The sequence below is a fragment of the Undibacterium sp. Di26W genome (genome assembly GCF_049340265.1).
In the GTDB taxonomy this organism is placed as follows: Bacteria; Pseudomonadota; Gammaproteobacteria; order Burkholderiales; family Burkholderiaceae_D; genus Undibacterium.
The window spans coordinates 365,868-481,210 of sequence record NZ_JBMPOR010000001.1 but is presented as its reverse complement, the minus strand read 5'-3'; the positions used below and the strand labels follow the sequence as shown (position 1 = coordinate 481,210).

Below are 115,343 nucleotides of genomic sequence, written 5' to 3'. Positions count from 1 at the left end.
GAAATTTGAAAAAATGTAACCAATGGGGTTATTGATTTCATGCGCGACACCAGCCGCAAGCTGACCTATGGAAGCCAATTTTTCAGCTTGCAACAGTTGTTCCTGCGCCATGGATAGCCTGGCATTAAGTTCGGTCAATTCTGTATTGCGGCGTACCAGTTCATTTTCTACGGCTTCTCTTTGCTTGATATCTGCTTCCAGTTTGTTATTGATATCCGCAAGTTGCAAGGTGCGTTTTTTCACCAGGTTCTCCAGATTGCTATGGGCCTGACGCAAAGCGTTTTCGGCGTCGCAACGTTCAGTGATGTCTTCCAGGGTTTCTATGGCACCTACAATTTTTCCTTCCTGATTGTAGAGTGGCGCAGCTGTAAAATGCAGCCACAGACCGTGTTCATGCAAGTCGGGGAAAAAGTCAATGGCTTCGTAGGCACCGGGTATAAGCTGTGAAGAAGAAAATTTATTCTTGTAAAATTTTTGTATGTAAATATCATCACCAGATAAAACCAGATCCGCCAGGACAGGCCGGTTGTCGCGGTAAAAAGCTTTCCATTGATTGCGCGTAGATATCATACTGGCGGCAGAGTAGCCAAGGACATATTCACAGGCTTTGTTCCAGTGGGTAATGACATGATGCGAATCAATCACAAAAGTCGGGACCGGGCTGCTGTCAAGGAATTGCGCCAATTCTATGCCCATGGTGTTCAGGGCAAATGTATCTATCTTTTGCTTCTCCGCCAAAACATTGGCTAACTGTCCAAGGCCAGTTTTTTCTTGTGTTGACACAGAAGGGGGACTGATTTTTTCTGACACGGGAGATTCTTTGCTCATTCTTTTTCACCTGGTCTTTGTTTCGTCCGGCAAGATACGTTTTGATGGTGGGATACCTGATGTCCTTTCCTTGCCCCGATCAATGGTGCATCCTGTCGTCTATCAGCATGACAATTTTTCCGCTAGGCTTATTCGGTTCACCCATATTCTTCCACTGCGCGTTAAATGGCTTTTGGTAGACATGTACTGGGAACCACATACCTTCAGAATGTTCTTTAATCCCAGTACCTACATCTGGAATCAGGTGTTCAATCTGGCATCCCAATTCGATCCTGGATTGTGGAATGACCTGTTCTGCGGAGCTATTGATGAACACCACCATGTCTTCGTCATCGACAGCGATAATGGGTAACGGAACATATTGCAGCACTTCGCGCACTATGCTTAAACTCAACTGTCCCAGGGTGATTTGTTTTTGTTTTTGTTTGACTAATTCTGCCAGTTGACGGTTTGCAGTGACCAGTTCCTGATTTTTTGTTTGTATTTGCAGGTTCAGGCTACGGTTTTCATCTTCCATTTCTTTGTAATGAAAGGCTTCACGGATATTGGCGCGTATTTGTTCATCGTCCCAGGGCTTGGTCAGAAACTTGTAGATTGCGCCTTCATTAATGGCATCGGTGATGTATTGCAGTTCGGTGTAGCCGGACAAAACAATACGTATGGTATCCGGGTACAGTTTTTTTGCATTCCGCAAAAATTCCACGCCAGTCATGGATGGCATGCGTTGATCAGAAATGATGACATCAACGCTATTTTTTTCAAGAATACTCAAACCCTCATGCCCGCCACCAGCGGTAAGTATTTGGTATCCGTCACGACGTAACAGGCGTTTCAGTGCATTTAATATATTGGGCTCGTCGTCGACCAGCAGCAAGGTACGGTCCGGTTTCCCCATGCGTAATAAATGTTTGTCCAGTACCAGGCTCTCTTGTAAAAATTCCGTCATCTGTTTGATCGACAGAGGAACGGAAAAGAAATAACCTTGTATTTCATCACACATATTGTCGCTCAGGAATTTGCATTGCGCTTCTGTTTCCACACCTTCAGCGATGACTTTCATTCCCATGCTATGGGCCATGGAAATGATGGCTTTGGAAATCGAGACATCGTCTGAGTTGTGTGGCAGTTCATGGACAAAAGATTGATCGATTTTGACATAATCGAATGGAAAATGTTTCAGATAACTGAGCGCAGAATAGCCTGTACCAAAGTCGTCAAGAGACAGCTTGTAGCCTTGTTCCTTGAAATCCTTGAAGAGCTGATCTATGTCAGTATTGCGATGCATGAGTATATTTTCAGTAATTTCCAAAGATATCTGATCTGCCGTCACCTGCATACTTTTCAGGATTTCGGACAGGCGCATACTGAACCCAGCATCCTGCAACTGTTTCGGGGATACATTGATTGCCACACACGGTGCATCAAGTTTCGCATTTACCCAGCTTCTGATATCCGTGCAAGCCTGTCTGATCACCCACTCACCCAATTGGATAATAAGATCAGATTGTTCAGCTACTCGTATGAACGCTGAAGGAGGGATGGCACCGCAAGTGGCATGATTCCAGCGCAATAAGGCTTCCACCCCGACTAGTAAGCCGGTTTGTAAATCTGCCTTGGGCTGGTAATGCAACTCCAATTCATTGGCACTGATTGCCAGTTGAAGTTCTTTCGCCATATCAATTTGCTTGTGCGTTACCATATCCATTTGATTTGATCTCACATTATGCTGACCATGCAAAGTACTGTTACGACAGACATGGACGCTGATTACTGTGTCGTTGTATCTTCCTGACGCAAGGGGAGCCAGACAGTGAAGCAAGTACCTTTTCCGAGCACGCTGCTGACATCAATCCTGCCACCGTGCTTTTTGATGATGCCGTAAGAAAGGGAAAGACCGAGGCCGGTTCCACTGCCTACGGGTTTGGTGGTGAAAAAAGGTTCAAAGATGCGATTCAGGTTTTCAGGGGGAATGCCGCCACCGGTATCCAGCACTTTTATCCAGACCATATCCTTGTCACAGCCCGTGCTGACTTTGATGACGCCGTTTTCCTTGATCGCATGGGACGCATTCACCAGCAAATTCATGATGACTTGGTTGACCTGCGAAATGATGCATTTCACCAGTGGCAACTGACCATATTCCTTGACTACATTGGCCTTGTACTTGATTTCGTTTTTGACGATATTCAAAGTACTGTCTATGCCGTGATGAATGTCTGCTTCTTGCCAGTCCGTTTCACCCACATGCGAAAAATCTTTAAGTGATTGAACGATGTCCTTGACGCGCTTGAGCCCATCCATGGATTCCCGCACGAGGTCTTGTATATCCTCCTTTAAAAATTGGAGATCAGCTTTTTCCCTGATCTCATTCATTTTGCCGCTCGCCTGGCTTGCAGCCAGCGCTTGCGGGATCAGGCCTTCATAATCATTGATGACTTCAAACAACTTGTCTACGTAATTTTGCAGGCTGCCAATATTGGAATTGATAAAGCCTATGGGGTTATTGATTTCATGCGCAATGCCGGCGGCCAATTGACCAACCGAAGCCATTTTTTCGGATTGCAGTAACTGTTCATGGGCTTCTTGCAATTTCTTGATCAAAAGCTGTTGCTCTTCCCCCTTTTTGGACAGGGTTTCTTCCATTTCCTTGCGTTTGGTAATGTCCGTCAACGAGCCGATCACTTCTACAGGATTGCCGTCCTGGTCGCGAATCAGCCTCAGCATGTCGTGCATCCACACATAGTGACCGGCACGGCTCATGAAGCGGTATTCGTAAGTACGCTCTCCTTCAGTGAATAATTTGGCGATACTGGAGAAAATCTGGGGCACATCGTCAGGATGAATATGGTCGAACCAGAAATTCGGGTCGGCGACCATTTCTTCTGGCTGATAGCCCAGCACGTGGAGCGCGTTATTACTGACGAAAGTCATTTTGAAGTCGCCAGTGGGTACGCTGCTATAAATAATGGCAGGAGTATTGTCTATCAGGTATTGCAGCCTGGTCTCAGTGGACAGGCTTTTGCTTGTGTCAGCTACGGCGGCAGTCGCAGCGGCCGGCGGGAGTATGCTGAACTCATCAAATTGATTCATGATCACCGGGACAGGAAAATTGACAACAAGATTGTTTTTTTTTAAATTCCCTTACGTGTACATATTAGAACAATAAATAGGCAAATGGCTATATATTTGTTTCCTTTATGATATTTATTCCACATCAAGGCCATGCCAGATTTTTAGCCAGATTCCCTTGACCCCGGCATTCAAACGGATGATTGATACCTTATGAGTTTGAATTAAGCCAATAAAATCAAATATCTGGCGAAAAACTGGCGACTTTTATTGAAAAGCTTTCAACCAGCACGAAGACTTTCGTCTTATTTCGAGTGGAAATAAATTTGATAACAATGATTAAAAATGGAGCAATTTCATATGGTCGTTGTTTTCCGCACAATTTGAGAGCATGAATGCACTAAAAAGTGGAGCTTGTGGCCAAAAAAATTGCAGGGAAACAATTCTCACCAATTTGGTTAGTTTTTGTATGCCGCCAACATAGGTTATATCGGTGTGCGGCGCTCAATCGCGGTGGTGCAGTGCGTCATTACCCAACTTGCCCAACTTGTCCATACACCAGGCTTGCTTGTGTGATGACTTCGCCATGACCTTGCAGTGACTCCTTGCATTGCATCTCAACATGGCATCTCAAATCACCTTGTTCGCGTCAGGTAAACGTCAGCCGTTTGAGCGTTTGCATCTGACTTAAATCATGTTACTGAGTGGTCTGGTTCCAGCCAGCAGTTGGCACGTTATCTGCTATCTGTAGTGGGAAGCTTGCAGTTTTTTGTTCCATGACCTCACCACTACCAGGAGAAAACATGTCACGTCGTACTGTTTTGAAAGCAACTGCACTTGCCGCAATGACTTTGGCCGCTTCCGGCTGGATCTCGCAGGCACAGGCCGCCGATACCATCAAGGTCGGCATTCTGCATTCCCTGTCTGGCACTATGGCAATCTCGGAGACATCGCTGAAAGATGTGGCCCTGATGACGATCGATGAAATCAATGCCAAGGGTGGTGTCATGGGCAAAAAGCTGGAAGCGGTGATCGTTGATCCGGCATCCAACTGGCCACTGTTTGCCGAAAAAGCCCGTCAACTGGTATCGCAAGACAAAGTATCTGTCGTGTTTGGTTGCTGGACATCGGTATCGCGTAAATCGGTACTGCCAGTCTTCAAGGAACTCAATAGCCTGTTGTTTTACCCGGTTCAGTACGAAGGTGAAGAACTGGAGAAAAACGTTTTCTACACAGGTGCAGCACCGAATCAGCAAGCCATTCCTGCGACTGAATACCTGATGTCGAAAGAGGGTGGTGGTGCCAAGCGTTTTGTTTTGCTGGGTACTGATTATGTGTATCCACGTACGACCAACAAAATCCTGCGCGCCTTCTTGCATAGCAAGGGCGTCAAGGATACTGATATCGATGAAGTCTATACGCCATTCGGTCATTCTGATTATCAGACCATCGTTGCGAATATCAAGAAATTTGCTGCAGGCGGTAAAACTGCGGTCATTTCCACCATTAATGGTGATTCCAACGTACCGTTCTATAAAGAACTCGGCAATGCCGGTCTGAAGGCAACCGACGTGCCGGTTGTTGCATTCTCAGTCGGTGAAGAAGAATTGCGCGGTGTGGATGCCAAACCACTGGTCGGCCATCTGGCAGCCTGGAATTACTTCCAGTCCGTGAAGAACCCGGTAAACACCGAATTCATCAAGAAATGGAAAGACTATGCTGCCGCCAAAAAACTGCCGAATGCAGCCACCGTCGTCACCAACGATCCTATGGAAGCGACTTATGTTGGTATCTATATGTGGAAACAGGCAGTTGAAAAAGCCAAGTCCACCGACACCGACAAGGTCATCGCCGCCATGGGCGGACAAACTTTCAAGGCGCCATCCGGTTTTGAATTGACGATGGACAAAACCAATCACCACTTGCACAAGCCAGTCATGATAGGCGAGATCAAGGCTGATGGTCAGTTCAGCGTGGTCTACAAAACCAAGGCACCGATTCGTGCCCAACCATGGAGCCCGTATATTCCAGGCAATGAAGGCAAGCAAAAACTGTAATTGAAGGAATGACGCAGGCACTCGGGGTTGTCATGTGGCCAGCTTAATAGCTGGCTTGCATGGCTGTTGCCTTGAGTGCCGTTCCTGAATTTTTCCATCCTTGACCTGGTTGCCTATGACATTTCGTAAAATCTGCGCGAGCATCGTCCTGCTCGTGTTCAGCCTGAGTGCGCACGCAGCTATCGATGGCAAGCTCTTGTTGGCACTGTCTGGTGATGATCCCGATGCCCGCATTGCTGCCGTCAATACCGTCGCAGCCATGGGCAATGAAGAAGCAGCAGCAGTATTGACCGCTCTCAAAAATGAACAATTATTCGTCAAGGATGTTGCTGTCTACCTGGTCGACGGTGAACAGGCCAAAGACCTTGCCAGTGGAAAAATGCAGAAATTGCCGGACGATGCCGAGGCAATCACCATCAACAACCGCTTGCGTGCCGCACTTGACAGTGCACTGTCAGGCTTGAAGCTGTTTTCACCTGATAAAAATACCCGTCTGATTGCCGCTACCGCACTGGAGAAAGAAGCAACGCCAGAACAGTTGCCCTTGCTGAACAAAGCCTATCTGAAAGAAAACGATAGCGAAATCAAATCCCGCCTGCAAATGTTGATTGCAACTGCCAATTTGCAGGCCAGTGACCCGGTAGTGCGCAAGGCTGCAGTCAAGGCCTTGCTGGATAGCCCGAACCCGAATTTAAAGCCTGTGCTGCAAAAAATGCTGGCACAAAATCCCGATGGCACTTACAACGAAGCCGATGCCAGCATACGACTAGAGGCGGCCAATACCTTGAATGCCATCGATGGTCGTCTGGCACGCATGGAATTTATCGGTAACCTGTTTTACGGCGTTTCGCTGGGCAGTGTGCTACTGCTGGCGGCATTGGGCCTGGCGATCACCTTTGGATTGATGGGCATCATCAACATGGCGCATGGCGAACTGCTGATGATAGGTGCGTACACCACCTATGCCTGCCAGATGTTGTTCCGCAAATTCATGCCCGGTGCACTGGATGCCTATTTATTGCTGGCCTTGCCAGCGGCTTTCCTGGTGTCTGCCGCAGTCGGTATTTTGCTGGAGAGAACCGTCATACGCTGGTTGTACGGTCGTCCATTGGAAACCTTATTATGCACCTGGGGCATTAGCCTGATATTGATGCAAGCTGTGCGTTCCATATTTGGTGCGCAAAATGTCGAGGTCGCCAATCCAACCTGGATGTCGGGCGGTATCACCGTATTGGGTTCGCTGGTGCTGTCGTATAACCGCATCATCATTATTTTCTTTGCCCTGTTGGTGGTATTTGCAGTCTGGTTATTGTTGAATAAAACCCGGCTCGGCCTGTTCGTGCGTGCCGTCACGCAAAACCGCCGCATGGCAGATTGCGTCGGCGTGGCAACTGGCAAGATAGACATGCTGACTTTTGGCCTGGGATCAGGTATTGCAGGCCTGGGTGGCGTAGCCCTGTCGCAATTAGGCAATGTCGGCCCAGACCTGGGGCAAAACTATATTGTTGATTCTTTCATGGTAGTCGTGCTGGGCGGGGTAGGGCAGTTGGCGGGTACCGTGATTGCCGCCTTTGGCCTGGGTGAAGTAAATAAATTCCTGGAACCAGTGGCCGGTGCTGTCATGGCCAAGATCGTCATTCTGGTGTTCATCATCATTTTCATACAACGCAGACCGCAAGGCTTGTTTGCGCTCAAAGGCAGGAGTGTGGAATGATCTCAACTATGACTACAATCAAGGGTCTGTTTTCCAAACCTGCCTGGACTGGCATCCTTATTTGCGCAGTGATTGCGGTGTTGCTACCGATCTGTAACCTGAGTTTTCCTGCGGGCCATGCCTTGCATATTTCCAGCTATACCATTGCCCTGGTCGGCAAGTTCATGTGTTATGCCCTGGCAGCACTGGCGCTGGACCTGGTATGGGGGTATACCGGCATCCTGTCGTTGGGGCATGGCGTATTTTTTGCGCTGGGTGCGTATGCCCATGGCATGTACCTGATGCGGGCGATTGGTCGTGAAGGTGTCTACCAAAGCAATCTGCCTGACTTCATGGTCTTCCTGGACTGGAAAACCTACCCCTGGTATTGGTCCATGACCGACAATTTCTGGTATTGCATGGCGCTGGTGGTACTGGTGCCTGGCGTGCTGGCTTTTATCTTTGGTTTTTTTGCTTTCCGCTCCCGCATCAAGGGTGTGTATTTCTCCATCATCACTCAGGCGATGACGTTTGCTTTCATGCTGCTGTTCTTCCGTAATAACACCGGCTTTGGCGGGAATAACGGTTTCACTGACTTCAAACGTATTCTGGGTTTTACCATCACTGCACCTGGCACCAAGGCAGCCTTGTACCTGATCACCTTGCTGATTTTGCTGTCAGCGTTGCTCCTGTGCCGCTGGATAGTGACTTCCAAACTCGGGCGCGTGTTGCAGGCGGTGCGTGATTCAGAATCACGTCTGATGTTCATCGGTTACAACCCCTTGTGGTTCAAGCTGTTTGTGTGGACGCTGTCCGCCATACTTTGCGGTATTGCCGGTGCCTTGTATGTGCCGCAGGTGGGCATCATCAACCCATCTGAAATGTCGCCAGCCAATTCCATAGAAATGGTGATCTGGGCGGCAGTGGGTGGGCGTGGCACCTTGTTAGGCCCCATCATCGGTGCATTTACTGTCAATGGTTTGAAGAGCTGGTTTACTGCTGCTTTCCCTGATTTGTGGTTGTATGCCTTAGGTCTGTTGTTCATCCTGGTGACCTTGTTCATGCAACAAGGCGTCCTGGGATTGGCAGGTAAATTTAAAAAACTGCGGGAGCCTGCATGACTTATATGGCGAACGGCATGATGAGTGGCGTCTTGCGACCAGGGCAGCAATACGATAGTGCAACCGGCGATCAGGGCGTGTCCTATGGTCGCATCAAGCCAGAAGGGGTGGATACCACCCATGGCGCTATCCTGTACCTGGAGGATATCGTGGTTTCATTTGATGGTTTTAAGGCCATCAATAACCTGACCCTGGATATTTCAGTCGGTGAACTGCGTTGCATAATCGGCCCCAATGGTGCCGGTAAGACCACGATGATGGATGTCATTACCGGTAAAACCCGGCCCACATCCGGTACCGCATTCTTTGGCCAGACCATGGACCTGACACGCATGAGCGAGGTGGATATCGCTCATGCCGGCATAGGCCGCAAGTTCCAGCGCCCGACCGTGTTTGAGCAACACAGCGTGTTCGAAAATCTTGAGCTGGCCATGAAAATGGACAAACGCGTCAAGACTACCCTGTTTGCCCGCTTGAACAGCGAACAGAAAGACAAGATAGCGAGCATCCTGCAATTGATACGTCTTGATGGACAAGAGAAAAGACCGGCTGGCCTGCTGTCGCATGGCCAAAAGCAGTGGCTGGAAATCGGTATGCTATTGATACAGGAACCACAACTGATCTTGCTGGATGAGCCGGTGGCCGGCATGTCGGATGCAGAAACGGCTCGCACCGCCGAATTGCTGAATGAACTGCGCGGCAAGCATTCCATCATGGTAGTCGAACATGATATGGGCTTTGTCACCGAAATCGCCCAGCAGGGCAAGGTAACGGTATTACATGAAGGGGCTGTACTTGCAGAGGGCACCATGTCGCAGGTACAGGCAGATGAACGCGTCATTGAAGTCTATTTGGGACGCTAAGGAACATTGAACATGCTTGAAGTTAAACAATTGCATCAGCATTACGGTTCCAGCCACACCTTGCGCGGTATTTCATTATCTCTGAAAAAAGGAGAATGCATGGCTTTGCTGGGGCGTAATGGCGTCGGTAAAACCAGTTTGCTGAAATGCCTGATGGGGGTATTGCCTGTCACTGCAGGTAGCGTCACGTTTGAAGGCCGTGATATCAATAAACTGTCACCGCATGATAGAGCCAGGGCAGGGATTGCCTATGTGCCGCAAGGCCGTGAGATTTTTGCACGTCTGACCGTAGAAGAAAACCTGCTCATGGGCATGGCTAATCTGCCTGCACGCAAGGCAGGCAAAATCAAGGATGAGGTATATCAGCTTTTTCCCGTATTGAAAGAAATGCTGCACAGGCGCGGTGGCGATTTATCGGGTGGTCAACAACAACAACTTGCCATTGCCCGTGCCTTGCTGGCCGAACCCAAGTTGATTATCCTTGATGAACCTACCGAAGGTATACAGCCTTCCATCATCAAGGATATCGGTCGCGTGATCCGCCTGCTGCGCGAGCGCGGCGATATCGGTATCTTGTTGTGCGAGCAGTATTTTGATTTTGCCCGTGAACTGGCCGATCATTTTGTCGTGCTGTCGCGCGGTGAAGTGGTAGCCAGTGGTGGTCAGGAATTGATGGATAGTGATGACGTCAAACGGCATCTGGCGGTATAGTGCTGTCTTTACTTATTGCTAGCTAAACATGGATGTCTGTAGTCCGGCACTACCTTCAAGCACCACCAAATCACACTGGCAAGCCAGCCTGCAACTCGGCTTTAGCAGGGATGCGGACGTTACCCGCCTGACAGAGCGCAAACACAGCGGCCCCTTGCGCGTGCAAAAGCCACTGTATCCCGAAGGGGATGCAGTGTGTCATGCCATCATCATCCACCCGCCCGGCGGTGTAGTCGGCGGCGATCAGTTAACAATAGATGTCAAGCTGGCTGCTGATACCCATGCGCTGGTGACGACTCCGGGTGCGGCAAAATGGTATCGCAGCAACGGACACATATCAGCGCAGCATATCAAGCTAAAACTTGATGCCGGTGCACGGCTGGAATGGTTGCCACAAGAAACCATCTTTTTTGACGATGCCTGCGTCGATTTGCATCAGACCATCCACCTGGCCGCAGATGCCAGGCTGATGACGGCAGATATTTTCTGTTTTGGCCGTACGGCATCTGGTGAAACCTATAACAGCGGCAAGATCAGGCAGCATTGCAGCATTTACCGTGAAGATAAAATGATCTGGCATGAACAGGGCAGCCTGCAGGGTGGCAGTGCTGCCATGCAGAGCCCTTTGGGCTTGAACGGCAAATCGGTATCGGCGATGGTGCTGGCTTCCGGTGCCATGCTGTCTGGCGAACAATTGCAGGCTTTGCGTGAGCAAACAGCAGCCTTGTTGTCTGCACGTGAAGCGGACGCCCTGTGTGGCGTCACGCAAATGAAATCTGTCATTGTTGCCCGTTACCTGGGCAACTCCAGCGAAGTTGCCCGGCACTGGTTGCAACTGGTGTGGCGGCATTTACGCCCTGTTGTGATTGGGCGTGATGCTGTAATTCCGCGTATCTGGAATACCTGATTCGTAGAATTCATCCCGCTTCATGCAAGCCAGACCCACCAGGCTGGAACGAACTGCAATATCCAGTGGTGTGTGCGGTTCTTCCCCCAGGAAATCCAGCAATGCCTGGTTCGACAACTTGACAGGTGTACGCCACAAATAACGCATCTCCAGCATTTCTTTAAAAGTTTGCTGGAATGGCGCCAGCAGGTAAAACAAGGGCCATGGGAACCAGCTTGCCTTTAATGCCGGCTGGCCAGTGACACGACCTATGGCAGCGACCATCTGTTGGCCGTCATGGTCCCAATGGCCTTCCATGTGGAAGCGGGCAAAATTATCCAGTTCGTTTTCGCGGTCCAGCAGGCGCACCATGGTTTCTGCCACGTCCGGCAAGTAAGCCCATTGATGGCCGATACCAGCGCTGCCAGGGTAAGGGACTGCACTTACCGCTTTACCCGGCGTTACCAGTCCTTGTGAAAACCAGTTGTTGGCTGCCTTGGGACCAAAAAAATCACCGGATCTGACGATGAGGGATTTGACACCTTTGCTGGCGGCAAGGCGCAGACGGTGTTCCAGCTCTACCCGGATTTTTCCTTTTTTGCTAATCGGGAACTGTGAGGCGTTTTCTGCGATCAGCGGGAAGGCATCCGGGCCAAAGTTATACACGGTGCCTGGCAGCAGGATGCGTGCACCACTGGCTTTGGCAGCGGCGATGGTATTGTCCATCATCGGCAACACCAGTTTTTCCCAATCACGATATCCGGGTGGGTTGACTGCATGGACGATGATAGATTTCCCTGCTGCTGCACGCATGACATCTTCTTTCACCATGACGTCGCCAGTCAGCCAGATATGTGCTGCAGTTTTATCTTTCACTTGCCCGGGATGGCGATGCAGGGTCGTCACTTGCCAGCCGCGCTTCATCAACAGACGTGCCACTTCGCTGCCTATGCCGCCGGTTGCGCCCAGCACCAGGGCTTGTTTGTTGTTTTCGATCGTGTTTGATATTTGCAGATTCATTTTGATACTCCTTGTCGGTAAGTTGATGTAGTCATTGTGTATCTTTGTTTGGTTATATACAATTGCTTAAAATTGCATAGGTGATATACATTTTTGTATGGATGAGAAACATATCCACTGGGACTATTACCGTACTGCCCTGGCGGTACTGGAAGAAGGTTCATTGTCAGGCGCTGCCCGTGCCCTGGGTTTGACCCAGCCAACGGTAGGGCGGCATATCGAGGCGCTGGAACAGGCCTTGGGTACCAGCCTGTTCGTGCGTAACCAGTCCGGCCTGTCACCCACCATTGCCGCGCTGGCACTCAAGCCTTATGCAGAAAGCTTGCGGGCGATTGAAAGTGCCTTGCTGCGCAGCGTGTCGGCAGAGGCGAACGAGGTGCGTGGCACGGTGCGCATCACCGCATCAGAAGTCATGGGGGTGGAAATATTGCCTGCCATCCTGGCGGACTTGCGGCAAACTTGCCCAGAACTGAGCATGGAGTTACAAACATCCAACCTGACCCAGGATTTGCTCAAGCGTGATGCCGATATCGCCGTGCGTATGACCGAACCCTTGCAAGATGCATTGATCGCCCGCCGCGCGGGTACCATCAGTCTGGGTTTTTTTGCGCATGCCGGTTACCTCGTGCGTCATGGTGTGCCGGCTGACATGCAGGCGCTGAAAGGGCATAGTGTGATTGGCTTTGACCGCGAATTGCCGTATATAAGGGCCTTGCAAAAACGCTTCCCATTTATACGGCGCTCTGATTTTTCACTGAGGGCAGACAGCGATCTGGTGCAATTTGCAGCGATACGCAATGGCTATGGCATTGGTGTTTGCCAGCTTGGGCTGGCAAGTCGGGATCCACAGCTACAGCGGGTATTGGCAAAAGAATTTCAGATTGATATGCCGGTTTGGGTCGTCATGCATGAAGACCTGCGCTCAAGCCAGCGTTACAAGACCACGTTTGATCATCTGGTCATTGCCCTGCAAGCCTTGTTGGGCAACGCTTAGTTGCATATTTATTGCTTATCCATTGCTTCATTGGTCATGCCGTGATCAGGCTTTGATTAGCAGATCTGGATGTTGAATCGCCAATTCGCGCCAGGCATCAAAACCACCGGCAAATGGCCTGACATCCTGGAAACCCAGTTGCCTCAAGGTGTGTGCGGCATGTACTGCGGCGGCGTCCCCAGGGCAAGCGCAAATGGTGACGACCATTTCATGTTGTGGCCAGCCATTGGCCGCCAGGCCGACCTGTTTCATTTCGCTGACAGTGGCATGCGGGATGACGCCGGTTTCAGCAATCAGGGCAGGGCTGCGCAAGTCAATAATGCGTGGCATGCTGTTTCTTTTGATGGTGTCAGCCAACTCTGCCGGACTGAAATGCGGAATCGATGCCAGTTTTTCAAAGCGTTTTTTCTGCCAGAATTTCCAGGCCAGCCAGCACAGCAGCAAGCCCACAAAGACAGCGATAATGCGTATGCCATGCATGGACAAAAATGCCAGAGCGATACCGATTTGCGCTTGCAAGGCAAAGCCCGCCAGCAAAGCCACGCCGGCCCATAGAGCCGCACCAATGGCAGATGCCAGCATGAACGACGCGCGTGGCATGCCCAACGCCCCGGCTACCGGCGGTGCCACAGTAGAGAAACCAGGAATAAACTTGCCAACCACCAGCGACCATACACCCCAGCGCATAAAACGGGCTTCTGTCTGGTTCACGCATGAACCAGGATTAATCGACATCTTGCACAAGAATTTCAAGACTTTGTAACCAAAGCTTTTACCGGCCTGATACCAAACCAGATCTGCAATCAGTGACGCGGCGACGGCAGCCAGCAGCAACACGGCCAGTTGTCCCATTCCTGTTGCCTGACTGGCATTCAGCATCATGGTTGGTACAGCCGGCACGGGCAGGCCCAACTGTTGCAGCAAGACGTTAACAAACACCATCAAATTGCTGTGTTGATGAAAAAATTCTACCAGCCAGCCTTGGTCCATACCGATTCCGTTATTGATGATGCAGTGAGCAGGTGTCTGGGAACAAGCTGAATATCGCCCGGATATCCCTCTACCTGAAAGAAACTCTATTGTAGGGCATTGTGAGGTTTCGCATGTAAGATCGTAAATAGGTTCTAAGGCCTGTTGTAAAGTGTTGTCGCCACGCTTATGCAGCCAGTACCTGCGCTGATGATCCTGCCCTGGCAAGCAATTCTGCATACCTTGCTGGGTCTACGTTAGAGCCACAGACGATGACCGCTACCCGCTTACCAGCCAGTCTTTGTCGCAGGGGACCAAACAACCCGGCCGTAGCGACCGCGGCAGCCGGTTCAGCGACCAGTTTCACATCGTGATACAAGTCCGACATGGCAGCGCAGATTTCGTCATCACTGACCCTGACAATCTCATCCACGAAGCGTCGGCATACCCTGAAACTGTAGTCCATGGCATACGGTGCGCACAGGCTGTCGGCGATGCTGTCGACCAATTGCAGTTGTTCAGCCTGACCTGACTGAAAGCTGCGATACATGGCATCCGCCCCGTAAGGTTCAACCCCATACACGGCGCAATGCGGTGCCAGTTGTTTGACCGCAGCAGCAATGCCCGCACATAAACCGCCACCACCAATAGGGACGACGACCGCATCCAATTGCACCACCTGCTGCATCAATTCCAGCCCTACCGTTGCCGTGCCCAGGGCGGTCAGTGGTCCGTCATAGGGGTGGATCATGGTGCGCTGTTCTTCTTCGACGATGCTTTGTCCCGACGCAAATGCCTGGTGCATATCTGCTTCCAGTATCACTTCCGCGCCGTCGTGGCGACAGGCATTGATACGCGTAAGGCTGGCATGTCGTGGCAAGACGACTTTGCAAGACACGCCCGCAAGCCTGGCCGCATAAGCAACCGCCATCGCATGATTGCCGGCACTGACAGCTACCACGCCACGCTGACGTGCGGCAGCATCCAGTGCAGAGATGCAATTCAGAGCACCGCGCAGTTTGAAGGTACCGGTTTTTTGAAGCAATTCCAGCTTGAGCCAGACTTCGGTGTCGGGTTCCAGTTTGTTGAGGGCCGTGCCGGTCTGCCATTTCCAGACTGGCGTATGCAAAACCTGTTGCGATAATTTGGCGGCCGTCTGGCGTATATCTGCCAGGGAAGGGTAGGGGTAGTCATTTCTTTGGGTATTTAAAACGGTGGATGACAAGGATGCAGGGGCGTGCAAAGGCCTGTCTGTAGCGACATGAGACATAAAAACTCCAGTATGGAAATCAGCAAAAAAACCGCGAACAAATCATGAGCAAATTGTGAATGCTCGCGAGTTCACGACATCAGAACAATGATGTGCGGAAGGGCCGCCAGGCATCGGCATACGCCGTAGCTTAACGACCCGGAATAATTCGAATAATGGAAATGTCGCAGATGGAAACAACCGGCAGCGCAACTGCAAGCACAGCAGCACATGCGGCATCAATAGCGCATGAGTTTGTGTTCAGCAGGGGATGAGGAGTTGCGTGCATGGGAAAACTTTAACTGATCTTGGCTGGGATGGCAAGGGTGATTAGTCAAGCAGATTGGTTTTTTGCTGCCAATGGCACTTGACTCATGAAATGAGCTAATATTTGAAGGAGCAAAAAATTATCGTATTCGTATTTCTGTGGTGTGACAGAACTCGTGGAAGGTGAGTGCAAGTGCAAAAAATAAAAATTTCAAATGAAATTAAGCTGATCATTGTCTTAGTTGTTGCTGTAGGAGCGTCAATCCCCCTTTTGGTTAATTTCTTATTGGTTCAAAGCGACGCATTTCAGACGGCTAAAACCTTTTTACTGGCCTCGCAAGAATTGTCGGGGTTGATTGGTGAACCTGTTGAATCAGTTCGTTTGTCTTGGTGGGACGGCGTCTCTCTGGAAATGAACAATGACAATGGCAATAAAAGTGGATCGGCTTTCTTTGCCATTGCGTCAAAAGGGCATTCGCGAGAATTAATTGTACACACTACACTTAAAGTCGAATCCGGTTACTGGGTAGTGAAATCTGCGACAACAAAAGTGAATGATGCTTCTGAAATTGAATTGATGAAATAGGAAGACGATCCGTAATCAAAATCTTTCAAGCCGTGGTTGTCCGGGTGCAGACATGAAATGTGGGAGCCGCTGATTCCATGTACATGGAAAGCATATATCTTGCTGCCTGCACTGGACGCATTGGTTAGTATCCAAGGCGGTACAATCACCGTATTGCAAACGCGCCCAGAGACTGTCATGAGTGAATTCTAATTATTCTCGCTGACGCTCAAAATCCATAACCCAGTTGGTTTCCCAGGTGTCGCCACCATCAATTGAAAATGCCTGTTCCCAGCGTGGCATGTCGGGTGCGGGCACAGTCCATAAGAAGCGTACGCGTATGGGCTGGCCAGCAAATGTATCGTCGGCATAGAATTCACCGATTCCATTTTGAAACCGGCCGCGCATCGGTGTGTCGAGGTGGCTGGGGTAGCGGGCATCCAGCCACCAGATAGACCAGGTGCCACTGCCAGCATCAAAACTGCGCAGGGTAGCGGCGCGGTAGGGGGTGTCGGGCATGTCTAGCTGGTTGTCATCAAAATTACCTGCGCCACCCATAATCTTGATAGTGGATGTGGTGCCAGTAAATTCCTGCCAATCCTGGCAATGGGCCAGTCTTTCTTTCAGGCGGCGATGCTTTGCATTCCAGTTGCCTATGAAAAAATCGAAATCGGCTGCGCCTGTCGTGTTGGTCGATGTAGACATGGTCTTCCTTTAATGGTGTGGTATTGCTGTGCCGGATTGGCACTGTGAACATCTTATTGTTAATATAGGACGAAATTGATCCTAATTAATGTCTATACTTACGACATGTCTTCCATTTATCATCCGACCACGCGTGTTCTGGCAGTGCTTGAGCTGTTGCAGGCACATGGCCGCCTTGGTGGGGCCGAATTGGCAGCCATGCTGAATATTGACAGACGCAGCCTGCGACGTTATATCGTCACGCTGGAAGAAATGGGCATACCCGTGATGACGGAACGTGGTCGTTACGGTGGTTATGCCTTGATGCCCGGTTTTAAATTGCCACCTATGATGTTCAGTGATGAAGAGGCATTGGCGCTGACCACAGGTTTGATAGCGGTACGCAGATTGAACCTGGTGGATGCGGCACCGGCAATTGCCAGCAGCCTGGCCAAGTTGCAGCGGCTGTTGCCTGATAAGTTGAAACGAAAATTGCAGGCAATGGAAGAGGTGGTGCAACTGGATCTGGCACCGTCTGCCACACCGGCAGACAAGCAGGTGCTTGGCAGTTTGAGTGAAGCTGTCATGCAACAGTCAAGGGTACATCTGGAATATCGTGCAGCCGACGGCAATGTCAGTAACAGGGATTTTGATGCGTATGGTGTGGCCTTTCATGCCGCTTATTGGTATGCAGTCGGGTTTTGTCATCTGCGCAAAGATACACGCAGCTTCCGGCTGGATCGTGTGCTGAGGGTGCATGCTCTGGACGCAGGTTTTGAACGCCCCGCACGGTTCAACGTGGTGCTGCATTTACGCAAGGCCGTGGCGACGATACCGCGTGCATTCAGTGCCGAGGTATTGCTGAAAACAGATATGCACACAGCCAGCGCTCATTTATCTGATGCGATAGGTGTATTGGAACAATGCAGTGAAGGCGTATTGCTGCATAACCAGTCGGATGACCTGGACTGGTTGGCGCGACAATTGGCGGCCCTGCCATTTGAATTTGTGATTCATAAACCACAACAGTTGCGCGTGGAGATGAAGGCCTTGGTCAAACGACTGGCAAATCAATTGGCAAAACAATTGGTAAAAATCTAGGGGCAAAGCCATGAGGCGTACGTAGGTGCAAATGCAAGCTTAAGGCAATAAATTCGCCTCCATGAAATATAAATCGTCATATAAAGAGGAAAATATTCATTAAAAGGCTTGCTTGCTGAAAAGACTTGTGGCAAGATTTAATTACTGAAACAAAAAGCCCTTTTTAAACTGAACGGAAATGATCGTGAAAACCACTTCTCAACCAGCACCTTTAGCAAACTTGCGCCTGACAGCGCGGGCCGGGTTGTTGCTGAATTGGCTGGCCGGCTTGATTTCTGTGAATGCGGTGAATGTAGTAAAAACGGCGTCGCTGATTCCTGCGGTATCTGAGGCATTTACTGTGCCAGCCACGCAAGGTGCCGGCCGCGCACTCACATGTTGTGCTGATACTTGCGAGCCTGGCTATCAAGACTTTAGCTATTACTGGACACGCATGATTGACATCCGGGGGAGTAACCCCTGACATTATGGAAGCGAGCGAAAGCCTGCTTCATGATACGAAAGCTGAAAAGCCCGGATGCCTGAAAAGCACCGGGCTTTTTTGTTTTTTGTTTTAACGGTCTGCAGATCAGCTTGCGCTATCGCAGACCCAGCAGTAGAACCCGCCGTAAGGCGGTCGTGCCGGAAAACACCGGATAACACGGGATTCTTTAACAATTCGGGAAGATGTAATGATGAGCTCTGTTCATGATCCATACAACTGGATCGTGAACAGAGATGACATCTCAACGTGCATGACATCTCGCCATGCCGCGTAATGCAGGAATGACGCTATGTCATCCAGCAAGAATGGATTGATATTCCGCTATGGACGCGGGACTGTCTGTAAAACAGTTGCTTCGGCTGGCCAGGTTCGATTCCTGGGCGATCCACCATCAGTATTTCTTGTGCTGGCTCTAAAAGAGCCGGAAGAATTACTAAATTTAAAAAATAGAATAAAAATAAAAGAAGAAAAATTATGTTTACGATTTATTGGACCATCGTTTTTGATGGACAACGCATGGCCTGCAGCAAGGAATTTGGCCATGATGAAATGACCAAGGCACTGCATTTTGCAGAAGCCTTGCGCGCAAAGCAGCGCAATGGCCTGGCGATATGCCATATCACCATGTCATCTGAAAACCCGGATTCTGTCGGCCTTGCCGGCGTGGCCGAAACAGATTCCAGCTATGCGTGGAAAAAACGCAGGCAGTGATGCTGTCTATCCCGGATACCGTGTTATCAAACGCATTGCATGCGTATAGGTGTTTGCCTGGTTGCCTGAGTGGTCAAAAGGCGCAGTCTGCAAAACTGTTGTTCGCCGGTTCGAATCCGGCACCAGGCTCTTTCTCAACACGTGTTCCTGTGATGGAAGCGATTTAAAACAAGCTCGACACCTTCGTCGACAAACATTTATGCAGCGTAAGGCAAATGAAAATACCTCACGATTTTTGTTTGCTGTCACCTTGGCTGATGAGCGCTGCGCCATTTTGTAGCCCACTAACTCGCTGATGAGGCGGTGGAGTGAGATCTTTTGCAAGACTTGACCTTGCGCTCAGTTGTCACGGATAGATAGCGAGGGCAGGGCATTGGCTGCAAGCAGTCATGGGACGCGAAGTTGATTCTGCATGACCCCAGATGCAGCCCGGATTTATCCTTTGGCCGATGAGGTTCGTGTCGGCCTGAAAAGCTTTATACGGCGATGGCAATTAGTCGCTACAATGTAATAGCCAACCCTCGTCTTCCCGAATTGAAAACATCCCAAAGAAACAGGTGATGTATGCAACAAATACTGGTTTTAGACATAGCAGGAATACCATACGACTGGATTAGTCAGAATGACGCTGCGACCCATTATGCTGCCCAAAAGGTGGCGTGGGACATCGGCGATCAGGTCTTGATGCTGCGTGGGGGTTATAACAAGAATGGCGAACAGTCAAAAATCGTCGTTCGTCCCATCATTTCCATACGCAATAGTGAACGCATGTCGAAGAATAACCGACATCAAATTCCTCTTGGCGATGGTAATCGTCTGCTCTACGCGCGTGACAAGTATATCTGCGCCTATTGCGGTGAAAAATTTGCTTACCACGAACTGTCTCGTGATCACGTGCTGGCGCGCTCACGTGGTGGTAAGGACGTGTGGGAAAACTGTGTCACCGCCTGCCGTATCTGCAATCAAAACAAGGGCAGTAAACTGGTACATGACTTCAAGCCATTGATTTATGTACCGTACGCACCCTGTCGTTTTGAGCACTTCATTTTGAGTGGACGAAACGTGATTGCTGATCAGCTGGATTATCTGACCGCCAAATTGCCGCGCCATAGCCGTCTGCTGTAATGCGGGCGGCATGTCCCTGATAAGTAGAAAGAAATCCATGTAACATGTATTGTAAATATATGTTACATGGATTATGATGCCGCCAAGGAATTTAAAAAGAGGATTCCTTTCCTGTTTCATCCCATTCGTTTAATTTAAAACATGTATAATAAATACATCATATGAGGCATTATGTTAGATATTTCTACTCGTGAGTTGGTTAAGGCCACGGTCCCGGTTTTGAAAGAGCATGGCGTTACCCTGACACGTCACTTTTACACACGCCTGTTTGAACACAATCCTGAGCTAAAGCCGGTATTTAACCAGGGTAACCAGCAATCTGGCAGCCAGCAGCAGGCCCTGGCAATGGCCGTGCTGGCCTATGCTGAACACATCGATAACCCCATGGTTTTGATGCCGGTACTGACGCTGGTGGCGAACAAGCATGTCAGCGTTGGTATCCGGGCAGAGCACTATCCTATCGTCGGCATGCATTTGCTGGCATCAATCAAGGAAGTGCTGGGAGATGCCGCCTCGGATGAATTGATCGCTGCCTGGGCCGCCGCCTATGGGCAACTGGCCGACGTACTGATCGCCCAGGAAACCACCATTTATGCGCAAGCCGCAACTATCCCAGGTGGCTGGACAGGCTGGCGCAGCTTCGTCATCAGCCAGAAAACTCCAGAAAGCGAAGAGATCACTTCGTTCTACCTGCGTCCGGCAGATGGTGGCAAGGTACCTGCATACCGTCCGGGGCAATATGTGTCGGTCAAGGTGTTTGTGCCGGAACTGGGCATCATGCAGCCGCGCCAGTACAGTCTGTCAGCAGCACCTGGCGGTGAATCCCTGCGCATCTCAGTGAAACGTGAAGCCGAAATGGCGGACAAGCCTGCCGGATTGGTCTCGAACGTATTGCATCGTGATTTGCATGAAGGGGCCATACTGGATCTGGCACCTCCCATGGGCGATTACGTCTTGCATGAAGACCGCGAGACCCCGGTTGTGCTGATCAGTGCCGGCGTGGGCGTAACACCCAAGATGGCGATGCTGGAACATTTGCTACAAAACAAGACATCACGACAAGTCCGCTTTTTGCATGCTTGCAGACACGGCGGCGTACATGCATTCAAACACCATGTACGCAAGCTGACCGGGTCGCATGCCCACGTCAAATCCCTGATTTACTATGAAACGCCAAGGGCAAAGGATCAGCCATCGGTGGACTTTGATTACAGCGGTCGCCTGAATCTGCAAGCTGTCGCAGCCGATGTCATTTTGCCTGAGGCCGATTATTATGTTTGTGGACCACGTCCTTTCATGCAGGCACAAATTGCCAGCCTGCGCGCACTGGGCGTGGCAGCCGATCGTATTCACAAGGAAGCTTTTGGCAGCGGTGGATTTGCGCAATAAACCAAAGAAATGTGATGAAATAAATTGACGTTATATCGGCATGCTGCTAAAGCGTCAATTTTTATGGCGACAATGCATGAAGCTTATCTTTCAAGGACTTTGGCAACTGTATTATCATGCGACCTACCTCCTGATTCGAGAATTTTTATGCAACTAACCCACTTTACCGATCTTGGCTTGCGCGTGTTGATGTACTTGAGCCATAAGGAAAGAGTAGAACCTGTGACGATTACCGAAATTGCGACGAAATTTGCGATTTCGCGTAATCATCTGGTCAAGGTAGTGCATTTCATGGCGCAAAAAAGCTGGATCATTACCACCAGGGGTAAAGGTGGCGGCATGGCGCTGGCACAGCCTGCAAAAAATTATCGGCTTGGTACAACGATACGGGAACTGGAAGGAGAGAGTGCCTTGATTGATTGCGCCAGTCCGCCATGCGAGTTACGCGGCAATTGTCAGTTAAAGGGCATACTGGATCAGGCTTTATCAGTCTTTTATGCTCATCTTGATACCCATACGCTGGCAGATGCAGTCGCTGGCAATACGCATGAAGCTATAGTAATGCTACACAAATTGGGTTTTGTTGATCGCTCACAAATCGGACGTGATGCGTCGATAAAGCGTGATTGAAGATTCCAGGTGATGCCCTGTTTGCATCACCTGTATCCTGTTTCATCACTTGGCCAGCACCGTAGGAAGAATGGCTTCCAGTTCACTTGCCCACACTTCATAACCTTCAGCTGACAGATGCAGTTTGTCTTTGCTTAAGCCTTTCCAGTTATCGCCGGCAGCAGGAAATTTTTCTGCCAGGTTCAGATAGAAAATATCTTTCTGATCAGCCAGTGGGACCAGCAAACCATTCACCGTTGCCATTTTTTCTGTGGCACGGGCATTTGGTAAAATACTCAGCAAAACGACTTTGATGCCAGTGAATTTTTTCTGGGTGGCGGCAATTACCGCCTTGACGCCATCGGCTATGTCTTCCGGCGTATCGTTCTGATTATTGGTACCTATCAGTATGACTGCCGCCTTGGGGCTGAAGGCGGATAAATCGATGTTTTCCAGACGCCAGATGGTATGTTGCGTCTTGTCTGAACCCAGTCCAAAGTCGATGGCACGTTCTTCAAAATGCTGTTTCCATACCGGCGAGCCGGCACCCCAACGCCATTGCTCGGTAATGGAGTCGCCGATAAAAATCAGGTCGGCCGGACGGTTTTTCCTGAGCGTTATATAGTCGTTGAAATAGATCTGGTAATTGATTCTTGGGTAGTAATTCTGATCACTGGCAACCGTGGTCGCTTTGGCAGGCGTAGACACCGGTGCGGAACTGACCTGTGCATTGCAGAAGGACGCAACCAGAAGGGCAGACAAAAATAAACGTTTCATGATGTGCTCGTTAATATGTTCGTAAATGAGTGAAGTTCGGAATGAAGTTCGTCAGGAAAAAGCTTTACTCTGCTTGCGGCGATATGACGCCAGCCTTGAGTGACAAATAATTGTTCAATCCATTTTTGGACAAACCCTTGATGCCGGCAACGACAGATTCTGCATTGATTTTGGCACCGGCAATATTGGTGTGGGTACGCTGGTCGCTAAACAGGGTTTCGACTTTTTCCTTGCCCAGGACATCATAGGTCTTGCCAGTGATCGCGGTGACGTCAATCAGGGGTACTTGCGTTTCTTTGGCAACAGCACTTGCCAGCTTGCGGTGTTCAGCAAAATCATTGGCCCATTCTTTATGCGGTACCGGTGTGGCAAGGATGACAGAAATGCCCTTGGCTCTGGCGTCCTGTATGTATTTCTTCAAATACCAGCCATAGCTGTGTACGACCTCGACGCTGCCATCAGGTTTGGTGATATTTTCAGTTTCTTCACCAGCGCTGCGTATGCTGCCACGAAACTTGCCTTTGACATCCAGCGGGCCGACATCATTGTGCCCAAACTGCACCAGCACAAAATCACCGGTTTTCATTTCACCCAGCACTTTATCCCAGCGACCTTCTTGTATGTAGGTGCGGCTGCTGCGGCCACCAATCGCACGGTTGATGACATTGATCTTGCTCAGGTCAAAGTAGGGTGCTATTTCATCGGCCCAGCCACGCATGGGTGCATCACTGCGGGCAGTGGAATCACTAACGATAAAGAAAGAGGGCAGTTTGGGATCAATCGCCTGCTTGGCTACCTGCTTGGTTTCTTCGACTACCGGCCTGTCGTCTTCCTTGCTGGCCTGCGCCGACGCCAGACCAGCGAAGGCGAAGAGGAGTAAGAACTGCACGGCTTTGCGCCAGGATAAGGCAAGTATATTGCTAGTGATCATAAAAACCTCTTTGTAGACAATGGAGCAGCAAACATAGGGATATGGTTCGGCATAAAAGACTTAACTGCCATCCGGCTTTTTGATACTGACCATGGCCGGGCTGGCCGGAATGAAAAATGATTCTGGCGCATCGGGTTTGGCAGGGTCAAAACTGTCTACCCCGGCGAGGATGGATTTCGCCAGAGGCAATTTGGCTTGCCGCACAGTTTCCACGATGCACTTGGCCAGTTCATAAGCGCCGTAGGCATTGTGATGCGTACCGTCGCCCGGTTTAAATGCCAGCAAGGATTTTTCCGGCCCCAGTGCTTCATAAAAGACCTTGCTCATGGCGTGCAGATCGATCAACGGCAGGTTTTCTTCTTTGGCCGCTTCACGAACAGCATCCGGATAACCCTTGTGTGAATTGGTGATGACTCCACCTTCAAATGTACGGCGTTGCACCTGGGTGACCAGTATCACTTGCACATGCTTTTCGGCCAGCGCTGCGGTATAGATTTTGAGATTGTTTTTGTAGGTCGCTACGTCCACCGCCTTCATGTCATTGTGCCCGAATTGAATGAATACATAGTCGTAAGGCTTGACCAGGCTGAGTACTTTATCCAGCCGGCGTGCTGATTTGGAAGAAGCCAGGGATTCACCAGATTGCGCATAATTGGCGACACTGACATCTGATGAAAAAAAGCGCGGCAGCATCTGCCCCCAACTGGCGTAGGGTTCGCCTGGTTGGTCGGTGACGGTAGAGTCGCCCAACAAATACAGGGTAGGCAAGTTGTCTACACGTTCGATATCGATGGCATCTACGCTAGGGCGCGGGCCATTGAATTCCAGCGTCAGTTTGTCATCCCAGGTAAATTGTTCTTCCCCGGTTTCGCGTGGCTTCAGTTTGACTTCGCCGCCACCAGCAATACCGGGACGGCGTACGTTGACGACGAAGCTCCTTTCTATACGTTCACCTTTTTTTGTTTGGGCTTTCTCCAGCATCAGACGACGGGTTTCTGCTTTGACGGTGGTTTCAGATGCTTCATCGGCATCACCCAGCGTGAGTTTGACACGATAATTTCCCTCTGGCACAGCAACGGAAAACAAGAAGGGTTTGGCGCTGCTGACGCCATTGCTTGTTGTCGTGACCTGGGCGCCATTTTCAAAGCCATATCCAGCTTCTGCCGAATACATGGCATCCGTCTTCACCGCAGTGGACTTTGTCCTTGGTTTCGCGCTGAAATCAAATGAATATGTTTGTGCATGGAGTGCATTGCTGAAGGCGACGCTGCTAAGAAAAACAAACAGGCTGAAAGTAGGCAATTTTTTCATGGAGCTCAGATCAGGAAATGGATACAGCAATAAAAAATACCTGCAAATTATTCACGCATTTTAGGGCAGCCATGTAGCAAAGTGTGTCACCCAGGAAAACAATCAATGCTGTGATTGGCATCAAATGAGAGCGGCCTGGCGACAGGAATCGACAGGCCGTTGATTGCTGTGCCGCAGCAAAGGTGTATCAGGGTTGTGCGGGTGGAGGGCGACGCATTTCCTGGCGGTTATTTCCAGCGCCACTTGGCGTAACACCACCAAAGCGATACGACAGGCCAATATAAATCAGGCGACCGTCATAGCGGCGGATATTGCGTTCTTTAAGTGTGTCTGTATCGACGATGGTCTCTATTTTGTTGGAATTGAATACGTCAGTGACGTTCAACACCAGATTCAGGCTAGGCGTAATCGTGTGGCGCAGGCTGAAATTGGCGGTGGAGTTGGGTTGGCGATAGCCTTCGCCAGACAGCGTTTTCCCTTGGGCATTCAGGCTGACTTGCAACTGATCCTGTTCGGTCAACTGGTAATTGAAACGCCCACGGAGGCTTAAGGATGATGCCGAACGTGTGATTTCCTGGCTGCTTGTAGCCGGGATTTCCTGGCCGTTTGCATTCAAGATTCTTGGGCCACTTGTAGTCAGAATTTTTTGTTCGATAAACAAGAGGTTGCCGCTGGTATTGATGGAAAGTTTGGGCGTTAACTTACCACTGAGTGTGAACTCGATACCGCTGGAATGATTGCCACCACCGTTTTCCAATGTCGTCAGAACGACAGTGTCGCTGATGGGGATTCTACGAGACAAAATACTGTCGCTTTCTGTGCGATAGTAACCGCGGATATTCATATCCAGCCCGATAACCCTGGTTTCATACGCCAGTTCAAAAGAATCTGTCTGTGCAGGTTTCAATTTTGGGTTGCCACTTGATTCATTGAAGTCATCGCGATAGACGATGAAAGGATTGAGTTCATTGGCATTGGCGCGACGGATGCGGTGGGCATAGCTGAAACGTATGGTGGTATCGTCACTGGCCTTGTAACTGGCAAAGAAGCTGGGAATGTAGTTAATGTAGTGATTGGTCGCTTCTATGCGTGCCGTCAATTGTTGAATATCGATATGCGTGTACTCTGTTCTCAAGCCTGCCAGTACGCCCCATTTTTCATTCAGGCGTAATTGATACGATCCGTACAGCGCAATATTGGCTTCATCGAGGTTGTAGCTATTGGTTCGTGACGGATTCAGGATGGCTGAATTGCTGATAGGGTCAATATTAAAATAGCTGGTATCAAATTCGCTTTTGTTGTTGGCTATTTTGTAACCCATTTTTAACAGACCCTGATCATCGGGACGTTCATAGTCGCCGGTAAAGTCAACGATCTTGATGTTGTTGGCATTATTTTGCTTGCTGTGTACATCAGGAAAAGCGCCGGGATTGATCGCATACACGTTGGAATACGCGTTGGAACTGGCATTGTCCGACCCTGAAACGCGCAAGTCCACCCGCATGATTTCGCCGTTGATATCGCCCTTGTGGTCATAGCGCCCACCCCAGCTATAATTGGTGCTTTCGCCACCGCGCTGGGTAGAGCGCACATAGTCACTATTGATTTGGCCAAAGTTCAGATAATGATCTGTCGATTTCTGGTCATTGTTGCGTCTGGCATAGGAAAAATTGGCAGCCAGCGTGTCCTTGGTGCCGATGTTGTACGTGATCGCGGCATTGATGCCAGAAGAATTATTCAGACCGGCAGAACTGGATGTCTGAGTGCTGTGCTGATCAGGATTAATCAGGTCGCGGACGGCCTCACCGACTGAATTTCTACCATCGTGGCGGAAGTTGACACCACCCTGTATGCCAAACGGGCCTTCATGATAACTGCCAGATACGGCGCTATTGTAGCGACCTGCTGATCCGACATTGGCATTGACGACACCGAAACCACCGGGCTGGCGATTACGTCGCATGACCAGGTTGAGAATAGGTCCGCCACCACCTTCGTTGCCAAACTGTGCGCCGGGATTATTGATCACTTCTATTGATTCAATGTCGTGCGAAGGCATGGCATTCAGTGATGCGCCGCGGTTATCACCCTGCATCATGGCAGACGGTTTGCCATCGATCAGGATTTGTACTTTGGTGCTGCCGCGCAGGCTGACCGTACCATCCGGGTCGACCGACACGGATGGGATATTGTTGAGTGCATCGGCTGCTGTACCGTTGGTGCTGGCAACATCCGCTTTGATGTCATACACCTGGCGATCGATACGATTGCTGGGACGTTCTCCCTGCACGGTTACGGATGGTGGTTCGGCACTGCTGTTGGCTGGTGTATCAGATGCAGCAGGTGCAGCAGGCTTGGTGTCGGCTTTGCTGATTGTGCCTGTTTTGCTGTCGGTCTCTTCCGGTTTTGTTTCCGCAGGCTTGGCTGGTGCGGTGGGGTTAGCAGCTTTGGCTGGTGTTGCTGCTGTTGCCGGTGTAACGGGTGCAACTGGCTTGTCCGGGGTTTGGGCATAAGCAGTTTGTCCCACGCAAAAGGCTTCTGTGATCAGTGCACCCAATACAAGATTGCGCGTGGCCTTACCACCATGGCGGACAAATTGTGTTACAGCTATGTTGTATATTTTTTTGCGGTGTGTTGTCATGATTTAGGTTTAGTTATACACCAATGAATGAAATTGCCAACACTATGACGCAGAAATGCCAGGGTAGTTCCACTTGCTTTGTATCAGTTTGTTGTCAGAAGATGGGTTTGTCTCATTTGTTCAATCATTGTCGGTAGCATCCATTTTTTTCAGGTCTGCCATCGAAGGAATATAGTCACCAATCAGTGCCAGATTCTGTATCGCGGCCAAGCCCCATTGTGCGGTGTCGTTGGTACTGATCCAGGGCACTTCATCGACGGGATTGAGGCTGTCGACACCCTGAACACGTATGGTTTTCAGCAATGGGCCGGGAACGCCACGGTTGCCAAAGAACTCGCGCCATGCGCGTTGTGCCAATGCAGGGTTTTTGTTTTTCCAGGAGACATAGGCTGTGAGCCTGGAATGACCGTTACGTAAAGCATTACCCGCACCGTGCGGCATACCCAAAGCATTAATCTGTTCCTGTTTGCCAGCATTAAAGAGTTCACAATACTGTAGCCATGCCTGCACAAACTTGGGTTCGTCAGTCAGGGTCACCAGTTCAGCAAAGATTTCTACTGCACCAAAGACGGCATTCAAGTGGCTGGCTGACGCCCGGTTGCCAAAGACATTGATCAGATGGCTGGTGTCCGCGTCGTAGGCAAAGCTGTTGCCATTGAAAAAGCCGTGCGGCATTCCTGCAATATCGCGCATGCCTGTCAATATCTTGTTGCGGTACTTGATGTCGCCGCTGCGTTCCCATTCGGTCAGCCAGTTGCCGGCGAGCGAGCCCCAGTCTGTGCCGAAGCCGGCATGCGCCTTGATGTTGCGGATATCTTCTTTGGGTTTGAGCTTGCGTGCCGGATCCGTGGTTTCCAGTTTTTTGTCGGCATCTATCAGTGAATGCATGATGTCGCCTATGCGTTCATCTGCCGTCAGGTAATAATAAAAACGGCGATATACGGCGGCGCTGATGCGCAACTGCTTTGCACTACAACCCCAGTGCTGGACATTATGACGTGAACCCAGGCCGGCAAACTGGCCCAGGTGGTGGGTGTCGACTTCACTGGTATGACGAACCATGGCTTCGGCAAAGCGGAAGATGTCTGCCCGCCCGGTGCGCAGGAAAGAGTACCAAAGCCACAGGTCGGGGGACAGTTCGGAATTGTCCCAGGCAAAACCGCCGACGTCGTAACGCCATTCATGCCGGTCCAGATCATAGGTATGGCGGATGTCGCCATAATCCCAGAAGCCATACCAATGGCGCTGTTCGACTTGGTTCTTGTAAAAATCAAAGCGGAAATCGAGTTGATCTTCAAGTGCGGCTTTGACCGGATGCGAGCGATCAGGCAAGCTCCATAGTCCGCCAAATACGCCGGTTGCCAGGAAATGACTGGGCTTCGCCACCAGTTGTGGCGGCGTCTGTATGGCGTCGGCAAACCGCACCAGCTTTTCCCTTGATGGGGTGGCGGCACATACCCACAAGGTGATTTCGCTGCTGCGGGCTACACCCATGGGGCTACCAAATCCTTTTTCATAATCTTCGTAGGTTATTTCCAGGCCTTCACGTTCCTGGTCATGGGTTTCCATACCCATGCCGTCATGATAAAAGCGTAAGTCCATGGCCGGGGCATCCGGTGACCACATCCAGACAGTGACCTGGGCTGTGTCAGTATGCGCCTGACGGATATCCAACTGGGTAGGATGACGTTGCCAGAAATCGCGCAAGCCAAAGGCGATTCCGCCGCTGACACCGCCAATGTAGCCGGTGCCGGGCGACCTGTGCCCCCAGGCTGCTTCTACCCAGCCATAGCCGGATTTGGTACGTTTGCGTATCTTGAAACCGTCTGCTGATTGTTGAGACAGGGTGTAATCACCCCATGCCGGTACCAGGTGGATCAGGCGCTGTATCACTTCAGGGAATTGTGTCAGTGGTGGACATGCCAGTCCTGCCAACTGGGCATTGCGTACCGCCGGGCCAGGGTCGCGCCGCAGGCCTGTCATATTGCGTACGCCTTCTGCCCACAAGCCTGTGTTTTCACCGGCGAATCGCACATGTCTGTCATGCAGTTCATCACGCATGGCGACATCGAAGCGCAAGCCTATACCACGCAAGAAGTCACGCTGTTCATCACCATCATAAACAAAGCTGTGCATGATGCGTACGGTATCTGCACCGGCATAGAAATACAGCCTGACCACGAAAGGTAACCATGCGCGATTGGCATCCTTATGCATGCCTTCGATCTTCAATACGGCACGTACCGGGCCATTTTGCTCAAGACTTACCTGACTGATATTGCTGATGTAATTGTGCTGGCGGGTAGTGCCGCTTTCGCCGTCAGGCTGGTCATCGGTGACGACGACCAGGTGGCCGTTGCGCATGATTTCTTTGCCATTACGTTGCACGCTGCGGATAAACTGCGCCCCCTGAGTGGCAACCTCACAAGTCATTATGCCCGTATCAATTACAAACCCATCTTTGCTTTGCTTGACGCTGACGATTTTTTCAGATGGCAAGGCGGTTGTAGCTACGGGTTTGACCTGCAATTCCGAACCCAGGCTGACGCCGGCGGCCACTGCATGTGCGGTCCACTTCAAGGAACCATCTGGCCAGTATGCCAAGGGCCAGCTTTGGATAGGCAAGTCTTTGCCATCCTGATTGATCAATTGAAATTGCTGGCTTTTAGCGATCTTGCCGCGCGGCCAGGGCACGCCAACCGTGGTACCTGTCAGTACCTGCGGGGCCTTGGCTTCCAGCCAGTTCAGGCGTATGAACTCATCTGCTTTGACTGCAGTACCGGCATCGCCCGCAGACAGATTCTGTGCTTGCAGGGAAGATATTTGGCTGGCAAGTGCCGTGGCTGCCGTTGTTTTGATGAAACTGCGACGCGTTAATTTAAACATTATTCATTACTTTGCATGTATGAAAAAAGTGGTACTTGCTCTTGGCTTGTTTTTGGCTTCTTTTTGGCTTTTTTTGCCACAGACGATCAAAGAGTCAAGGCTTATCAGGGCGTATCAAGGCGTATAGATGGGATCAGGTTTGGTCGCAGTCATGCCGTCACCCAGATAAAAACTAGGGTGGGGAGGCTGGTTGTAACCGGCATTTTGTCCCGCGACCTGCATCCTGTATTGCGGATTGTGCATCAGGCTGGTGATACGATGCGGTGTCGGTATGGTGGTGCTGAATACCAGCAGGGCAGTGTCGTCACTATTGCGCCAGACGACTTCTTCGCGCCAGTCACCAAACAAGTCAGCCGACAGCACTGGCGTGGATTTGGTACCATTGTTGGATGCAGCATTGTAAGTCGCGCCATTCAGTAAACGTTCGAAGGCGAAGGCTTTCGGGTTCCATTTTTCTATCAGGGTGCCATCCAGCGATTCACGCAACAGATCACCATCCCACCAGACGGCGAAGTTGACGCGGCGTGGATGCTGGGGCGAAATTTCGACGCCGCCGGCACTCATCAAGCCACCAACGGTTCCCCAGCATTCTTCGCCGGGGTAAGCAGGGTCTATATCCATGCAGACACCACGACCTACATCGGCACCTTTGCCGTCTACACTCCAGAGTATTTTCCCGGTAGCGGCATCATGCATTTCCAGTCCGTGCGGGCCATAGCAACTTGGCGTTTCATGCACCATGTAGATTTGCTGTCCCGGACGATTGGGATCAAGCTTGCCTACGTGCAGGGCATCACCATGGCACAGGCCGGTGCTGTACAGCATTTTGCCATTGCTGCCGACAGTTGCCGCACCATAGATGAGATCGTCCTTGCCATCACCATCGACATCGGCCACCGACATCCAGTGCGCGCCCTGGTGGTTGACCGGGCCACCTTCGATATCGCTGTCAAACGTCCAGCGGCTGCTGAGTTTGCCATCACGCCAGTCCCAGGCCGCAATCACTGCACGGGTGTAATAGCCCCGCGAAAAAATGGCGCTTGGACGTTCACCGTCCAGAAAGGCCACCGTGCCAAGAAAGCGGTCTACCCGGTTGCCATAAGTATCGCCCCAGGCTGCAACACTACCACGTGCAGGGATATAGTTGCTGCTGGCCATGGCCGCACCGGTCATGCCGTTGAAGACAGTCAGGTATTCGGGGCCGGCTAAGATATAGCCTTTGTCGTTGCGATAATCGGCAGTGGCATTACCTATGACTTTGCCCTTGCCATCAATGGTACCGTCTGCAGTTTTCATCATGACTTCTGCCTTGCCATCTCCATCGAAGTCATACGCCAGGAACGTGGTGTAATGCGCGCCAGCGCGGATATTCTTGCCCAGATCGATACGCCACAACAGTTTGCCATCAAGTTTATAGGCATCCACATAGGTATTGCCTGTGTAGCCAGCTTGGGAATTGTCCTTGGCATTAGTGGGCTGCCATTTGACGATGAGTTCATATTCGCCGTCGCCATCGAGGTCGGCGGCAGAACCATCATTGAGTACATAGCTGTAACTTGATCCATCAGGCGTGATGCCATCAGCCGGTTTTTGCACAGGTATGGTTCTATACAAAGTATTCCATGTGCTTTTCGGCGCATCTGCCAGCATTTCGGCACCGTCAATGACTGGGCGTACGGTATAACTGCTGACCGGTGTACCTGCTTCATCGGTGAAATTGGTTTCGCGCTGGGGAATGCGGTTTAATTTATCCTGCCCACGATAAATATTGAAACTGATATTGTCAGGATCGGTCCCCAACAAGCGCCAACTGATGAAATTGGCTTTGCCGGTATTGATCGCGACGACACCGCGATCCAGTTTTTCCATCTGCTTGCCGCGCGGCGATGCACTGGCAATGCTTACGGCCTTCGCTTTAACGACGGCAGCGGTAGCTTCGGCCTGCACCTGGCTACTGTAAACACCAGCCAGGCTGGCGAATACCAGGACGCCGGTCAATACATGATTGATTTTCATAGGTGCAGATTTCCTGTTTGTCATCAGCGTTGCAGATTGGAAGGGCTGGGTACCAGATCCAGCGGTACACCGCCACGCGCCGTGCGTATCTTGACCAATTCCAGTGGTTCCAGGGCATTCTCAGCCTTGCCATCGGTACTGACTGCCAGTGAAAGCGTATTTTCACCGTTTGGATTCAATATGCCCGGTGGCAGGATGAAAAGACGTTGCGGGCCTATATGGGAAATGAAATTTCCCATATTCCAGCCATTGACAAAAATCAGGACGCGATTTCTGCGGTCAGAACGTGGCTGGCTGGTGTCGCCTATGGCAAGGCCCAGTTGCACATCATGGCCTGCCGGCATATCCAGGGTGAAATTGGTACGCAGCCAGTAAGTACCGGCGGCAGGTGGCGCTGCATCCGGGCTGGCTTTTTCCCAGTCGCTGTCATTTGGCTTGGAATCCGGTTTGGTGCTGACCGGCAAATACCAGCCTGCACGTTCACCATACAGGCCACCGTTATTCAAAGGTCCGCGTACCAGGTCAGCAATTTCTTCCCCGCCTTTATTGCCCTGGATTTTCCAGGTAATTGGTGTGGCAAATTTTTCTTGGATGTCATGCGTCAGCGATACACTGATCAAGCCACGCGCCACTTTATGTTCATCATCTGCAGCCAGGTCCCAGTTGTGGGAATTATTTCTGACCATGACGGACAGTACATGTTCGCCTGTGCTTAATGCCACAGCAGGCAGCTTGAAGCTGGCAGTGCCCCAGTTGTCTGGTTTGGGTTTTCCGGTCGGCATTTCATTTTCACCGATGTAGGCACCGTCCAGCCATAGCTGCATGAAACCTGCACCGCCGCCGCCATAGCTGATTTCCAATTGTTCAGGCAGTGGTTTGCCAGCCTGGACCCTGAAGTAACCGCGATACCAGACATCACCATGGTGAAAACCGTAATCACTCATGCTGAGTATAGGTTGGCCGGCAGGCGGTGTGGTCTTGACGGTGGCGGCAGTCGTGGTCAGGTCCGTCCCGCGCCATTTGCTGTCGTCAAAGACTTTGGCAGCCTCGGGCGAATCCATGCGGCGCATCCATGTCTGCTGCATCAGTTTTGGTAAAACAATGTCGGCGGGACCGGCCAGTGGGTCACTCGACAAACTACCATCTGCATTTTTGCCGCTGGCGATAGCGGCTGTATTCCAGGTGATTTGGGTGATGGCTTTCGGTACCCAGATATCCAGTTTGCTGCTTTCTTGAGTGTCACCGCTCAGATGCAAGGTGTTGCCTTGCACGCTGGCTTGGCGCACCAGTGCCGGTGAACGTTCAAGGACAGTGCCTTGAGTGGTTTCCTGACGCCAGAAGTTGCGGCCGGTTTCATCATCTGCCAGCAAAAGCAGCAAATCTGCTTTGCCACCACCACTGATGCGCACGCGTATCAGATCCTTGTGCACATAATTCAAGCGCATATCGCCGGTTTTTTGGTCAAATACGACATTGACCGCACCTTCCAATACCTCAACGATGGGTGCAGATTGATAACGCAGTACGGTTTCACCATCTTCACCCTTGCGGCCATACAACAGGGCGATATCACGTTCATCCTGCTGCAAATGGGTCTGGGTATCTGATGTGGTGTAGACCAGATGTTGGCGTTCCAGGCTGTAGTCTGACAACAGCAGTTTGACATTCTGGTCCTTGATGCGCAAAGTGCCTGCCTGCGGGATCTGGTAGCTGCCATCACGGGTAGTGAGCTTGAAGCTGAACAATTCTTCCGTGGTGGAATCGGTCTTGGCATGGATGGCGAAAATCAGGTGTGCGCCATTGGCTGGACTGATATTGTGATACAGCCTGACAGCAGGATTGGAAGCAGTGATCGCTTCACCTTTATCCATGGCACTCAGCACAGATTTGGCAGCATCGACAAAATGCCCCATCTGCTTCAATGTCAGGGCTTTTTCGCGCAAGCCACGGCCTTCGTCGATTGCTGCGCCATAATCGTAGGATGTATACACGACCTGCGCTGGTAGCCAGCCCCATGATGTACCACCGTACATCATGTAGATGGAATGGATGGAAATGCCATTGATCAAATTTGCACCATAAAACGTGCGTACATAATTCGATCCGGTGCGCTGTGCAGTGCAGTCATAGGTACCCACGCTACCCCAGAAATCAAACCAGCCGCCCCCCATTTCTGCTGCAAAGCCTGGTGTATTCGGCGAGGCGAGGGCGCCAATCTTGACTGGCCCGGTTCCGGTATTGGCAGGGATTTCACCATACATACCCCAGTTTGGCACGACATTCGGCTTGCCAATTTCTTTGGTATTGGTGCAGCCACCACCGGGATAACCGTCAAAGCTGTACAAATCGGTGGGGCCGGGCACAGCATAGGGGGCACTGGAATTGGGTGGTGTCCAGTTAGGCAGACGACCAGCAGAATTGTGGAACAGCGGCACACTGATGCCATCCGCCCTGGCTTTATCTGCCAGATGCTGCATATAACGTTTGTGCGTATCCGAGGTATTTGATAATTCGTTTTCCAACTGATAGGCAATCACGGTGCCACCACCGGTGGTGATTTGATGACGGCCGATAATCGCATCAATCTGGGTCAGCCATTCGTCTGCAGATTGCATGTATTCGGCTGCATCGGTACGGGCAATTGCCTTTTGCCGGGCCAGGTAACCAGGGAAACCGCCGCGTGTCAGTTCTGCATTCACATACGGGCCAGGGCGGGCAATGACGTACATGCCTTCCTGTTCCGCCATTTCTATCGCCAGTTCTACATTGCGTATGCTGGAAAAATCATATTGATTCGGGCGGGATGAGTGATAACCCCAGTCAAAGTAAATGGCCACAGTGTTGAGACCGGTGGCTTTCATTTTTTGTATGACGTCACGCCATAGTGATGGATTGGGCAGACGGAAAGGATGGAATTCACCGGCCCAGATCATTTCCCTTTTGCCGTCTATCATCAGCGAGTATTTATCCCAGGTGATCTTTTTGGCAGGGGCTTTGGCAGCGGTAGCCTGTTCCAGCAGCTTGGTCGGTTCGCTGATGACGGTGAAATGGCGTACCGCACCGGATACTCCACCCAGTTCCTGCTTTGCTGTCCAGGTTTTGAAATTGTCCTTGCTGTCTGAATACCAGTAATGCTTGGTCGTATAGTCATCAAAGTAAATACGCCAGCCGCCATTTTTCAGTTTGACCAGGGCCTGACCTTCAGATGGCTTGCCCCAGCCTGCCCAGTCGCCAGTTTTTTCCACTTTCCATGGACCAGCAAGGGCAGGGGCGGTTGCCATTTCTATGTACTTACTGGTTTCATTTTTAGTGAAGACCACATAGCGCGACCCATCCTTGATGGGGAAGGTATCAATGTAATTATTTTGCAGGCCTGCCATGGCCTGGGCTTGCGAGAAATTGGCATAAGTCTTGTCCAGCGCATGCAGGACATACGCACCAAAAGGCCCCTTGGTGCCCTGTGTTGATACTGACACGACAATGTGGACCGAGCCATCTGTGTCGGTAAACCATTCAGGTGCCCAGACATTGCTGACTTTGGCATTGGTAGTGGCGTCTGGCAGTTGCAAGCGTACGTCACGTACGTGCTGCCAGTGGCGCAAGTCGCTGCTTTTGGCGACGCCAAAGGTATCGCCGGCCCAGCCGGTAGTGTAAATTACATAATAATAGCCATCATCTGCATGCAAAATGGATGGGTCGCGCAGCAGACCCTGTGGTGGTGTATAAGCTTCTGAGGCAAGTGGTGCAAAGCTGGTGCCGTCGTAAGAAGTAAACAGGCTGAGCTTGTTTTGTGAAGTAGAGGGAAAGGCTGACATCAAAAAGCTGGTGTCACCCTTCAACGGGATCACTTTGGGGTTGGCATTTGGTGGAGCAACGGTACTATTGGTCTGTACCTTGTTGGTACTGGTCAGCCCGAAACTGTCCATCAGGGCATCACCGGTGACGGGGGGATTTTGTGGCGGCGCGGTATTTTGTGTCTGTGCATGTACCAGGCTTACGCTGCATGTCAATGCCAGCATAGTCAATCCGGATCGTACTACTGAGTTCATCATTTTCCTTCTGACGCTTGGTCAAACAAAGAATGGGGAGAGTAAGTAGATGTATGCCCACACCGGGCAATCCGCCATATCCATCTGGCGTAGATGCTTGATTGGCCTGGACCTGGTGTGAGATGTCTCTGTTTTTTTCATGGTTGCAGATTCAATATGCAATATGCGGTATGCGACATGCAATCTGAATACGCAGCTTATTATTTTGAGTATCAATTTCGCTGCAAAGCATGTCAACAAAACTGAGCAGGTTTGCATCATGTAATCACGTTTCTGAGCAATGGCAGGATATTTGTATTTTGCTGTCAACCAATTGAATATAAGCAGTTAATTAACTGTTCTTGGGACGATTGGTTTTGCGTGTTCGGGCAAAATGAGTCGTGCTACGCTCAATATTAATCATCAAGTTGAACATTCTGACTGCGTGTCCGCTTGTTTTTTAATGGTAACCTCAGCCGATATTTTGCATGGATAAAAAGAAAAAATGCCATGATAAATCTATTTTTAAAAGATCCGCTGGAGACAATAAGATTGAATAAGCAGACCTCATCGCCATTGCGACGTGACTTTTTGCGCATGTTTGGTACGGGAGCAGTGGCGGCCACATTACCTATGTACGCGTTGCCAGTGATGGCGCAACGGAAAACAGCGTCAAATGCGAATCTTGCAGGCAATTTCAATGTCAGGGCCTACGGCGCTGGCGGAGATGGCAAGAAGACGGATACCGATGCCATCAATCGTGCCATCAGTGCAGCGGCAGCAGCAGGGGGCGGAACAGTGTTTTTCCCTGCGGGCAAATACCTGAGTTTCTCCATCCGTCTGCAAAGCCATGTCAGCTTGTACCTGGATGCTGGTGCCACCCTGATTGCGGCTGATCCGGTAAAGCACGGTGGCAGTTACGATGCGGCAGAACCGAATGAATGGGATGCCTATCAGGATTTTGGCCATAGCCATTGGCATAACAGCCTGATCTGGGGTGAAAACCTGGAGCATGTGTCCATCCTGGGTACCGGCCTTATCTATGGCGCAGGCTTGACTCATTCCGGCCCCGGGCCGCGTCGCGTACCAAAACCGGGCGACATGCCTTCCAGCCTGGGTGACAGTGATCCACATGGCGAACGCGGCAGCGGCAAGCCTTACGGTGCCGATATGGCAGGCAAGGGCAACAAGGCGATTGCCCTGAAAAGCTGCAAAAATGTCATTCTGCGTGATATCAGTATTTTCAATGGCGGTCACTTTGCCTTGCTGGCGACCGGCACCGACAATATGACGATAGATAACCTGAAAGTGGATACGGACAGGGATGGATTCGATATTGATTGTTGTCGCAATGTCCATATTTCCAATTGCAGCATCAACTCTCCGAACGACGATGCGATTTGTCTCAAGAGTTCGTTTGCACTGGGGTACAAGCGTTTTACCGAAAATATTAATATCACTAATTGTCAGGTATCCGGATTTGATCTCGGCACTTTCCTGGACGGCAGCTTCCAGCGCAAGCAGGAATTTGCGCCAGACAGGGAAGGCGTTGCTGGACGCATTAAAATGGGTACCGAGTCGAACGGTGGTTTTCGCAATATAGCAATCTCCAACTGCGTGTTCGAACGTTGCCGTGGCCTGGCTATTGAGAGCGTTGATGGTGCCATCATCGAGGATATTACCGTCAGCAATCTGGTCATGCGTGATTTGACTAATCCACCACTATTCATCCGCCTGGGTAGCCGTTTGCGTGCACCCGAAGGGGCGCTAACCGGTGCCATACGACGCATCAATATCAGCAATATCGTGGTGTCGGGTGCTGATTCACGCTATGCATCCATCATCAGTGGCGTGCCTGGCTACCCGATAGAAGATGTGCGCATCAGCAATGTGCACGTATTGCATCAGGGCGGTGGCGACATCAGTAAGGTACTTGCCAATCCGCCAGAAAATGCTGGCAGTTATCCTGAACCCAGCATGTTTGGCCTTAGCCCGGCGCATGGCTTGTTCGCGCGCCACGTCAAGAATCTGGAGCTGCATCATGTGGATATCGCCTGCAAGCAGGTCGACAGTAGGCCCGCCTTTGTCTTGCATGACGTGAACCGCGCTTATTTTGGTCAGGTGAATTTCCCTCAACTGCCAGGCACACCAGGTTTCAGCCTGCAGGATGTCAAGGAATTTTCCGCAAAAGATTGTAGTGGCCTGGCAGATACCCAGCGCAAACAGGTAGAACGAGAGAGTCTGTAAAGCCCAAGCGCTTGCCGACAGTGGTAAGCAGCAATCATTATCGTATCGATGATGATTGCTGCTTTGTTGTGGCGGGTTGTTCTTATCTTCTTGATTCATTGCATATCATCATGTCCCTTCATCACGTCTCCCGTCGTCAACGCAGGTTTTTGCTGGTTTTATCTCTGGTGGCTGCCGCAGTATCGGCATCGACCGTATCAGCAAGAGTACCGGATCAATATGCATCCGGCGGCAATTCTCACGGCTATGACATGGCACCGGAAACCCGGCAGGAAGTGGTGGAAGCCGCCGTTGCCGCACTACCAGCCAGCAATGTACGGGTATCCGGGCCGTTCCAGGCCAACTGGGATTCACTGAAAAAAAATTACCAGGTTCCCACCTGGTTCAATGAAGCCAAGTTCGGCATTTTCATGCATTGGGGCCTGTATTCTGTTCCAGCGCATCACACTGAGTGGTACGAAAAGCATATGTATGGCGCTGACAGGCAGTGGCATGCCAGCCATTTTGGCGATCAGGAAAAATTCGGCTACAAGGATTTTATCCCCATGTTCAAACAGGAGAAATTTGATCCTGATGCATGGGCAAGCCTGCTCAAAAAATCGGGGGCCAAGTTCGTTGTTCCCAGTGCGCAGCATCATGATAATTTTGCCATGTGGGATAGTGCCGTCACACGTTTCAATGCCAAACAGATGGGGCCAGGACGTGACCTGATTGGTGAATTGGCCAAGTCTGTGCGTGCACAGGGATTGAAGTTCGGGGTTTCCAATCACGGGATAGAAAATTTTCAATTCATCAACCCTCCTGCTGATCTGATAGCCAGGCTGAAAGCGAAAAAAGCTGACCTGTATGATCCTGAATGGGCCGACTTTTATAACGTCGCTGACCGCAGTGATGAAGCATGCAAGAAGTTTCTGGTGGACTGGTACCTGCGCAATGTGGAGCTGATCGACAAATACCAGCCAGACATGTTGTGGTTTGATAATGGCGTTGACCAGCGCTATCTTGACCCGCTCAAATTGCAGATTGCCGCCTATTACTACAATCGCGCCAGTCAGTGGGGCAAGCAAGTATCGCTGAGCACCAAGAAAGCTGCGTATTCGCCAAGTAATCAAAATACCGAGACTGTCGCCTCCATCATTGATTTTGAAAAAATCGGTGAAAGATCACCTTCCGGCATTCGCCCTGGTGCCTGGCAGGTGGATGAACCCATAGGCAGCACCTGGGGCTATGCCGAAGGCATGAAGATCGCCAGCCCGGCCAGTATTATTGCCAAACTGGTTGACACGGTCAGTAAAAACGGTACTTTGCTGTTGAATATTTCCCCCAAGGCAGACGGCACTATTCCTCAAGAACAGCAAGACACCTTGCTTGCCATCGGCGAATGGCTAGAAGTGAATGGAGAAGCGATTTACGGCACGCATAGCTGGACCAGTTTTGGCATGGGTGGCGGCCGCAATGAAGCAGGACCAAGCATCCGCTTCACCGTAAAAGCGGATAACTTGTATGCCATCGTCATCGGGGCAAAACCGGGCGCAGAGCTGCTGATTACCCCATTAAGCACAGCGACAGTGTCTGGTAGAGTCAGCCAGGCCAACCTGCTGGGTAGGGCAGAAAACCTGACATTTGTACATGATAAGGCTGGCTTGAAGCTACAAATACCGCAAAACTTGAAGGCGTTACCCGCCTATACGGTAAAAATCACCGGCCTGAAGATGAATCCAGCTTCCGCAACCCGCTCAGGCAACCCTGACTGGTAACGAAAGCCCATGCAAAGAAAACGCTTTATGTAAACGCTTCATGTTTCCTTGGCATATCCGTGTCCGTCGCTATTCCAAATTCATATACTTTGGTCTAGTTAATTCATATTTCTTATCATGAGTGCCCATCTACACTCATGACTTCACTTGCCAAACCATTGCGTCATGAAAATAACAAAACTGACTACTTACCGTGTTCCTCCAAGGTGGATGTTGCTGAAGATAGAAACCGATGAAGGTATCGTCGGTTGGGGCGAGCCTGTCATTGAAGGGCGGGCCCGTACCGTAGAAACTGCGGTACAGGAATTTGCTCCCTATCTGATAGGGCAAGATCCGGCCCGCATCAATGATCTCTGGCAAGTCATGTATCGTGGCAGTTTTTATCGTGGTGGTGCCATCCTCATGAGCGCCATGGCCGGTATTGACCAGGCTTTGTGGGATATCAAGGGCAAAGCCCTTGGCGTGCCGGTCTATCAGTTGCTGGGCGGCCTGGTGCGTGACCGCATGAAAACCTATAGCTGGGTGGGTGGCGATCGTCCTGCCGATGTCATAGCCGATATTCGCCGTCTGCGCGAAGCAGGCTTTGATACCTTCAAGATGAATGGTACGGAAGAATTCGGCATGATTGACAGTGCCGCAGCAGTTGATGCTGCCGTCGGCCGGATTGCAGAAATTCGTGAAGCGTTTGGTAGCCAGATTGAATTCGGCATTGATTTTCATGGCCGGGTTGCTGCACCCATGGCCAAGGTGTTGTTACGCGCACTGGAGCCATATCGTCCCCTGTTTGTAGAAGAGCCGGTATTGGCCGAACAGGCAGAATATTATCCACGCTTGGCAGAAAGCACCTCGATACCGCTGGCAGCAGGTGAGCGCATGTATTCCCGCTTTGAGTTCAAGCGCGTGTTCGAGCAAGGTGGGATTGCCATTGTGCAGCCTGACCTGTCGCATGCAGGTGGTATTTCTGAATGCCACAAAATCGCTGCAATGGCAGAAGCCTATGACATTGCCCTGGCACCGCATTGCCCGCTGGGGCCGATTGCCCTTGCTGCGTGTCTGCAACTTGATTTTGTAGCCCATAACGCAGTCTTGCAAGAACAAAGCATGGGCATCCATTACAACAAGGATGCAGAATTGCTTGATTACGTCATCAATCGCGAAGATTTGCGGATCACGGATGGCTATATTGCCGCTTTGCCGAAACCCGGCCTTGGCGTGGAAATTGACGAAGAGCGCGTGAAAGAAGCCAGCCTGCGCGCCCCCGACTGGCGTAACCCGCTGTGGCGTCATCCTGACGGCAGCGTTGCGGAATGGTAGGCATGAATATGGAACGCAGCAAGGACATCGCACCCCTGAGTGGCAATGAAGATGTGCGCCTCATAGGTATAGACTGGGGCAGTACAGGGATGCGGGTTTTTTTGATGAGTCAGAATGGAAGGATCATCGGCCATCGTGAAGCGGCATCCGGCATTTCCGTCATTCAGGGCGGGAAAGCCGCTTATATGCGGACCTTGCAGGAACTCGCCGGTGACTGGTTGACCACCTGGCCAGACGCGCCCCTGCTGGCATGCGGCATGGTCGGCAGCAAGCATGGCTGGCAAGAAGTGCCATATGTGAATTGCCCGGCAGACGCACAACATATTGCGCGCAATGCCATTCGTGTTGATACCGGCAGTTTGCTGGCAGCGCCGTCCAGCCTGCACATTTTGCCCGGCCTGCTGTATCGGCCAGAGGCTGGTGCGCCTGATGTCATGCGCGGTGAAGAAACCCAGATAGTTGGTGCTCTGCAAGGGCAGTCAGACTGGGCCAGCCAGTCATGCATAGTCATGCCGGGCACCCATTCCAAATGGGCCAGCATCGTGGATGGGAAGGTGCATGCCTTTGCCACCCATATGACAGGTGAATTGTTTGCCGTACTTAAGCAGCATTCGGTGCTGGGCAGATTGATGCCGGCCGCATCGGATGGTGCTGCAGGCAGGGTTGAAGAAGACGAAGCCTGCTTCATTGCCGGCCTTGAAGCAGCGCGCAAGATGCTGGGGCAGGGACTCGGGCATCAATTGTTCAGTGTACGCACCCTGGGTTTGATGGGCGATATGCCGTCTACGGGCTTGCCTGATTATTTGTCTGGCCTGCTGATTGCCAATGAACTGCTGGCTGGTCTGCATTGGCGCACGACACATGGTCTGGGGCATGCTCCCCTGATACTGATAGGTGACGCTGCCCTGTGCGCTCGTTATGCGCGCGCTTTGTCCTATCTGGGCGTCAAGCCTGATGCTGTGCTGGTGAATACGGCACCTGCCGGATTGTGGCACCTGGCTAGCGTCGCACGTCTGGTGTAATTCAGTCCTGCCTGCATCTACCGCATCCACTTTATCTGGAAAACAGTGCATGAAGACTTCCCTCATCAGTTTTGATCAGGCATTTACTGCTTTACCTCTGGTTGCCATCCTGCGCGGCATACGCCCAGAAGAAGTGCAAGCCATTGCCATGGGTTTGTATGAAACCGGCTTTCGCATCATAGAAGTACCACTGAATTCGCCTTCTGCGCTTGAATCGATTAGCCTACTCAGCCGCAGCCTGCCTGAAGATGCATTGTGTGGTGCTGGAACGGTATTGAGTGCCGATGCAGTAAGACAGGTGCATGAAGCTGGTGGTCGTTTGATCGTCATGCCGCATGCAGATACGCAAGTCATCAGCGAAGCCAAGGCGCAGGGCCTGTATTGCGTACCTGGCGTATGCACACTGACAGAAGCATTTGCTGCCTTGCACGCCGGTGCCGATGCCGTCAAACTTTTCCCGGCTGAATTGATCACTCCACCTATCGTGAGCGCCATGCGGGCGGTATTGCCGGCGACTCTGCGCTTGTTGCCAGTAGGCGGCATTACCCCGGACAACATGCAAGCCTATCTGCAAGCGGGTGTTAGCGGTTTTGGCCTGGGTTCTGCCCTGTACAAGCCAGGTATGGATAGTATGGCAGTGCAGCAGCAGGCACGCAGGTTTGTTGCAGCGATCAGGACGCAGTCACAAGGCAGTACATCCGCGTAAGCAAGGAGTTGATTATTTGAGAATATCTATTCCTATTTGATATAGATAATTCTTAAAATTGTATTTGTTCGGAATAGCTGCGCTTGTTATCTTATTGTTTAAGTGATAGTGCAGTTTGTAGCTACAGGTCTGGCCTTGCCAGACATGGATGATGGATATTAATTGCCCCTGTATTCCATGGGGTCTGTTTGCAGGAAGTCTATGTTAGTCAATCCGCTTTTTCAAACCGAGTCATCGGCCAGCAACAAGGCCAGCCTGCAACAAGCAGTGACTCATCATGCGACTCTGGGTGAAGGCCTTGGTTGGCATGGTGCGACAGAAAGCTGGTGGTGGACCGATATCGAAGCTGCAACTTTGCAAGCCTGGTCACCTGGTAAGCCCGTGGTAACCTATAAATTACCAGACCGGCTAGGCTCATTTGCACATTGCCAGTCAGGACGCATCTTGCTTGGTTTGGCCAAGCGATTGTGCTTTACCAGCCTGCCAAAAAATTCAGTAACTGGTATGGCAGCGGCATCAGTCAGTCCTGCGAGTGCCAGTACCACCAGTACCTCCAGCGCCACTGCAGCAGTGCAGTTGCCGGTGCAGTCGCTGGTGGCAGTTGACCCTGCAGAAACACGTACACGTGTGAATGATGGCCGTACCGACAGGCGTGGTTACTTTGTGTTCGGCACCATGAATGAGGCGGCGGAAAAGCGTCCCATCGCCAGCTTTTACCAGTTTTCCATGCAATATGGCTTACGTCGCCTGGCTTTGCCTGCTGTGGCAATTGCCAACAGTATCTGCTTCAGTCTGGATGGTAAAACCATGTACTTTACCGATACCCTGACGCGCCGTATCCAGCAATGTGATTATGATGCTGAATCGGCAAAGGTAGATAATATCCGTCTGTTCGCCATACCAGACGACGACAAAGCCTATCCGGATGGTTCTGTCATAGACCAGCAGGGCTGTCTGTGGAATGCCGAGTGGGGCGCAGGCAGTGTTACGCAGTACGCGCCGGATGGGCGTCGTTTGCAAAGACTGTCCGTCGCCACCAAGAACCCTACTTGCCCGGCGTTTGGCGGCATCAATGGTGACCAGTTGATGGTTTCCAGCGCCCGCCAGGAAATGAGTGCCGAAGAGCTGTTGCGTATGCCCGGTGCAGGCAGCCTGTTTCTGCTGCAGATGGACGAATCGCTGGCTGTTCCTGATACCTTATTTGATGACAATCATACTGGCGCAGTATTGCAACCAGTCCCTAAAACAATAAAGAGACAATGATGATGAAAAACGCAATGAAGAAAGTCTGCTCGCAACTGATAAGTGCGACCCTGACTGCTGGTTTCCTTGGCCTGGCTGCGGTTTCGGTCGCGCAGGCGGCTGATCCGGTAAAAATAGGTTTCCTGGTCAAGCAGGCGGAAGAACCGTGGTTCCAGGATGAATGGCGTTATGCAGAACAGGCAGCCAAGGAAAAAGGTTTTACCCTGGTTAAGATAGGTGTCGCCAATGGCGAAAAAATGATGGCTGCCATTGATAATCTGGCTGCACAAAAAGCCCAGGGCTTTGTGATATGTGCGCCAGATGTCAAGCTGGGCATCGCGGTGGAACGCGCTGCCAAACGGAATAACCTTAAAGTGATGTCGGTAGATGATCAGCTTGTCGATGGCGGCGGCAAACCGATCGCGTCGATTCCACACATGGGTATTTCTGCCTATGAAATTGGCAAGCAGGTTGGCCAGGGCCTGATCGAAGAAATGAAATCACGTGGCTGGAATATGAAGGACGTTGGTGCCATGCGCATGGCCTTTGATCAACTGCCGACCGCGCGTGAGCGTACTCAGGGTGCAGTGGATGCATTGAAAACAGCAGGGTTCCCGGTCGCGAATATTGTCGATGCAGCACAGGCAAAAACCGATACAGAAAGCGCCTTCAATGCTGCCAATATCGCCCTGACCAAGCAAACCAAATTCAAGCACTGGGTCGTGTTTGGCATGAATGATGAAGCCGTGCTGGGGACCGTAAGGGCAGCCGAGGGCAGGGGCCTGCGTAGTGATGCGGTGATAGGCATAGGCATAGGCGGCAGCAAAACCGCCTTGAATGAATTTGCCAAACCTAGCCCGACAGGATTTTACGGCACGGTATTGATCAGCCCCAAGCGTCATGGTTATGAAACCTCGGTCAATATGTACAAATGGATCGCTGAAAACAAGGCACCAGCACCATTGACATTGACTACCGGTGTATTGATGACTCGCCGCAATCAGGCTGATGTCCGCGCCGAATTCGGACTTTAGGATATCACCTGCCATGTTGTCATCTCAGGTTACATCTCTTCAGTTTGAAGAGGTCTGCAAATTTTTTCCGGGTGTGAAAGCACTCAATGGTGTCAGTTTTGAAGCGCATGCCGGTACTGTTCACGGTTTGCTTGGTGAAAATGGTGCCGGTAAATCCACGCTATTGAAAATACTGGGTGGACAATACAAACCGGATGGCGGACGCCTTTTGCTGAATGGCCATGTTTGCCATTTCACGTCAGCTGGCGATGCCATTGCGGCAGGGATTGCCGTCATCCATCAGGAATTGCAATATGTTCCTGAGTTGACCGTGGCAGAAAACCTGTTATTGGGTCGTCTGCCTCAAAAGCTGGGCTTTGTGAACCGGAGCGAAGCGCGCCGTATGGTCAGCCAGCGTTTGCAACAAATGGGCGTGGATTTGAACCCGGATGCCAGATTGTGCGATTTGTCGATTGCCCAGCGCCAGATGGCGGAAATATGCAAGGCCTTGCTGCAGGATGCACAAGTCATCGCTTTTGATGAACCAACCAGCAGCCTGTCTTACCGTGAAAGCGAAATTCTGTTCCGCCTGATACGTGACCTGCGTGCGGCCGGGCGTACCATTATCTATATATCGCACAGGCTGGAAGAGTTGTATGCATTGTGTGATGCCTGCACGATTTTCCGCGATGGCCGCAAGATTGTCACCCATCCCGTCATGGCTGATGTTCCGCGTGATGTGCTGATCAACGACATGGTAGGACGAGAACTCAGCGATATCTATGATTACCGCCCACGCACCATTCAGTCTGAAAGACTGGTGGTCAGGCAATTGCAGGGCGAAGCACTTCCCACCGGCCAGGATTTCAGCGTGCGCGGTGGCGAGGTAGTGGGATTTTTTGGCCTGGTTGGTGCTGGCCGCAGTGAGTTGATGCGCCTGTTGTATGGCGTTGACAAACGCGGCGGTGGCTCCAGCGTGGTACTGGACGGTGCTGCAGTTTCTGATCGCGGCCCCGCTGCTGCAATTGAAGCAGGTATCGTGCTGTGTCCCGAAGATCGCAAAGAGCAGGGCATCCTGGCGCAGGCGTCGGTGGCCGAGAATATCAATATCAGTTGCCGTCGCCATGACTTATTAGGTGGTTTGTTTTTAAGACATAAACGAGAAGCAGAACTGGCTGATCGCTTTATTCAAAGATTGAAAATCAAGACCCCGAATCGTGAGCAGGAAATCCGCTTGCTGTCTGGCGGCAATCAGCAAAAAGTCATTCTGGCACGCTGGCTGGCAGAGCCGGGTATGAAAGTATTGATACTGGATGAACCCACACGTGGCATCGATGTCGGTGCGAAAAACGAAATCTATCGCATCATTCACGAAGTCGCAGAGCGCGGCTGCTGTGTCATCGTCGTATCCAGCGAATTGCCTGAAGTATTGGGTATCTGCGATCGCATCATCGTCATGCGCGAAGGGCAGATCAGCGGCCAGCTTGAACGTGCCCAGGCAAATGAAACAGCAGTGCTTGGTCTGGCTTTGCCGGATATGCAAACCACATAATTTTTACAGGAATCTTCCATGTCTTCCCTCAGTTCTGCACAGGCAGATGATGCATCGGCAGTTCAGCAGCCAACACTCAAGCAAAGTACAGGTATGAAAACTACTCAACACTGGTTACAAGAACAGAGCATGCCTCTGGCGTATGCCTTACTCTTCGTGGTGTTGTCATTCACGGTAGAGAACTTTTTCTCGACGACCAATATTGTTGGACTGATGCTCTCGGTTGCGCAAATCGGCATGGTCGCCTGCACCATGATGATGTGCTTGGCGTCGCGTGACTTTGATTTGTCGGTTGGATCCACCATTGCATTTTCTGGTGTACTGGGCGCGATTATCCTGGAACGTACTCAAAGCATCACGCTGGCAGTCGGTGGCGGTTTGCTGGCCGGTGCCCTGATTGGTGCCGGGAATGGTGTGCTGATCGCTTATTTGCGCGTGAACGCCCTGATTGCGACACTGGCCACCATGCTGATGGTACGCGGTCTTGCTTTTATCGTGTCCAAAGGGCAGGCGGTAGGTATTTCAAATGAGACCTTCATCAGTTTTGGTGACGGACGCCTGTTCGGCTTACCTTACCCTGTGCTGGTGGTGGCAGCATGTTTTCTGGTATTTGGTGTGTTACTGAATCACACGGTTTTTGGTCGCAATACGCTGGCGATAGGCGGTAATCCGGATGCTGCGCGTCTGGCAGGCATCAAGGTAGAACGTTTGCGCATATGGATATTTCTTTTGCAGGGCCTGATCACTGCATTGGCCGGCTTGATCCTGGCTTCGCGCATCACCAGCGGTCAACCGAATTCTGCACAGGGCTTTGAACTGGATGTCATCTCTGCCTGCGTACTTGGTGGCGTATCCCTGCAAGGTGGCAAGGCCAGGATATCCGGCGTACTGGTTGGTGTATTGATCATGGGTACGGTGGAAAATGTCATGAACTTGCTGGACGTTGACGCCTTTTATCAATACCTGATGCGAGGCTTTATCTTGCTGGCTGCCGTCTTGCTGGATCAGTTGAAAAGCCACGCAACACGCAAATCATGATTGACCATTCTTCACAAACGCAAGCTTCCGCATCAGGCAGGTTGCAGGGTAAAGTCGCCATAGTGACGGGGTCTACCCTAGGTATAGGCGCGGCGATTGCCCGTCTGTTTGTACAGCAAGGTGCGCGCGTGGTTCTGAATAGTCATAAACATGACGAAGCGGCGGCGCGTATCATTACAGAACTCGGAACCGACAACAGCATGTTCATCCAGGGTGATGTTTCCGACGCCGCAGCAATGCGATCCGTGGTGGAACAGACCCTCGCAAGATTCGGGAAAGTGGATGTGCTGGTCAATAATGCCGGCATGAATGTGTTTGCCGACCCTCTTGAAATGAGCGATGAAGAGTGGCAGCGTTGTTTTTCTGTTGATCTTGAAGGTGCCTGGAATACTACCCGCGCCGTCTTGCCAGCCATGTTGGAACAGGGTGCTGGCAGCATCATCAATATCGCATCGGTACATGGTCATAAAATCATACCTGGCTGCTTCCCTTATCCTGTGGCCAAGCATGCGTTGATAGGGTTGACACGCTCACTGGGCATAGAGTACGCCGCACGCGGCATACGTGTGAATTCGATTTCACCCGGTCTTATTCTGACTGAGGCCATACAATCCTGGTTTGCCAGTTGCCCTGATCCCGTGGCGGAACAACAACGGCAGGCTGACATTTTGCCTTGTTGCCGTATAGGTGAGCCGCAAGAAGTCGCCTATACTGCAGTATTCCTCGCCAGTGATGAAGCACGTTTTATTAATGCGACCGACATCTTGATTGATGGAGGGCGATCACAGCTATACCATGATTAACCTCTGACCACTATTCCACATTGCTGATGCCATGAGCAACTCCAGCCCCGACCGTTTTGTCCGCACACATTTAAAAACACGACACCTGGTGTTGCTGGTCGAACTGGGCCGGCATGGCTCTATTTTTCATGCTGCTGAAGCAGCGCATCTGACGCAACCGGCAGCATCTAAATTACTGACCGAGCTTGAATATGCACTCGGTGTGCAATTGTTTGAACGTTTGCCACGTGGTATAGCACCCACCTGGTACGGCGAGATCATGATACGGCGTGCCGGTGCTGCACTGGCAGAAATGGACGCAGCCCATCAGGAAGTGATGGAGCTGTTATCGGGTTTAAGTGGCTGCGTGTCCATCGGTGCCGTGATGACGCCATCCACCAACCTGATTCCCCAGGCGGTCACCTTGCTTAAATCACGCCATGCGCGTTTGCATGTCGCGATACAGGTCGATACCAGCAAGATACTGATACAGCGTTTGCGTGCCGGTGAACTGGACATGGTCATAGGGCGGATACTGGATACGGAATCCGCCGCAGAATTGAACTTCGAACCTCTGACAGATGAGCCACATAGCCTGATCGCACGCAGCAAGCATCCACTGGCCCAACGTCCGCAACTGACACTGGAAGATCTCGCACACGAAGCCTGGATACTGCCTCCAGGAGGCAGCATTTTGCGCGATCGTCTGACGGCTTTATTTTTATCACATGGGCTTGATCAACCGACGGAAACTGTTGAGACCCTGTCACTGCCGGTGATCACCAGTCTGCTGCTGGCCAGTGACATGATCGTTGCTTTGCCAGAAGACCTGATCATGACCTATATTGATTCAAATTTGCTCACTGTACTTCCATATGATCTTGGATTGCGCATGGATGCCTATGGAATTGTCACCAGAAAGCAACACCGTCTCTCACCAGGTGCGCAAGCCATGCTCGACACCTTGCGTGAGTTGGCACTGCAACGCTCGAATAAATAATCACCCTCAAATTTTCACAAAGCGCACAACATGCTTTTTAAAAGCATGCCATGCGGAAACTAAGCTGGGTATGGTTTTGCGGGCGGTGTGATGCAAAAAACAATGGCTTTATCTTCGTTTAATCGTCTTTTTTTCGTTTTCAATATTGCATGTTGCGACGCATAAAAATGCAATAAAACGCAATGATCACATTTAGTCATTTTCATATTCTTCCGTCTGAAACGATCAAATTTCTGCTTCAAAACCAATCACTTTGTTGATTCTTTTTTTTGGGATTCGTAATTGCAATTCATCATCACTTAGAATCAATTTTGTTGAATGTGCTTGTTTTAATGACAGACCAAATCGATGGTCGGAACACAGCCAATAACACAGCCAATATATGGGCAACAACCGGAGGAGATCATTGTGTTAACTAATCGCAGCAAGAAAGTATTTTTCAATCCTAAACTTAAAGGTACAGCATTGGCTGTACTGTCCGTCATGGCTGCCAATTCAGGCATGGCGCAAGATACCAAAAAACCTGACGATACCAAGGAGCAAGCCGATCAGGTTGTCGTTGTTTCCGGAACACGGAAATCGGTCGCTTCTGCCATTGATAGAAAACTGCGTGCTGACACCGTTGCTGATTCCATCGTTGCTGAAGACATTGGTCAATTCCCGGACAAAAACGTCGGTGAAGCACTGTCGCGTGTGACTGGTGTACAGCTCGAACGTTCTTTTGGTGAAGGTAGTAGCATTTCCATCCGTGGTGTCGAGCCGGATTTGAACAGGATTGAAATTAATGGTGTGTCGGTACTGAGTACTACTGGCACGGCCGGTCGTGGCGCCGATTTGCGTGAATTGCCTGCTGAATTGATTTCTTCCATAGACGTTATCAAAGGCGTGACCGCCAATATGACGGAAGGTGGTGTTGGTGGTACGGTTCAAATCAACACACGCAAGCCGCTCGATTTCAAAAAATTGACTGTCGTTGGTACTATCGCTGGTGAACAGGCACCTCAACGTGGTGGTGTACAGCCTCGTGTCAACTTTTTTATCACAGACAAATTCCTGGATGGTCGCCTTGGCCTGATGGCGAACGTGATTTATGACAAGGTCTTAACACGCGGTGATTTTTCACGCAATACGTCATGGCGTTATTTCCGTGACTGGGATTTTTCTGCTGATAAGACTGTCGCTAGCACAGATCCAGTACTGGCAGGCGTGGCTACCAAAGCAAATTGCTCCAATTTGAGCAGCCCGGCGAATGCGACGCAGACTGCAGCAGTGGCAACAGCCGCCTTACAGGCTAACTGCGTGTCTCAATGGAATGATTATTCACCACAGATCGCCCGTTACGGTATCTGGGAACGTGATCATGAAAGAACATCGGCTGAATTGACAGCGCAGTACAAATTTACTGACCGACTGAATGCTTGGGCAAGTTATCAGACCAACATTCAGAATCAAAGGTTGCGTGACTACAATTACGGTACAGACTTCAGTGCAACGTCACGTTTGTCCAGCACAGGTACTTTGCCTACCTATAATGCAACAACGGCTGTGCCGACCGGTGGTTCATGCACGCCGATTTCGACAACAACGACGCCAGCTGGCATGATTGTAGAAAATCATATCGTTACTCAATATGTATTGGGGAACTGCCTGGTGCCAGGTAGCGCAAGTTCACCAAACGGTGGTCAGGCAGCTTTTAGTACGTCCTTGCGTGATTATGCATTGAAAATTGATTCAAAATACACGACAGCTGGCTTCAACTATAAAGGAGACAGACTGGATGTAGACGGCTTGATTTCTTCTGCTAAAGCTACGTATAGCAGCGATTCGAATAATTTGGTATTGACGCAAAATGCGCCAGGATTGCAAGTGAATCTTGATTCGTCTGGTCTGCCACATTTTACGTTCCCATCGGGTTACAATCCGACGAATCCTAATTCTTATGTTTCTGCACAATTGCAATACCGTCCATCAGAAACGATTAATAAGGAAGATCAGCTCAAACTGGATTTCAAATATAAGCTGAACAATGATTACATATCACGTATCTGGTTTGGTGTGCAGGCACAGCAGGCAAAAGCCAGCCAGTACAATGGTGGCGGTTACCTGGCAAGTGCGGGTAATGACCTGGTCAGCACCGCTGATGATGTGTATGTGCAAACGGCAAACATTAATCAGACATATAACTACGATCCACTGAATACAACCAGTGCAGTGCGCGCTACAGTTGGCCCAACAAATCTTGCGGACGTGAATGCCTGGACCAAGTCGATCAATGGCTCTGCCATGGCAGCGTTGGCGCAGTCTGTATTTTCTACTTCGCCAGGGACTTTCTTCAAAGGCTATAGCGCCGGAAATGTGCCTGCAAATTGGGTCGCACCGTCTTTTGCAAGTGTAGGTTCGTTGTTTGACTTGGCCCACTTCAACCACGATTATCTGTACAACGCGCCTGGCAGTGACGGCAAAACGTATGCGCAGATTCCTGCATTCGTTATCGATGAAAGAGTTAAATCGACATACTTGCGTGCGGACTTTGAAACAGAATTATTTGGCAAGGAAATCTTTGGTAATGTGGGTGTTCGTTACACACAAACGCATGACATTTCTCAGGGTTTGTTCAAGCAACAAGTTAATATAGAAAAAACACCTGGATCGACTGCTTTTACTACCTATATTGTCTCTAATTCGGTAACGAGTATCGATAACACTTACTCAAACGTATTGCCTAGCTTTAATGCAGGCGTATGGTTAATCCCTAATCAGTTCCTGGTGCGTCTGGGCTGGGGTAAGGTCATGGCTCGTCCACGTATTACTGATATCGTCCCGAATGCAACATGTACCAAAAATAGTGGTTCTATACAATTTGGTGGCGATGGAACGGACGATTGCACGGCAGGTAATCCATCTCTGAAACCATTCCAGGCTACCAATACAGATTTGAGTTTGGAATACTATCCAAATGCTGATAGCCAACTTAGTCTTGCGCTGTTCCGTAAAAACATCACGGTCGGTAACGCAGTTAAAACGAATGTCTCAAATGTTGATCTGTTCAAGGACGGCACTTTGTGGGACGTGACGATGCCAATGAATTTCCCTGGCGCCGTGACTCGTGGTATGGAACTGGCAGGCAGAACAGCATTAACCTTCTTGCCTGGCATTCTTAGTGGCTTTGGTGTTGATGCCAATTATACGCGCATGAATTTCACCTACGCTCCAGGTACAGAACAACTGAATCCATTGGACGGATCGATTCTTCCATACGCAGGTTTATCCAAGAATGCGTATAACCTGGGTCTGTGGTATGACAAGGATAAGTTTAATGCACGCCTTGCCTATCACTATCGTGATCGCTATTACACAGGTACTTTAGACGTCTCAAAAAATCCTGTGTTTAATGAAAAAACCGGGTACCTGGATGCGAAGATCCAATATCGTTACAATCGCTTTGTTACTTTCTCATTCGAAGGTAAAAACCTGACTGATCAAGCGAATATCACTGATGCTGGTGATCTGTCCCGTCCGAATGAACTGGCATGGTATGGACGTCGTTACTTTGTAGGCGTGTCGATCAAAAATTAATTTGTAGGGCGTTTTGGAAAGCGTAGTAGTTAACACCAGCCATTCTTGACCAAATGGCTGGTTTTTTTTCATCATGAAAAACATCAGGATGCCTGCCACCTATGCTCACTGCATACTCTCTTATCTTTTACTCTTCTCATGACCTCGTTTTTTAAATACCGAATAAGCATTTTTTCTCTGTTATGTATGGTCGTGATGATGGTCAGTGGCCCGCTGGCAGCGCAAGCAGTTTTTAATAATCCACTTATCAAGAATCGGGCCGATCCTCAACTATCCCTGCATGCGGATGGCTATTATTATTTCACCGCCACCGTGCCGGAATATGATCGCATTGAATTGCGACGTGCCAGAAGCATCAATGATCTTGGTACGGCAGACGCCAAAGTGATCTGGAGCAAACACGCAAGTGGGCCTATGAGTCACCACATCTGGGCACCAGAATTGCACCTCATCCAGGGTAAATGGTACGTGTACTTTACCGCTGGCAGAGCCGAAGCCATTTGGGATATTCGTTTGTATGTGCTGGAAAATTCTTCAGCCAATCCTTTGGAAGGGGAATGGATAGAGCGTGGCCAGTTAAAGACTGGTAGAGAATCTTTCTCGCTGGATGCAACTACCTTTGCGCTGGCGGGGCAACGTTATCTGGTGTGGACCCAGCGTGACCCGGCACCGGACAAAAAAAATACCAATATTTATCTGGCGAAAATGGATACACCTTTGTCCATTACAGGGCCAGTCGCTTTGTTGTCGCGTCCCGACTATGACTGGGAGAAAGTGAAGTACGAAGTCAACGAAGCACCTGCCGTATTGATCAGAAATGGCCGTGTCTTTATTACCTATTCTGCTAGCGCAACCGACGAAAATTACTGTATGGGCTTATTGACCGCATCTGCAGATGCTGATTTGCTCGATTCCAAGGTGTGGCAAAAATCTGCCCAGCCGGTATTCAAGACGAATGTGGCAAATGCCCAGTATGGACCAGGACATAATTCGTTCACGACTAGCCCCGACGGTAAAACGGATGTGTTGATATATCACGCCCGCGATTATCGTGAAATCAAAGGGGATTCCCTGTATGACCCCAACCGCCATACCCGGGCACAGGTATTTTACTGGCGTGCAGACGGTACTCCCGACTTCGGCGCACCTGGCGCTGCCACCATCAACCTGGGAAAACGGGCAGCCAAGCCCCTGTTTCGTGATCCAGTGATGGATGGTGCAGCAGACCCTGTCCTGGTACGCAATGCCAAGCTGGGGAAATGGTGGATGTTGTATACCAATCGCCGGGCCAATGCATCTGAAGCGCGTGGTGTCACCTGGGTGCATGGCACACGCATAGGCATTGCCGAGTCAGACGACGAAGGAGCGAACTGGCACTATATTGGAGAAGCCGATATAGAATTGCCACCGCAAATGGGTGGCGCACAAGCTACCCATTGGGCACCAGACATTATCCGGGCGAATGATGGCACTTATCACATGTACCTGACGGTGGTGCCCGGCATCTTTGAAGACTGGAAGCATCCTCGTTACATGGTGCATCTGACCAGTCAGGATTTGCGTCATTGGCGTAATGCCAAAGTCTTGCAACTGGCGTCTGAACGCGTGATCGATGCTACCGTGTTACGTTTGCCGCAGGGTGGGTATCGCATGTGGTACAACAATGAAGTGGACAAGAAATCGATTTACTATGCCGATAGCCCGGACCTGGAAAACTGGACAGATAAAGGCAAGGCCGTTGGTGATCAAGGTGGCGAAGGCCCCAAAGTCTTTCGCTGGAAAGATCAGTGGTGGATGATTACAGATGTGTGGCGTGGCCTGGCTGTATATCGTTCCGATGATTTGTTAAACTGGAAGCGCCAGGTTGGTAATCTGCTTGAAGTACCGGGACACGGTGAAGATGACGAAGTAATAGGCGGTCATCCGGATGTCGTCGTCAACGGCGACAGGGCATTTTTATTTTACTTCACTCACCCTGGCAAACGTGGGCCAGACCAGAAAAAAGATGGTATGGAACAGAGACGCAGCTCCTTGCAGGTGGTTGAGTTATTGCATACGGAGCAGGGCTTGCGGGCAGATCGTGACGCGCCTGCCTATGTACGTTTGCCTGCAGAATAATCAAAGAAGTAGTTAAAAAATGCACTGAAAAATGCATTGAAAAGAGAACCTGAAATGAAACCTTAAAATGGGAGCGAATTATTCGTTCCCATTTTATTTGCTCCCACTTTATTCGTTCCCATTCATGAGGTTTCCGTCAGCCACTTTGCTGCTTTTATCTGGATGTCACCAGATCCAGCCATTTGTTTTTATAAGCCGACCAGCCTTTTGGCTCAAGTTTGCTGACATTGATTGAAGTTTCACTCATGTTTGGTAACTGCTCCCAGTGATGCAGCATCCAGGCGCCGTAAGTCGTGCCACTGGTATCATTTGACAGCATGATGTCTTGCTGTGGCCGCAGGCTTGCCAGCAAAGGGGCGAAGTAAGGGTTATTGGTAAAGCTTCCTTCGACGATGATATTTCCCTCTGAACCCAGCTTCGTCAGGCAATAATCCGTCATCAGAACACAATACAGGGTGGCAAGCGCATATCTTTCCTGCATATTTTCTGGTGCTTGCCCTGATATCCTGGCAAGCTGTCCGGAAAATGGACCACCTGATTCAGCGAAGCAGGGCAGGGCGAAGCTTTCCTGACTGATCAGTTTGCTGATATCGGATGGCGTGCAGGTCACAGGTTCCTGGCCTGCCAGGGTGGCAAATTCTCGCCCGCCCATAAACCGCATGCAGGAAACTGCTTCACCCAGTACATTGGTGTTGGCCAGCATGTCTGCATCTTCATCCAGGCAAGATTGCGACGCGCCCAGGGCTGCTGCGATCATCCAGGTGCCGGTGGATAGCACCGTGCATTTTGTATCCTTGCCGGCAGTATGCAAATGACGCAGCAGGGAAGCATTGCTGTCGTGGATGCCACATATAATCTGACAGTTTTCGGGCAGGCCGGTTTCCATTGCCAATGTCGGACGTATTTTTCCCAGCCTGGACCAGGCTTGCTGCATGGGCGGGAACCGCGGTGTCCACCCCTTCTGTTCTGTCAGGGAAGAGTATTGCTGTCGGTTCGTGTCCCACAGGTCAGTATGGCATCCCAGCGAACTGACTTCCGTCGCAGCGATGCCAGACAGGCGCCAGGCCCAATACTGTGGATACATCAGGATATGTGATGCACGTGCAAAATCAGATGGATAAGTGCTTTCCAGCCAGGCAAGTTGGCGGGCCAGATTCAGACCGGCTGGCAAATTGGGCGAATAACTTTGCTGGTAAGGAGGGCGCAGTGGCAGGTATCTGCTGTTTTCCTGTTCTGGCAGATCTGACTCATAATCCAGAACCGGCAGCACCAGGCCCTTGTCATTCACTAGCGCGGCGGTCGCACCATGGGTCACGGGGATAATTGCCGTCACCGTAGCAATGCGGGAAAACTCACTAAAAACGCGCAGCATCCATGCCCATATCCGGTCGGTATCATGATGCGGATAGATACCGTCCTGGACAATATTGTTGGGACACCGCTGCTCAGCCAATGGTTTTCCCTGCGCATCCAGCAAGCTGAGTTTTACATTGGTCTTGCCTATGTCCAGTACGATACTGGCGTCCGCTTTTATTGTTTCCATTGGTGCTGTCTGGCTGCCTTGCATATTATTTTCTTTGTTTTTTACGGTTCAACAAACGAGGCAGGGCGATGGTAATCAGCAGCAAAATACCGACCACTATGGTCATGATGATGCCAGGTATATTCGCCAGTGCCATGCCGTAATTGACGACGCCCAGTGTCAATACCGCCAGGAACACACCAACGATGGTGCCTGCTCCGCCAGCAATGCTGACACCACCCAGGATAACCATGGTAATGATTTCCAGCTCCCACCCTGTGGCAATATTCGGGCGCGTACTGCCTATGCGTCCGGTCAGTAAAAAGGCGGCCAGACCTGCCATGGCACCAGTCAGTGTAAATAACATGAAACGGTATTTGTCCACCGACACGCCGGAAAACCTGGCCGCAACCGGGTTATTGCCTATGGCGTAAATCCTGCGACCCAAACTGGTAGCATGCAGGATGATGGCGAACAGAACGACGAAGAACAGCAAGATGATGAACTGCCTGGGGATGAAATCAAAAAAATAACCCTGGCCCCAATCAATCAGCAACTGTGGATAGGCCGTGAATGCCTGATCACCCAGCACCACACTGGCCAGACCGCGAAACAGGGATACGCTGCCTATCGTCACCACGATGGATGGCAGGGCAAAACGCGTGACCAGCAAACCATTCAGGCTGCCGCAGGCCGCACCGGTGAAGACTGCAATAAACAGCAGACTGTAGGCGGGCAGGCCAAGCGAATTGGCAAGACCCATGGCAACAGAACAAAGCGCCAGGATACCGGAAACTGAAATATCAATTTCGCGACAGATAATCAACAAGGCCATGGGCAGGGCAATCAGGGCCTTTTCACTGAAGTTGAAGGTGCCATCTGCCAGGTTGTGCAAGTCAAAAAAATTCGGTAGCAGCAGGCTATTGATGATGAATGCTGCGACAAACAGTAAAGCCAGCAAGGTTTCCCAATGGGAGAAGAATTTCTTGAACTGAAATTCTTCCTTGTCGCGTATGGTATAGCGTGAGCTGTTGGTTGGTGATGTCATGGTGGTGGTGTTCACGTACTACTCCTGATTGCATTCTTTTGCAGCAGTTGCAAAGGCAAAATCTGCCGGCTGCCTTTTTTGTTACTGCGCGCATTGATCATGACGGCAGTCAGAATGACCACACCTGTCAATGCACTTTGCCAGAATGGGGAAATTTTAACGACCGGCAGCGCATTGTTGATAACTGCCAAAAACAGTGAACCCAGCACCGCGCCAGATACCGTACCTGCACCACCGGCAATATTAATGCCGCCAATGACGCAGGCTGCAATGACGGTAAATTCGAAGCCATAGGCAATTTCCGTATAGGCCACCGCATAACGTGCCACCCACAAGTAACCGCACAAGCCGGCCATCAGGCCAGACAATCCATAGGTCCAGAACAGGCGGCGCGGGGTAGGGATGCCGATATAGTTGGCGGCCGTAGGCTGGTTGCCAATGGCATACAAATCCCTGCCAAAATGCGTATAACGGGCGAGATACCACATCAGTACAACGACGATGGCGGCAATCCAGACCAGATGCGTAATCCCCAGCAATTGACTGAGCGGGAAGGCAATGAAGTCAGCGGGCATCTGGTGTGACGATACCCAGGCACCACCAGACAATACGAAGACCAGGCCGCGGTAGACACTCATGGTGCCCAGCGTCACAACGATAGGCGGCAAGCCCAGATAACCGATCAGGTAACCATTGATCAGGCCCAGACCCAGGCCTATGGCCATCGCCACCAGTACAATCAGCAACAGCGGCAGACCAGGGAATTTAGACGCAAGCAAGGCCGACATCATGCCTGACAGGGCCAGATTGGAGGCAACCGACAAATCAATACCACGCGTGATGATGACAAACATCTGTGTCACCGCCAGCATGACCAGCAAAGTACTGTCGGTCAGCAAGTTAGACAGGCTGGACATGCCAAGAAAGATAGGCGCACGCAAGCCCACCAGGCCGATCAACAAGACGATCATCAATCCCAGCAATACTTCCCTTTGCTGCAGGTACTTCAAACGGTTCATGCTATTTCCTCTGCCATTTCCACTACTGATGAGTCGCTACCAGATGCTGCTGCGACGACGCTCTCTGGCGTGGCATGGGCTCTGTCAAATATTTTTTTGATATGTCCCTGATGCATGACAATGACGCGGTCTGACATGCCCAATACTTCAGGTAATTCGGATGACACCAAGATGACTGACAGGCCGGTCGATACCAGTTCGCTGATGAAGCGATGCACGGCAGCTTTGGAACCGATATCAATACCTTTGGTTGGCTCATCCAGAATGATGACCTTGGGTTTGGTCGCCAGCCACTTACCTAGCACCACTTTTTGCTGGTTGCCGCCCGACAGTTCGGCGATCATTTGCGTCAGGTGACTAGCTTTCAGTTCCAGTTGTTCACTGTAATGCCTGGAAATTGCAGCCTCTTCATTGCGACGTGCTCCCAGCAAGAACCCGATCCTGTCCAATATGGGCAGGGTGATGTTCTGTTGTACCGACATGGTCAGATGGCCGCCCTGGTGTTGCCGGTCTTCCGGTACATAGGCTATGCCGTGGGCAATGGCGTCTTTGGCGGATTTTATATCCAGGATTTTGCCTGCCAGGCTGACACTGCCGCGCACATTGCTGCTAAGCCCGAACAGGGCTTGCATGACTTCCGAGCGACCGGCACCAACCAGTCCATAGAAACCCAGTATTTCACCCTGACGCAGCGAGAAATTGATATTGTCGAATTCGGTAGGATGGCAAAAATCTTTCACTTCCAGCAGGGTGTCACCTATTGCCACTTCCTGTTTGGGGAAGGTTTGATGGATGGAACGTCCCACCATGAGCGATACCAGATCTGGTTCGGAAATATCGGCCAGTGCACCTTCGGCCACAAAATGACCATCACGCAAGACGGTGTAGCGATCTGCCACGGCATATATTTCATCAAACTTATGCGAGATGAAAATAACGGCAGTGCCAGCGGCGCGCAATTGCCTGATAATGCGATACAGTTCCTGGATTTCGCGCTGCGACAGGGATGCCGTTGGTTCATCCATGATGACCACGCGCGCATCTTGTGACAGGGCGCGGGCAATTTCTACAAAATGGCGTTGTGCCACACTCAGGTCTTTGACCTTGGCGCGCACCGGCAATGAAACTTCAAGCCGTGTAAACAGGCGTTCTGCCTGCGCTTCCATCAATGGCCAGTTCACACGTGCAGGAAAGCCGTGCATGGGTTGCCGGCCTATAAAAATATTTTCAGCAACCGTCAGTTCATCAAACATGACAGTTTCCTGATGCACTGCAGTGACACCTGCCAGCATGGCCTGTTGTGGTGTGGCAAACCGCACTTCTTTGCCTGCAATGTGCATGCTGCCACTATCAGGCTGGTAAATGCCGGTCAGGGTTTTGACCAGGGTGGATTTGCCTGCCCCGTTTTCACCTATCAATGCCATGACTTCGCCGGCACGGACGTTCAGCGCCACTTCATGTAATGCAATGATGCCCTGGAAGCGTTTGCAAATACCCTTCAGCGTCAGGATGGGTGGGGCCAGCGAACCGTCGGGCGCGATAGGAAACGGATTGTGCTCGTTCGTCATTAACATAAGGCAAGGAGATGATGGATAGGAAAACTCAGCCGCCGGTCTGACCGCAAGAAATGAATCTGTGACAGACAGCTGATTTTCTGTTTGCAGATGACCCGGCGACAGGTGCTCAGGTCAACATGTGTGGGCTTCTTTGCTTAAAATATCTTGGAGAACTGCTCCACATTATCCTTGTTGTAGGTGAAAGGAGGGGCCATGGCTGCTTCACCATTGGCGTCAATCGCGATCGTTCCCATGCGGCCAATGGCAAAACTGCCGCCAGCCTTGGCGTTCGGATTGCCTTTGACAAATTCATTGGCAATGTAAGTCGCTGCATAACCCAAATCGATAGGATTCCAGATAGCAAATTCCTTGACAGCTCCACTTTTTACATGGCCAGCCATTTCTGAAGGCAAGCCCAGGCCGGTAACGAATACCTTGCCGACCAGATGCTCATCCACCACCGCCTTGCTGGCGGCATTGATGCCGACAGTAGAAGGGGAAATGATCACTTTCAGGTTGGGATTGCTGCGCAGCAGGCCTATTGCTTCACGATAACTCTTGTCGGACTGGTCGTCGCCGTAGACGGTTGCCACCAGTTTCAGGCCTGCGAATTCGGGTTTCTCCAAATCCTTTTTCATGACATTGATCCAGATGTTCTGGTTGGTTGCCTGGGCAGATGCCGACAGAATAGCGATTTCACCCTTGCCACCGATGGCATCAGACGCCATCTGCAATTGCTTGATACCGATCAAATCTGCATTCGACGGGTTCAACTGCATCAACCGGCCTTCTGGCGCAATGCCGCTATCGAAAGAAATGACCTTGATGCCACGTTGCATGGCCTTTTTGGTGATCGGGACCAGCGCATTGGCATCATTGGCAGAAATGGCAATCGCATTGACTTTCTGGCTGATCAGGGAATTGATGATTTCAATCTGTCCTTCGGCACTAGGGGTGGTTGGCCCGGTATAAATGATTTCAACGTTACCGATTTGTTTGGCCGCTTCCTTGGCACCTTCATGTGCCGCATCAAAAAAACCGTTTCCCAGGTTTTTAACGACGATGGCAATTTTGACCTTATCCGATTTTTGTTCGCAACCCTGCAGTGCGCCCAGCATGCTCAGTGCCAGCGCTGCAAGTAATACCTTTCTTCTTTTCATTCCACTGTCTCCGGTTGGAACATGCTTGCTGACTCCATGTCATAAGCCTGATTAAATTTTGTAGCCGGGTACTTTACCGGCATCGCCTCTGGCGCAACGGTGATGACTTTGACGCCAGATTGCTCAAGCAACTGCACGGCAGAATCAGATGCATTGTTATCGGTGATCAGGCAGGAGACACGATTGAGTCCGCACAGTATCAAACCGGCTTTCTTGGCGAATTTTGAACTGTCTGCCAGTACGATCAATTCTTCGGCCTGGCTGATCAGGCGTTTTTCTGCCTGTATCAGAAGCGGGTCGACTTCCATCAAACCCAGCAGGGATAGCCCATATACGCTCATGAACATCTTGCCGGCATAGTGATGCTGGGTGATGTCGTTATCGAAAGGACTGAGGATTACATTTTGTTCACGGTAGACGCGGCCACCAGGAACGATGATTTCGTTTTCGCTCGATACCAGCAGGCGCTCAGCCATCATGAACGAATTCGTCAGGATTTTCAGCTGTTTGTCGACCAGGAATTCGGCCATCATGAAGGTGGTGGTGCCACCGTTGATGATGATTGTTTCACCATCATTGCACATATTGCTGGCGTAACGCGCAATAGCCCGTTTACGATCAGCGTAGCATTTGATATTGTTTTGAAAGGTTTCGCTGGTGAGCGCAATAGAACGCTTTTTCTGCTGCAGGTTTTCTGCGCCGCCACGTGTGCGGGTTAACAGATTGCGTGCAGCAAGCCAACTTATGTCGCGCCGGACGGTTGCCGGGGATGCGCTAAGCCACTCAACCAACTGCTGGACGCTTGCTGAATTGTGCTCGGCGAGCAGCTTCAGCAAACGCTTACGACGTTTGTGATTCACCATTTTTGTCTCCATCTGTAGCCGTCTTTTGTCTTTATCGAGGCATACCACCAGTCGTTGCTTTGTAATAATTTGCTGGCGTATAACGAGACTAATCACTTAAAAATCGGGCGTCAATCAAATTTTGATCAATCAGGTGATTATTTCCCTGGTTGGCAATCTACTGTTGGGAAAATCAATCATCATGCTGACTATTCTAATTTCAATCAGCGTCTTGATTGCTTCTGTATTGACACTCAATGCTGGCTGTTTTCTACTGACTGCCACCGCCGTACCGGACAAAAATGCAGTGCAATCACAAACTGCTCAATAGTTTCGGTAACCTCTCAGGAGACCAAGAGGTAAGGCTAAGAACGTGTTTGCGATCTGTAGCGAGCGAGTGTCAGCGGGGTGAAGAGCCGCGCAAAAAGCGGAATGTACTCAAGTACATGAGCATTTTGAGCAGCGCATGAGCCCCGATCACGCACGCGCAGTAAGATCGCAAACAGGTTCTAAGGAATTTGTCATAAAAAATATTAATCAATAACGGAGAGTGTATGACCTCAACGATTCAAACCGAGCAGAAAAAACCAATCACTTCACTTTGGGACGACGCATACGCAGCTGGCTTGTCTGAGCCAGAATTATTGCTGTATCGCTCGAATCTGCTCGGCTCTGATATGCGCATTACCAACTTTGGCGGTGGAAATACCTCGGCCAAGGTGATGATGCCGGATTACCTGACTGGCGAGCAGGTAGAAGTATTGTGGGTAAAAGGTTCTGGCGGTGATCTGGGAAGCATCAAGATGGATGGCTTTTCGACACTGTACATGGATAAATTGCAATCCCTGAAAGGTCGTTACCGTGGCCTGGCGCTGGAAGATGAAATGGTGGCTTATTTGCCACATTGCACCTTTAATCTGAACCCACGCGCTGCCAGTATCGATACGCCATTGCATGCGTATATCAATCGCAAGCATGTTGATCACATGCATCCTGATTCAGTCATTGCCATTGCCGCCTGCGCCAATAGCAAGGATTTGACGCAAAAAATATTCGAAGGCGAACTGGGCTGGTTGCCTTGGCAGCGTCCTGGCTATGACCTGGGCCTGAAGCTGGAAGCAGTTTCCCAAACCCAGCCGAATTTGAAGGGTATCATCCTCGAAGGCCATGGTTTGTTCACCTGGGGTGATACAGCCAAGTCGTGCTACGAGACCACGCTGGCGATCATTCAGCGTGCTGAATCCTGGCTGGAAGAAAATAGCCGTAAGCCGGCATTTGGCGGTGCCAAATACAGCGCCTTGCCAGCAGCAGAGCGCGCCAGCCTGGTAGCCCGTCTGATGCCAGTACTGCGCGGCAAGATCAGTAAAACAGAATTCAAACTGGGTCATTTTGATGACAGCACCACAGTGCTGGATTTTGTCTGCAGCAAAGACTTGCAGGCACTGGCTGCCCTGGGTACGTCTTGCCCTGATCATTTCCTGCGCACAAAAATTCGCCCGTTTGTGATTGATTTTGATCCTTCCAATCCCAACTTTGATCAACTTTTGAGCGGTTTGGATGAAGGCTTGCGTCAGTATCGCGCAGACTATGTTGCCTACTACGAGCGTTGTAAACATGACAATAGTCCGGCAGTACGCGATGCCAACCCGATTATTTACCTGATCCCTGGCATAGGTATGTTGTCTTTCGCTAAAGATAAGGCAACTGCCAGGATCGCCGGTGAGTTCTATGTGAATGCCATCAATGTGATGCGCGGTGCGAATGGCGTTGACAGCTATGTCGGCTTGCCAGAGCAAGAAGCCTTTGATATCGAATACTGGTTGTTGGAAGAAGCCAAACTGCAGCGTATGCCCAAGCCGAAAAGCCTGGCTGGCCGCATCGCATTGGTGACCGGTGCTGCCGGTGGTATCGGTCAGGCTGTGGCACGTCAATTGTTGCAAGAAGGCGCTTGTGTGATGCTGACAGACATCGATGGCGAGGCATTGAGCCAGGCACATCAGGTCTTGGCCAAAGTGGCAGGCAAAGATAATGTGGCGACCATCAGCGCCAATATCACCCGCGAAAGCGATGTTGATGCGATATTGAGCGAAACGTCCTTGCGATTTGGCGGTATCGATTTGCTGATCTCGAACGCCGGTATCGCTTCGTCTGCACCGCTGGATGAAACGACACTGGAAATCTGGGAGCGCAATCAGGATATTCTGGTCAAAGGTTACTTCCTGGTCAGCCGCAGCGCATTCCGCATCATGAAGCAGCAACAAATCGGCGGCAGCATGGTGTTTGTGGCCAGTAAGAACGGCCTGGTCGCCTCTGCTGGTGCCTCCGCATATTGCACGGCAAAAGCGGCAGAAATCCATCTGGCACGCTGCATCGCCCTCGAAGGTGCTGCGCATGGCATACGCGTCAATGTGGTCAATCCAGACGCAGTGATCCGTGGTTCCCGTATCTGGGATGGCAAATGGAAAGAAGAGCGGGCTGTCTCGAATAAAATCGATGCAGATGATATCGAAGAATTCTATCGTCAGCGCAGCATGCTGAAACTCAGCGTATTGCCGGAAGATATCGCAGAAGCAGTGTATTTCCTGGCCAGCGACAAGTCTGCCAAGAGTACAGGTAACATCATCAACGTAGATGCAGGCAATGCTGCTGCATTCACGCGCTAAAATATTAAAAGATTGACTGACCTGGATCTGATACCCAATACGGATCAGGTCAGCAACAGGTCAGCAACTACGGAGACATAAGATGGATAAAGTAATTGACCACGGTCAAGTGGCAGAACACAACGCCAAACTGCAACAGAATCTGGATGCAGACTATGCTGCCCTGGGTAGCATGCTGGCTAGGCGCGGACAGGATATTGAGCAACTGACAGCCAAAGCCCAGACTTTTGCCGTAGCCTTGCCAAGCTGGGGTGTCGGTACTGGTGGTACACGTTTTGCACGCTTCCCGGGCAAGGGCGAACCACGCGATGTCATGGAAAAACTGGAAGACTGTGCCGTCATCCATCAACTGACGCAGGCTACACCTACCGTATCCCTGCATTTCCCTTGGGATAAAAGCAGCGATCCAGCGGCCATGCGTGAATTTGCCAGCAAACATGGCCTGGGATTCGATACCGTCAATTCGAACACCTTCCAGGACCAGGCCAATCAGGCGCAGACATATAAATTCGGCAGCCTGACTGCCAATGCAAAAGCCGTGCGCGAGCAGGCGGTAGCACACAATATCGAATGTATAGAACTGGGCCGTGCACTGGGTTCCAAGGGTTTGACCGTATGGGTCGGCGATGGTGCAAATTTCCCGGGTCAGCACAATTTGCGTGGCGCGCTGGAACGCTATCTCGATAGCATGCGCGACATCTACAAGGCCTTGCCTGCAGACTGGCTGATGTATATCGAACACAAGCTGTTTGAGCCGGCATTCTATGCCACCACAATCGCAGATTGGGGTACCAGTTATGCCTGCGCAACCGAATTGGGTGCCAAGGCAAAATGCCTGGTGGATCTTGGTCACCATGCGCCAAATACCAATATAGAAATGATCGTTGCCCGCCTTGCGCAATTTGGCAAACTGGGTGGCTTCCATTTCAATGACAGCAAATATGGCGATGATGATCTGGATTCCGGCAGTATCAATCCTTTCCAGCTGTTCCTGATTTTCAATGAGCTGGCCGATGTTGCTCAACGTGACGGTGATGCCTTCAAGCCATCTTACATGCTGGATCAGTCACACAATGTGACCGATCCTATAGAAAGCCTGATGTCCAGTGCCATCGAAGTACAGCGTTCTTTTGTCCAGTCTGCACTGGTAGACCGCAAGGCATTGAGCGCGTATCAGGAAAATAATGATGTGCTGCTGGCTGCACAAACACTGAAACAGGCTTTCCGTACTGATGTCAGCCCTATCCTGGCCATGGCACGCGCCCGTTCTGGCGCAGCTATTGATCCGGTTGCCTGCTATCGCGCAACTGGCTATCGTGAAAAACAAGCTACACTCCGTCCAGCCAAGGCTGGTGCCAGCGGTAGCGGTATCGTCTGATTCAGCTCCCTCTGAAGCCTGTTTTGTCCTGTACTGTTGCACATTTTTTGCGTAATGGTGATTTGCTTCAGAGGGATTTTTCATCGCCATGTCTCCATATGGAATATCCTTAGCAATAAGCTGATCTCCATTCAGGATAGACACCTGCTCTCTGTTTGTCTGGACTATCATTTTCTATGACCAAGCCCGCATTTACTGTTCTTGAATTGCGCACCAGCGTCCTGTTTTCTCTTGCCATACTGTGTACCACACCAGCGATGGGGCAAAGCAAGGCAATCCCAGCGAATTTGCCATCGGTAAAGGAAGTTGTCAAAGCCTTTGCCACACCGCCCGATGATGCGCGTCCGATGGTGCGCTGGTGGTGGTTTGGACCATCGGTGGAAAAGAAGCAACTGGAACGTGAAATACTGGACATGAAAGCAGGTGGTTTCGGTGGCTTTGAAATTCAGGCTGTCTACTCCATGGAACTGGATGATGCGGCCAAAGGCACACACAATTATCCGTATTTATCGAAACAATTTCTTGAACATGTCAGCTTTGCCAATGACAAGGCACGTGCCAACAAACTCAGGGTAGATATTACGCTGGGCAGCGGTTGGCCCTACGGCGGGGTGCATGTGACGGTGGGCGATGCCGCCAGCCGTTTGCGTGTCGCCGTGATCGAACTGCCAGGTGGGAATGAAAGTTTTGCCTTGCCAGTCATCATGAATGGCGAAAAATTACTCGCCAGCTTCGTTGCCGATGGTACTCCCAAACAACTCGATAGCAGTAAATTGCAGTTATTTGAACCGCAGGTACTGCCAGGTAAAAGTGGGCGTGCAAGTGTCAAGGCAGCATCTGCTGACCGCGTGGTCGTCTGTTATATCGCCAGCCGTACCGGCCAGCAGGTCAAGCGTGCCGCTTTGGGCGCTGAAGGTTTTGTGCTTGATCACCTGAGCCGCAATGCGATTGATCATCATCTGAAAACCGTGGCTGAACCACTGTTAAAAGCCTTTGGAAAAAATCCACCTTACGCCGTCTTTTCTGACAGCCTTGAAGCCTATGGCACCGACTGGACAGATGATTTCCTGGCCGAATTCCAGCGTCGTCGTGGCTATGACCTGAAACCACATCTGCCAAAAATCGAATACGGCATCGGCGCTGATGCCGCCGCCATACGGCGTGACTGGGCATTGACACAAACCGAACTGGCAAACGAACGCTATCTGGTACCGGTGAATCAATGGGCAAAAGCCCATGGTACGCGTTTCCGCTCCCAAACCTATGGCGAACCGGCTGTGACCATGTCCAGTAATCGTCTGGTTGATTTGCCGGAAGGCGAGGGCTATCAATTCCGCCAGTTTTCTTTCACGCGCTGGGCGACCTCCGCTGGCCACCTGTATGGCCGCCCCGTCATTTCTGCTGAAACCTGGACCTGGCTGCATTCACCTGCCTTTAGCGCGACACCGCTGGATATGAAGGCAGAAGCCGATCGCATGCTGTTGCAAGGCGTCAATCAGTTCGTCGGTCATGGCTGGCCGTATACCCCACCAGGCACGCTGGAACCGGGCTATGCCTTCTATGCGGCGGCGGTATTCAATACCCATCTGCCGTGGTGGAATGTCATGCCGGATGTCAATGGCTATCTGCAAAGAATGAGTTACCTGATGCGCCAGGGTAAGCCGGCAAACCAGGTCGCTGTATTCCTGCCTACGGACGATGTCTACGCGACCCTGTCTTTGGGCAAGGTGTCCGTATCGGCAGAAATGGGCAAATATGTGACACCGGAATTAAGCGCACAGATACTCGACGCCGGGCATAACATCGACTATGTGGATGCCGAATCCGTCATGGAGCTGGGCGTCAATTATCCGGTGCTGATATTGCCGCATGTGACACGGCTGTCGCCGGCAGTGATCGCCAAATTGAATGACTATGTACGTGCTGGTGGCAAAATCATCGCTGTCGGTGGCAAGCCATCGCTGGCACCAGGCTACCTGGATGCGGCGCGTATCAGTGCAGAAGTGCAGCTTGCATCAGATACCCTGTTTGCCAATCAGGACAAGGTCAGTCTGGTCAACAGTGACAGTGCAGTTGGCGCTACCTTGAAGGCCGCCGTTCCGGCCGATATGGAACTCAGCGCTGAAAAAGAAAACATAGGCTTCATACGTCGGCAATTGACTGATTCGGATGTCTATTTTATTGCCAACACCAGCAATCGTGATGTGACTGCGAATGCGGCTTTCCGCAGCAAGTATAAAGCTGCCTACTGGTGGAATCCCTATGACGGCAAGATCAGCAATGCCGATATTAAGCCGGTGTTACGTCTGGCACCGTATGAGTCAAGGGTCTTGGTTCTGACCGATACGCCACAGAATGCCCAGTCAGAACCCAGGTTGGCAGATGCCACCACCATCGTGGATTTAAGCCATGACTGGAAAGTGCAGTTCAGTGAAAAAACACAGACGGTGAATATGTCCAGTCTGCGTTCATGGACAGAGGATGAAGCAACCCGTTATTTTTCCGGCATTGCAAGCTATACCAAAGACCTGGAACTGAACGCAGCACAACTCAAGGACAGCAAGCTGACCCTGGATTTTGGTCCGGGTACGCCGTTGGAGGTGACACCTAAAGTACCGAGCGGCATGCGTGCCATGCTCGACAGCCCGGTACGGGAAGCTGCGGTCATCTTCGTCAATGGCCAGCGTGCCGGTTCAGTATGGAAACCGCCTTACCAGCTGGATATCAGCAAGTTACTGCATGCCGGCAATAATCACCTGGAGATACAGGTCGCCAATCTGGGATTGAATGCCCTGGCTGGCCATGCTCTGCCCGATTATCGCCTGCTGTCTGCGCGCTATGGGCAACGATTCGTCCCGCAGGATACACATCTGATACAGGCTCAACCAGCCGGTATTCTTGGACCACTCAAGCTGATAGGCGCGAAGTTGCAATGAAATTGTTAGCACGGCGCTGGTTGCGCCACACTGAAATGGTATTTGTCTTGCCCATGCTCTTGCATCTGGCAGTCGCTGCGGCGTTGATGTCCATACTGATACTGACATCGTTCACCGTAGCTGCAAAAGAGATCAGTGCCGGTACCTACGGTGCCAAAGGTGACGGCAAGACGCTCAATACCCTCGCTATACAAACAGCAATTGATGCCGCTGCCAAAGAGGGTAATACCTTGACGTTCCCGACTGGCACCTACCTGACCGGGGCCTTGTTCCTCAAAACTGGCGTCACACTGCGCCTGGATAAAGGTGTCACCTTGCTGGGCTCACAAAATATACAGGATTATCCTGTCATGCCTACCCGGGTTGCCGGTATAGAGATGAGCTGGCCGGCAGCGCTGATTAATGTGTACGAACAAAACAAGGTTGCCATCACAGGCGACGGTGTGATTGACGGTGACGGCAAGATATTCTGGGAAAGTTACTGGAGCCTGCGCAAAACCTATGAGCCCCGTGGCCTGAGATGGGCATCGGATTACGATGCCGGTCGCCCGCGCTTGCTGCAAATCTACAAGGCATCTGATGTGCGCGTGGGTGACGGTTTGCTGTTGCGTCGCTCAGGTTTCTGGACCCTGCACATCTGTTATTCGGACAGGGTGGTCGTTGATCGCCTCACCATCCGCAATAACGAAGGCGGGCATGGTCCATCCACTGACGGTATAGACATTGATTCATCCAAAAATATCCTGATCCAGCAAGCTGATATTGCCGTCAATGATGATGCGATAGTCTTGAAGGCAGGACGTGATTCTGACGGCCTGCGTGTCAATCGCCCGACAGAAGACGTGGTTATCCGTGACATCACTGTCCGCGAAGCAGTTGCCGGATTGAGTTTTGGCAGTGAGACTTCAGGCGGTTTTCGTCGTATTGAAGCATATCGCTTCACGGTCATGAAAGATGTGCCAGTGGGCATACTCTTCAAATCGGCACACACACGTGGCGGCTTTGGTGAAGATTTGAATATCCATGATTTCGTCATGACTGATGTACCTGTCGTATTACGTGTGATCATGAACTGGAACCCGCAATACAGCTACGCAAAGATTCCCGATGATGTGAAGGATGTCCCGGCCTACTGGAAAGTGTTGGTGACGCCTGTGCCAGAAAAAGATGGAATATCCCGACTGCGTCGCGTTAATATCTCTGGCATCAAGGCACGCGGTGCAAAAACTGCCTTTGAAATTGAAGGGTACGCGCAAGCTCCACTGGAAGATTTCAATCTCAGTAAGCTCGATATTGAGGCAAGTACTGGCGGTTTTATTCGTTACGTAAAACGCTGGAAGTTGTCAGATTCCACACTGGTTTTTGCAGATGGCAAACCGGTACAGATATCAGCAGATTCTGAAATATCGGGCTTGACCGTAACAGGTAAGACATCTGACGCTGCAAAGTAAGCATGAAGCAAGCAACAATAAAATGAAGGAGAACACGTTGAAAATCGCAAAAAAATACCTGATGCTCGCCAGCCTGGGTTTTGTCGGCAGCATGTTGCCAGCCTGTACCTGGGCGCAAAACTATCCGCTTCCCACGCCAGCCATGCAAGTCATTATCGACAAGGATACTTCACGTCATTTTGGTGACGCGCCGGCGGATGCTGGCCCGCTGGCAACTGACCTGTCAGCAGAGCTCGAAGCAGCAGCTATAGAAAAAGTCTTACGCAAGGTGGCGGACTGGCAATTGGCCCGTTCGCAAGCCTACTTTGGCCGTATCTGGACATCCAGCGTCATGTACACCGGCTTCATGGCAGCGTCAGAAGCAACGAATGACAGTAAATACAGAGACGCCATGCTGGCCATGAGTCAGCAACATCAATGGCAATTGGCCAAACGTCTGCCCAATGCGGATGACCAGAGCGTGGCGCAGACTTATCTGGACTTGTATTTCCTCAACAAACAGCCTGAATTCATCACCCCGACCAGAGCTGATCTGGATACCCTGATTGATCTGAAGACTCTCAAGCCAGGTGATGACCGCCTGCCATGGTGGTGGTGTGATGCATTGTTCATGGCACCGCCAGTATGGGCAAAAATGTATGTGGCAACAGGTGAGCGCAAATACCTGGATTACGTACACACCCAGTGGAAAAACACTTACGATCTGCTGTACGACAAACAAGAACATCTGTATGCACGCGACGCCAGCTATGTCAACAAGACTGAACCGAATGGCAAGAAAATTTTCTGGTCCCGTGGCGAAGGTTGGGTAATGGGTGGCTTGGCCAGGACACTGGACTATATCCCCAAAGACGATCCGCAACGCCCGTTCTACATACAGCAGTTGCGTGAAATGTCAGCCCGCATTGCCCAGTTGCAGGATGAAAATGGTCTTTGGCATGCTGGCTTGCTGGACCCGGCCACCTATCCCTTGCCAGAAATTTCCGGTTCTTCCCTGTTTGTATATGGCATGGCCTACGGCATCAATCACGGTATTCTTGATCCCAAAGAATACCAGCCTGTGATCGCCAAGGCATGGAAGGGTATCCTGAAACATGTGTATGCAGATGGCCGCTTGGGTGGCATACAACAGACTGGTGCCGAACCCGCCTTCTACAGACCGGCATCCAGCTTTGATTATGGTGTCGGTGGCTTTATGCTGGCCGCTGCCGAATTGAAGAAGATGGTCACAGTCAAACCAGCTAAATGACAGCAGGAGAGCCAGTCATGATTACCCGTGCTTTCCGGATGAAGCTAAAGCCAGGCAACGTAGAGGAATATCACCGCCGTCACGATGATTTGTGGCCAGACCTGGCAGAGGCTTTGCGCGCTGCCGGTATTTATGATTATTCCATTTTTCTGGATGAAGAGACTTTGCATCTGTTTGGCGTGCTCAAACTGCACCCTGATCACCAGATTGATGACTTGCCTAAACATCCTGTCATGCAACGCTGGTGGGATTATATGGCAGACCTGATGGAAGTCGAGGCCGATAATCGTCCCAAACAATGTGCCTTGAAACCGGTGTTTTATTTCGAATAAATAAAAAATCGCCAGCCCATACCAAGATATGCGCTGGCGATTTTAGTATTTTTCTAGCTGCTTATTTCCTGCTTATTTCCCCGGTGACTGGCTGTCGGATTGCAATATTTTTCTGTCTCTCAGCCAATCTTCGGCACGGTGCGGCCAATCGGATGCGTTGCCGTTACCCAGTCGCATACCCATGCCATGCGTACCACGTTCAAACAACAGCATTTCCGCCGGCACGCCAGCTTTGGTCAAGGCCTGGTAAAACAGAATGCTGTTTTCGACCGGGACGGTTTTATCACTTTGGGTATGGATTAACAAGGTAGGGGGTGTCGTGCTGCTGACCTGTTTTTCCAGTGACATCAATTGCAGGGATTCTGCGCTGGGCGACGCACCCAGCAGGGCTTTACGCGACCCTGCATGTACCGACGGGTCTTGCATGGTAATCACGGGATACATCAGTATCATAAAGTCAGGGCGTGCATTGACACTGTCAAGCGCAGCACCGGTGCGGCCCAAGGGGTGATCAAACAGAGTGCCAGCACTGGCCGCCAGATGACCACCCGCCGAACTACCCATCACTCCGATACGGTTGGGGTCTATACCATATTGCGTTGCACTGGAACGTACCAGGCGAATGGCACGCAAGACATCCTGCAGGGGGGCAGGGTGGCCAAATTCTGCCAGGCGGGATTTCAATACAAAACTGCTGACACCCAGGGTACTGAGCCAGTTGGCATATTGCTCTCCTTCACGCAGGGTAGACAGACGCACATAGCCGCCGCCTGGGCAAATGATCACGGCGCTGCCATTTTTTCTGTCGGCGGCAGAAGGATAAAAAGTCAAGGTGGGTTCACTGACATTGGATGTACGGCCATCAGCAACTTGTTCTGGTCCTATGTTTTTTGCGCCGGGTACACCTTCTGGCCACAAGCTGATGGAACTCGATTGTGCGTGAGAAGTAGAGATAGAGGCCGACAAGGCCAGTAACAAAATGAAAAAAAGTCGTGTCATGGCAGTAAATGAAGTATGTTATAAAAAATCCCGCTGTCCTGGATAAAGCGGTTTTGCATTAATACAAAAAAAATCGATTCCATTTGAGAAAGAACATCATGCGTCAACTTTCGCGTTTTTTAAAGCATTTTCAATTGTCAGTATTGCCTGTTGCATCCATCCTGGCTGTCATGGTCAGTCCTGTGGCGAATGCCGATGAACTGTTCAATGGCCATGATTTCAAGGGTTGGGAAATTCAAACTTCACCCGCAAGCAAGATGGAAGAGGTGTTCAGTATCGCGGCTGATGGCGTGATTGCTTCTGCCGGCAAGCCTTCGGGTTATATCGCTACGACGGAAAGCTATAAAAATTTTTCGCTGCATGCAGAATGGCGCTGGACTGGTGCCGCCGGTAATAGTGGTGTGCTGATCCACATCAGCTCTGGTCCCAAGGATAAGGTGTGGCCACTGAGCCTGCAAATTCAAACCAAATACAAAAATGTTGGCGACCTGTTGCCCATGGCTGGTGCCAGCTTTGCCGAACCCCTGACCACAGCCGAGGGCGCCTATCCCCCCATCAAGGCAAAACTGGCCGACAGTGAAAAACCCGTTGGCGAATGGAATAGCTGCGACATTCTTGCCAGGGACGGGTCTGTTGAAGTCAAGATCAACGGCATAGTGCAAAACAGGATCACCAAATCCAACCCGGATTCTGGCCATATCGGCTTTCAGCTTGAAGGCACCGCGTATGAACTGCGCAATGTGCGCATTCAAAAACTGGATTGATACCCGCAAGCGCAACCTTGTTGATCGCATGATTTCGACATACCTGTCAATTCGGTACAGGAATAATACAGATATTCAGTGTCCGGTTATCTGCAGACAGCATGGCTGACTGGATTTCTATCTTTTTGCCATCCGGGCTGAATGTGGGGTGAGGGTGATCCGCTGCGGTGTCCTTGTGCCCGGTGCTGAGCATGCTCATCTTGCCGCTCAACCGGTCTATCAGATAGATGCTGCGGCTGAAATCGTCACCAACTGCCCAACGGCCATCGCTTGATCCATGCACATGCCATAAGCCACTGCCTGATGGTGTTTGCCCTGCAATGCGCATTTCACGTGTACGCAAATTCACTATGGCAAGGCCGCTGGGTTTTTCACGGGTGCCGGCATTACCCCAGCCCGGATCTTGCCCCGGGTTGGCACCTTCAGCGGCAGTACCCTTGTTGGTGCCATTATTTGCTCCACCATTTGTTCCACCGATAGTGCGATGACCCATAATCGCCATCGCAACTTCATCTTTTGAAATGACCGCTTCGTGGGTTACCCATTCATAGTCAGCTTCCGGATACAGTGGGCGCAAGCCGCTGCCGTCTGCCATCACAACCCAGGTACGCTGAGGTGATTTGCCGCCGGTTTCCCAGCAAAAAATAATTTCACCCGGATTCCACAGATTGGCCTGGATATGACCGATCTGGAACGGTACCGAAACAACGTGGCGTATTTCACCGGTCTTGACATGCATTTTTGCAATGCCACCAGGGCCTGCACCCATGTTCCTGGGGCCGAAGCTTTTCTCTTTGCGGGTCGCTTTAGCCAGGTATTTTGCCGCTTCCTGTGAGGTTTCGCGGAAGTATATCCATTCATCTGCGGCATCCAGTGCAAGGTCGGCGGCTTGCCCGACTTCGGCTGGTACCACGCCGCATATGCGCTGGTAGCTTTCTGGCGGTTTCATCTTGCCGGCTTTGCTATCGGCAAATACCGCAGCAAGATCGACTTCCACCAGTTCAACTGGCGAAGCCTGACGTGGCCGGCCAAATTTCCCTTCGCGCGGAGATTTATCTGTAGTCCGCATGAAATACAGCTTCATGGCCCGTGTCGACACATTCAACATGCCGGTATAGCCGCCTTCAGATACCTGCACGATATCCCCGGTTTGCTCATTGACTGCCATCGCTTCACCTTTTGCGATGCCAGAGCGAAAGATCACCCATTGCCCGTCTGAAGTCCATTGCGGATGGGTGGGGTAGATTTTTGAATCGCCGTGCGGCTGGCTGGTCAAGAAGGTCAGCATCACCCCGGTGACCGGGTCTTTGACCACTTTACGCTCGCTGGGGAAGCGATGACCTATTTGTGCAGAGGCAGATGTGGACACCAGACAGAACAGGCACAGGAAAAGATGCAGGATACGGGAGGACAAGATGCTTGCAGGTAATAGACGAGCAGATAAGCGGTTCATGGAATTTTGATAGGTTTGGAAGGAATCGGTTAAATCCCGGATGATCATTCCATGTTTGAATGAAATGACGTCAGTGGTGCCTATTGTGCTTGGTTTTCAGGCAGTTTTCCCAGAATTTGCACTGCACAATCAATAGTGATCATTTTTTTGATTCTTTAAATATGTCTTACAGTCAATTGCAAGCTCTCGAATAAAATGAAATCATGTGAAGAAGCCGTTGATATTCCCGCATGCACACCCGTGTATGATGATCTTCAGCCTTCCTCTACCTGACGATACTTAACCATTATTCTTATCATCCATTTATGAATACCAGTATGTCTGCGGTGCGCCGCCTGATCTGTGTAAGTGTGGTGGGCTGGACCTGTTCTGCCCTGGCGCAAACCACACCACCACCTGCGGTGAATACCGACCCCAATGCAGCAGCGCGTATTATCTTGCCCGAACCGGCGAATTCGCATTTGCCTTCGGTGTTCTTTATTGGTGATTCGACTGTGCGCAATGGCCGGGATGATGGTCAAAACAAGGGTGCAGAAGGGCAGTGGGGATGGGGCAATCCCATCAAGGCCTATTTTCAGACGGATAAAATCAATGTCGTCAACCGTGCCATTGGTGGACTTAGCAGCCGCACTTATCTGACAGGCGGGCACTGGCAAAGAAGTCTGGCATTGATGAAGACCGGTGATTTTGTCATTATGCAATTCGGTCACAACGATAATGGTCCACTTAACGACAACAGCCGTGCACGCGGGACCATCAAAGGCATAGGCGAAGAGGCGGAAGAAATCGATAACCTGCTGACCAAACTGCCAGAAACGGTACACAGCTATGGCTGGTATTTACGCAAATTTATTGCCGAGGCCAGGGCTAAAGGCGTACAGGCTATTGTATGCTCCCCGATACCACGCAAGAGCTGGGACCCCAGCGGTAAAGTCAATCGCAGCAAAGCCAGCTATGGCGGCTGGGCTGAACAGGTGGCACGGCAGGAAAAAGTGGATTTCATCGACCTGAATGAAAACATCGCCACCGCCTACGACAGCATGGGCAAGGATGAAGTGATGAAACTATTCCCGGTGGTGACGCCGGACGAACATACGCACACCAACCTGGCTGGTGCAGAATTCAATGCGCGCGTGGTCGTGGCGGGTATCAAGACTTTGCAATATGCACAGTTGAAAAACTATTTAAATGATAAATCAGCCGATATCAAATCGACTGATGCATCGCCAAAATAGCCGTTCAGGAAATGATCTGCATATCTCATTTGCGAAATACCTTGCGACTGGTTTGCATGGCGATTTCAACTGTCGTCACCATGATTCTGGCTTTGCCTGCTACTGCACAATCCACAGAATCTTCTTGCAGCCAGTGGGGCAAGCCCGGTAAATTGATTTACCAGGATGATTTTGATACTGATCTGCGGCAGTGGCAGGTAGAGTCGGCTGATACGCTGCATTCCAATATCAGTGTTGCCAATCACCAGCTTTTGATTGATGCCGCGGCAGGGGTGACGGTGTGGTTCAAACAAAAATTATCTGGTGACATACTGGTCAGGTATACGCGCAGGGTAGTGATGGAACAGGGCCGTAATGACCGCCTGTCTGACCTGAATCAATTCTGGATGGCGACCGACCCACGTAATCCGCACATCTTTACCCGCAAAGGCGTATTTGAACAATACGACGCTTTACGCCTGTATTACGTCGGCATAGGCGGCAACACCAATACCACGACCAGGTTTCGCAAATACCAGGGCAATGGCGAACGCACTCTGCTGGCGGAGTTGAATGGCAGCGATGCCTTATTACAGGCAAACCGCGACTACGTCATAGAAACTGCGGTGTACCAGGGCTGCACGCGCCTGCTGGTGGATGGGAAAGTTTTCTTTTCGTATCAAGACAAAGATGCCCTGCGGGATGGCTACTTTGGATTCCGGACCACGCAATCCCGGCAACAAATACGTGATTTCAAGATTTACCAGTTGGAATGAATACCCGCAAGACCTATTTAATGAGCAAAATAAAGAGCAAAATAAAGAGCAAAAACCGATGACCAAGATGAGACAAGAAAACCAATCACGCCTGCGTTCGACATTAAAATTGTTGGCCATCGCAGGCATCAGCTGCATGCTGCCGTTTAGTATGGGCATGAACACGGCAATAGCCGCAGGTAAAACAAACAACGCAGGCAAGCCAGCCAATGATGTCACTGCGCCACTGCATTTGATGCAACCCGCTTACCCCACGCCATATGGACCGCCGACCGCAGAAGATGTCAAGAAAGTGCTGTATCGCGTGCACGCCTATCTGGATAGCGTCACGCCTGCCAAGATTATTGATGGCAAAACGAAGAAACAGATTACTGATTTTTCCCAGATCAATGACGATACGATACTGGCCCCTGGCGATTACCGCCTGACCAGCTATGAATGGGGTGTCACTTACGCAGGCATGCTGCTGGCCGCCAGTGCTACAGGTGATAAACGTTTCAGCAATTACGCCAGTGATCGCCTTGGTTTGCTGGCCGACCTGGCACCGCATTACATTGCACGCCTGAAAGCCAATCCGAAGAGCCCTTCACCTATCCGTTCATTGTTGCAGCCCCATGCGCTGGATGACGCTGGTGCCATGTGTGCCGCCATGATCAAAGCTACCCGTGAAGGTGTCAGCAACAAACTGTCAAGCCTGATTGATATTTGCAGCAGCTTTGTCAGCACCAAGGAATTCCGCTTGCCCGACGGCACGCTGGCACGCAACCGGCCACAAGCAAATACCTTGTGGCTGGATGATTTGTTCATGAGTGTGCCAGCATTGGCGCAAATGGGTAAATTGACCGGGGACACCAAGTACTATGATGATGCCGTGAAACAGGTCAAACTGTTTTCCGAACGCATGTTCAACAAGGAAAAAGGCGTGTACATGCATGGCTGGGTGCAGGATATGGGCGTTCATCCACAATTCCACTGGGCCAGGGCAAATGGCTGGGCCGTCATGACCATGGTTGAGTTGCTGGACGTATTACCACCAGAGCATCCTGGTTACGCCGACGTATTGGCGCAATTGCAGGCCCATGTCAAAGGCCTGGCGTCATATCAGGACGGTACAGGATTCTGGCACCAACTGCTGGATCGCAATGACAGCTACCTGGAAACATCTGCCACTGCCATCTATACCTACGCCATGGCACACGCCATCAATCGTGGCTTTATCGATAAACGTGCCTACGCACCGGTAGTCATGCTGGCATGGAATGCAGTTGCCAGCAAAGTGACGCAAAAAGGCCAGGTCGAAGGCACCTGCGTGGGTACAGGCATGGGCTTTGATCCGGCGTTTTACTACTATCGCCCGGTGAATGTATTTGCTGCGCACAGTTATGGCCCGGTGTTGCTGGCCGGTGCAGAAGTCATCAATTTGATGAAGGCCAATACCTTTGAAATCAATGACAGTTCATTGCAGGTCAAAATAAGCAAACCATAATCGGGTAGGCCCCAGGGAGGCATTTCAATGCGATACGAAATGCCTCCGTGATCCGTGTATTTTCCTGCATTTTCTTGGCATTACACTGAGACAAGCGGTAAGTGCGCGTCCGGCCCCAAAGCATCACACATTTCTCCCAACTGCCGGACAGTTGACTCTAATGCACCTGTATGTTTTTGCAATAAAGATTTGGCCTTGTCGCCATAGCCTGTGGATACCGATGGATTTCCAAGCAATTGACGCAGGCAAGCTAGCAATTGCTCTGGAGTGCTCAATTGCAGTACCGCTTGCTGTTGCAAAAAAAGAGACGTGATTGCCTTGAAACCGTCCATATATGGGCCACACACGATGGGAAGCGCTGCTGCTGCCGGCTCAAGTAAATTTGAACCACCGCCAGACGATGCGTAAAAGCTGCGCCCCATGATGGCAATATCGGCGCTGTAATAATAACCCTTGAGAATACCAACTTCGTCCACCAATAAGATGGGGCAGGGCGTGCAATGCGAGCCAGAACTGCGGTGATAGTGAAAGTTTCGCTGTTCCATCCAATTTCCAAATTCTTCAATTCGCTCCAGGCTTCTGGGCGCAAGTATCAGGAAAAGATTGGGGTGCTGCAGTGTCAATGCATGGTAAGCATTGACGATGAGCGCCATTTCCTTGATTTCAGCAATAGACGCAGCGACCAGGGTAATTGAATTTTCGGCGTGACCATTCATTTGTATTGCGTTCAAGCTTGTTCTGGCATGCGCTATTTGCCAAAGACTGGCTGCGGCGCAGTCAAATTTGGCACTGCCGACAAAATGTAATTGCTGGTCTGAAAACCCCGTCTCTGACAGTACCTGTCTATCTTCGTGATTTTCATAAAATACACCAAGAAAGATGTCGGTAATAACCAGCTTGCGTTGACACCAGCGAATCAAGTCAGCTTGTTCAAAGTGCGCGTTTATCCAATACACGGGACAATCTACATGAGTTAAATGATGCAGCAATTCTTCGCTAAGAAAATAGCTATGGCCTATGCAAAGCACCAAGGAAAATCCCGTCATTTCTTCTCGTACTGGCCATTCATCGATCAGAAATGGCTTGCTTTTTCCTTTGCAAAAGATGGCATCGCTTTCGAAATGCTGGAAATGTTTTGCTCGGGTCAATACCACTATTTTCGAATCGGCAAACTGCGCGTCAAGCTTTGGGAGCAAAGCCAGGGCGACATAGACTTGCGGGATGTTCTGTGCAATTAACAGAATTTTCTGCTTTGGTCTGGGCACGGTCATAATGACAACATTTTTAATAATTGCTGTTCCCAGCACTGTGCGAGTGTATGGATGGCCATGCGCTTGTCGTCCGTGCGCCAATAGCGGTTAAACATATTAAAATAAGTTGGTGTGGTATTGGCATCGATGATATAGAGACGATTACTGTGGCGACAGCGCAAAATGTCCAATTCGCCGATATCAAATCCAAGTTGCTGACAAAAGCAAATAATTTGCTCACATTCCCCGGCATTAAAAACATCGCTGCTTTGCCTGGGTGAAATAGAGCGCTTGTATTGCAATTGGATACGCCGACCAGGAACATTTTCCGGATCATCCTTCAGCACCTCAAATACCAGTGGCATGCGGCCCAAAATATAGGGGAGGCGATATTCCAATTGTGCACCGATGCCACTGGTCTCAATATAGGATTGATAGACACAATCTGTATCAAGTTCATCGAGTGAAATTGGGCAGTCAATGATCTCCCCACCGCCTTTTCCATTCGCATCTGATTTTTTCAATGCTTTACCTTGATACTGACAAGGGTCAATCAAACTGCTGTAGCCGCAGATATCTTGCCAGACTTGATCCACCTTGCGTTTGCTGATGTCGTTGCAATGCAAATTGAGTACTTTTTTGTGTCTGGCGATGTTCAATAGTTCTTCGCTTGGAATGGTTTTGGTGGCATCTTCCCACATATAGGCAAAATCGAATTCTTCATCGGCACTTTTTACGACGGTATAGCCAAGATAATGAATCATTGCCACAATCGAGTAATCCTGTAGCTTGGGGCAGTCTGGGCTGAAATAAATCTTCATGGGAACTAGTGATATGGTTTTGTAGTGGCCAGGACGTATTTTTATTTTTCAATATAACCTGTCAAGTGCCTGCAATTGATGGTCAGCGCCAGACGTGATCCATTGATATTGATTGAGTACACGTTGCGCCTGGTCATAGGCACGGTTGATACTGCGGGCTTCGTGCAAAAGCTCACGCCATTGGTGTATGAAGGGGAGGTAGTGTGGCGCACTTTTCCATAGAGCTTGCTGGTCATAGTCGTTCCAAGGTTTTATCTTGCCGGAAAAATGAATAATCTTCGCTTGCTGCCAATGAATACCGTCAACGAAATTAAGATAGTCACCCAAAAAAATCATATAGTTATATTGACTCGATATCGATGAAATTGCGCCTTCGAAATACCGGTTAATCACCATTTGATCAGTGAAAATCGATTCGCCGTAACTTAACCATGCATCATGGTCGAGCATGTTCAATAATTCCTGGAAATTGAAATTGCCCAGTTTCTGCGGTGAGATGGATATCACACCTGCATTGAATGAGTTTTCAAAATGCTTTCCGTAGCGTTTCTGTGATGTGGGCAGGGTCAGGCCCGCTTGGGCAACGAGGGGGGCAATCCGATCTTCGTAGGAAAAGCCATCCAGGCAAGCTTGCAGAGGGGCAGTAGATAGGAATAATACCTTGATATCGCCGGCGCAATACATGTCACTGTCAAGATAAACTACCTTGTCATATTGTGGCAGGTTGAATGAAACCAATGAATAAAAGCGTAAGTGGATATCGTGCAAGTAAGAGAAATGACTGCGCAAAGTGTCCACTTTTTTTACCAGATCAGCGCTGGCATGAATAAATTTAACCGGGTAAATGGCTTGCAGGCGATTGCGGTTTGCCACAGACAATTCATTGATGACGATATTGATGTCGCCACAAAACCAGGGGTTGTATTTCAAGACGCTGTAGAGCAGCACTTCGGTGCCTATGCAAAAGTTATCACAGGTAATTGTTGAAATACAGTATCGGGAGGGTAGCTCCGTTTCCATTTCAACGTTCATTGTGACTCATCCTTTTGTTTAAGGCGGTTGGAAAATTGCCCCAGCGGCATATCAGTGTGAGTAGTATTGGGGGCAGTACACCTATTCGGTAAAGTCATAAGACATAGGTGGCCAAAATATCGTTGATATTTTCTTGTCGTTTAGCGATACGTAATTGTTTGTCTTGCCAGCAGTAAATCGGCTGGCAAGGATGAATAAACGGCTGTTTCAATACATTGGTATATCCCCCCATGTATTGAAAGACCAGATAGTCACCAGCGGCTACATTGCCTTGTACACCGAGACGCAGTACGTCTTTTTCTATGCAGGTGTTACCGACGATATCAAATTCTGCATTCCCTGCTTGTGGATGCTGACTGATCAGTTGTACCGGCAGTGCTTCGCCTGCCCATTTATGATTGATATTATGGTTGCTGCCATTAACCAGGGCCAAGGTCTTGCCCTCGACATGCTTGACTTCGATAACCTTGCATGCGAACACCATGGCATTGGCGATCAAAGCCGTACCCGGTTCCAGCATTAATGTAACTCCGCTACTGGCACCAAAGCGCGCACGCATGGCACTGCCGATTTGCTGCGCATAAGCAGAAAAATCTGGCGTTTGTGCATATTGGTTGGCAAGGCATTGTGGCATTTCGCCAAAAAAACCACCGCCAATATTAATGAAATCTGGTGGCGCAGCTGGAAACAAAGTATCGCTGGCAGCCAATAAGCCATTGATCCGATCTGCAAAAGAAGCCAGGCTGCGTGATGAATTGGAGAAATGACTATGTAGACCGCGAATCCTGCAGTTGCGGTGGCTTGCTTGCCATTCGCTTAATCGCTGCAGGCTCTCGGCGTCGCTGCTGATGCCAAAACGTGAAAAGCCACCTTCTGCGATAGGGTATGTTAAGCGTATTCCTATTTGAAACTGGCGATGTGGATGGCGTTGACTGATTTGCCCGATCATGTCGAGCAAATACCATGCGTCAGCATTGAAATTTGCCCCATCCAGCAATATTTTTTCGATGAAGTCCGACTCGTGCAGAGGGCCGTTGACGACTACTTTATCAGGTGGATAGCCGAGTACTTCTGTTGCGATGTGATATTCCATCGCCGAAACAACTTCCGCCCAGCAACCCAAGTCTTTTAAATGACGACCAATTACCGGCGCATAATTCGTCTTGAACGAGTAGGCGATCTGGCTGTTTTCATACACACTGACAAAGGTCTGACGCAGGCGATGGTAATTGTCCCGCAGTTTTTCCAAATCCAAAAAATAGAAGGCACTTGCACCTTGCGCGCCCAAGGTATGTAACTGCGCATAGGTGAGTGCCACATGATTGACATTGCTTAATGGCTTGTCAATTGGGGTATCAAATAGTTCATGTAGATTCATAAAAGTTTCTTTGTTCGTCTATGTCACTGAGATAATGAATAATTTCCCACTCAAATCCTGCTGCATCATGGTAATACGCACGTAGGCGGAATTTTTCATCTGTGATCAACAAGCTTTGTTTATAACCTTGTTGATGCAAGCGTGAAAGGACTGCATCGAAGTCATCGACCACCCATCCAAGGTGATTGATGCCGTAGTTTTCATAACTGCGCCTGGGCATTTGTGGTTGACTGCCTGGCTCCGCTTCCTGCAAGGCGATATATACCCGTTCACTACCGAAATGTACCCAGCGCCGCCGACCGTTTTCCACTTGGTCGATTTGATCGTGGCGGACCTTGAAATCCGGTTCCACTGTGCGCAAAAAATCGATAGCCTGTTCGATGTTGGGCACCGTCAGGTTGGCATGTTCCAGATAAGTACTCATACAGAATTCCTTTTTGACTGCTTGCGGTTGCAGGCTTCTTCAGGCATGAAGATCGGTCAGTTGGGCAAGAATTTCTTTATCCCTGCATTGCTCCAGAATTTGCCTGTAATTCTTCACTTTTTGTCCCAAATCGCTGGGATTTTGCTTACGGCTGCGTGTGTGCAATGGCAGATACCTGCAAGCCAGATAGGTGAGAAGCTGACGTTGGCAAGCACTGTTGCTTAATTGCTCATATTCAAGGTGCAGGCAATTTTGTTGTGTTTCCCTCAGGCGATGTTCAATATGTGTGTAATAACGCTGGTTAAACGCCTGGTCTTGCTGCAAGTGGTTTAGATCAAGTTCCACTTGTATATCGTCGTTAGGTCTGGTGTCGCCATAATCTTCCCATATGCCACTTTGCTCAGCGAGCAATTTGGAAACATAGCTTTTGACCGTGTTTTTACGCCGTAAAACTATTTTTTTTATCTCAGGAGCTACCAGTACTGAATTGAAAGCTGCCAGGTTTTGTTGATATGTCATTTTGAAACCAATACAGGATTTGCTGGCGTGCTGTTGCCAGACTTTAGCCAAAAACCTTAGCGGATCCTGATCCCGCTCCTGCATGTTGCGTGCCAGCCGGAAATCGCTATCACGTAGTGGTAGTGCATAAAAAATCCCGGTGGGATTAAATAATTCATGGTGACACAAAATATCTGGATGTGAGTCCAGCATGCTGCACAACATATTGCTACCGCTTCTGGGGGCGGCCAAAATAACAAAGCGGGTCGTGGCAAGATGATTCATGACATTCAGGCGAAAGCCGGTGCGGCAATTTGTTGCGTCATCGAACGCAATACATTGAGGACACGCAACTGTTGCTCTTCAACCAGATACACTGCGCCATCATAGGAGGCTGCGGCGAAATGTCCACCATGTCGTGTAATGGAACTGATGCCGTTTTGTGCGACAGTCTGACGAATTATTGTTCCGTCTGACAAGGAAACACGCAGTAATTCTCCCCAATAGTTGGTAACGATCACTACGTCGGGTGCGGCAAAACACAAAGATTTTGGTGAACGTCGTCCTAAATGAATGCAGTGATATAGCACACCGTCTTCAAGGCCATGAATTTTCAAAGTGAAATCTCGCCCGGCGCTGGCTATAAAACGCCCGCTAGGATCAATATCAACCCCATCAACAATGGCGGTATGTCCTGCGTAGTGTTTCAATATCTTGCCCGTATAATCCCAACTCAATAATTCTCCGCCGGCGCAACAACTGACACCTATCGGCAACTCAGGATGCAATGCGAGTGCTTTGATGGCATTGTCATGCAGCGCAATCTTTTTCAGCAATACGCCATTTGCATCGAGATGGACGAGGTTACCGCTATAGCAGGCAACGAACATTTCTCCTTCGTGCCCCTTCAGCATCGACGTACGGATGGAATTGATCGGGCCTTCATGTAAGCCTATTTCCAATTGTTGGGCCAGTTCTTGTGCCTGATTGGAAAAAATATGCAAATGCTGATTATGTGCCCCTGTAATAAGCTGTTTTTTAAATGGGCAAAATGTTGCAGCGTTCATCAGTACTCGCCCTTGTTGCGGTGCACCTTGATATTGCCAGTGCGCCGTGGTTTCGCTGAGTTCTCCTATGCGGATAAGCCCATCGTCACTGACCAGGGCAAGCTGCGCATCACCCTGGGAGGCAATATCATTAAAACAGGCGTTACCCTCACTGTCGGCACCAAACTCTGCCAGGCACACGCCGCTCTCTGCATCCCATAATAAAACCGTGCCATCAAAAGTGCCGGCTACTATTTGCCTGCCATCAACAGTCCAGTTAAATGAGCGCTCCCACAGCGCTGCATGGCTGGCAAGTTTTTGTTTCTTTGTGAAGCTATTTGCATCCCAAATGAAAATGTTTTGATCGTATGCGGCAGACAAAATATCACCAGTCAGAGGTGACACAGCCACTTTTTTAATGGCTGACTGATGGCCAGGGATTTCAACAATCATTTGTTTGTTGTAGATGTCAAAGACCCGGATCATGCCATCATCACAGCCAAGTACCAGGCGTTTATGCACGGTATCAATCGCACAGGTATCTGTCTCATTTTCAAATGGACCAATTTTCGCTATCTCTGTTCCGTTATGAATATCCCAGATACGCAGAGTCATGTCATCACCAGTGGTGTACAGCTTCCCATCAAAATAGCTGATAGAGAGCACGTCCTTTTGATGTCCTAGGATAATGCGTTTGATGGTTCCGCTGCTCAAGTCCCATATAATGATGCGCCAATCGCGCGACACTGACGCTCCTAATTCGTCGCTAATAAAAACAAAATCTTCAACATCGTCGTCGTGCCCCTTGAGCACCGTCGCTAGCTGACTTGTTTTTAAGTCCCAGATGTAGACGTTGTAGTCGGATGATGCCGATGCCGCCAATGTGCCAGATTGGTTGACGGTGACACGATTTACCAAATGTTGATGATAACCAAGTAAGCTGACCTCGCCACTGAGCGTGTCAAATAGGGCGACGGCATTATCGTAACCCGAGGTAATAATGGTGTTGCTATTTGGAATTTGTGCTGCACAGGTTACAGGCCCCCTGTGGCGTCGAAAAATTTGGGGTTGCATGATTTGCTTGTCCTTTAAAATCGAATATCAACGGCATGCAGATGTTGTGGCGTCAGCTCATCATCCTGATGGCGCATAAATTGCTTTTCATAGGCGCTGGCCGTAAGACCATTGACAGCCACATTGTGATGGTCGGCACCATTCACCTGGCAATCAGGTGCGATTTTTGCTAACTCATCTATCCAGGCTAAGTATTGTTGTTTACGCTCAGTCGCGCTGTAGTGCCAATGACTGTAAATCGTAAAAAAAGCGTTACTCCACCAAATATAGGCATGCTTGTATTGACCCAGTTCAAGCAGTAGCTGTTGCCGTGTTTGTAGCAAATCACAATGTAAATACTGATGCGGCAGTTGACGACAGACTTGCCAATGCTCTTGAAAAGCTTGCGCACCGCCCCATTTTTCCAATTCCTGTTGCCACAACATTTCTACATCGTGCCAGTCAATATTCTCTGGTGTCGTGTCATGCCATAGTTGATAGAAAGCATCCGGATGTGGAAACGCCTGGAATATCCGGCGAATAAAACTGGGGAAATCAGCGCCATCCCAGTGATCCACAATATAACGCCTGACCTCCAGGGCCTTGGCACTGTAATCAAACAAGATAACTTTGGTGTTGACGTGAAAGCCTTGCGTCTGTAAAATTTTATACGGTTTGAAACCGGCGGCGACGCTAAAAATAGCATCTAAGGGTGCATGGGTTGCGTCGTTTTTTTGAAGATCGTCGTAGGATTCGATATTAAATAAAAAAACACCTTTTTTCGCATCGGCCAACTGCTTTTGTATCCGACCAATGAAAGTACGTTGGGCAGGGAGCAGGTGATCCAGTTGCTCCAACTGGTTAATCTGTTGACCAACAAGTTTGTGAAAGCCACTTACTTGCACGTCGTCCGCCAAATTGAAACGACAATCGTTGATGGCATTTCCAAAACGACGAACAGGTAATTGATGTTGCAGGCTGGTTGCGATGAAATGCCAGCCAGCGGCATTGGCCATCACATCACGAAAATAGGTGTTGACCGGAAATAGATCATCCTCAGCCTGTAGCGTAGTGCCTGGCAATCGACGAACCTGAAAGTCCGCTATGCCAAAACCTGGCAAGCCTAAAGTACGGTACCGTTGCAAATCCACCAGCAGGCAATCTGTCTGTAAGCCCAGGCACGCAGAGTCGCTGCTAAACCATTCCCCAGCGACCAAGAAATCTCCCTTGGCCATCAAACGTCGTATACCACGATAAAAGCCTTCCTTTTGCCAATGCGATAAATACCATTGTTCATCAATCACGTGCCCTATGCCTTGCAACAGGCAATAGCTGGCTGGTGTTTGTGCCGCACTCGCAAGTGCCTGATCTATCGTCGCAGCTTCGATCAAGTCGCCATGGTAGCCATAGCGTGACCAGCTAATGGTGAATTCACGCAACTTATTCTGTTCTTCCCGCCCGGCGGCAGGATTGACGACAGCAAAAACGACATTTTTCATGAAACCATCCCATAACTCAATTCGTGGCGAACAGATTCTGTGAAGGCAACCGACAGCAGCATTCCCTGGCCGTACTTGCGTGCTTCTATCGCATCGGCATTTAAATCGGGAATTGCCTTGATTGCGGCATTGGTGGCAGTGGTAATGCAACAGGTCCGGACATAAATGGTCAGCAAATCAACCATATTTTGGCGGATAAAAGAATCAATCAATGTCAATCCACCCTCGACCAGCATGGAATCAACGTCGAGTTCTTTGAGTCTGGACAAGGGGTGGGCCAGGTCATGATTCTGGCAGCGGATGAAAGTTTGTGTGGCAGCCAAAGCGTGCTCGGTATGGCCAATCAGAAAACTTTGTCGCTCGCTCAAATCCAGTTTGAACTGGCATTCCTGGTGGCCTGAAAATATGACCCTGGCGGGTTGACGAATTGGTTTTCGTCCTAGTACGTCGGCCCTTGCAGTCAGGCGTGGGCTATCGAGTTGCCAGGTATTTGCGCCAACGGCAACCGCTGCATATTTTTCTCGTAGCTCATGCACCCGTCGCCAATCTGCGTCACAGGACAAGGTCGTGTTGGTACCAGATGCGTTGAGTGTACTTGCCTCGCTGTCAATGGCAAAGTTCACATGGACAAACGGGCGTCTCGATATCTGTGCGGTATTTTTTTTGCTCGCGACAGGTGAATTTTTTGTGTTTTTTCCGTTGTCGACCTTGATCAGGTGTCCCATCTGTTGTTGCTTGGTATCCAGATATGCAGCCGAAAAACTGTTGGGGTCGCTCGGTACCGGAATTCTTCCTGTTACCTGCACGCCAAGATCTTCAAGGTTTTGCAGTTTGGTGGGATTGTTGGTGAGCAGGCAAATCGAGTTGACTTTCAGATCCAGCAAAATATCGCGGGCGTCTTCATAGGTGCGTGAATCCACCGGCAAATTCAGCATGCGATTGGCCTGTATCGTGTCATAACCTTTTTCTTGCAATGCATAGGCACGGATTTTGTTACTTAAGCCAATACCACGACCCTCTTGAGGCAAGTACAGCACCACCCCCTGATGCTTGGCAATATAGGAGAGTGCAAAATCTAGTTGCTGCTTACAATCACATTTCAAAGAGCCAAGTGTTTCAGCAGTAAAACATGCTGAATGAACTCTGACCGGCACATTGCTGCGGCCAACAAGTGCACCAGAACAAATGGCTGTAACTTCTTGTCCTTGCTTATTGCGATATACCTTGACCAAAAAACTGCCAAAATCGGTCGGCAATTGTGTGCTGGCTTCAAGATTCATGACATTCTCTTTTGAAACAGGAGTTGGCTGCAGGTTGCAAGCAAGGTCTTGCTGAATTTTTGTCGGGTCTGCTCCATGAAGTCATGGCAGGCGGCCGACCTTTGCCGTCTCAATGCAAGCGCACCCCCCGTACATTTCTCCATGATCTGGAAAGAATGTACGGGCTGCTTTCTGGCAATCTATTTCTTTGCCGCTGCTGCTGCTGTCAGAGGTGTCAGTGGCAGACGAACCTGGTTCGGTACGGTATACATAGCCGCAGCGCCCTGCGGCAAAACATGGCTGGTGGCAATCAAGCGTGCTGTCAAAGGTGTCGGCTGGAAGGTGTACGAATTCGTATTATGACAAGAGAAGCAATTATTGACTGTCTGTCCAAATGAATTCTGCGGCATTTGCACAAATGTTTCTGCTGTACTGTTGGCCAGATTGACTGAACCTACACCCTGTTCTGCACCCATGTTCTGTGCGGCAGGCATGACAAACGCATTTGGCGCAAACCAAACGGTGCCTATCATCACATAGTTTGCAAAGACCGAGCTTTGGCCCGCCAGATATTGTTGACCTGCCGTGTTAACCAAAGGTATCGTTCCAGAAGGGTCTCCACCAGTAGCATTGTTTAGTACGACATTCATCGTCGGCGAAAAAATTTGGGTGTAGGCGTCAAAACTTGTCCCAGAAATTTTCGGTGGATTGGAGTTTGATAAATTGGCGATATTTGATTGGCCAAATAAGGTGCCTGCTTTGTACAAAGTAAAATTATTTGGGCTGCTACCGCCTGTACTGAATGTGCCATCTGGCAACATCGGGGCATTTAATTTATGTTCAAATGTACCCCACAGGAATTCTGGATGCTCTTTGGTTAATTCCACCACATGCAATCCAAGTAGAGCTACGTCAACTACGACCGTTTTATCGCCGTCAGGTTGTACCACGCCATTTTTATTGACCAACACTGGAACGTTTGCCTTCGTGGTAAAGCTGCCCACTGGGGCGTTTACACCATTACCCAAACGCAACCAAGTGGCCTTAAAGACCGCTGCGCCTACCTTGAAGTTATCGGTGTTCTTTTGATAGCCGCCATTGACAATTAAATTGTTTTTAGCTGTATTAAAATACGAGTCATTCATATGCACCGAAGCATAAATCGGGTAGCCGTTTGGGCCAACCAGCATATTGCCATCAGCTTCAACAATTGCACCGGCACCTTCACTTTTCCCTGATTTTGGCGCAAAGTTGCGGCTAGCCAGGTTAAGTGTCACACCGCCTGTTTTCTTGATAGACGGGATCGCTGTGACCAATTGATCTGAGGTTTTTAAACTCAAAAAACGTGGCGCACCATTGATCATGGTGGTTGCCCAGACAAAGCTCTCGTAGGTAGTTTGATGAAACTCACAAAACGACTGCGGTGCCGCAGTTGGTACTTGGGCTGTAGCCTGGTTGAATGTTGGCAAGACCTTAGTCGCCCAGTTCTGTGTCGGACAACTTGCTGCGGACGCGGAAGCTGATTGTGCATATAAGCCCGGAGTCGCAAGCGCAAGCGCCATGCCAATAATTGCGCTAAAACCGAGTTGAGTGGAGCAAGTAGAATTTTTCATTATTTCCTCATCAGTAATGTCCCAATGTTTTTGCATCAGGAGCTAAGTTAATTGCAGATTTGACGTTTTATCTGCGCTTGACTTGAACTTTGAGGCGCAGAGGTGATGCTTTTTACGAGTATTCAGCGAAGACTCCTACGCATGAATGCAAACTTCTTTTCCACAGAGCGTGACTTATTGGTAGCTGAGTTTTTTTTTGGTGTGTGGCAGCCATTGCGGGTTAGCGCACACATAGGATGTAGATGTTTTGTAAGTGGAACCGACAACAAGGCATGCTCTATTGCTATTTCAATACCAATCAGGCGTGAAGAAGGCGGGGCAATATTTAAGACAGGGTCAGCTAAATTATTGGCATTTATCATGATTTCCCCCTAAACGCCGAATGGCAAAAAAACAATATCATTGCAATAAGGAATTGTCAATTAATTATTTATATTTAGCAATTCTGATGTTGTGCTATTAATACGTTGACTTGATGCCGTACAATTGCTGTTGAGTAACTGATGATGCTGAGAGCCCATTTCATCGTCAGAGATGAAATGGGCCGGACGTTTTGGAATTTATTGCACGGGTAGGCGGCAGAGCGAAGGCAGGTCATGCAAGCGACACGATGAGACTGCTCAGTGAGTAATTCAGTCGAGTAAATAAAGCAGGTCAGGGAAGGGCGTATTCCACAAAACGTATTGGGATAAGGAACTTTTCCTTCAATTGCCAGACTAAGCAAATCGCGCCCTGGATTAATAATCCTGGGTTTCGAGGGGGAATTACCTTTAATTTTCACATTTTTCTATAATAATATGATGAAAAAAACACTTACTACTCTGGCGGTCATGAGCCTGTGCCAGATCGCCAGCGCAGATGAAGGCATGTGGATGCCGCAACAACTGCCACAAGTCGCCAAGCAACTGAAGGCAGACGGCTTGAAACTGGACCCGGCAACACTGACCAAATTGACGGAATTCCCTATGGCTGCCATTGTCAGCCTGGGCGGGTGCTCTGCCTCCTTTGTGTCGCCACAAGGCTTGGTCGCCACCAATCACCACTGTGTCTATAACAGCGTGGCACATAACTCCAAGCCAGAACGTAATTTGCTGGCCAATGGTTTCCTGGCAAACAGCCTGGACGAAGAATTGCCGGCGTCACCTGGCTCGCGCATACTTGTCACCAAAGATGTCAGCAATGTCAGCACCAAAATCATTGACAAGACAACTGCCAAGCTGAATGGCAAGGCCCGTGTTGACGCCATCGAAAAGAATTCCAAAGTCATCATCGCTGAATGCGAAAAAGATGCCGGTCATCGCTGCAACGTCTATCCTTACTACGGTGGCCTTGAGTATTACCTCATCAAGCAACTGGAAATCAAAGACGTACGCCTGGTCCATGCACCACCTGAAGGGGTAGGCAAGTTTGGCGGCGATACCGATAACTGGATGTGGCCACGTCACACAGGCGATTACGGTTTCTACCGCGCCTATGTCAGCAAGGACGGCAAATCTGCTGATTACAGCAAGGACAATGTACCTTACATGCCCAAGCATTTCCTGAAACTGGCCAAAGACAATCTAAAAGAAGGCGACTTCGTCATGGCACTGGGCTACCCAGGCCGCACCAACCGCCATCGCCTGCCGTCAGAAGTGGCTTACACCTTTGACTGGAACTATCCTACCTTTGTGAAGAGCTCTGGCGACATGCTGGCCATCATCGCCAAAGAGACCAGCAGCAATCCGGATGCCAAACTCAAGTATGCCGGCCAGGTGGCAGGTATCAACAATTACTATAAAAACCGTCAAGGCATGCTCGACAGCTATGCCGGCAGCGATATCCTGGCACGCAAAACCAAAGAGCATGATGAGCTGAAAGCATGGATCAACAGCAATCCTGCACGCGCCAAGGAATTTGCCAGCGATATTGATCAGGTTGAAAAGCTGATTGCCGAACGCGATACCCTGGGCAAGCGTGACTTTTATCTGGCTAGTTCTTACCCACGATTCCTGTCAACGGCACGAGTTTTGTATCGTCTGTCGAATGAATCGACCAAGGCTGATACAGAACGCAAAGCTGGCTTCCAGGTGCGTGACCTGCCTCGCTTCAAGGCGGCGGCGGATGCCATCGAGCGTAACTACGATGAAAAAGTCGACAAGGCTTTGGTGTTGTACAACCTGAGCAAATACGCCGCGCAAGCCAAGGCAGACCGCAGCGCCAATTTTGATGCTGCAATGGGTATCAAGGACGGTATGTCTGAAGCTGATCTGAAATCCTTGCTCGATACTATGTATGCAGGCAGTAAGCTGGGTGATAAGGCAGCGCGCAGCGCATGGTTGACCGCCAAGCCTGAAGACTTCAAGGCCAGCAATGACAGTTTCGTCAAGGCAGCAGTTGCCATGTATGAAGGCGGCCTGAAACGTGAAGCCGAAGAAGAAGAGTTGATGGGTAAAATCCAGCAAGCCTATGGCAACTACATGAAAGCAAAAATCGCCTACATGCAGAGCAAAGGGCAGGCGGTATACCCTGACGCCAACAGCACCTTGCGCGTCACCTTCGGCAAAGTGAGTGGTCGTGACCACGGTACTGCTGATGGCTTGGCATGGAGTGCCTTTACCACCGTCAACGGCATCCCGCCAAAAGCAACCGGTACTGGCGAATTCAACGCACCAGCCGCACAATTGGCAGCCATCAAGGCCAAAGACTTCGGCAAATATGTTGACCCGCAACTGAAAACAGTCCCTGTGAATTATCTGGCGACGCTGGATATCACTGGTGGCAATTCAGGTTCCGCTGCATTGAATGCCAAAGGCGAATTCATCGGCCTGGCATTTGACGGCACCCTGGATTCCATCATTTCTGACTGGGATTACAACAAGGCCAATACTCGTTCCATACAGGTTGACCTGCGTTACATGCTGTGGCAGATGAAACACGTGGACAAGGCTGACCGCCTGTTGAAGGAAATGGGCGCAGAGTAATTATTGCGGCTTTTATTATTACCTGCGGAGTGTGCAGACTAAGCTGCATACTCCGCAGTCAGTTTTTCTACCACCAGCTCAATAAATATTGACACCGCCAGCGGCAAGTGTCGTCGACTTGGGTAAAGTACGTGCAGATTGCGCCCGGTGCGCTTGTACTGGGGCAGTACTGGCAAGAGCAGGCCTGCGTTAAAGTCGTGCTTTATAATCGGGTTAGGGAGGAGGGCGATGCCGATGCCTGCCATCGCTGCCTTTCGCAAGGCCTGCACCGTATTGCCACTGAAACGCGCTACAAACTGAACTTCTTCGTCCATGCCATTTGGTCCCGTAAGACTCCAAACGGCGTGGCTCCCAGGTTGGCTGAAGCTCACGCAGGCATGATTCACCAGATCCTGCAATGAGTCCGGCATGCCGTGTGCAGCAATGTAAGCGGGACTTGCTACCAGACATTGATTGCCATCACACTGCGTTTGTCGGCCTATGTAGCCAGAGTCCTGCATCGAACCTCCGCGAAAAGCCACATCAATGCGTTCGGCAATCAGATCGGTTTTTGCATCGCTAAGAATGAACTCGACAAGCACCTTGGGGTATTTCGCCAAAAAGTCGGCTGTCCAATCCATTAGAAAAAAATCAAAGAAGTCAGCGGGGGCTGCTACCCGAATAAGGCCACCAGGTTCCTGTATGTCCGTCATCAAGTCGCGCGCGGCTTCGTTTAGTCCTTCAACATTGTCAGCGCAGCGCTCATAGAAAGTCTGGCCCGAATTCGTGAGCGTGAGCTTGCGCGTCGAACGTTGAAGCAGACGCATCCCGAGTTGTTGCTCCAACTGTTGTATGCGTCGGCTCACCGTGTTTGCTGGTATCCCAAGCCGCCTTGCCGCCTCGGCAAAGCTACCACTGCGCACGACTTGTACAAACAGTGCAATGTCATTCAAGTCGATCATGAAATTTATTACCAATAAAAATGGATGAGTTAAATGCAATCATACCATCTACTCAAATAATCGCGTTGGCCGTATCTTCGCCTACATAAAGCTGGTGCGGAGCCTGTTGCCCGCCTTCGTTACCTGACAATGGTCCTTGTCCGAGTAAGCAATAGCCCGGCACGCTGATGTTGCGACTTGCGCTAGCCAATTCGTCACGGACATACAAGATCATTTCGACAAACAATGCGTCAATTTAGGAAACAGCATGACTACAGCAACGATGAATGAAGCTCGCGAAATCGTTTTTCGCACGCGCGGCAGTACCCGTGGACCGATCACGCGGCTGATGAGCCCCGGGGATCTTGGCGAATTACTGAAGCCATTTGTGTTTCTTGATCTTGTCAGTTTCAAACCCAGAGGAGGACAAAAGGGTTTTGCCATGCATCCGCATTCCGGGATCGCGACGCTCACCATCCTGTCGGAGGGGGATGTCGTTTACGAAGACACCACCGGCAAGTCGGGGTTGTTGCCAGCAGGAGGAGTGGAATGGATGCGCGCAGGGAATGGCGTTTGGCACACAGGCGGGCCTGCTGACGACTCGCGCATTCGTGGCTTTCAGCTCTGGATAGCACTCCCTCCAGCCGAAGAAAATGCACCTGCGCAAAGTATCTATCTCGCCCCTTCACAGGTGCCGCAAGAGGGCCCTGTGCGCGTGATGCTTGGTCGCTATGGCATGGCACAAAGTTTGATCCCGGCACCTTCTGATATGGCTTACCTGGCGGTGCACCTGAAAGCGGGCGAGCGATGGCGCTACTCCCCGCCAACTGGCCACACCGTGGCCTGGCTCGCGGTGAATACCGGGCAGCTCAATGCGCATGAAGCTGTTGGTGCCGGTGAGTTGGTGATTTTCAAGGAATCGAATCAAGCCATTGACATCGTGGCCGAGGAAGAAACCGCCTTCGTACTCGGCTCAGCAGTAAAACATCCCTATGAGCTGGTCACAGGTTCCTACTCGGTCCACACTAACAAATCTGCACTTGAGCAAGGCGAGGCAGAGATCCGGCGGATAGGTATAGCACTGCAGCGAGAGGGGCGTCTAACCTGATGCTTTTGACATATCGTCGCTTGGAGGTAAATACGATATCTACTCTGAAAACTGCGTGGGATTTCCTCAAAGACATCTTTGGTATTGAAACTCACATTGGCCGATAGCGACGAAAATTGGATGAGTCTACTACTAATTTTCTGTCTATTCACCCAATGCCTGCGCCTCTATCCTTTGCTTAACAGATATGGAAGGCCGAAGTAGAGGGAATTGGATTTCATCAATAAGCAGGTACAAGCCTGAACCAGGACATCTGCCGTTACGCTTATTTTTTGTCCACACGCCACACACATTTTTTACTGAGCAGTGCAGGTTTTTTGTCAGCGAACGTTCTTGTTTTGCTGCCGTGGCGGCGCACGAGTCTTCATGCTGCCGGATTACCTTCACCTCTTTAACCTAACCAGGAGTATCCCAGCATGGAATTAATCAAACCTCTTATTGGTATCGTCGTTGGATCGACCCGCGAAGGTCGGTTCGGCGACAAACCAGCACGTTGGATACACGATATTGCGCTCAAACGGGAAGACATTACTGTCCAGTTGATCGATTTGCGTGATCATCCCATGCCATTCTTTGAGGAAGCAACCGCGCCGTCCTGGGCACCTGTCAAGAATATCGCTGCACAGCGTTGGGCGGAAACGCTGGCACCACTCGACGGACTAATAGCTGTCACGCCAGAATACAACCATGGCCCGAGTGCAGTGCTGAAGAATGCATTTGACTATGCGTACAAGGAATATGTACGTAAACCGATCGGTTTTGTCGGCTATGGTGGTGTTGGCGCGGCTCGCGCCGTCGAACAACTGCGGCTGGTTGCTATCGAGTTGCAAATGGCCCCAATACGAAATGCCGTACATATCGGGATGACGGAATTTCTCGGTATCTGGCAACAAGGCAAGACATTCCAAGATTTCCCTCACCTTGAGCAGGCAGCCAATGGCTTGCTTGACGATCTCGCCTGGTGGGCGAAGGTACTCAAGCATGCGCGAGGCACTAAATAATATTGATCTGCGATAGATTCCGTACCCCGGCACCTTCGGCATCTGGAGTATTTGCATCGTTATTGACGGGGTGGATCCGGTTTCATCAAAATCTAACGGACAAGAATGACTACTCTTTTAACTCACCAGAACCGCGTCGCCGTCGTCACCGGTTCCGGGCGGGGCATTGGTGCTGCCATTGCGGTAGCGCTGGCGCAGCGCGGAGCAAAGGTGGTTGCCGTTGATTTGCAATCTCCGAGCGCCACAGTTGCTGCCATCGGTCGCAACGCAGTGGGTGTCGCGGCAGATGTGTCCGATCCAAACGGTTGGGCTACCGTTGCCCGTGTGGCAGAGGAAAGCTTCGGCGACGTTGGCATCGTCATCAACAATGCTGCTTTCTACCCAAATCACCCGATCGAAGAACTTGACCTGGACACCTGGCGCAAGACTATGTCGGTCAATCTAGATGCCCAGTTCCTGTCCGCCAAACAATTCGTACCGGCCATGCGTCGCAACAAATGGGGGCGTTTTGTCGGCATCTCCTCGAATTCCATTGGTCTGACGGTGAAGGGCATGAGCCACTATATCGCCTCAAAGATGGGTATTGTAGGTTTCATGCGCGGACTGGCCAATGACGTCGCGAACGATGGCATTACTTGCAACGCAGTACTACCCGGCCTGACACACACAGTTGCTACCGAAGCCCAGGGTGAAGAGCAACGCCGCGCAACATGGCAGGCTCAAGCGATTCAGCGCTTTGCAGAGCCGGAAGAAATCGTCGGGCCCATTCTCTTCCTCACATCGGACGATGCCGCCTTCATGACTGGCCAGGCGCTGGTTGTCGATGGTGGGCAATATCGCGTCGGATAGTTTTCTAACCAAGCTTTAACCAACAAAAAACAGGATCAAATGATGACTAACAACTTAACTGCAGCACAATTATTGAAACGTAGCCTGGATACCTTCCTCGCCAAAGACATGAGGGGCTGGGCGGATCTTTGCGACGAGAATGTTGTCGTCGAATTCCCTTTTGCGCCGGATGCCGCATCAAAAAAAATTCTGGGCCGCACGGCTATTTACGAATATCTGCGCAACAATCCAAGCGTTATTGATGTAAAAACAATTCCCACATTGAAGATACACACCACTGACGATCCAAATGTCGCCATCGCGGAGTGGAGTGCCTCGGGCCAAGTTATAGGCAACGGCAATCCTTATGAAATGAGCTATGCCACTTTTGTGACTTTCCGTAATGGACTTATCATCAATTACCGCGAGTATTGGAATCCAATGGCATTCATGGCAGCCATGAGCGGTGCAACGTTCTGACAAAAACGTGCTTATGGTAAAAAAGGGATATGGTTAGACTAATACTATGTGCAAGCGTCGTGTATCGCGCACGATGGGCGCAATGATCAGTAATCTGGCAAACCCTGGGTTCACCGACCACATGGTCGTGACAGTGCACCGTATATCAACAAACAGGCTTCACGGGCTACTTAGATGGGAGGCGGCAACATCGAAGACCATATCGGTGTTTTCGGTGTTTTCCGCCTTTTCCTCATTCTGCTGCAGTTGAAGCCTGTGACCTATCCGGGCGATTTCATTGATGGCAGGGAGGAGCTCCTGGCCAAGCGGTGACAGGCTATATTCGGCGGATGGCGGCGAAGTCGCCATGACAGCGCGAATGACGATACCTTTGTCTTCCATATCCTTAAGGCGGCCTGACAGCACCTTGGCCGAAATTCCGGGAGTGTCGGCTCACAACTCTCCGAAGCGACGTGGGCCAGCGCTGAGATTCCAAAGCAAGGTAGGGGTCCACGCACCGCCCAGCAACCACATGCACGCACCGATTGCACATTCGGGTATGGGCTTTTCTACTTTGGCTATTTCTACCCATCCCCTCGAAAAGGTAAAAGTTTTCGTAAGTGCTTGAATTCTCAGGCTAATGAGCCATCCTCGCCTTCCTCAAACACCTGATCCCAGTATCCTGGTTCGGCGTAACGCGCCGCCAGTGCATCGATGTCGAGCTGCGGTGCCTCGGCTGTAAATTCAAAGCGGCCGATCAGGTTCACATGTCGCCAAGCCACTGGCGACACGCTCCGCAACGCCTCAATTGCTTCCACGTCCTCTACCGCGCGCTTCTGTTCATAAACCTTCGACAGTAACGCCGTATTGTAATAAATGATGGCGTTGGCGATCAATCGCGAGCACTCATTCCAGATATTCTGCTCGGCTTCAGTCTTGACCCGGAATTTTCCATTGTTGACATAGGACACAGATTTGCGGAACCGGTGATAGGCCTCTCCTCTATTCAAAGCCTTTTGCACACTTTGCCGCAGGCTGGCGTCGTCGATGAAGTCCAGGATATAAAGCGTCCTGCGGATATTGTCTAATTCCCACAGTGCTTTCTTGGTTTGATTCTGGCGCGTGTAGCTACTGAGCTTGCGGATGACGGTCGCCTGCGTCACATCCTTTTGTGCCAGTGACGCCATGATGCGCTGGACATTGGGCCATTCGGCAATGATCAGATCCTCCGGCACCTTTCTGGATGGCTTGATCAGAAGCTCGCCATACTCACCCGGGTTCTGGAAGCCGACCAGTTTTTCCATTTTCTTGTGCAGATCGCGGTAACGCGGGGCGAACTGGTAGCCGAACACATGCAAGGTCCAGAAATTAACCTGGTTGGTACCGTGCGTATCGGTGGAATGCCGCTCGGGCTTGATGTCAGACGTATTGTTGTACAGCAGGTCAAATACGTAGTGGCTTTCGTGCTCGTGTGTGCCGATGATCTTGGCGTTGATCGGCACATGGTTGGCGACTAGAGTATAGGCGCTGACACCTTTCTGCAGTCCGAAGTATTTCGGCGAATGGCGGGCGTTGACCGTATCAATTTGCGTTTCGATCCGTTGCCCATCGCTGCTGGAATGCACTTCATCGCGGATATCGTACAGATGGAAAGCCGGCAGTGCAGCGATCGCGTTGCTGATCGCATCGTTGGCCACATGCAGAGTTTCCTGACGCAGGAAATTGCGCGCCGTATTAAGCAGCGACGCGTAATTCAGGCTTGAGACCTCTGCCATTTTGCCGATCCCCATATTGGTACCCATGGCGACAATGCACGCCAGTAATTCACGCGGATCGGGATCGTGCTTGACATAGCGATCCAGCACGTGGCTGAAGCTTTTTAAGAACCCGGTGTGCTGATGGACGAACCACAACAGATCTGCGACACCCACGCCCGGCAGCTTGCCGAAGAATGGGCTGTTGACCGGTTCGTCCTCGCTCGGATATAGCAACTGCCAGCGCCTCTTTTCGCCACGACCAGTGATTTTGATATGCTGGTTGACCGCGTCGGCGATACGCTGGTTGACAGCTTCGATCTTCGTTTCCAGATCGGCCTTCATCTGTGCCAGTGTGCTCTCTATCGGATCGATCAGGATCTGCGCGCCGATTTCCTGAAGGACTTGCGCCTTGTTTTCCCAGCGTTCGTCGCTAATCAAGTCATCCTCGAAGCGACGAAATTCCACGCTATCCTTGACATACAGATTGCCGGCTTCGAGCGCATTGCGCAGCAGACGGTACAATAGGAATTCGTAGCGGTCGACATCGAGCACCTGGTCGTCGTCGGATAACTGGTCGTCGTCATCTTCTCCGGCATTCGCAAAGAGATAGGGCTGCAGGCTCTTGGGAATCACTTCGGTCGGAAACAGCGATGGTTTCACCTGGCGCGGCGACTTTCCGGTACGCAGCAGGTCTTGCAGAACCTGTACCGCATCCAGGAGTGGTGTCTCTTCGACCCGGCCAGCGAAGTCCAGCTCGCAAAACAGGTGGCGCAGATTGCGCTTGAACTGGTGCGACAAGGTCGTGTAGTACGCCCATTCGAACCCGGCCTTGTCGAAGGCAATATTGCGCAAGTAGTTCGCAACGATTGGAAACTGTTCGGGCTCCAGTAGATGGAAAGCCTGTACCTTGACGGTAGAAAACGGTGCATCCTCCGGGATGGTGCTGTCGGTAAATAGATTGAGAACCTGGCCCGCAGCCTGTAAATGCACGGCCGCGTCCTCCATTGCTTTATGCATAGCCTCGTCGGCCGCGCGCTTGGCAAGCTTCTCGTACTGATGGACTAGATGGATGAAGGCTTCAATCAGAGTGTCGTTGATCTGGCGGAAACGATGATACGCGAAACATAGCAGGTAAAGTCTCGCCGTCTTTGTCGACATGCGTCGCAAACTGTAGACGGTATAGAACTTGACCAGCGACGCGTAATATTTACCGCTCTCGGCTGAGAGTCCGGCAGTGGTCAGGAATGTGCGCGCCGTATCATGCAGTGGCTGAAAAAAATGACGTCGTTCGACTTCCTGGCGCAGTTCTTTGTAGCTGAAATCCCTGGCTTCGCGCTTCAAAGCACTAATCCGATACATGTTCTCGTTAGCTTCGAGCAAGGCGTCCAACTGCTCACGCATCGTCGGCGTCAATGCGGCGTCCAGAAGGCCCGTGATGCGGTTGCGCTCCGAGGTGACGGCGCGTCCTACCATGTCCTGCAGATAGGTATAGCCGGGTAGTACGATGCGTTGGCTTTCCAAGTATTGCAGCACTTCGCGCATGATGTAGATCGGTTGCGTCGATAGCATCGCGAAACGCTGCGCCTTGTGTTCCATTTCTATCTTGGTCAACTGATCGGCTACGCGGTAGTCGAACAGTTGCAGAATGACCTTTTGCTGATCCAGTCGGGTAGGTTTGGACAAGGCTTTCAGCTTGCTGGTTTCCTTGTCGGTGAAATGGCGCTTGATGACATAGGCCACGTCATCAGCGACCGAATCCGGTTCAAAGACAAAGAATCGCCGCTTGGCCTTGAAATAGGCCATCTGCAGCGCCAGATGCACCGCAACTGATGAAGTATGGACGCGCTCCACTGCATCACGCTCAACCACGCTGAAATCGAAGTAGAGCCGCCTGTCGTCATCATTAAACTTGGGCAACTCGTACAAGGCGGCAATTTCCTCGGCTGATAGAATCGTCAACCGGCGCGTGTCAGTGACCATGAGCAGAAAATATAAAGTGAGAAAAAGAAGCGATCTTTGCGTTCAGGTTTGCCAAAAAAATAGCTGTCTTGCACACCTAAGGTGAGACAACATCGACCAACTTCTCGATTGGCGAATAACGCACGCCGTTTTTTGTTGCAGCCAAGGTCCCAAAATATGCTGTGCACAGCATTTTCGAGGAGTTGGGCAAACACACCCAAATTCCAAGCTCACGGCCTTCGCTGGCTTGGATATTCTGTAGGTTTCTAGAATTTGGTTCCGATACATTGGAATGAAACGATTTTCCCATTGATGGAACGAGCCCAAAAAATTCATTCTTTTATCTTGCAATATTAGCTAATTTAAATAATAATTAGTTATCAATTTAAATCCGCACCAAAGAAGTAGTCACCTTACCAATTTTCAAAGTACCGCTATACCAGTTTCAATGCAGTAAATGTGTTTCCTTACTTCGCTATCGCGAAAAACCGTCTCGCTCCGCAAGTCTGTAACCGCAAAAGTCGTCACCATTTAGTGACAAAAGAGGTCGTATGTTTAAGTACACCGTTTTGGCAGGCGATACACTCACTGATATAGCTGTTGGGCTTAGTTCCGCTGCCGGAGTAAGCGTGCAATCTATCGAAGCAGCGAATCCGGGCGTCAACGCCAACGCGTTGCAGATTGGGACATTGCTCAATATCCCGGCACGACTTGGTCAGACTATTGCGTTGAAATATACCATCCAGGATGGCGACAGTTATTCAATCATCGCTGCTAATCTAGCAGGATGCACCGGCCTAAGCTTCCAAGAAATTGAACAAGCGAATCCATCTGTCAACCCTAATACAATGGCAGTAGGACAGGTCTTGACAATACCTATTTCGTCAGCATCTCCCATTGCTGATCCAACTATCCCACTGAATCAATCAGGCAATGCTCAGAAAGGTCTCTGGTATTGGACTTGGTCCAAAAAAACACAAGTGCCTGAAAACACCAATCTGGGCATCGCTTTTAGTGGTTGGGTATCTCCACAGACAGCCATAGACAACAGTAATGCCGTTTACAGTAAATTACCTGGTTTGAAATACATTTGCTTAGGTGGCGGAAATGAAAGTGGTTCCTGGACTGAATCCGCAGTGCAGTCTGTAACCAATGCAATTCACTCAGACAGCCTGTCCGCATACCAGGGAATTGCTTACGACATTGAAGAAGGTAGCTCAGGGTTGGCAACAGCTTTTGCAGCTTCTTTTACTGCCGCCAAGGCCAAAGGATTAAAAGTTCTTGTCACGGTGAGTCATTCCGCACCCTATGGTATTACAGACGCTGCAGCACTCATGCGCAGTTTCTTCGCCAGTCCCGTCATCGACATTCTATCGCCCCAGTTATATACCACTGGAGAAGAAACCAGTAACCAATATGCCACTTCGGCTGAGGTTAACTGGAGCGAATATGCAGATGCAAAGGCAATCGTGGCTCCAAGCATAGTCACTGCCAGTCTATATGCTGACGCACAAGCATATTTTTTAGCTCAAGGGGTAAGTTTGGGCGGATTCTTGCAGTGGAAGCAGTGACTTAAGAAGAGCAGTTATATAGACATTTTCCATGGTAATGGGCCGCTAAGTATCGTAGGAAGAAAAACTAACTTTGTTACCTTTTTTGGCAATAGAAATGGTGTCTGTGATAGTACGCTTGATGTGGAATACCCCGGATTAGTGGCTTGAATTTTCTATCCGTCAGACAAATTTCCGTTACTCAATTTCGTGTCGACTCATTTTCGTGTTTTGAGTCTAATTTTTTGAAGTCAATCGATTTTATCGAAAGTTAAGGCATAAAACCCATAGGGGCTGATGTTCTTTGAGAGAGGTGAATTTTTTCCATGACGCGTTGGCCTGGAAAATTCAAGGCTCGATTGAAATGAAAAATGATCGTCGATGAGACGCGACAAAAGGGAGAATGGAACATGCAACAGAATGCAACCAATGAGACTCCGGGGCTTGCAAACATTAAGCGCGTCGTCGTGATGATGTTTGAGAATCGCTCCTTCGACCACATTTTTGGTGCCTTGCCCGGTGTCAACGGACTCTTTGAGGACGGCCAAATCAATCAAAACTACTTCAATCTTGCTGACCCGCTCAACCCGCCATCTCCGGCTAACCTGCCGGTGTATCCGATGCCGATTGATCCATCTCTCCCTCAGTTGCACGATTTCAACCATGATTTCGGTGACGGCATGATGCCCAGTCTGTTCGGCCCTACTTTTACGGTTTCGGGCGGCACGGGTCAGCCGAATGATTCGAATACCACATACACCTCCGGTTATGTGAACGGGGTCCCGATTGCGCAAGTGCAGCCGGTACCGCAGACTTATCCCGTCACCAATTCGGGTTTCTATTCGACCTACAGATACTACAACAACGAGCCGACGATCCAAGGACAAGCGGCGCTGACTTATTTCGAGGCCGGCAAGCTTCAGGTGCTCCACACACTGGCAAATAACTTTGTCCTTTGCGACAACTGGCATTGCGATATGCCGGGGCATACCTTACCCAATCGAACATTCATCCATACCGGAAGGACGGGTGTAGGGATCGACGACACGGACAACGGCGATAACCGACACGCAAGCATATTTGATCTGATCGAACCTCTTCCTGATTGTCCTCCGCCCGGCTACCAACCGTCAAAGTGGAACATATACGTGCCGGTGGATGAGGGGGGCACGCTTGGGCAGTGCGACACGGTGTTTCTCAATTCGAATGTCAAACCTTACCAAGGAGCTCCCATCACGGACTTCGCAACGGATTGCAAGAATGGGACGCTTCCATTTTACAGTTTCATCATGTGTTGGCATCCGTCATCGGACGCATACACCGACACCAGTATGCACCCAAACGCGCTGATTCAGCCTGGCGAGAATCTGCTGGCTGCGGTCTACAACACGCTGCGCAGCAGCCCATGTTGGGAGGATACGCTACTCGTCGTTACCTTTGACGAAAATGGCGGGATGTACGACCATGTGTTCCCGCCGTCGGCGACTCCACCGGTTCCCGGTGCGGCACCCGATCAACAGTATCTTGTGGGTGACTGCGGCAACGCATGGGCACTGAACTCAACATTCGATTTCTCGCTACTCGGCGTTCGCGTTCCCGCTTTGCTGATTTCGCCTTGGTTGGCAGCGGGAATCGATAGCAACCAGTACCAAAACACTTCCGTGCTTCGCTTCCTTATCGACAGGATGAACGCGGTCGACGCGCCAACCACTCCAATCCCGCCCCTGACCGAGCGCGATGCAACTGCACCCTCACTTGATTCAGCATTCGTCCAGTACGGCCAGATCACAATGCGCCAAGATTGCCCAGATTGGATCGTTCCCTATGCGACTTTACCCTGTACGGATCCCAGCACTGGCAGCAATGCGATTCCTTACAGTGACGGAACGCTTACGCCATGGACGCCACCAAAGTCCATGATGAGAGCGAAGCCCGTGGCCTACATTCAGGAATTTCTGAATATCTATGTGGCACCGTTGCCGGGGCATCCTGACAGCGGGAAGAAGATCATACGCGATTTCGCAACGAACGGCGACGTTGCCAGCTACACCCAAGAGCGTACGCAGGCGGCAAAACAATTTTACCAAGCCCATTCCCCAAGCGCTAGCGCCTGATCATTGAGTAAAGGGTTGCAGCGGACTATGTGTATCCTATTAATGTTTGCAAGATGCAATTCTTTCAAAAGAGACACACTCTGCTCAACATATTATTTCTGAAACTATACGCGGTCATCTGTAGTGGATTAGCAAGCAATAGAGGAGTGGGTCTTTCCTGTCAAGCGAAGTAATTTTACGAACAAACCAAATAACATGATCCAGAGAATATATGTTAAAGCTTCCAGATGAGATGAGATGAGCAAATGACGCGCATTCTCTACTGGAACGTCAACAATTTTTCGCTTTCGAAAATTCAGGCGGGAGGCGCCCTGGGACCTACAGCGGCCAGCCGCCGCCACTACATGACGGTCGGCCGGGAGTACAGTTTTTTTCGCCAAAACACACGTAGGTTGATGATTTATATTTGAAATCTGGCTATTTGTGCAGTTTTCAGAGACTGAGCAGGTTGGTTGGATGACCAAAGAGTTGCAAACCGCATCATTTGCGCTACGACGCGCAGCAGAGCAGTTGGCCAACAATCACGCTACTGCGAAACTGGGCTGTTGTAATTGGTGTGATGACCAGGTGCAATATGCGGATCGAAACGACGATTAAAATGTAAAAGGAAAGCCAGAAGGTGAACTTAAAGTGCTGTAGGAATAGTGTTCATCTAATTGCTCACCAATGGTTTTACGGGCCAATTCTACATTCTTAGGGAAGATAGGGAAATTTTCAAATTTCCATTTTAAATCAGTGGGTTAAGCATATTTTGGCAAGAAAAACCGTAATCCCGGCCGTCCCTCTTATTTGAAAAATATTTATTTAACGAAGTTAATAAATTATTTATGTTGTCTATTTTTCTTTAATGACGTACAATAAAATCTACATTTTAAAAAAATAAAATTCACATTAAATGCTCGGTGACACCATTTTTAAAATTTAAGAAACTTTTAATGCGGTCGGTGTCGATGTATTTTTAAACGCACGTTCATTATGCATAATTGAATTTACTAGTCATTCTGCACTGGTAATTATTTCACCGGAATTAAGTTGTGGAAATAATGTTATTTAAATAATATCTGGCGTTGATTGAAGTGACTGATGTATTTACTTGTTTTTCCGGAATTTTGACTTGGGTTTAACGGATAGGCTCGATAAGAATTCCAGGGTCGTGAAATGGAAGCACCCAACCTGTCTGTCTCGATCGCTGTCTCCTTTTAAGGATAAAACTATGACCAATGAACTAAATTACGGCAATGTGCAAATAATTGTGCAAGGTGCCTCGGCAGGCCAGAAAATAGTCGTGACCGTTACCCCGACGGTGACGGGCGATAGCATTAGCTGGTGCACAAGCGACCCGGCGAAGTTGTACGATTTCGGCATTACCCTTAACGCCACCGCCGGTGTGCCAGTGCCGATCCAGTCGTTCAACGTTACCGGGCAAACGATCCAATTGACGACTAGCAATGCTGGTACTGGCTCCAGCAGCCTGGTCAACCTCACCATCGGGGCATGTTTGTCATCAGATTTGGCAACGGGGAGGGGGGTCTTCAATGTGATATCGAGTGGCGACAGCGGTCCAGTAGTAACACTCCAGTTCACGAACAACCCCACCATATACACTTTGAACAACACCCCTTTGCCTGTGATATTTATAAATAACGACTAGTTGTGCATCCGCGTGCAGTTCGGCGCGCGGATGTCCACTTTATGACGGACTAGGGGGAATCGGCGATGGAATCGATCACTATTGCATTTATCTTTGAAGTCTGGGAAGGCACGTATCCATTGAATGCCAGCCTGGAGATTACCGATTCCAACGTCTTTGCAATTGCGGGAGGGCAAGTCCAGATTCAGCCGGCGTTTCCAGTTGCTGGCGCCACCACGCCTCCGTTGTCCTTTCTAAACGTGGGGGCGGGGGGGCTCAATCTGCTGGCCGGACCCAACCCGTCCAGCGCCGCACAGGGAATCGAGGTGGTCGTCCCCGTGCTCACTTCCGGAAACACGCTATCGCTCAAATTTGACTATGCACAGGGCGAAGTGAACGGCTTTTACCAGTTCGCAGGCAGTTCGCGCGCTGCACTGCAGATTGGCAGCAACGTCATTGCATTCCCTGTGCTGGCGTGATGACAGGAACGACAGGCGACAGTGCAGCGCCAATGTCGGTCGAGCCGAGTGCCTTGGAAGAAGCGGGCGCACGGGTCGCAACCGCATCGACTGAGCTGCCATCCCCCGCAGCCGCGCTCACGCCTGGCCAGCAGCAGCACTTGCAGGCTTATGCGCAGATCAATCTCGTCGATACGCTCAATATGCGGTGCTATGCGGACGTATCGGTGTTCCACCCGATAAACATTGCGTTCCTTAATTTACGTGCCAACAGCAAGGCTTTGCTCGCCATCGGCGCCGGACAACGCGCGATCTGGAGCGAGGGCGGTGGCAATAACGTCCTTGTTGGGCTTGGACTGTCCACCAGCGCGCCCGCCCTATATTTGCGCAGTTTCCTGATCAACGCGCGCGAAATCATCGTTGAGCCCTTCCAGGACTGCGCCCAGCTCAACATCGCCCTCTATGTGCGGACGGAACACACGCAACTGCGCGGGCGGGTCGAGTTGCCGCCAGGCGCGAGCGTGACCTTGCAGTCGCGCTGTGACCGCAGCAGCCTGATCGGGCTCAGTTCGTTCGCGATGGAGCTCCAATGAGTCGCGCGCGCCAAGGCATGCATCGCTTGCCGGGGGGGCGGGCATGATGTCAGAACTCATTCCCGTGGTGTTGGTATTCGATCAGGTGGCGGTTGATTCGCACATTAATTTCGCGTTCACGACGGCAGGCGTCGCCTGGTCATTAGGGGCGACATCGGGCGACAGCATGGGCTTTACCGTCACTCCGGCGGCTCCAGCCGGCCAGCCCCTGGCGCCGCTTCAGCAGATTGAATTTAGCGATACGATGTTGGCCATGCGCACTGCCAGCAACGGTGCGAACTTCAGCGCCTTTACGGTCACACTGTTCCTTCGCGTTAATTCCGGGACCGCCATGTTGCAGGGCTATTGCACGATCAATCGTGAGGCGACAGTCATGGCGTATTTCGGTGCCCAGAGTCCGATGCAATGGCGCAGCGGGCGCATCAGCGCCGCCTTGTACCATCCCGACAGGACGACGCGCAGCCTTCGCGTTTCGGTGCAAGGGGCTGCGCCGGGCAACCGGATTCGCCTGGCATTATCGACCAGCCAGGAAGCGGACTTCTTGGCCACCTGGAGCCTTGGGCCGGCCCAGTGCGGGTCGGACGGTGTCGTGCTGGCCGCCGTCCAGGGCGCCTTGCCGCTGACATTCCTGCGCTATGGCAGCCGTACGCTCGAATTCGAGATCGGCGCTGGCGCCAATGCGACGAATGAATTTTTCCTGCAGGCTTACGTGAACTGGCACCCAGCCGGGCTGCCCTATATTTATCTGAAGGCCGAATGCGATCACAATGTCAGTCTGTACGCCAAAATCGGCAGCCGCCAGCCGCAGCTGGTCAGCCAGACCTACACCGTTTTTACACTCTAGGAATGGAGACTGCAATGGTCGATAGCGGACAGGTACTGCGATGGGTCAGCGAATCGTTGCGCACGCTCATCCGGGCCAATATTGAAGAATTCGAAGTCGAATCGGCGATCGTGTTCGACTCGCCTGCGGAGATCGACAGCCAGGGCGAGACCCGGCTCTCGCTGTTCCTGTACAAGCTCGACACCAATCCCCACCTGCGCAATCTGCCGCCGGTCCTGAGCCGCTTGCCAGGTGCCGACGGCGCACCGAACGCGCTGGCGGTCACGCCCGCGCCGCTGGTGGTCGACCTGCTGTACCTGATGGTGCCCTATGCCCGCTCGGCCGAACTGGAGCTGGTTCTGGCCGATAAGCTGGTCAGGCTGTTTCATGATGTGCCGGCCTTGTCCGGGCCGTGGCTCCGTCCCCAGCTCAAGGCGTGCGGCAATAGCCTCATCGAGATCGTGCCCAATGCGGAGCCGATGGCGACCTTGCATAACATCTGGAGCGGCTTTCCGAACAAGCCCTATAAATTCACCCAGCTCTTTACATTGTCGCCGGTGCGCATTCCCGGGACAACTCGCCTGCAGAGCAATATGGTCACCGAGGGGGCGCTGGAGGCGAGCACCTGCCTGACACCGGGTGCGGCCGCCGCGGGTGCGGCATGAAACTCAGCGCTGTCATCGAGCTCATTGACGGCTTTACCGGGAAGCCGGCGGTCGGTGCGCCGGTACGGTTCGAGCTGGACGGAATACCTTGCCAGGCGCAGGCAAAAGGGCAAGCTTTTTACGCGTTCCCGAATCTCACCGATGGCCAACACCGCCTCGCTATCTTCAGTATGGATCACATCTTTTTCGACCAGAACATTGCGCTCGATGTGCCGCTGGCCACGCCGCTGGCGGAGGCCATCGTCGCCTGTGTACTCGCTCCCAGTCCCATCTACGACTTTCCGGCGGGGACGACCCTCATTCGCGGCAAGATCATCCAAGGTGGCAAGGCGGGGAGCGCCTTGGCCGGCGTTGACGTGGGGGCGGCCTATCAGAACGTGCGTGCCGGCGCGCTGCGCGCACGCACGGTGTCCTGCGCTTATGGACGCTACAACGGCCGCTACGCGCTTGCACTGGGCGGCAAGCTGGCCGCACCGACCAGTGTGCAGCTCGATTTCGCCAAGAGCGGCTACGCCGACGTGCAGAAGAAGGTCGCATTGGCCCCGGGCGCGGTTTTGTTCGTTGACATAGAAATGCATTGACTCAAGGAAAACACATCATGACCAGCTATTCACATCCGGGTCTTTATATCTCCGAAGTGCAGGGGAATCGCAGCATTCAGGGAGCCTCGACGTCGATCGCGGCCTTTGTGGGCGTGACCGCGACAGGTTACTTCGAACAAGTGACGATGATAACCAGCTGGAACGCCTACCAGACTGCCTTTGGTGGCCTGGCCTGGTACGCGATGGTGCCCTGGTCGGTTTTCGAATTTTTCATCGAGGGCGGCGCCGCCTGCTACGTGGTGCGCGCCAGCGACACTAAGGGCGCCACGCCCGCCAGTGCGACGGCGCCGCTGGCGCTGACGGCCGTCACGCCCGGTTTGTGGGGCAATGCTCTCTGTGTCAGCGTCAGCAACGGCAGCGCGACCGATTCGTCTGTTACGCCGACTCCGCAGACCCCCGTATTCACTGTGACGATCTACGCTGATGCAAGCATGCTCGGCCTGCCTCTCACCTCCGCCTCGTCCGCCTCCGGCTCGTCTACCGCAGCCACGTCGCCCACCTTGCCCAATCTGTTGCTCCAGCAGTTTGTCCTGCAAAATACACTCACACCGGTCACAATTAGCGGCAAATCGTACTACATGCTTGAACAGTACCTCGGCTGCACGGCAAACAACATGGACATCCACGTGGCAGACGTGCCCAGCCTGTTGGCGACCAGAATCAACAACATGTCGATATTTGTGCGCGTACCGGCCAGTGCCAGCGCCAGCGTAACCAAGGGGGTGCGGCCGACAAACGGTGGGCCGACCGCCTTTAGTGGGGGAACTGAGCCGAACTACGACCTTGAGGCTGCCATCAATCTGCTCGAAACATTCCCGTCGGTGAGCTTGCTGTCCGTGCCCGACACCGTCACTGCGACGGATGACAGCAGCAAGCCCTCGCAACTCAAACAGGGCACCTTGATTAATTCTGGCCTGCAGTTTTGCGAAAAAATGAGCAGCTTGTTCTATGTGGTCGATCCTCCATTCAACTTGAAACCACAGGATATGCTGTCGTTCAAGTCCGGCAATGCTGCTCAAGGCGTTGCGAATGCCAATAAGAACGCGCTCAATTCCGAATTTGGCGCCATTTACTACCCCTGGGTCTATATCTATAACGCCTTGGTGGACGCCAACGTGCCCATCCCGCCATCCGGTCCCGTGCTGGGGCGCTATGCCAGCACGGACAACAGCGTTGGCGTGTTCAAGTCGCCTGCAGGGGTGCGCGACGGTGCCTTGCAGTCTGTCCTCCTGCTTGGGCAGACGCTGTCCGACAGCGACCAGGACCAGATCAACGACCAGGGTATCAATGCAATACGCAATTTTGTCACCTACGGCAATGTGATTTGGGGCGCGCGGACATTGAGCGCCGACACACAATGGAAATATGTCAGCGTGCGGCGCCTGTTCATCTATGTCGAGCAAAGCCTCAAGCAAAGCTTGCAATGGGTGGTGTTCGAACCGAACGATCAAAAGCTTTGGTCGGCTGTGACACGCGATATCGGCGCCTTCCTGACCACCTTGTGGCAGCAAGGCGGCCTGTTCGGCGCGACGGCCCATGAAGCTTTTTTCGTCGCCTGCGATGGTTCCAATAATTCACCCGATACGCGCCAGAGTGGGCAGTTGTACATCGACATTGGTCTGGCGCCGGTGTTCCCCGCCGAGTTCGTCATCCTTCGCTTTACCCAAAAAACCAGCGCGCCCGGTTCGGGCACCTGACATCCATGCGCATGACTGAAACCGGAGCATCACCATGGCCACACAATTGACGGATCCCTATCGCGGCTTTCGATTCCGGGTCGAGATAGGCGGCATCCAGATCGCCGCCTTTTCCGAGGCAAGCGTGCCTGACAGCACCATCGAATCGGTTCAGTACCGTGAAGGTACCGACCCGACCTATAAGCGTACGCTGTCGGGCCTGACCAGCTACGGCAAGCTGAACCTGAAAAAAGGCATGACCGATTCGCTTGAACTATACACATGGCACCAGTTGGTGTCTTCAAAGGGATCGGGCGCAAAAGGGGCGCAAAAGAATGTGTCGCTGATCCTGCTCGATGCAGGCGGCGCCGACAAGGCGCGCTGGAACGTGATTAATGCCTGGCCCAGCAAATACGAAAGCACTGGCTTCAATGCCGCCAACAGCGACGTGATGGTCGAGACCTTCGAGCTCACCATGGAATACATGACCCGCGTGTCATGAGCACGCTAACGAGGAGGACAGCATGTCTGTTATGAATACGGAAATCGAATTTATCCTGCCGCTGGGCTATCGCGATGGTGATGGTAATTTGCACCGCAATGGCGTCATGCGTCTGGCCACCGCCGGCGATGAAATCCTGCCGCTCAAGGATCATCGTGTGCAAGCCAATCCAGCCTACCTGATCATCATCGTGCTCTCGCGCGTGATTGTCCGGCTCGGCAACCTGGAGATCGTCAATACCAAGGTGATCGAGGACCTGTTCGCCGCCGACTTCGCCTTCCTGCAAAAACTGTATGAGGACATCAATCAGTTAAGCGGCGACGAGCAGACCAGGTCCGGGGAGGAGCAGCGCACGATGGGAAAGCCGGTCTCCCCACAGTTTCCGACCAGCTCTATGCAGAGATAGCGTTTGTGGCCTATCACTTTCACTGGTCCTACGGCGAGATCCTGGCAATGGAACATGCCGAGCGGCGTCGCTGGTGCGGCGAAATCAGCGCGATCAACCAAACGATGAACAGCGACGAGCGCCAAGTGGCGCCGGGAATTCTGGAGGCATGAGATGGCAATTGGCGTCAATGTAGGGATGGCCATCGCGCAACGCAAACTGGGCCTGCGCGTCGATCCCTTCAAATCCTACAATTTTTATGTCGAGGTCGAAGGCATCGTGGTCGGCGCCTTCATGGCGGTCGACGGGCTCGGCTCGAGTGCCGAAGTGAAGACCGTGCGCCAGGGCGGCGTCAATGACACCGAGTATAAATTGCCGGGACAAATCAGCTACAGCGACTTGGTGCTCAAGGCGGGCATCACGGCGCTCGACCCGATGTGGGCATGGTACCAGTGTACGCTCAGCGGCAAGATCAAGCGCAAGAACGGGTCGATCTATGTGCTCAATGACCAAGGCTTGCCTTGCCACTGGTGGGACTTTTTCAATGCATGGCCCATGTGCTGGCAAGGACCTGAGCTTGACGCTGGCCAGAACCTGGTGGCCTGCCAGAGTTTTACGCTGGCCCATGAAGGCATACGCAAGAGCCTTCTGAGCAGCGCGGCAGGTCTGCTGTGATGGTGCGGCTGGTCTTGCCTTGTGCCAGCGCGGGGAGGCGATTTCACGCCGCTCGTACCGTGCCGGTCCGGCGTAATGCCGGCAGCGGCGCGCCCATGGTACTGCGTAGATTGGGCGTTGTCCTGGAAGCGCCGCCCAATCTACGCATCGAGCAACGCTTCGAGCGCCAGCATTGGCATGTGTTGATCAAGTTCGACCTCCTGCTCGCGCCAGGCTTGGCCGCGCGCAGCGGCCGACATGTGCGCGCGGCCGAAACAGCGGGTGCGCTGGCAAGCCTTGCCCGACCGGCGACACTGGTGGGTGGGCGCCCACGTACCCTGCGCACCGGCGCTGCGCCATCCGGCATGTTGTTCAGGCGGCGCCGCATCTTGCGAACAAATGCGATGGCCACATCGGCCATGGCGGCGCGTGCTTTGTCGGGATGCCCTGTGCTCGCGCAGCGCGGCGGGGACGGCACACGGCAGGCGCGCCAATATCGGCAAGTCCGTGCCGTAATGTTGGCCACGCGTCAGATCTCTTCCTTGAGTGTCGTGCGCATCTTGCCGAAGGCCGCCACCGCGGGACCGCTGCCCGAGCGGCATGTGCCCGCGCTGCGCAGGGGC

General features: G+C 51.0%; 93 protein-coding genes and 2 tRNA genes (1 of these 95 only partly in view). 59 read left to right on the top strand and 36 right to left on the bottom strand.

Annotation, left to right across the window (positions count from 1 at the left end):
• From ACO0LM_RS01975 to ACO0LM_RS01965, 3 genes are all read right to left on the bottom strand, one after another.
• A protein-coding gene (locus ACO0LM_RS01975; RefSeq protein ID WP_423033809.1) for an ATP-binding protein crosses the window boundary here: on the bottom strand, positions 1-828 show its 5' portion. 732 nt of this gene lie to the left of the window's left edge; 828 of the gene's 1,560 nt are visible here — the first part of the coding sequence; its start codon is at positions 826-828; its stop codon lies off the left edge, out of view.
• Between the two features lie 79 nt (positions 829-907).
• Complete coding sequence (locus tag ACO0LM_RS01970; RefSeq protein ID WP_423033807.1) at positions 908-2,503, bottom strand: EAL domain-containing protein; 1,596 nt, start codon at positions 2,501-2,503, stop codon at positions 908-910.
• 92 nt (positions 2,504-2,595) lie between these two features.
• Positions 2,596-3,918, bottom strand: coding sequence for an ATP-binding protein (locus ACO0LM_RS01965; protein ID WP_423033805.1), 1,323 nt, complete (start codon positions 3,916-3,918; stop codon positions 2,596-2,598).
• Between the two features lie 782 nt (positions 3,919-4,700).
• On the opposite strand from ACO0LM_RS01965, the gene urtA reads away from it, so the two are divergent.
• The 6 genes from urtA (at position 4,701) to ACO0LM_RS01935 (ending at position 11,249) form a co-directional block, all read left to right on the top strand.
• On the top strand, positions 4,701-5,954 hold the full coding sequence (gene urtA / locus ACO0LM_RS01960; RefSeq protein ID WP_422974372.1) for an urea ABC transporter substrate-binding protein: 1,254 nt from the start codon (positions 4,701-4,703) through the stop codon (positions 5,952-5,954).
• 115 nt (positions 5,955-6,069) lie between these two features.
• A complete protein-coding gene (urtB, locus tag ACO0LM_RS01955) occupies positions 6,070-7,668 on the top strand; it encodes an urea ABC transporter permease subunit UrtB (RefSeq protein ID WP_423033803.1) in 1,599 nt (532 codons plus the stop codon).
• Positions 7,669-7,676: 8 nt separating this feature from the next.
• Entirely contained in the window at positions 7,677-8,768 is a 1,092-nt protein-coding gene (urtC, locus tag ACO0LM_RS01950; protein ID WP_423033801.1) for an urea ABC transporter permease subunit UrtC, read from the top strand.
• Positions 8,769-8,788: 20 nt separating this feature from the next.
• A complete protein-coding gene (gene urtD / locus ACO0LM_RS01945; RefSeq protein WP_423033996.1) occupies positions 8,789-9,631 on the top strand; it encodes an urea ABC transporter ATP-binding protein UrtD in 843 nt (280 codons plus the stop codon).
• A gap of 12 nt (positions 9,632-9,643) precedes the next feature.
• Positions 9,644-10,342, top strand: a complete 699-nt coding sequence (gene urtE / locus ACO0LM_RS01940; RefSeq protein WP_423033799.1) for an urea ABC transporter ATP-binding subunit UrtE — start codon at positions 9,644-9,646, stop codon at positions 10,340-10,342.
• Positions 10,343-10,370: 28 nt separating this feature from the next.
• Positions 10,371-11,249, top strand: coding sequence for an urease accessory protein UreD (locus tag ACO0LM_RS01935; protein ID WP_423033797.1), 879 nt, complete (start codon positions 10,371-10,373; stop codon positions 11,247-11,249).
• Here the strand turns inward: ACO0LM_RS01935 and ACO0LM_RS01930 are convergent.
• A complete protein-coding gene (locus ACO0LM_RS01930) occupies positions 11,193-12,248 on the bottom strand; it encodes an NAD(P)H-binding protein (protein ID WP_423033795.1) in 1,056 nt (351 codons plus the stop codon). The genes ACO0LM_RS01935 and ACO0LM_RS01930 overlap by 57 nt on opposite strands.
• A gap of 97 nt (positions 12,249-12,345) precedes the next feature.
• On the opposite strand from ACO0LM_RS01930, the gene ACO0LM_RS01925 reads away from it, so the two are divergent.
• Positions 12,346-13,242: a LysR family transcriptional regulator gene (locus tag ACO0LM_RS01925; RefSeq protein ID WP_423033793.1), complete on the top strand. Its 897-nt coding sequence runs from the start codon at positions 12,346-12,348 to the stop codon at positions 13,240-13,242.
• Positions 13,243-13,287: 45 nt separating this feature from the next.
• Here the strand turns inward: ACO0LM_RS01925 and ACO0LM_RS01920 are convergent, their stop codons facing one another.
• Positions 13,288-14,232, bottom strand: coding sequence for a VTT domain-containing protein (locus ACO0LM_RS01920; RefSeq protein ID WP_423033790.1), 945 nt, complete (start codon positions 14,230-14,232; stop codon positions 13,288-13,290).
• Positions 14,233-14,398: 166 nt separating this feature from the next.
• A complete protein-coding gene (locus tag ACO0LM_RS01915) occupies positions 14,399-15,481 on the bottom strand; it encodes a threonine ammonia-lyase (RefSeq protein ID WP_423033788.1) in 1,083 nt (360 codons plus the stop codon).
• A 439-nt stretch (positions 15,482-15,920) separates the two neighbouring features.
• Between ACO0LM_RS01915 and ACO0LM_RS01910 the strand changes: the two genes are divergently transcribed.
• On the top strand, positions 15,921-16,313 hold the full coding sequence (locus ACO0LM_RS01910; RefSeq protein ID WP_423033786.1) for a hypothetical protein: 393 nt from the start codon (positions 15,921-15,923) through the stop codon (positions 16,311-16,313).
• A gap of 192 nt (positions 16,314-16,505) precedes the next feature.
• Here ACO0LM_RS01910 and ACO0LM_RS01905 read toward each other — a convergent pair whose 3' ends face one another.
• Entirely contained in the window at positions 16,506-16,997 is a 492-nt protein-coding gene (locus ACO0LM_RS01905) for a DUF1579 domain-containing protein (RefSeq protein WP_423033784.1), read from the bottom strand.
• Positions 16,998-17,102: 105 nt separating this feature from the next.
• Here ACO0LM_RS01905 and ACO0LM_RS01900 point away from each other — a divergent pair, with 105 nt between their 5' ends.
• The 8 genes from ACO0LM_RS01900 to ACO0LM_RS01865 all read left to right on the top strand — a co-directional run bounded on the left by ACO0LM_RS01900 (position 17,103) and on the right by ACO0LM_RS01865 (position 22,416).
• The gene (locus ACO0LM_RS01900; protein WP_423033782.1) at positions 17,103-18,077 is read left to right on the top strand and encodes a helix-turn-helix transcriptional regulator; all 975 of its coding nucleotides are present in this window, start codon (positions 17,103-17,105) and stop codon (positions 18,075-18,077) included.
• 184 nt (positions 18,078-18,261) lie between these two features.
• Complete coding sequence (locus tag ACO0LM_RS01895; RefSeq protein WP_423033780.1) at positions 18,262-18,540, top strand: hypothetical protein; 279 nt, start codon at positions 18,262-18,264, stop codon at positions 18,538-18,540.
• 328 nt (positions 18,541-18,868) lie between these two features.
• Positions 18,869-18,952 (top strand) — tRNA-Tyr (locus ACO0LM_RS01890).
• Between the two features lie 83 nt (positions 18,953-19,035).
• Entirely contained in the window at positions 19,036-19,272 is a 237-nt protein-coding gene (locus ACO0LM_RS01885) for a hypothetical protein (RefSeq protein ID WP_423033778.1), read from the top strand.
• Positions 19,273-19,327: 55 nt separating this feature from the next.
• Positions 19,328-19,401 (top strand) — tRNA-Cys (locus ACO0LM_RS01880).
• Between the two features lie 435 nt (positions 19,402-19,836).
• Positions 19,837-20,397 (top strand): HNH endonuclease, encoded by a 561-nt coding sequence (locus ACO0LM_RS01875; protein WP_422981496.1) that lies wholly within the window; start codon positions 19,837-19,839, stop codon positions 20,395-20,397.
• Positions 20,398-20,568: 171 nt separating this feature from the next.
• Positions 20,569-21,786 (top strand): NO-inducible flavohemoprotein, encoded by a 1,218-nt coding sequence (gene hmpA / locus ACO0LM_RS01870; protein ID WP_423033776.1) that lies wholly within the window; start codon positions 20,569-20,571, stop codon positions 21,784-21,786.
• 147 nt (positions 21,787-21,933) lie between these two features.
• A complete protein-coding gene (locus tag ACO0LM_RS01865) occupies positions 21,934-22,416 on the top strand; it encodes an Rrf2 family transcriptional regulator (RefSeq protein ID WP_423033774.1) in 483 nt (160 codons plus the stop codon).
• A 45-nt stretch (positions 22,417-22,461) separates the two neighbouring features.
• On the opposite strand, the gene ACO0LM_RS01860 is transcribed toward ACO0LM_RS01865, so the two are convergent.
• From ACO0LM_RS01860 to ACO0LM_RS01830, 7 genes are all read right to left on the bottom strand, one after another.
• Positions 22,462-23,172, bottom strand: coding sequence for a GDSL-type esterase/lipase family protein (locus ACO0LM_RS01860; RefSeq protein ID WP_423033772.1), 711 nt, complete (start codon positions 23,170-23,172; stop codon positions 22,462-22,464).
• Between the two features lie 64 nt (positions 23,173-23,236).
• Positions 23,237-24,103 carry a rhamnogalacturonan acetylesterase gene (locus ACO0LM_RS01855; protein WP_423033770.1) on the bottom strand — a complete coding sequence of 289 codons (867 nt, stop codon included), beginning with the start codon at positions 24,101-24,103 and terminating at the stop codon, positions 23,237-23,239.
• Positions 24,104-24,163: 60 nt separating this feature from the next.
• Positions 24,164-25,414: a rhamnogalacturonan acetylesterase gene (locus ACO0LM_RS01850; protein ID WP_423033768.1), complete on the bottom strand. Its 1,251-nt coding sequence runs from the start codon at positions 25,412-25,414 to the stop codon at positions 24,164-24,166.
• 187 nt (positions 25,415-25,601) lie between these two features.
• Positions 25,602-27,941 (bottom strand): TonB-dependent receptor domain-containing protein, encoded by a 2,340-nt coding sequence (locus tag ACO0LM_RS01845; protein ID WP_423033766.1) that lies wholly within the window; start codon positions 27,939-27,941, stop codon positions 25,602-25,604.
• Between the two features lie 234 nt (positions 27,942-28,175).
• Complete coding sequence (locus ACO0LM_RS01840) at positions 28,176-30,941, bottom strand: Tat pathway signal sequence domain protein (RefSeq protein WP_423033764.1); 2,766 nt, start codon at positions 30,939-30,941, stop codon at positions 28,176-28,178.
• A 114-nt stretch (positions 30,942-31,055) separates the two neighbouring features.
• Positions 31,056-32,957 (bottom strand): rhamnogalacturonan lyase, encoded by a 1,902-nt coding sequence (locus ACO0LM_RS01835; RefSeq protein WP_423033762.1) that lies wholly within the window; start codon positions 32,955-32,957, stop codon positions 31,056-31,058.
• 23 nt (positions 32,958-32,980) lie between these two features.
• Positions 32,981-36,976, bottom strand: coding sequence for a beta-galactosidase (locus tag ACO0LM_RS01830; RefSeq protein ID WP_423033760.1), 3,996 nt, complete (start codon positions 36,974-36,976; stop codon positions 32,981-32,983).
• A 561-nt stretch (positions 36,977-37,537) separates the two neighbouring features.
• On the opposite strand from ACO0LM_RS01830, the gene ACO0LM_RS01825 reads away from it, so the two are divergent.
• The 13 genes from ACO0LM_RS01825 (at position 37,538) to ACO0LM_RS01765 (ending at position 56,352) form a co-directional block, all read left to right on the top strand.
• Positions 37,538-39,232 carry a rhamnogalacturonidase gene (locus tag ACO0LM_RS01825; protein ID WP_423033758.1) on the top strand — a complete coding sequence of 565 codons (1,695 nt, stop codon included), beginning with the start codon at positions 37,538-37,540 and terminating at the stop codon, positions 39,230-39,232.
• A 110-nt stretch (positions 39,233-39,342) separates the two neighbouring features.
• Positions 39,343-40,989, top strand: a complete 1,647-nt coding sequence (locus ACO0LM_RS01820) for an alpha-L-fucosidase (RefSeq protein ID WP_423033756.1) — start codon at positions 39,343-39,345, stop codon at positions 40,987-40,989.
• A gap of 165 nt (positions 40,990-41,154) precedes the next feature.
• Positions 41,155-42,303 (top strand): galactonate dehydratase, encoded by a 1,149-nt coding sequence (gene dgoD, locus ACO0LM_RS01815; RefSeq protein ID WP_423033754.1) that lies wholly within the window; start codon positions 41,155-41,157, stop codon positions 42,301-42,303.
• Between the two features lie 2 nt (positions 42,304-42,305).
• Positions 42,306-43,325: a 2-dehydro-3-deoxygalactonokinase gene (locus tag ACO0LM_RS01810; protein ID WP_423033752.1), complete on the top strand. Its 1,020-nt coding sequence runs from the start codon at positions 42,306-42,308 to the stop codon at positions 43,323-43,325.
• A gap of 49 nt (positions 43,326-43,374) precedes the next feature.
• Complete coding sequence (locus tag ACO0LM_RS01805; protein ID WP_423033750.1) at positions 43,375-44,031, top strand: 2-dehydro-3-deoxy-6-phosphogalactonate aldolase; 657 nt, start codon at positions 43,375-43,377, stop codon at positions 44,029-44,031.
• A 201-nt stretch (positions 44,032-44,232) separates the two neighbouring features.
• Positions 44,233-45,294 (top strand): SMP-30/gluconolactonase/LRE family protein, encoded by a 1,062-nt coding sequence (locus tag ACO0LM_RS01800; RefSeq protein ID WP_423033748.1) that lies wholly within the window; start codon positions 44,233-44,235, stop codon positions 45,292-45,294.
• Positions 45,295-45,296: 2 nt separating this feature from the next.
• The gene (locus tag ACO0LM_RS01795) at positions 45,297-46,307 is read left to right on the top strand and encodes an arabinose ABC transporter substrate-binding protein (RefSeq protein ID WP_423033994.1); all 1,011 of its coding nucleotides are present in this window, start codon (positions 45,297-45,299) and stop codon (positions 46,305-46,307) included.
• A gap of 13 nt (positions 46,308-46,320) precedes the next feature.
• On the top strand, positions 46,321-47,838 hold the full coding sequence (gene araG, locus ACO0LM_RS01790) for an L-arabinose ABC transporter ATP-binding protein AraG (protein ID WP_423033746.1): 1,518 nt from the start codon (positions 46,321-46,323) through the stop codon (positions 47,836-47,838).
• A gap of 18 nt (positions 47,839-47,856) precedes the next feature.
• Complete coding sequence (gene araH, locus ACO0LM_RS01785) at positions 47,857-48,876, top strand: L-arabinose ABC transporter permease AraH (protein WP_423033744.1); 1,020 nt, start codon at positions 47,857-47,859, stop codon at positions 48,874-48,876.
• Entirely contained in the window at positions 48,873-49,679 is an 807-nt protein-coding gene (locus ACO0LM_RS01780) for an SDR family oxidoreductase (protein ID WP_423033742.1), read from the top strand. Before araH ends, ACO0LM_RS01780 begins: the two co-directional genes overlap by 4 nt.
• Before the next feature lie 31 nt (positions 49,680-49,710).
• The gene (locus tag ACO0LM_RS01775) at positions 49,711-50,658 is read left to right on the top strand and encodes a LysR substrate-binding domain-containing protein (protein WP_423033740.1); all 948 of its coding nucleotides are present in this window, start codon (positions 49,711-49,713) and stop codon (positions 50,656-50,658) included.
• A 408-nt stretch (positions 50,659-51,066) separates the two neighbouring features.
• Positions 51,067-54,234, top strand: a complete 3,168-nt coding sequence (locus tag ACO0LM_RS01770; protein ID WP_423033738.1) for a TonB-dependent receptor — start codon at positions 51,067-51,069, stop codon at positions 54,232-54,234.
• A 195-nt stretch (positions 54,235-54,429) separates the two neighbouring features.
• Positions 54,430-56,352, top strand: coding sequence for a family 43 glycosylhydrolase (locus ACO0LM_RS01765; RefSeq protein WP_423033992.1), 1,923 nt, complete (start codon positions 54,430-54,432; stop codon positions 56,350-56,352).
• 154 nt (positions 56,353-56,506) lie between these two features.
• On the opposite strand, the gene ACO0LM_RS01760 is transcribed toward ACO0LM_RS01765, so the two are convergent.
• The 6 genes from ACO0LM_RS01760 to ACO0LM_RS01735 form a co-directional block, all read right to left on the bottom strand.
• Positions 56,507-57,895 carry an FGGY-family carbohydrate kinase gene (locus tag ACO0LM_RS01760; RefSeq protein WP_423033736.1) on the bottom strand — a complete coding sequence of 463 codons (1,389 nt, stop codon included), beginning with the start codon at positions 57,893-57,895 and terminating at the stop codon, positions 56,507-56,509.
• Positions 57,896-57,920: 25 nt separating this feature from the next.
• A complete protein-coding gene (locus ACO0LM_RS01755; protein ID WP_423033734.1) occupies positions 57,921-58,937 on the bottom strand; it encodes an ABC transporter permease in 1,017 nt (338 codons plus the stop codon).
• Positions 58,934-59,941, bottom strand: coding sequence for an ABC transporter permease (locus ACO0LM_RS01750; protein WP_422981540.1), 1,008 nt, complete (start codon positions 59,939-59,941; stop codon positions 58,934-58,936). The genes ACO0LM_RS01755 and ACO0LM_RS01750 overlap by 4 nt, the downstream gene beginning before the upstream one ends.
• Positions 59,938-61,509, bottom strand: coding sequence for a sugar ABC transporter ATP-binding protein (locus ACO0LM_RS01745; protein WP_423033732.1), 1,572 nt, complete (start codon positions 61,507-61,509; stop codon positions 59,938-59,940). The genes ACO0LM_RS01750 and ACO0LM_RS01745 overlap by 4 nt, the downstream gene beginning before the upstream one ends.
• A 143-nt stretch (positions 61,510-61,652) precedes the next feature.
• Positions 61,653-62,657 (bottom strand): rhamnose ABC transporter substrate-binding protein, encoded by a 1,005-nt coding sequence (rhaS, locus tag ACO0LM_RS01740; RefSeq protein ID WP_422981544.1) that lies wholly within the window; start codon positions 62,655-62,657, stop codon positions 61,653-61,655.
• Complete coding sequence (locus ACO0LM_RS01735) at positions 62,654-63,520, bottom strand: DeoR/GlpR family DNA-binding transcription regulator (RefSeq protein WP_423033730.1); 867 nt, start codon at positions 63,518-63,520, stop codon at positions 62,654-62,656. Before ACO0LM_RS01735 ends, rhaS begins: the two co-directional genes overlap by 4 nt.
• Positions 63,521-64,053: 533 nt before the next feature.
• On the opposite strand from ACO0LM_RS01735, the gene ACO0LM_RS01730 reads away from it, so the two are divergent.
• The 6 genes from ACO0LM_RS01730 to rhaM all read left to right on the top strand — a co-directional run bounded on the left by ACO0LM_RS01730 (position 64,054) and on the right by rhaM (position 73,508).
• Positions 64,054-66,162 (top strand): bifunctional rhamnulose-1-phosphate aldolase/short-chain dehydrogenase, encoded by a 2,109-nt coding sequence (locus tag ACO0LM_RS01730; RefSeq protein ID WP_423033728.1) that lies wholly within the window; start codon positions 64,054-64,056, stop codon positions 66,160-66,162.
• An 82-nt stretch (positions 66,163-66,244) separates the two neighbouring features.
• Entirely contained in the window at positions 66,245-67,540 is a 1,296-nt protein-coding gene (gene rhaI, locus ACO0LM_RS01725; RefSeq protein WP_422981550.1) for an L-rhamnose catabolism isomerase, read from the top strand.
• A 176-nt stretch (positions 67,541-67,716) separates the two neighbouring features.
• On the top strand, positions 67,717-70,476 hold the full coding sequence (locus tag ACO0LM_RS01720) for a glycosyl hydrolase (RefSeq protein WP_423033726.1): 2,760 nt from the start codon (positions 67,717-67,719) through the stop codon (positions 70,474-70,476).
• The gene (locus ACO0LM_RS01715; protein WP_423033724.1) at positions 70,473-71,927 is read left to right on the top strand and encodes a glycoside hydrolase family 28 protein; all 1,455 of its coding nucleotides are present in this window, start codon (positions 70,473-70,475) and stop codon (positions 71,925-71,927) included. The genes ACO0LM_RS01720 and ACO0LM_RS01715 overlap by 4 nt, the downstream gene beginning before the upstream one ends.
• Before the next feature lie 37 nt (positions 71,928-71,964).
• Positions 71,965-73,176 carry a glycoside hydrolase family 88/105 protein gene (locus tag ACO0LM_RS01710; protein ID WP_423033722.1) on the top strand — a complete coding sequence of 404 codons (1,212 nt, stop codon included), beginning with the start codon at positions 71,965-71,967 and terminating at the stop codon, positions 73,174-73,176.
• Between the two features lie 17 nt (positions 73,177-73,193).
• Positions 73,194-73,508 (top strand): L-rhamnose mutarotase, encoded by a 315-nt coding sequence (gene rhaM, locus ACO0LM_RS01705; RefSeq protein WP_423033720.1) that lies wholly within the window; start codon positions 73,194-73,196, stop codon positions 73,506-73,508.
• A 72-nt stretch (positions 73,509-73,580) separates the two neighbouring features.
• Here rhaM and ACO0LM_RS01700 read toward each other — a convergent pair whose 3' ends face one another.
• Positions 73,581-74,507 carry an alpha/beta hydrolase gene (locus tag ACO0LM_RS01700; RefSeq protein ID WP_423033718.1) on the bottom strand — a complete coding sequence of 309 codons (927 nt, stop codon included), beginning with the start codon at positions 74,505-74,507 and terminating at the stop codon, positions 73,581-73,583.
• A 98-nt stretch (positions 74,508-74,605) separates the two neighbouring features.
• Between ACO0LM_RS01700 and ACO0LM_RS01695 the strand changes: the two genes are divergently transcribed.
• Entirely contained in the window at positions 74,606-75,271 is a 666-nt protein-coding gene (locus ACO0LM_RS01695) for a 3-keto-disaccharide hydrolase (protein ID WP_423033716.1), read from the top strand.
• A gap of 46 nt (positions 75,272-75,317) precedes the next feature.
• On the opposite strand, the gene ACO0LM_RS01690 is transcribed toward ACO0LM_RS01695, so the two are convergent.
• Complete coding sequence (locus ACO0LM_RS01690) at positions 75,318-76,724, bottom strand: hypothetical protein (protein ID WP_423033714.1); 1,407 nt, start codon at positions 76,722-76,724, stop codon at positions 75,318-75,320.
• Positions 76,725-77,029: 305 nt separating this feature from the next.
• Between ACO0LM_RS01690 and ACO0LM_RS01685 the strand changes: the two genes are divergently transcribed.
• The 3 genes from ACO0LM_RS01685 to ACO0LM_RS01675 all read left to right on the top strand — a co-directional run bounded on the left by ACO0LM_RS01685 (position 77,030) and on the right by ACO0LM_RS01675 (position 80,200).
• The gene (locus tag ACO0LM_RS01685) at positions 77,030-77,959 is read left to right on the top strand and encodes a rhamnogalacturonan acetylesterase (protein WP_423033712.1); all 930 of its coding nucleotides are present in this window, start codon (positions 77,030-77,032) and stop codon (positions 77,957-77,959) included.
• A gap of 56 nt (positions 77,960-78,015) precedes the next feature.
• Positions 78,016-78,714: a DUF6250 domain-containing protein gene (locus ACO0LM_RS01680; RefSeq protein WP_423033710.1), complete on the top strand. Its 699-nt coding sequence runs from the start codon at positions 78,016-78,018 to the stop codon at positions 78,712-78,714.
• A 136-nt stretch (positions 78,715-78,850) separates the two neighbouring features.
• Entirely contained in the window at positions 78,851-80,200 is a 1,350-nt protein-coding gene (locus ACO0LM_RS01675) for a glycoside hydrolase family 88/105 protein (RefSeq protein WP_423033708.1), read from the top strand.
• An 80-nt stretch (positions 80,201-80,280) separates the two neighbouring features.
• On the opposite strand, the gene ACO0LM_RS01670 is transcribed toward ACO0LM_RS01675, so the two are convergent.
• The 11 genes from ACO0LM_RS01670 to ACO0LM_RS01620 all read right to left on the bottom strand — a co-directional run bounded on the left by ACO0LM_RS01670 (position 80,281) and on the right by ACO0LM_RS01620 (position 92,435).
• On the bottom strand, positions 80,281-81,507 hold the full coding sequence (locus ACO0LM_RS01670; RefSeq protein ID WP_423033706.1) for a 3-deoxy-D-manno-octulosonic acid transferase: 1,227 nt from the start codon (positions 81,505-81,507) through the stop codon (positions 80,281-80,283).
• Positions 81,468-82,271: a hypothetical protein gene (locus ACO0LM_RS01665; protein ID WP_423033704.1), complete on the bottom strand. Its 804-nt coding sequence runs from the start codon at positions 82,269-82,271 to the stop codon at positions 81,468-81,470. Before ACO0LM_RS01665 ends, ACO0LM_RS01670 begins: the two co-directional genes overlap by 40 nt.
• A gap of 48 nt (positions 82,272-82,319) precedes the next feature.
• Entirely contained in the window at positions 82,320-83,291 is a 972-nt protein-coding gene (locus ACO0LM_RS01660) for a glycosyltransferase (protein ID WP_423033989.1), read from the bottom strand.
• Positions 83,292-83,397: 106 nt separating this feature from the next.
• On the bottom strand, positions 83,398-84,681 hold the full coding sequence (locus tag ACO0LM_RS01655; RefSeq protein ID WP_423033702.1) for a hypothetical protein: 1,284 nt from the start codon (positions 84,679-84,681) through the stop codon (positions 83,398-83,400).
• Positions 84,668-85,105 (bottom strand): VOC family protein, encoded by a 438-nt coding sequence (locus tag ACO0LM_RS01650; RefSeq protein ID WP_423033700.1) that lies wholly within the window; start codon positions 85,103-85,105, stop codon positions 84,668-84,670. The genes ACO0LM_RS01655 and ACO0LM_RS01650 overlap by 14 nt, the downstream gene beginning before the upstream one ends.
• 39 nt (positions 85,106-85,144) lie before the next feature.
• On the bottom strand, positions 85,145-85,888 hold the full coding sequence (locus ACO0LM_RS01645; RefSeq protein WP_423033698.1) for a sulfotransferase: 744 nt from the start codon (positions 85,886-85,888) through the stop codon (positions 85,145-85,147).
• A gap of 5 nt (positions 85,889-85,893) precedes the next feature.
• Complete coding sequence (locus ACO0LM_RS01640) at positions 85,894-87,723, bottom strand: WD40 repeat domain-containing protein (RefSeq protein ID WP_423033696.1); 1,830 nt, start codon at positions 87,721-87,723, stop codon at positions 85,894-85,896.
• Positions 87,724-87,737: 14 nt separating this feature from the next.
• Positions 87,738-89,093, bottom strand: a complete 1,356-nt coding sequence (locus ACO0LM_RS01635; RefSeq protein WP_423033694.1) for a hypothetical protein — start codon at positions 89,091-89,093, stop codon at positions 87,738-87,740.
• Between the two features lie 104 nt (positions 89,094-89,197).
• Complete coding sequence (ribA, locus tag ACO0LM_RS01630; protein WP_423033692.1) at positions 89,198-90,481, bottom strand: GTP cyclohydrolase II; 1,284 nt, start codon at positions 90,479-90,481, stop codon at positions 89,198-89,200.
• A 179-nt stretch (positions 90,482-90,660) separates the two neighbouring features.
• Complete coding sequence (locus tag ACO0LM_RS01625) at positions 90,661-92,073, bottom strand: hypothetical protein (protein ID WP_423033690.1); 1,413 nt, start codon at positions 92,071-92,073, stop codon at positions 90,661-90,663.
• 122 nt (positions 92,074-92,195) lie between these two features.
• The gene (locus ACO0LM_RS01620) at positions 92,196-92,435 is read right to left on the bottom strand and encodes a hypothetical protein (protein ID WP_423033688.1); all 240 of its coding nucleotides are present in this window, start codon (positions 92,433-92,435) and stop codon (positions 92,196-92,198) included.
• 438 nt (positions 92,436-92,873) lie between these two features.
• On the opposite strand from ACO0LM_RS01620, the gene ACO0LM_RS01615 reads away from it, so the two are divergent.
• On the top strand, positions 92,874-95,036 hold the full coding sequence (locus ACO0LM_RS01615; RefSeq protein ID WP_423033987.1) for a S46 family peptidase: 2,163 nt from the start codon (positions 92,874-92,876) through the stop codon (positions 95,034-95,036).
• Between the two features lie 38 nt (positions 95,037-95,074).
• Here ACO0LM_RS01615 and ACO0LM_RS01610 read toward each other — a convergent pair whose 3' ends face one another.
• Positions 95,075-95,977 carry a LysR substrate-binding domain-containing protein gene (locus tag ACO0LM_RS01610; RefSeq protein WP_423033686.1) on the bottom strand — a complete coding sequence of 301 codons (903 nt, stop codon included), beginning with the start codon at positions 95,975-95,977 and terminating at the stop codon, positions 95,075-95,077.
• A 247-nt stretch (positions 95,978-96,224) separates the two neighbouring features.
• On the opposite strand from ACO0LM_RS01610, the gene ACO0LM_RS01605 reads away from it, so the two are divergent.
• From ACO0LM_RS01605 to ACO0LM_RS01590, 4 genes are all read left to right on the top strand, one after another.
• A complete protein-coding gene (locus ACO0LM_RS01605) occupies positions 96,225-97,064 on the top strand; it encodes a pirin family protein (protein WP_423033684.1) in 840 nt (279 codons plus the stop codon).
• Positions 97,065-97,480: 416 nt separating this feature from the next.
• Positions 97,481-98,065, top strand: a complete 585-nt coding sequence (locus ACO0LM_RS01600; RefSeq protein ID WP_423033682.1) for an NADPH-dependent FMN reductase — start codon at positions 97,481-97,483, stop codon at positions 98,063-98,065.
• Positions 98,066-98,170: 105 nt separating this feature from the next.
• Complete coding sequence (locus tag ACO0LM_RS01595) at positions 98,171-98,914, top strand: SDR family NAD(P)-dependent oxidoreductase (protein ID WP_423033680.1); 744 nt, start codon at positions 98,171-98,173, stop codon at positions 98,912-98,914.
• A gap of 39 nt (positions 98,915-98,953) precedes the next feature.
• Positions 98,954-99,373 (top strand): nuclear transport factor 2 family protein, encoded by a 420-nt coding sequence (locus ACO0LM_RS01590; protein WP_423033678.1) that lies wholly within the window; start codon positions 98,954-98,956, stop codon positions 99,371-99,373.
• A gap of 159 nt (positions 99,374-99,532) precedes the next feature.
• Here ACO0LM_RS01590 and ACO0LM_RS01585 read toward each other — a convergent pair whose 3' ends face one another.
• Both ACO0LM_RS01585 and ACO0LM_RS01580 read right to left on the bottom strand, forming a co-directional pair.
• Positions 99,533-99,790 carry a winged helix-turn-helix transcriptional regulator gene (locus ACO0LM_RS01585; RefSeq protein WP_423033985.1) on the bottom strand — a complete coding sequence of 86 codons (258 nt, stop codon included), beginning with the start codon at positions 99,788-99,790 and terminating at the stop codon, positions 99,533-99,535.
• A gap of 194 nt (positions 99,791-99,984) precedes the next feature.
• On the bottom strand, positions 99,985-103,089 hold the full coding sequence (locus tag ACO0LM_RS01580) for a Tn3 family transposase (protein WP_423033676.1): 3,105 nt from the start codon (positions 103,087-103,089) through the stop codon (positions 99,985-99,987).
• A gap of 530 nt (positions 103,090-103,619) precedes the next feature.
• On the opposite strand from ACO0LM_RS01580, the gene ACO0LM_RS01575 reads away from it, so the two are divergent.
• The 15 genes from ACO0LM_RS01575 to ACO0LM_RS01505 form a co-directional block, all read left to right on the top strand.
• Positions 103,620-104,639 (top strand): LysM peptidoglycan-binding domain-containing protein, encoded by a 1,020-nt coding sequence (locus tag ACO0LM_RS01575; RefSeq protein WP_423033674.1) that lies wholly within the window; start codon positions 103,620-103,622, stop codon positions 104,637-104,639.
• 350 nt (positions 104,640-104,989) lie between these two features.
• Positions 104,990-106,732 (top strand): alkaline phosphatase family protein, encoded by a 1,743-nt coding sequence (locus ACO0LM_RS01570; protein WP_423033672.1) that lies wholly within the window; start codon positions 104,990-104,992, stop codon positions 106,730-106,732.
• Between the two features lie 245 nt (positions 106,733-106,977).
• Positions 106,978-107,142, top strand: a complete 165-nt coding sequence (locus tag ACO0LM_RS01565) for a hypothetical protein (protein WP_423033670.1) — start codon at positions 106,978-106,980, stop codon at positions 107,140-107,142.
• Positions 107,143-107,945: 803 nt separating this feature from the next.
• The gene (locus ACO0LM_RS01560; RefSeq protein ID WP_423033668.1) at positions 107,946-108,383 is read left to right on the top strand and encodes a hypothetical protein; all 438 of its coding nucleotides are present in this window, start codon (positions 107,946-107,948) and stop codon (positions 108,381-108,383) included.
• A gap of 65 nt (positions 108,384-108,448) precedes the next feature.
• On the top strand, positions 108,449-108,841 hold the full coding sequence (locus ACO0LM_RS01555) for a hypothetical protein (protein ID WP_423033666.1): 393 nt from the start codon (positions 108,449-108,451) through the stop codon (positions 108,839-108,841).
• A gap of 32 nt (positions 108,842-108,873) precedes the next feature.
• Complete coding sequence (locus ACO0LM_RS01550; protein ID WP_423033664.1) at positions 108,874-109,413, top strand: hypothetical protein; 540 nt, start codon at positions 108,874-108,876, stop codon at positions 109,411-109,413.
• A 43-nt stretch (positions 109,414-109,456) separates the two neighbouring features.
• Positions 109,457-110,257 carry a hypothetical protein gene (locus ACO0LM_RS01545; protein WP_423033662.1) on the top strand — a complete coding sequence of 267 codons (801 nt, stop codon included), beginning with the start codon at positions 109,457-109,459 and terminating at the stop codon, positions 110,255-110,257.
• Positions 110,258-110,271: 14 nt separating this feature from the next.
• Entirely contained in the window at positions 110,272-110,901 is a 630-nt protein-coding gene (locus tag ACO0LM_RS01540) for a DUF4255 domain-containing protein (protein WP_423033660.1), read from the top strand.
• A complete protein-coding gene (locus ACO0LM_RS01535; RefSeq protein WP_423033658.1) occupies positions 110,898-111,482 on the top strand; it encodes a carboxypeptidase regulatory-like domain-containing protein in 585 nt (194 codons plus the stop codon). The genes ACO0LM_RS01540 and ACO0LM_RS01535 overlap by 4 nt, the downstream gene beginning before the upstream one ends.
• A 17-nt stretch (positions 111,483-111,499) precedes the next feature.
• Complete coding sequence (locus ACO0LM_RS01530; protein WP_423033656.1) at positions 111,500-113,200, top strand: phage tail sheath family protein; 1,701 nt, start codon at positions 111,500-111,502, stop codon at positions 113,198-113,200.
• A 34-nt stretch (positions 113,201-113,234) separates the two neighbouring features.
• Complete coding sequence (locus ACO0LM_RS01525) at positions 113,235-113,681, top strand: phage tail protein (RefSeq protein WP_423033654.1); 447 nt, start codon at positions 113,235-113,237, stop codon at positions 113,679-113,681.
• A gap of 22 nt (positions 113,682-113,703) precedes the next feature.
• On the top strand, positions 113,704-114,087 hold the full coding sequence (locus ACO0LM_RS01520; RefSeq protein ID WP_423033652.1) for a hypothetical protein: 384 nt from the start codon (positions 113,704-113,706) through the stop codon (positions 114,085-114,087).
• Positions 114,088-114,092: 5 nt separating this feature from the next.
• Entirely contained in the window at positions 114,093-114,239 is a 147-nt protein-coding gene (locus ACO0LM_RS01515) for a DUF6760 family protein (RefSeq protein WP_423033650.1), read from the top strand.
• Between the two features lies 1 nt (position 114,240).
• Positions 114,241-114,741, top strand: coding sequence for a phage tail protein (locus tag ACO0LM_RS01510; RefSeq protein WP_423033649.1), 501 nt, complete (start codon positions 114,241-114,243; stop codon positions 114,739-114,741).
• Positions 114,742-114,836: 95 nt separating this feature from the next.
• Positions 114,837-115,343 (top strand): hypothetical protein (locus ACO0LM_RS01505; RefSeq protein ID WP_423033647.1); only part of this gene is annotated, 507 nt, incomplete at its 3' end.

Excerpts from the sequence above, each read along its gene's own strand:
- ACO0LM_RS01970 (WP_423033807.1), bottom strand. The coding sequence starts at position 2,503 with ATGGCGAAAGAACTTCAACTGGCAATCAGTGCCAATGAATTGGAGTTG.
- ACO0LM_RS01685 (WP_423033712.1), top strand. The coding sequence starts at position 77,030 with ATGAATACCAGTATGTCTGCGGTGCGCCGCCTGATCTGTGTAAGTGTG.
- ACO0LM_RS01925 (WP_423033793.1), top strand. The coding sequence starts at position 12,346 with ATGGATGAGAAACATATCCACTGGGACTATTACCGTACTGCCCTGGCG.
- ACO0LM_RS01540 (WP_423033660.1), top strand. The coding sequence starts at position 110,272 with ATGGTCGATAGCGGACAGGTACTGCGATGGGTCAGCGAATCGTTGCGC.
- ACO0LM_RS01510 (WP_423033649.1), top strand. The coding sequence starts at position 114,241 with ATGGCAATTGGCGTCAATGTAGGGATGGCCATCGCGCAACGCAAACTG.
- ACO0LM_RS01835 (WP_423033762.1), bottom strand. The coding sequence starts at position 32,957 with ATGAAAATCAATCATGTATTGACCGGCGTCCTGGTATTCGCCAGCCTG.
- ACO0LM_RS01775 (WP_423033740.1), top strand. The coding sequence starts at position 49,711 with ATGAGCAACTCCAGCCCCGACCGTTTTGTCCGCACACATTTAAAAACA.
- ACO0LM_RS01750 (WP_422981540.1), bottom strand. The coding sequence starts at position 59,941 with ATGAACCGTTTGAAGTACCTGCAGCAAAGGGAAGTATTGCTGGGATTG.
- ACO0LM_RS01545 (WP_423033662.1), top strand. The coding sequence starts at position 109,457 with ATGATGTCAGAACTCATTCCCGTGGTGTTGGTATTCGATCAGGTGGCG.
- rhaS (WP_422981544.1), bottom strand. The coding sequence starts at position 62,657 with ATGAAAAGAAGAAAGGTATTACTTGCAGCGCTGGCACTGAGCATGCTG.
- ACO0LM_RS01900 (WP_423033782.1), top strand. The coding sequence starts at position 17,103 with ATGTCTTCCATTTATCATCCGACCACGCGTGTTCTGGCAGTGCTTGAG.
- ACO0LM_RS01715 (WP_423033724.1), top strand. The coding sequence starts at position 70,473 with ATGAAATTGTTAGCACGGCGCTGGTTGCGCCACACTGAAATGGTATTT.
- urtB (WP_423033803.1), top strand. The coding sequence starts at position 6,070 with ATGACATTTCGTAAAATCTGCGCGAGCATCGTCCTGCTCGTGTTCAGC.
- ACO0LM_RS01855 (WP_423033770.1), bottom strand. The coding sequence starts at position 24,103 with ATGATCACTAGCAATATACTTGCCTTATCCTGGCGCAAAGCCGTGCAG.
- rhaI (WP_422981550.1), top strand. The coding sequence starts at position 66,245 with ATGGATAAAGTAATTGACCACGGTCAAGTGGCAGAACACAACGCCAAA.
- ACO0LM_RS01640 (WP_423033696.1), bottom strand. The coding sequence starts at position 87,723 with ATGCAACCCCAAATTTTTCGACGCCACAGGGGGCCTGTAACCTGTGCA.
- ACO0LM_RS01665 (WP_423033704.1), bottom strand. The coding sequence starts at position 82,271 with ATGAAGATTTATTTCAGCCCAGACTGCCCCAAGCTACAGGATTACTCG.
- ACO0LM_RS01660 (WP_423033989.1), bottom strand. The coding sequence starts at position 83,291 with ATGGAAACGGAGCTACCCTCCCGATACTGTATTTCAACAATTACCTGT.
- ACO0LM_RS01595 (WP_423033680.1), top strand. The coding sequence starts at position 98,171 with ATGACTACTCTTTTAACTCACCAGAACCGCGTCGCCGTCGTCACCGGT.
- ACO0LM_RS01935 (WP_423033797.1), top strand. The coding sequence starts at position 10,371 with ATGGATGTCTGTAGTCCGGCACTACCTTCAAGCACCACCAAATCACAC.
- ACO0LM_RS01760 (WP_423033736.1), bottom strand. The coding sequence starts at position 57,895 with ATGGAAACAATAAAAGCGGACGCCAGTATCGTACTGGACATAGGCAAG.
- ACO0LM_RS01610 (WP_423033686.1), bottom strand. The coding sequence starts at position 95,977 with ATGATCGACTTGAATGACATTGCACTGTTTGTACAAGTCGTGCGCAGT.
- ACO0LM_RS01820 (WP_423033756.1), top strand. The coding sequence starts at position 39,343 with ATGTCCCTTCATCACGTCTCCCGTCGTCAACGCAGGTTTTTGCTGGTT.
- ACO0LM_RS01525 (WP_423033654.1), top strand. The coding sequence starts at position 113,235 with ATGGCCACACAATTGACGGATCCCTATCGCGGCTTTCGATTCCGGGTC.
- dgoD (WP_423033754.1), top strand. The coding sequence starts at position 41,155 with ATGAAAATAACAAAACTGACTACTTACCGTGTTCCTCCAAGGTGGATG.
- ACO0LM_RS01555 (WP_423033666.1), top strand. The coding sequence starts at position 108,449 with ATGGAATCGATCACTATTGCATTTATCTTTGAAGTCTGGGAAGGCACG.
- ACO0LM_RS01655 (WP_423033702.1), bottom strand. The coding sequence starts at position 84,681 with ATGAATCTACATGAACTATTTGATACCCCAATTGACAAGCCATTAAGC.
- ACO0LM_RS01905 (WP_423033784.1), bottom strand. The coding sequence starts at position 16,997 with ATGTCTACATCGACCAACACGACAGGCGCAGCCGATTTCGATTTTTTC.
- araG (WP_423033746.1), top strand. The coding sequence starts at position 46,321 with ATGTTGTCATCTCAGGTTACATCTCTTCAGTTTGAAGAGGTCTGCAAA.
- ACO0LM_RS01915 (WP_423033788.1), bottom strand. The coding sequence starts at position 15,481 with ATGTCTCATGTCGCTACAGACAGGCCTTTGCACGCCCCTGCATCCTTG.
- ACO0LM_RS01875 (WP_422981496.1), top strand. The coding sequence starts at position 19,837 with ATGCAACAAATACTGGTTTTAGACATAGCAGGAATACCATACGACTGG.
- ACO0LM_RS01965 (WP_423033805.1), bottom strand. The coding sequence starts at position 3,918 with ATGAATCAATTTGATGAGTTCAGCATACTCCCGCCGGCCGCTGCGACT.
- ACO0LM_RS01780 (WP_423033742.1), top strand. The coding sequence starts at position 48,873 with ATGATTGACCATTCTTCACAAACGCAAGCTTCCGCATCAGGCAGGTTG.
- ACO0LM_RS01795 (WP_423033994.1), top strand. The coding sequence starts at position 45,297 with ATGAAAAACGCAATGAAGAAAGTCTGCTCGCAACTGATAAGTGCGACC.
- ACO0LM_RS01765 (WP_423033992.1), top strand. The coding sequence starts at position 54,430 with ATGATGGTCAGTGGCCCGCTGGCAGCGCAAGCAGTTTTTAATAATCCA.
- ACO0LM_RS01520 (WP_423033652.1), top strand. The coding sequence starts at position 113,704 with ATGTCTGTTATGAATACGGAAATCGAATTTATCCTGCCGCTGGGCTAT.
- ACO0LM_RS01645 (WP_423033698.1), bottom strand. The coding sequence starts at position 85,888 with ATGAATCATCTTGCCACGACCCGCTTTGTTATTTTGGCCGCCCCCAGA.
- ACO0LM_RS01600 (WP_423033682.1), top strand. The coding sequence starts at position 97,481 with ATGGAATTAATCAAACCTCTTATTGGTATCGTCGTTGGATCGACCCGC.
- ACO0LM_RS01625 (WP_423033690.1), bottom strand. The coding sequence starts at position 92,073 with ATGAAAAATTCTACTTGCTCCACTCAACTCGGTTTTAGCGCAATTATT.
- ACO0LM_RS01570 (WP_423033672.1), top strand. The coding sequence starts at position 104,990 with ATGATCGTCGATGAGACGCGACAAAAGGGAGAATGGAACATGCAACAG.
- hmpA (WP_423033776.1), top strand. The coding sequence starts at position 20,569 with ATGTTAGATATTTCTACTCGTGAGTTGGTTAAGGCCACGGTCCCGGTT.
- ACO0LM_RS01800 (WP_423033748.1), top strand. The coding sequence starts at position 44,233 with ATGTTAGTCAATCCGCTTTTTCAAACCGAGTCATCGGCCAGCAACAAG.
- ACO0LM_RS01920 (WP_423033790.1), bottom strand. The coding sequence starts at position 14,232 with ATGGACCAAGGCTGGCTGGTAGAATTTTTTCATCAACACAGCAATTTG.
- ACO0LM_RS01620 (WP_423033688.1), bottom strand. The coding sequence starts at position 92,435 with ATGATAAATGCCAATAATTTAGCTGACCCTGTCTTAAATATTGCCCCG.
- ACO0LM_RS01695 (WP_423033716.1), top strand. The coding sequence starts at position 74,606 with ATGCGTCAACTTTCGCGTTTTTTAAAGCATTTTCAATTGTCAGTATTG.
- ACO0LM_RS01720 (WP_423033726.1), top strand. The coding sequence starts at position 67,717 with ATGACCAAGCCCGCATTTACTGTTCTTGAATTGCGCACCAGCGTCCTG.
- rhaM (WP_423033720.1), top strand. The coding sequence starts at position 73,194 with ATGATTACCCGTGCTTTCCGGATGAAGCTAAAGCCAGGCAACGTAGAG.
- ACO0LM_RS01580 (WP_423033676.1), bottom strand. The coding sequence starts at position 103,089 with ATGGTCACTGACACGCGCCGGTTGACGATTCTATCAGCCGAGGAAATT.
- urtA (WP_422974372.1), top strand. The coding sequence starts at position 4,701 with ATGTCACGTCGTACTGTTTTGAAAGCAACTGCACTTGCCGCAATGACT.
- ACO0LM_RS01605 (WP_423033684.1), top strand. The coding sequence starts at position 96,225 with ATGACTACAGCAACGATGAATGAAGCTCGCGAAATCGTTTTTCGCACG.
- ACO0LM_RS01865 (WP_423033774.1), top strand. The coding sequence starts at position 21,934 with ATGCAACTAACCCACTTTACCGATCTTGGCTTGCGCGTGTTGATGTAC.
- ACO0LM_RS01830 (WP_423033760.1), bottom strand. The coding sequence starts at position 36,976 with ATGCTGGCATTGACATGCAGCGTAAGCCTGGTACATGCACAGACACAA.
- ACO0LM_RS01730 (WP_423033728.1), top strand. The coding sequence starts at position 64,054 with ATGACCTCAACGATTCAAACCGAGCAGAAAAAACCAATCACTTCACTT.
- ACO0LM_RS01690 (WP_423033714.1), bottom strand. The coding sequence starts at position 76,724 with ATGAACCGCTTATCTGCTCGTCTATTACCTGCAAGCATCTTGTCCTCC.
- ACO0LM_RS01700 (WP_423033718.1), bottom strand. The coding sequence starts at position 74,507 with ATGACACGACTTTTTTTCATTTTGTTACTGGCCTTGTCGGCCTCTATC.
- urtD (WP_423033996.1), top strand. The coding sequence starts at position 8,789 with ATGAGTGGCGTCTTGCGACCAGGGCAGCAATACGATAGTGCAACCGGC.
- ACO0LM_RS01535 (WP_423033658.1), top strand. The coding sequence starts at position 110,898 with ATGAAACTCAGCGCTGTCATCGAGCTCATTGACGGCTTTACCGGGAAG.
- ACO0LM_RS01930 (WP_423033795.1), bottom strand. The coding sequence starts at position 12,248 with ATGAATCTGCAAATATCAAACACGATCGAAAACAACAAACAAGCCCTG.
- urtC (WP_423033801.1), top strand. The coding sequence starts at position 7,677 with ATGACTACAATCAAGGGTCTGTTTTCCAAACCTGCCTGGACTGGCATC.
- ACO0LM_RS01550 (WP_423033664.1), top strand. The coding sequence starts at position 108,874 with ATGTCGGTCGAGCCGAGTGCCTTGGAAGAAGCGGGCGCACGGGTCGCA.
- ACO0LM_RS01560 (WP_423033668.1), top strand. The coding sequence starts at position 107,946 with ATGACCAATGAACTAAATTACGGCAATGTGCAAATAATTGTGCAAGGT.
- ACO0LM_RS01805 (WP_423033750.1), top strand. The coding sequence starts at position 43,375 with ATGAAGACTTCCCTCATCAGTTTTGATCAGGCATTTACTGCTTTACCT.
- ACO0LM_RS01680 (WP_423033710.1), top strand. The coding sequence starts at position 78,016 with ATGGCGATTTCAACTGTCGTCACCATGATTCTGGCTTTGCCTGCTACT.
- ACO0LM_RS01860 (WP_423033772.1), bottom strand. The coding sequence starts at position 23,172 with ATGAAACGTTTATTTTTGTCTGCCCTTCTGGTTGCGTCCTTCTGCAAT.
- ACO0LM_RS01650 (WP_423033700.1), bottom strand. The coding sequence starts at position 85,105 with ATGAGTACTTATCTGGAACATGCCAACCTGACGGTGCCCAACATCGAA.
- ACO0LM_RS01530 (WP_423033656.1), top strand. The coding sequence starts at position 111,500 with ATGACCAGCTATTCACATCCGGGTCTTTATATCTCCGAAGTGCAGGGG.
- ACO0LM_RS01885 (WP_423033778.1), top strand. The coding sequence starts at position 19,036 with ATGTTTACGATTTATTGGACCATCGTTTTTGATGGACAACGCATGGCC.
- ACO0LM_RS01575 (WP_423033674.1), top strand. The coding sequence starts at position 103,620 with ATGTTTAAGTACACCGTTTTGGCAGGCGATACACTCACTGATATAGCT.
- ribA (WP_423033692.1), bottom strand. The coding sequence starts at position 90,481 with ATGAATCTTGAAGCCAGCACACAATTGCCGACCGATTTTGGCAGTTTT.
- ACO0LM_RS01675 (WP_423033708.1), top strand. The coding sequence starts at position 78,851 with ATGCTGCCGTTTAGTATGGGCATGAACACGGCAATAGCCGCAGGTAAA.
- ACO0LM_RS01840 (WP_423033764.1), bottom strand. The coding sequence starts at position 30,941 with ATGTTTAAATTAACGCGTCGCAGTTTCATCAAAACAACGGCAGCCACG.
- ACO0LM_RS01735 (WP_423033730.1), bottom strand. The coding sequence starts at position 63,520 with ATGGTGAATCACAAACGTCGTAAGCGTTTGCTGAAGCTGCTCGCCGAG.
- ACO0LM_RS01615 (WP_423033987.1), top strand. The coding sequence starts at position 92,874 with ATGAAAAAAACACTTACTACTCTGGCGGTCATGAGCCTGTGCCAGATC.
- ACO0LM_RS01565 (WP_423033670.1), top strand. The coding sequence starts at position 106,978 with ATGACGCGCATTCTCTACTGGAACGTCAACAATTTTTCGCTTTCGAAA.
- ACO0LM_RS01810 (WP_423033752.1), top strand. The coding sequence starts at position 42,306 with ATGAATATGGAACGCAGCAAGGACATCGCACCCCTGAGTGGCAATGAA.
- ACO0LM_RS01850 (WP_423033768.1), bottom strand. The coding sequence starts at position 25,414 with ATGAAAAAATTGCCTACTTTCAGCCTGTTTGTTTTTCTTAGCAGCGTC.
- ACO0LM_RS01745 (WP_423033732.1), bottom strand. The coding sequence starts at position 61,509 with ATGACGAACGAGCACAATCCGTTTCCTATCGCGCCCGACGGTTCGCTG.
- urtE (WP_423033799.1), top strand. The coding sequence starts at position 9,644 with ATGCTTGAAGTTAAACAATTGCATCAGCATTACGGTTCCAGCCACACC.
- araH (WP_423033744.1), top strand. The coding sequence starts at position 47,857 with ATGTCTTCCCTCAGTTCTGCACAGGCAGATGATGCATCGGCAGTTCAG.
- ACO0LM_RS01590 (WP_423033678.1), top strand. The coding sequence starts at position 98,954 with ATGATGACTAACAACTTAACTGCAGCACAATTATTGAAACGTAGCCTG.